Annotated in this window: 105 protein-coding genes and 3 pseudogenes (2 of these 108 running past the window's edge); 35 read left to right on the top strand and 73 right to left on the bottom strand. The window is 65.4% G+C overall.

Features of this window, described 5'->3' with window-relative positions; genetic code table 11:
- Nucleotides 1–150: 150 nt before the first annotated feature.
- Both K5658_RS01680 and K5658_RS24140 read right to left on the bottom strand, forming a co-directional pair.
- A complete protein-coding gene (locus K5658_RS01680; RefSeq protein ID WP_221065268.1) occupies nucleotides 151–1,146 on the bottom strand; it encodes a glycosyltransferase family 4 protein in 996 nt (331 codons plus the stop codon).
- Between the two features lie 340 nt (nucleotides 1,147–1,486).
- Nucleotides 1,487–1,570, bottom strand: coding sequence for a peptidoglycan-binding protein (locus tag K5658_RS24140; protein ID WP_221066881.1), 84 nt, complete (start codon nucleotides 1,568–1,570; stop codon nucleotides 1,487–1,489).
- Nucleotides 1,571–1,579: 9 nt separating this feature from the next.
- On the opposite strand from K5658_RS24140, the gene K5658_RS23885 reads away from it, so the two are divergent.
- Nucleotides 1,580–1,747: an excalibur calcium-binding domain-containing protein gene (locus K5658_RS23885; protein WP_281425989.1), complete on the top strand. Its 168-nt coding sequence runs from the start codon at nucleotides 1,580–1,582 to the stop codon at nucleotides 1,745–1,747.
- Nucleotides 1,748–1,756: 9 nt separating this feature from the next.
- Nucleotides 1,757–2,077 carry a hypothetical protein gene (locus K5658_RS01665; RefSeq protein ID WP_221065266.1) on the top strand — a complete coding sequence of 107 codons (321 nt, stop codon included), beginning with the start codon at nucleotides 1,757–1,759 and terminating at the stop codon, nucleotides 2,075–2,077.
- Between the two features lie 283 nt (nucleotides 2,078–2,360).
- On the opposite strand, the gene K5658_RS01660 is transcribed toward K5658_RS01665, so the two are convergent.
- The 3 genes from K5658_RS01660 to K5658_RS01650 form a co-directional block, all read right to left on the bottom strand.
- Nucleotides 2,361–3,287 carry a hypothetical protein gene (locus tag K5658_RS01660; protein ID WP_221065265.1) on the bottom strand — a complete coding sequence of 309 codons (927 nt, stop codon included), beginning with the start codon at nucleotides 3,285–3,287 and terminating at the stop codon, nucleotides 2,361–2,363.
- Nucleotides 3,288–3,585: 298 nt separating this feature from the next.
- Nucleotides 3,586–3,864, bottom strand: coding sequence for a hypothetical protein (locus K5658_RS01655; protein WP_221065264.1), 279 nt, complete (start codon nucleotides 3,862–3,864; stop codon nucleotides 3,586–3,588).
- A 33-nt stretch (nucleotides 3,865–3,897) separates the two neighbouring features.
- A complete protein-coding gene (locus tag K5658_RS01650; RefSeq protein WP_221065263.1) occupies nucleotides 3,898–4,293 on the bottom strand; it encodes a DUF2511 domain-containing protein in 396 nt (131 codons plus the stop codon).
- Nucleotides 4,294–5,389: 1,096 nt separating this feature from the next.
- On the opposite strand from K5658_RS01650, the gene K5658_RS24135 reads away from it, so the two are divergent.
- The 3 genes from K5658_RS24135 to K5658_RS01635 all read left to right on the top strand — a co-directional run bounded on the left by K5658_RS24135 (nucleotide 5,390) and on the right by K5658_RS01635 (nucleotide 7,062).
- Nucleotides 5,390–5,608: a site-specific integrase gene (locus tag K5658_RS24135; RefSeq protein ID WP_246628542.1), complete on the top strand. Its 219-nt coding sequence runs from the start codon at nucleotides 5,390–5,392 to the stop codon at nucleotides 5,606–5,608.
- 236 nt (nucleotides 5,609–5,844) lie between these two features.
- The gene (locus K5658_RS01640; RefSeq protein WP_246628541.1) at nucleotides 5,845–6,669 is read left to right on the top strand and encodes an RHS repeat-associated core domain-containing protein; all 825 of its coding nucleotides are present in this window, start codon (nucleotides 5,845–5,847) and stop codon (nucleotides 6,667–6,669) included.
- 12 nt (nucleotides 6,670–6,681) lie between these two features.
- On the top strand, nucleotides 6,682–7,062 hold the full coding sequence (locus tag K5658_RS01635) for an Imm10 family immunity protein (protein ID WP_221065261.1): 381 nt from the start codon (nucleotides 6,682–6,684) through the stop codon (nucleotides 7,060–7,062).
- 148 nt (nucleotides 7,063–7,210) lie between these two features.
- Here K5658_RS01635 and K5658_RS01630 read toward each other — a convergent pair whose 3' ends face one another.
- The 12 genes from K5658_RS01630 to K5658_RS01575 are packed head-to-tail and all read right to left on the bottom strand — an operon-like array spanning nucleotide 7,211 to nucleotide 18,208.
- Complete coding sequence (locus tag K5658_RS01630; RefSeq protein ID WP_221065260.1) at nucleotides 7,211–7,618, bottom strand: hypothetical protein; 408 nt, start codon at nucleotides 7,616–7,618, stop codon at nucleotides 7,211–7,213.
- Nucleotides 7,615–8,784 carry a hypothetical protein gene (locus K5658_RS01625; RefSeq protein WP_221065259.1) on the bottom strand — a complete coding sequence of 390 codons (1,170 nt, stop codon included), beginning with the start codon at nucleotides 8,782–8,784 and terminating at the stop codon, nucleotides 7,615–7,617. The genes K5658_RS01630 and K5658_RS01625 overlap by 4 nt, the downstream gene beginning before the upstream one ends.
- The gene (locus tag K5658_RS01620) at nucleotides 8,781–9,536 is read right to left on the bottom strand and encodes a hypothetical protein (RefSeq protein ID WP_221065258.1); all 756 of its coding nucleotides are present in this window, start codon (nucleotides 9,534–9,536) and stop codon (nucleotides 8,781–8,783) included. The genes K5658_RS01625 and K5658_RS01620 overlap by 4 nt, the downstream gene beginning before the upstream one ends.
- Before the next feature lie 18 nt (nucleotides 9,537–9,554).
- Nucleotides 9,555–10,649, bottom strand: a complete 1,095-nt coding sequence (locus K5658_RS01615; protein WP_221065257.1) for a hypothetical protein — start codon at nucleotides 10,647–10,649, stop codon at nucleotides 9,555–9,557.
- Nucleotides 10,650–11,480, bottom strand: a complete 831-nt coding sequence (locus K5658_RS01610; RefSeq protein WP_221065256.1) for a hypothetical protein — start codon at nucleotides 11,478–11,480, stop codon at nucleotides 10,650–10,652. It lies immediately after the preceding gene.
- Nucleotide 11,481: 1 nt separating this feature from the next.
- Nucleotides 11,482–12,612: a baseplate J/gp47 family protein gene (locus tag K5658_RS01605; RefSeq protein ID WP_221065255.1), complete on the bottom strand. Its 1,131-nt coding sequence runs from the start codon at nucleotides 12,610–12,612 to the stop codon at nucleotides 11,482–11,484.
- A gap of 4 nt (nucleotides 12,613–12,616) precedes the next feature.
- Nucleotides 12,617–12,985: a hypothetical protein gene (locus tag K5658_RS01600; protein ID WP_221065254.1), complete on the bottom strand. Its 369-nt coding sequence runs from the start codon at nucleotides 12,983–12,985 to the stop codon at nucleotides 12,617–12,619.
- Nucleotides 12,982–13,563, bottom strand: a complete 582-nt coding sequence (locus K5658_RS01595) for a phage baseplate assembly protein V (RefSeq protein ID WP_221066879.1) — start codon at nucleotides 13,561–13,563, stop codon at nucleotides 12,982–12,984. Before K5658_RS01595 ends, K5658_RS01600 begins: the two co-directional genes overlap by 4 nt.
- Complete coding sequence (locus K5658_RS01590) at nucleotides 13,556–13,735, bottom strand: hypothetical protein (protein WP_221065253.1); 180 nt, start codon at nucleotides 13,733–13,735, stop codon at nucleotides 13,556–13,558. The genes K5658_RS01595 and K5658_RS01590 overlap by 8 nt, the downstream gene beginning before the upstream one ends.
- The gene (locus K5658_RS01585; RefSeq protein WP_221065252.1) at nucleotides 13,732–14,856 is read right to left on the bottom strand and encodes a phage late control D family protein; all 1,125 of its coding nucleotides are present in this window, start codon (nucleotides 14,854–14,856) and stop codon (nucleotides 13,732–13,734) included. The genes K5658_RS01590 and K5658_RS01585 overlap by 4 nt, the downstream gene beginning before the upstream one ends.
- A complete protein-coding gene (locus K5658_RS01580; RefSeq protein WP_221065251.1) occupies nucleotides 14,853–15,809 on the bottom strand; it encodes a hypothetical protein in 957 nt (318 codons plus the stop codon). The genes K5658_RS01585 and K5658_RS01580 overlap by 4 nt, the downstream gene beginning before the upstream one ends.
- Entirely contained in the window at nucleotides 15,806–18,208 is a 2,403-nt protein-coding gene (locus tag K5658_RS01575; RefSeq protein WP_221065250.1) for a hypothetical protein, read from the bottom strand. The genes K5658_RS01580 and K5658_RS01575 overlap by 4 nt, the downstream gene beginning before the upstream one ends.
- Nucleotides 18,209–18,316: 108 nt before the next feature.
- Here K5658_RS01575 and K5658_RS01570 point away from each other — a divergent pair, with 108 nt between their 5' ends.
- Nucleotides 18,317–18,607, top strand: coding sequence for a CCDC90 family protein (locus tag K5658_RS01570; RefSeq protein WP_221065249.1), 291 nt, complete (start codon nucleotides 18,317–18,319; stop codon nucleotides 18,605–18,607).
- Nucleotides 18,608–18,637: 30 nt separating this feature from the next.
- Here the strand turns inward: K5658_RS01570 and K5658_RS01565 are convergent, their stop codons facing one another.
- From K5658_RS01565 to K5658_RS01535, 7 genes are read right to left on the bottom strand one after another with little or no spacing between them, the layout of a single operon-like run.
- Nucleotides 18,638–18,895 carry a hypothetical protein gene (locus K5658_RS01565; protein WP_221065248.1) on the bottom strand — a complete coding sequence of 86 codons (258 nt, stop codon included), beginning with the start codon at nucleotides 18,893–18,895 and terminating at the stop codon, nucleotides 18,638–18,640.
- 10 nt (nucleotides 18,896–18,905) lie between these two features.
- Nucleotides 18,906–19,394, bottom strand: coding sequence for a phage virion morphogenesis protein (locus tag K5658_RS01560; protein ID WP_221065247.1), 489 nt, complete (start codon nucleotides 19,392–19,394; stop codon nucleotides 18,906–18,908).
- On the bottom strand, nucleotides 19,391–19,549 hold the full coding sequence (locus K5658_RS01555; protein ID WP_221065246.1) for a hypothetical protein: 159 nt from the start codon (nucleotides 19,547–19,549) through the stop codon (nucleotides 19,391–19,393). The genes K5658_RS01560 and K5658_RS01555 overlap by 4 nt, the downstream gene beginning before the upstream one ends.
- Before the next feature lie 8 nt (nucleotides 19,550–19,557).
- Complete coding sequence (locus K5658_RS01550; protein WP_221065245.1) at nucleotides 19,558–19,947, bottom strand: hypothetical protein; 390 nt, start codon at nucleotides 19,945–19,947, stop codon at nucleotides 19,558–19,560.
- 3 nt (nucleotides 19,948–19,950) lie between these two features.
- Nucleotides 19,951–20,385 (bottom strand): hypothetical protein, encoded by a 435-nt coding sequence (locus tag K5658_RS01545; protein ID WP_221065244.1) that lies wholly within the window; start codon nucleotides 20,383–20,385, stop codon nucleotides 19,951–19,953.
- A 12-nt stretch (nucleotides 20,386–20,397) separates the two neighbouring features.
- On the bottom strand, nucleotides 20,398–22,635 hold the full coding sequence (locus tag K5658_RS01540; protein WP_221065243.1) for a hypothetical protein: 2,238 nt from the start codon (nucleotides 22,633–22,635) through the stop codon (nucleotides 20,398–20,400).
- A 9-nt stretch (nucleotides 22,636–22,644) separates the two neighbouring features.
- A complete protein-coding gene (locus K5658_RS01535) occupies nucleotides 22,645–23,547 on the bottom strand; it encodes a hypothetical protein (RefSeq protein WP_221065242.1) in 903 nt (300 codons plus the stop codon).
- 201 nt (nucleotides 23,548–23,748) lie between these two features.
- Here K5658_RS01535 and K5658_RS24290 point away from each other — a divergent pair.
- The 3 genes and pseudogenes from K5658_RS24290 to K5658_RS01530 form a co-directional block, all read left to right on the top strand.
- A pseudogene (locus K5658_RS24290) lies at nucleotides 23,749–23,856 on the top strand (hypothetical protein); the annotation flags it as partial.
- Nucleotides 23,857–24,150: 294 nt separating this feature from the next.
- Nucleotides 24,151–24,261 (top strand): annotated as a pseudogene (locus K5658_RS24125) (transposase); the annotation flags it as partial.
- A gap of 11 nt (nucleotides 24,262–24,272) precedes the next feature.
- Nucleotides 24,273–25,355, top strand: coding sequence for an IS3 family transposase (locus K5658_RS01530; protein ID WP_246628678.1), 1,083 nt, complete (start codon nucleotides 24,273–24,275; stop codon nucleotides 25,353–25,355).
- A 22-nt stretch (nucleotides 25,356–25,377) separates the two neighbouring features.
- On the opposite strand, the gene K5658_RS01525 is transcribed toward K5658_RS01530, so the two are convergent.
- From K5658_RS01525 to K5658_RS01385, 31 genes and pseudogenes are all read right to left on the bottom strand, one after another.
- A complete protein-coding gene (locus tag K5658_RS01525) occupies nucleotides 25,378–25,632 on the bottom strand; it encodes a hypothetical protein (RefSeq protein ID WP_221065241.1) in 255 nt (84 codons plus the stop codon).
- A gap of 5 nt (nucleotides 25,633–25,637) precedes the next feature.
- Nucleotides 25,638–26,279: a hypothetical protein gene (locus K5658_RS01520; RefSeq protein ID WP_221065240.1), complete on the bottom strand. Its 642-nt coding sequence runs from the start codon at nucleotides 26,277–26,279 to the stop codon at nucleotides 25,638–25,640.
- The gene (locus K5658_RS01515) at nucleotides 26,276–26,704 is read right to left on the bottom strand and encodes a hypothetical protein (RefSeq protein ID WP_221065239.1); all 429 of its coding nucleotides are present in this window, start codon (nucleotides 26,702–26,704) and stop codon (nucleotides 26,276–26,278) included. The genes K5658_RS01520 and K5658_RS01515 overlap by 4 nt, the downstream gene beginning before the upstream one ends.
- Before the next feature lies 1 nt (nucleotide 26,705).
- A complete protein-coding gene (locus tag K5658_RS01510; RefSeq protein WP_221065238.1) occupies nucleotides 26,706–27,053 on the bottom strand; it encodes a hypothetical protein in 348 nt (115 codons plus the stop codon).
- Nucleotides 27,050–27,433 carry a DUF4054 domain-containing protein gene (locus K5658_RS01505; protein ID WP_246628673.1) on the bottom strand — a complete coding sequence of 128 codons (384 nt, stop codon included), beginning with the start codon at nucleotides 27,431–27,433 and terminating at the stop codon, nucleotides 27,050–27,052. The genes K5658_RS01510 and K5658_RS01505 overlap by 4 nt, the downstream gene beginning before the upstream one ends.
- A gap of 2 nt (nucleotides 27,434–27,435) precedes the next feature.
- A complete protein-coding gene (locus K5658_RS01500) occupies nucleotides 27,436–27,708 on the bottom strand; it encodes a hypothetical protein (RefSeq protein WP_221065236.1) in 273 nt (90 codons plus the stop codon).
- Nucleotides 27,709–27,710: 2 nt separating this feature from the next.
- The gene (locus K5658_RS01495) at nucleotides 27,711–28,748 is read right to left on the bottom strand and encodes a DUF2184 domain-containing protein (protein WP_221065235.1); all 1,038 of its coding nucleotides are present in this window, start codon (nucleotides 28,746–28,748) and stop codon (nucleotides 27,711–27,713) included.
- Between the two features lie 18 nt (nucleotides 28,749–28,766).
- The gene (locus K5658_RS01490) at nucleotides 28,767–29,819 is read right to left on the bottom strand and encodes a structural cement protein Gp24 (protein ID WP_221065234.1); all 1,053 of its coding nucleotides are present in this window, start codon (nucleotides 29,817–29,819) and stop codon (nucleotides 28,767–28,769) included.
- 12 nt (nucleotides 29,820–29,831) lie between these two features.
- Complete coding sequence (locus K5658_RS01485) at nucleotides 29,832–31,058, bottom strand: DUF2213 domain-containing protein (RefSeq protein ID WP_221065233.1); 1,227 nt, start codon at nucleotides 31,056–31,058, stop codon at nucleotides 29,832–29,834.
- Nucleotides 31,059–31,292: 234 nt separating this feature from the next.
- A complete protein-coding gene (locus tag K5658_RS24120; protein WP_425515954.1) occupies nucleotides 31,293–31,490 on the bottom strand; it encodes a helix-turn-helix domain-containing protein in 198 nt (65 codons plus the stop codon).
- 46 nt (nucleotides 31,491–31,536) lie between these two features.
- Nucleotides 31,537–33,315, bottom strand: coding sequence for a DUF1073 domain-containing protein (locus K5658_RS01475; RefSeq protein ID WP_221065231.1), 1,779 nt, complete (start codon nucleotides 33,313–33,315; stop codon nucleotides 31,537–31,539).
- Nucleotides 33,316–33,324: 9 nt separating this feature from the next.
- Complete coding sequence (gene terL / locus K5658_RS23880) at nucleotides 33,325–34,800, bottom strand: phage terminase large subunit (RefSeq protein WP_221065230.1); 1,476 nt, start codon at nucleotides 34,798–34,800, stop codon at nucleotides 33,325–33,327.
- Nucleotides 34,797–35,324 (bottom strand): hypothetical protein, encoded by a 528-nt coding sequence (locus K5658_RS01465; protein WP_221065229.1) that lies wholly within the window; start codon nucleotides 35,322–35,324, stop codon nucleotides 34,797–34,799. Before K5658_RS01465 ends, terL begins: the two co-directional genes overlap by 4 nt.
- Nucleotides 35,325–35,525: 201 nt before the next feature.
- Complete coding sequence (locus tag K5658_RS01460) at nucleotides 35,526–36,179, bottom strand: IbrB-like domain-containing protein (protein WP_246628540.1); 654 nt, start codon at nucleotides 36,177–36,179, stop codon at nucleotides 35,526–35,528.
- Nucleotides 36,145–37,263 (bottom strand): phosphoadenosine phosphosulfate reductase domain-containing protein, encoded by a 1,119-nt coding sequence (locus K5658_RS01455; RefSeq protein ID WP_221065228.1) that lies wholly within the window; start codon nucleotides 37,261–37,263, stop codon nucleotides 36,145–36,147. The genes K5658_RS01460 and K5658_RS01455 overlap by 35 nt, the downstream gene beginning before the upstream one ends.
- Entirely contained in the window at nucleotides 37,260–38,081 is an 822-nt protein-coding gene (locus tag K5658_RS01450) for a class I SAM-dependent DNA methyltransferase (protein ID WP_221065227.1), read from the bottom strand. The genes K5658_RS01455 and K5658_RS01450 overlap by 4 nt, the downstream gene beginning before the upstream one ends.
- Complete coding sequence (locus K5658_RS01445; protein ID WP_221065226.1) at nucleotides 38,078–38,785, bottom strand: ParB N-terminal domain-containing protein; 708 nt, start codon at nucleotides 38,783–38,785, stop codon at nucleotides 38,078–38,080. Before K5658_RS01445 ends, K5658_RS01450 begins: the two co-directional genes overlap by 4 nt.
- Complete coding sequence (locus tag K5658_RS01440) at nucleotides 38,782–39,222, bottom strand: VRR-NUC domain-containing protein (RefSeq protein ID WP_221065225.1); 441 nt, start codon at nucleotides 39,220–39,222, stop codon at nucleotides 38,782–38,784. The genes K5658_RS01445 and K5658_RS01440 overlap by 4 nt, the downstream gene beginning before the upstream one ends.
- Nucleotides 39,219–39,782: a glycoside hydrolase family 108 protein gene (locus K5658_RS01435; protein WP_221065224.1), complete on the bottom strand. Its 564-nt coding sequence runs from the start codon at nucleotides 39,780–39,782 to the stop codon at nucleotides 39,219–39,221. The genes K5658_RS01440 and K5658_RS01435 overlap by 4 nt, the downstream gene beginning before the upstream one ends.
- A 19-nt stretch (nucleotides 39,783–39,801) precedes the next feature.
- On the bottom strand, nucleotides 39,802–40,368 hold the full coding sequence (locus K5658_RS24115) for a DNA cytosine methyltransferase (RefSeq protein WP_425515953.1): 567 nt from the start codon (nucleotides 40,366–40,368) through the stop codon (nucleotides 39,802–39,804).
- Between the two features lie 116 nt (nucleotides 40,369–40,484).
- The gene (locus K5658_RS24110; RefSeq protein WP_425515955.1) at nucleotides 40,485–40,718 is read right to left on the bottom strand and encodes a hypothetical protein; all 234 of its coding nucleotides are present in this window, start codon (nucleotides 40,716–40,718) and stop codon (nucleotides 40,485–40,487) included.
- A pseudogene (locus tag K5658_RS24105) lies at nucleotides 40,690–41,106 on the bottom strand (DNA cytosine methyltransferase); the annotation flags it as partial. The gene K5658_RS24110 and the pseudogene K5658_RS24105, both read right to left, overlap by 29 nt.
- An 11-nt stretch (nucleotides 41,107–41,117) precedes the next feature.
- Nucleotides 41,118–41,549: a recombination protein NinB gene (locus K5658_RS01425; RefSeq protein WP_221065223.1), complete on the bottom strand. Its 432-nt coding sequence runs from the start codon at nucleotides 41,547–41,549 to the stop codon at nucleotides 41,118–41,120.
- Entirely contained in the window at nucleotides 41,546–41,740 is a 195-nt protein-coding gene (locus K5658_RS01420) for a hypothetical protein (protein WP_221065222.1), read from the bottom strand. Before K5658_RS01420 ends, K5658_RS01425 begins: the two co-directional genes overlap by 4 nt.
- Nucleotides 41,737–44,253, bottom strand: coding sequence for a DNA methyltransferase (locus K5658_RS01415; protein ID WP_221065221.1), 2,517 nt, complete (start codon nucleotides 44,251–44,253; stop codon nucleotides 41,737–41,739). The genes K5658_RS01420 and K5658_RS01415 overlap by 4 nt, the downstream gene beginning before the upstream one ends.
- A 2-nt stretch (nucleotides 44,254–44,255) precedes the next feature.
- Nucleotides 44,256–46,112, bottom strand: a complete 1,857-nt coding sequence (locus K5658_RS01410) for a toprim domain-containing protein (protein ID WP_221065220.1) — start codon at nucleotides 46,110–46,112, stop codon at nucleotides 44,256–44,258.
- Nucleotides 46,109–46,849 carry a hypothetical protein gene (locus K5658_RS01405; protein WP_221065219.1) on the bottom strand — a complete coding sequence of 247 codons (741 nt, stop codon included), beginning with the start codon at nucleotides 46,847–46,849 and terminating at the stop codon, nucleotides 46,109–46,111. Before K5658_RS01405 ends, K5658_RS01410 begins: the two co-directional genes overlap by 4 nt.
- A complete protein-coding gene (locus tag K5658_RS01400; protein WP_221065218.1) occupies nucleotides 46,846–47,094 on the bottom strand; it encodes a hypothetical protein in 249 nt (82 codons plus the stop codon). Before K5658_RS01400 ends, K5658_RS01405 begins: the two co-directional genes overlap by 4 nt.
- 73 nt (nucleotides 47,095–47,167) lie before the next feature.
- On the bottom strand, nucleotides 47,168–47,356 hold the full coding sequence (locus K5658_RS01395; RefSeq protein ID WP_221065217.1) for a hypothetical protein: 189 nt from the start codon (nucleotides 47,354–47,356) through the stop codon (nucleotides 47,168–47,170).
- Between the two features lie 15 nt (nucleotides 47,357–47,371).
- Complete coding sequence (locus K5658_RS01390; protein ID WP_221064015.1) at nucleotides 47,372–47,578, bottom strand: hypothetical protein; 207 nt, start codon at nucleotides 47,576–47,578, stop codon at nucleotides 47,372–47,374.
- A 75-nt stretch (nucleotides 47,579–47,653) separates the two neighbouring features.
- Nucleotides 47,654–48,103: a hypothetical protein gene (locus K5658_RS01385; protein WP_221065216.1), complete on the bottom strand. Its 450-nt coding sequence runs from the start codon at nucleotides 48,101–48,103 to the stop codon at nucleotides 47,654–47,656.
- 3 nt (nucleotides 48,104–48,106) lie between these two features.
- On the opposite strand from K5658_RS01385, the gene K5658_RS01380 reads away from it, so the two are divergent.
- Nucleotides 48,107–48,691: a hypothetical protein gene (locus K5658_RS01380; RefSeq protein WP_221065215.1), complete on the top strand. Its 585-nt coding sequence runs from the start codon at nucleotides 48,107–48,109 to the stop codon at nucleotides 48,689–48,691.
- 288 nt (nucleotides 48,692–48,979) lie between these two features.
- Here K5658_RS01380 and K5658_RS01375 read toward each other — a convergent pair whose 3' ends face one another.
- Both K5658_RS01375 and K5658_RS01370 read right to left on the bottom strand, forming a co-directional pair.
- Nucleotides 48,980–50,077 carry a protein NO VEIN domain-containing protein gene (locus K5658_RS01375; protein WP_221065214.1) on the bottom strand — a complete coding sequence of 366 codons (1,098 nt, stop codon included), beginning with the start codon at nucleotides 50,075–50,077 and terminating at the stop codon, nucleotides 48,980–48,982.
- 1 nt (nucleotide 50,078) lies between these two features.
- Nucleotides 50,079–51,602 (bottom strand): DNA cytosine methyltransferase, encoded by a 1,524-nt coding sequence (locus K5658_RS01370; RefSeq protein WP_221065213.1) that lies wholly within the window; start codon nucleotides 51,600–51,602, stop codon nucleotides 50,079–50,081.
- A gap of 426 nt (nucleotides 51,603–52,028) precedes the next feature.
- On the opposite strand from K5658_RS01370, the gene K5658_RS01365 reads away from it, so the two are divergent.
- The 15 genes from K5658_RS01365 (at nucleotide 52,029) to K5658_RS01295 (ending at nucleotide 65,968) form a co-directional block, all read left to right on the top strand.
- Complete coding sequence (locus K5658_RS01365) at nucleotides 52,029–54,554, top strand: hypothetical protein (RefSeq protein WP_221065212.1); 2,526 nt, start codon at nucleotides 52,029–52,031, stop codon at nucleotides 54,552–54,554.
- A gap of 85 nt (nucleotides 54,555–54,639) precedes the next feature.
- A complete protein-coding gene (locus K5658_RS01360) occupies nucleotides 54,640–55,707 on the top strand; it encodes a DUF932 domain-containing protein (RefSeq protein ID WP_221065211.1) in 1,068 nt (355 codons plus the stop codon).
- 56 nt (nucleotides 55,708–55,763) lie between these two features.
- On the top strand, nucleotides 55,764–56,180 hold the full coding sequence (locus tag K5658_RS01355) for a hypothetical protein (RefSeq protein WP_221065210.1): 417 nt from the start codon (nucleotides 55,764–55,766) through the stop codon (nucleotides 56,178–56,180).
- A complete protein-coding gene (locus K5658_RS01350; protein ID WP_221064027.1) occupies nucleotides 56,177–56,377 on the top strand; it encodes a hypothetical protein in 201 nt (66 codons plus the stop codon). The genes K5658_RS01355 and K5658_RS01350 overlap by 4 nt, the downstream gene beginning before the upstream one ends.
- A gap of 217 nt (nucleotides 56,378–56,594) precedes the next feature.
- Nucleotides 56,595–57,536 (top strand): ATP-binding protein, encoded by a 942-nt coding sequence (locus K5658_RS01345; RefSeq protein ID WP_221064028.1) that lies wholly within the window; start codon nucleotides 56,595–56,597, stop codon nucleotides 57,534–57,536.
- Entirely contained in the window at nucleotides 57,533–57,823 is a 291-nt protein-coding gene (locus K5658_RS01340) for a hypothetical protein (RefSeq protein WP_221064029.1), read from the top strand. The genes K5658_RS01345 and K5658_RS01340 overlap by 4 nt, the downstream gene beginning before the upstream one ends.
- On the top strand, nucleotides 57,820–58,272 hold the full coding sequence (locus K5658_RS01335; RefSeq protein ID WP_221064030.1) for a zinc-finger-containing protein: 453 nt from the start codon (nucleotides 57,820–57,822) through the stop codon (nucleotides 58,270–58,272). Before K5658_RS01340 ends, K5658_RS01335 begins: the two co-directional genes overlap by 4 nt.
- A complete protein-coding gene (locus K5658_RS01330; RefSeq protein ID WP_221065209.1) occupies nucleotides 58,269–58,874 on the top strand; it encodes a hypothetical protein in 606 nt (201 codons plus the stop codon). The genes K5658_RS01335 and K5658_RS01330 overlap by 4 nt, the downstream gene beginning before the upstream one ends.
- Before the next feature lie 11 nt (nucleotides 58,875–58,885).
- Nucleotides 58,886–59,203, top strand: a complete 318-nt coding sequence (locus K5658_RS01325) for a hypothetical protein (protein WP_221065208.1) — start codon at nucleotides 58,886–58,888, stop codon at nucleotides 59,201–59,203.
- Between the two features lie 58 nt (nucleotides 59,204–59,261).
- Nucleotides 59,262–60,533 (top strand): hypothetical protein, encoded by a 1,272-nt coding sequence (locus K5658_RS01320; RefSeq protein ID WP_221065207.1) that lies wholly within the window; start codon nucleotides 59,262–59,264, stop codon nucleotides 60,531–60,533.
- 3 nt (nucleotides 60,534–60,536) lie between these two features.
- Complete coding sequence (locus K5658_RS01315) at nucleotides 60,537–61,412, top strand: ASCH domain-containing protein (RefSeq protein WP_221065206.1); 876 nt, start codon at nucleotides 60,537–60,539, stop codon at nucleotides 61,410–61,412.
- The gene (locus K5658_RS01310; protein ID WP_221065205.1) at nucleotides 61,409–61,627 is read left to right on the top strand and encodes a hypothetical protein; all 219 of its coding nucleotides are present in this window, start codon (nucleotides 61,409–61,411) and stop codon (nucleotides 61,625–61,627) included. The genes K5658_RS01315 and K5658_RS01310 overlap by 4 nt, the downstream gene beginning before the upstream one ends.
- Before the next feature lie 172 nt (nucleotides 61,628–61,799).
- The gene (locus tag K5658_RS01305; protein WP_221065204.1) at nucleotides 61,800–62,897 is read left to right on the top strand and encodes a tyrosine-type recombinase/integrase; all 1,098 of its coding nucleotides are present in this window, start codon (nucleotides 61,800–61,802) and stop codon (nucleotides 62,895–62,897) included.
- Nucleotides 62,898–63,154: 257 nt separating this feature from the next.
- The gene (locus tag K5658_RS01300) at nucleotides 63,155–64,810 is read left to right on the top strand and encodes an OprO/OprP family phosphate-selective porin (RefSeq protein WP_221065203.1); all 1,656 of its coding nucleotides are present in this window, start codon (nucleotides 63,155–63,157) and stop codon (nucleotides 64,808–64,810) included.
- Nucleotides 64,811–64,900: 90 nt separating this feature from the next.
- A complete protein-coding gene (locus K5658_RS01295) occupies nucleotides 64,901–65,968 on the top strand; it encodes a PstS family phosphate ABC transporter substrate-binding protein (RefSeq protein ID WP_221065202.1) in 1,068 nt (355 codons plus the stop codon).
- Between the two features lie 57 nt (nucleotides 65,969–66,025).
- On the opposite strand, the gene K5658_RS01290 is transcribed toward K5658_RS01295, so the two are convergent.
- From K5658_RS01290 to minC, 7 genes are all read right to left on the bottom strand, one after another.
- Complete coding sequence (locus K5658_RS01290; protein WP_246628539.1) at nucleotides 66,026–66,856, bottom strand: lytic transglycosylase domain-containing protein; 831 nt, start codon at nucleotides 66,854–66,856, stop codon at nucleotides 66,026–66,028.
- 93 nt (nucleotides 66,857–66,949) lie between these two features.
- Nucleotides 66,950–67,519, bottom strand: coding sequence for a DNA-3-methyladenine glycosylase I (locus K5658_RS01285; protein ID WP_221065201.1), 570 nt, complete (start codon nucleotides 67,517–67,519; stop codon nucleotides 66,950–66,952).
- 20 nt (nucleotides 67,520–67,539) lie between these two features.
- A complete protein-coding gene (locus K5658_RS01280; RefSeq protein WP_246628538.1) occupies nucleotides 67,540–68,430 on the bottom strand; it encodes a PHP domain-containing protein in 891 nt (296 codons plus the stop codon).
- Entirely contained in the window at nucleotides 68,420–70,108 is a 1,689-nt protein-coding gene (locus tag K5658_RS01275) for an ABC1 kinase family protein (protein ID WP_221065200.1), read from the bottom strand. Before K5658_RS01275 ends, K5658_RS01280 begins: the two co-directional genes overlap by 11 nt.
- 165 nt (nucleotides 70,109–70,273) lie before the next feature.
- On the bottom strand, nucleotides 70,274–70,570 hold the full coding sequence (gene minE / locus K5658_RS01270; RefSeq protein WP_221065199.1) for a cell division topological specificity factor MinE: 297 nt from the start codon (nucleotides 70,568–70,570) through the stop codon (nucleotides 70,274–70,276).
- Between the two features lie 2 nt (nucleotides 70,571–70,572).
- Nucleotides 70,573–71,385 (bottom strand): septum site-determining protein MinD, encoded by an 813-nt coding sequence (gene minD, locus K5658_RS01265; protein WP_085210123.1) that lies wholly within the window; start codon nucleotides 71,383–71,385, stop codon nucleotides 70,573–70,575.
- 32 nt (nucleotides 71,386–71,417) lie between these two features.
- Entirely contained in the window at nucleotides 71,418–72,152 is a 735-nt protein-coding gene (gene minC / locus K5658_RS01260) for a septum site-determining protein MinC (protein WP_221065198.1), read from the bottom strand.
- 161 nt (nucleotides 72,153–72,313) lie between these two features.
- Here minC and K5658_RS01255 point away from each other — a divergent pair, with 161 nt between their 5' ends.
- The 3 genes from K5658_RS01255 (at nucleotide 72,314) to gcvPA (ending at nucleotide 75,120) form a co-directional block, all read left to right on the top strand.
- Nucleotides 72,314–73,204, top strand: coding sequence for an SDR family oxidoreductase (locus K5658_RS01255; RefSeq protein ID WP_221065197.1), 891 nt, complete (start codon nucleotides 72,314–72,316; stop codon nucleotides 73,202–73,204).
- Between the two features lie 134 nt (nucleotides 73,205–73,338).
- Entirely contained in the window at nucleotides 73,339–73,725 is a 387-nt protein-coding gene (gcvH, locus tag K5658_RS01250) for a glycine cleavage system protein GcvH (protein WP_221065196.1), read from the top strand.
- A 33-nt stretch (nucleotides 73,726–73,758) separates the two neighbouring features.
- On the top strand, nucleotides 73,759–75,120 hold the full coding sequence (gene gcvPA / locus K5658_RS01245) for an aminomethyl-transferring glycine dehydrogenase subunit GcvPA (RefSeq protein ID WP_221065195.1): 1,362 nt from the start codon (nucleotides 73,759–73,761) through the stop codon (nucleotides 75,118–75,120).
- A 98-nt stretch (nucleotides 75,121–75,218) separates the two neighbouring features.
- Here the strand turns inward: gcvPA and K5658_RS01240 are convergent, their stop codons facing one another.
- The 4 genes from K5658_RS01240 to K5658_RS01225 are packed head-to-tail and all read right to left on the bottom strand — an operon-like array spanning nucleotide 75,219 to nucleotide 82,163.
- Nucleotides 75,219–76,004 (bottom strand): oxygen-binding di-iron domain-containing protein, encoded by a 786-nt coding sequence (locus K5658_RS01240; protein WP_221065194.1) that lies wholly within the window; start codon nucleotides 76,002–76,004, stop codon nucleotides 75,219–75,221.
- A 23-nt stretch (nucleotides 76,005–76,027) separates the two neighbouring features.
- Entirely contained in the window at nucleotides 76,028–76,930 is a 903-nt protein-coding gene (locus tag K5658_RS01235; protein ID WP_221065193.1) for a hypothetical protein, read from the bottom strand.
- A complete protein-coding gene (locus K5658_RS01230) occupies nucleotides 76,927–78,462 on the bottom strand; it encodes a vWA domain-containing protein (protein ID WP_221065192.1) in 1,536 nt (511 codons plus the stop codon). The genes K5658_RS01235 and K5658_RS01230 overlap by 4 nt, the downstream gene beginning before the upstream one ends.
- Nucleotides 78,459–82,163 (bottom strand): PAS domain-containing protein, encoded by a 3,705-nt coding sequence (locus K5658_RS01225; RefSeq protein WP_221065191.1) that lies wholly within the window; start codon nucleotides 82,161–82,163, stop codon nucleotides 78,459–78,461. The genes K5658_RS01230 and K5658_RS01225 overlap by 4 nt, the downstream gene beginning before the upstream one ends.
- A 580-nt stretch (nucleotides 82,164–82,743) precedes the next feature.
- Between K5658_RS01225 and K5658_RS01220 the strand changes: the two genes are divergently transcribed.
- The 7 genes from K5658_RS01220 (at nucleotide 82,744) to K5658_RS01190 (ending at nucleotide 91,027) form a co-directional block, all read left to right on the top strand.
- A complete protein-coding gene (locus tag K5658_RS01220) occupies nucleotides 82,744–83,493 on the top strand; it encodes a rhomboid family intramembrane serine protease (RefSeq protein ID WP_221065190.1) in 750 nt (249 codons plus the stop codon).
- Between the two features lie 122 nt (nucleotides 83,494–83,615).
- On the top strand, nucleotides 83,616–84,140 hold the full coding sequence (locus tag K5658_RS01215; protein WP_221065189.1) for an NAD(P)H-dependent oxidoreductase: 525 nt from the start codon (nucleotides 83,616–83,618) through the stop codon (nucleotides 84,138–84,140).
- Nucleotides 84,141–84,357: 217 nt separating this feature from the next.
- Complete coding sequence (locus tag K5658_RS01210) at nucleotides 84,358–85,086, top strand: LOG family protein (RefSeq protein ID WP_221065188.1); 729 nt, start codon at nucleotides 84,358–84,360, stop codon at nucleotides 85,084–85,086.
- Between the two features lie 111 nt (nucleotides 85,087–85,197).
- Nucleotides 85,198–86,070 (top strand): Kdo hydroxylase KdoO, encoded by an 873-nt coding sequence (gene kdoO, locus K5658_RS01205; protein ID WP_221065187.1) that lies wholly within the window; start codon nucleotides 85,198–85,200, stop codon nucleotides 86,068–86,070.
- Nucleotides 86,071–86,253: 183 nt separating this feature from the next.
- Nucleotides 86,254–88,212, top strand: a complete 1,959-nt coding sequence (locus K5658_RS01200) for a DUF3300 domain-containing protein (protein ID WP_221065186.1) — start codon at nucleotides 86,254–86,256, stop codon at nucleotides 88,210–88,212.
- Nucleotides 88,212–89,201, top strand: coding sequence for a DUF2950 domain-containing protein (locus K5658_RS01195; RefSeq protein ID WP_221065185.1), 990 nt, complete (start codon nucleotides 88,212–88,214; stop codon nucleotides 89,199–89,201). The genes K5658_RS01200 and K5658_RS01195 overlap by 1 nt, the downstream gene beginning before the upstream one ends.
- Nucleotides 89,202–89,290: 89 nt before the next feature.
- Nucleotides 89,291–91,027 carry a mechanosensitive ion channel family protein gene (locus K5658_RS01190; protein WP_221065184.1) on the top strand — a complete coding sequence of 579 codons (1,737 nt, stop codon included), beginning with the start codon at nucleotides 89,291–89,293 and terminating at the stop codon, nucleotides 91,025–91,027.
- Nucleotides 91,028–91,081: 54 nt separating this feature from the next.
- On the opposite strand, the gene K5658_RS01185 is transcribed toward K5658_RS01190, so the two are convergent.
- Nucleotides 91,082–91,897 carry a TOBE domain-containing protein gene (locus K5658_RS01185; protein WP_221065183.1) on the bottom strand — a complete coding sequence of 272 codons (816 nt, stop codon included), beginning with the start codon at nucleotides 91,895–91,897 and terminating at the stop codon, nucleotides 91,082–91,084.
- A gap of 116 nt (nucleotides 91,898–92,013) precedes the next feature.
- Nucleotides 92,014–102,666, bottom strand: a complete 10,653-nt coding sequence (locus tag K5658_RS01180) for a filamentous haemagglutinin family protein (protein WP_221065182.1) — start codon at nucleotides 102,664–102,666, stop codon at nucleotides 92,014–92,016.
- Nucleotides 102,663–102,965, bottom strand: coding sequence for a hypothetical protein (locus K5658_RS01175; protein WP_221065181.1), 303 nt, complete (start codon nucleotides 102,963–102,965; stop codon nucleotides 102,663–102,665). The genes K5658_RS01180 and K5658_RS01175 overlap by 4 nt, the downstream gene beginning before the upstream one ends.
- Nucleotides 102,966–102,969: 4 nt before the next feature.
- Nucleotides 102,970–103,379: the 3' portion of a group III truncated hemoglobin gene (locus tag K5658_RS01170; protein ID WP_221065180.1), read on the bottom strand. It continues 1 nt past the right edge of the window; only the last 410 of its 411 coding nucleotides appear in the window; only part of the start codon is in view: it crosses the right edge, with 2 bases visible at nucleotides 103,378–103,379; the stop codon is at nucleotides 102,970–102,972.
- Nucleotides 103,377–103,379, bottom strand: the 3' portion of a protein-coding gene (locus K5658_RS01165; RefSeq protein ID WP_221065179.1) for a hypothetical protein. Its footprint extends 1,350 nt past the window's final position; 3 of the gene's 1,353 nt are visible here — the last part of the coding sequence; the start codon falls outside the window, past its right edge; the stop codon is at nucleotides 103,377–103,379. The genes K5658_RS01170 and K5658_RS01165 overlap by 4 nt, the downstream gene beginning before the upstream one ends.

The following is a 103,379-nucleotide window of genomic DNA, read 5'->3' as shown; positions in this document are numbered from 1 at the left end:
CACACCATTGCTTGATCTCGTTGTTAAAGAGCTACCCGGTTCCGGCTTCACTTACCGCCCGAGTTGAGGGTCTGCATTATAGTGGGGAAAACTTGCCCGTCAAGCATTTTTTCACACGCTGCCGTTTTAATGGCGGCGCAAGAACGCAGGCTAAAACGGCTGAAGATTGGATAGGAATTGGCGGGCGCAACGATCCCAGGAAAACCCAAGGGCGAATCGGCGGCAATCCCCCCGGTCCAGGCTCAAAGCACCCAAAGCCGCGCTGCGGAGGTCTTCGCTCAAACAACCGACTTTGGCATCGGTGAGCACATCGCTCGGCCCTTGCACCGGATACGCCGCCACCGGAACCCCGCAGGCCAAGGCTTCAAGCAACACCAAGCCAAAGGTATCGGTGCGGCTCGGGAACACGAACACATCCGCCGCCGCGATATATCCGGCCAATTCGCGGCCGGTTTTGTAGCCCACGAAACGCGCTTCGGGAAACTGGCGGGCCAGTTCCTCCCGTTGCGGACCGTCGCCCACGACATATTTGGTGCCGGGCAAATCCAACCTCAGGAAATCCTCGATCCCCTTCTCGACCGCGACCCGCCCCGCATACAAAAAGATCGGCCTCCGCTCCTCCAAATGGATCGCGGCGTCCGGCGAGAACAAATCCGCATCCACTCCGCGCGACCATAGGACGGGATTTTCGAAGCCCCTGGCCTTCAATTCGCTCATCAGCGAAGGGGTCGCCACCATCGTGCGGCGGGCCGCGCCATGGAACCAGCGCATATAGCCATAGCTCCATTCCAAAGGGACGCGCAGGCGCAGGTTGACGTATTCGGGGAAACGGGTGTGGAAGGAAGTCGTGAACGGCAGGCCATGTTCCAGACAGTATTTGCGTCCGGCCATACCAAGCGGCCCTTCCGTGGCGATATGGATGGCCTCGGGCTTGAAGCCATCCAGCAGCTTGGCCAGTTTGGCGTCGCCGCACAGCGCCAAGCGGATTTCGGGATAGCTCGGGCAGGGCCAGGTCTTGAACCGGTCCGGGGTGATGGGTTCCACGACATGGCCCAAGCCACCGAGCATCTGGCAGGTTTTCGTCAATGTCGTGACCACCCCGTTGATTTGTGGCCGCCACGCATCGCTGATCAGCGCGATTTTCAAAACCCTTCTCCACCATCTGATAAGGATCAGCCCTTCCAATGCCACGGTTGCGCCGGCCAGGAAAGCAGTGGAACAACCTACCCAGGGTTTATGACGGTTGAATCACCACCGCATGAAGATTCCTTGAAGCCCGGCAAGGCCGGACGGCTTTGAATCCATTGCGAATTCCTTCAAAAAACAACGACTTAATTGAAAACAACGACTTGCCAGCTTTGCCACGCCCCCGCGAGTCTCAAAAAACTCCCACCGGATTCACGTTTTCCCATCAGGGTTTCACGTTGGGTTTCACGATCACGGCCCGGATGCCAGCACGGTCGCCTTCTCGGGCGCGATGATCCCGCTATTCAATTCCCAGCGCCCGTAAGACTTGCGGGCCCGCTATGCCGTCCACCACCAATCCTTGCAATGCCTGGAAACCTTCCAGTGCCCGCTCGTGCCGGGGCTGAAGGCCGCAACGGCTGAGGCTGGATCATGTAGTAGCAAGAGGACGTGCGGACAAATGGCGAGCTGCGATGAAGCCCGGCACTATCTCACGGACTGCGGGATGTCGAAGCTCGATGGGGACCACGACGGCATCCCCTGTGAAAGCCTGTGCAAATGAGGTGAAGCCATGCGACACGAAACCATCGACGGCCAGGAGGTCGAAATCTGCGTCATTTCGGCGGACGGAACCGAAGTAGAGGAAGCCTTGCGGCCAGACGAGCGGGGATTGCTGGGAAGGATCGACGCGGCGCTCAAGGCTCACGCGGGATTCTGTGCCGCGTACCCCGGCGCGCGGCTGGTGCGGGTCGATTCCAACCGGGGGCTTGGGGACCGGGACGAGGGACGGTCCTATCTTCGCTACCAGCACCAGGGCGGAATCACCGAACTGTGGGGGAACGCCGCCGATGGTGTTGGGGTGGACTTGGAGCGGGGGATTGTGGGGGCATAGGATTCGGAAGGCTGGGCCTATCGGCTGGGCTTTATCTTCGATTTATGGCGTGGGCAAGCCTATGAATCAAGGGCTTGCCCGGTCGTGCCAAAACTCTTGATTTTCGGCACGACCATTTAATCGGATAACGACTACGTTCAGCGGAAACCCCGCCCCCGCGAAACCTCGAATCGCCGAAAACATTTCCGGCGGGGTTTTCAGCTGCAACAGCTTGTTAGGCCGGATACAAACTCGTGATATACCGGCCTTCATACGGCGCAATACGCCATTGCGCCCTACCGCGCTATTTCAGCGAATTAGCCAGCGTCGTCATTACCGTGCCATCGCCCCAATATTGAGTATGGGACATCGGATTCCAGCTCGACAAAATAGCGCCCATTACCCCGTCGGTCGCGTTGACCTGGATGTCCGTTACCGCGCTTGCATAAGGCTGGCCATGGCGGGTAGGTTTACCCGCGTCGAACAAAACCGATAACGGTGCCAATGGATAACCCAAGATATCATCGTAATCGAAATAATTTATCCAGGTGAAGTCATAGCCGTGGCTGTGGGTTTCGACCGCGCGTACATCGTCGAATCCCGATACGAATATGGGAATATTGCACCCAGTGGTAAACCAGGTTTTCAGGGTGCGCAGGGCCATGAACCCATCGTAATCATCCGCAGCCGGGGCGCGGTTATACCAAACGCTACGAGAATCGATGGGGAAATTTTCGCCTTCCCTAGTATTGCGCCAGTAAAGCTGCGCGTCCCAGAGGTAACTAGACATGATCTGGCAGCCCAGCGAATGGGAAAGCAAAATCACTGGCACCGATCCGCAGACCTGGAAAACATTCTCCAGGGCGTGGCCAATGACCTCTTGAGCTTGGCGGTATGGCGATGCGGTGCCTGACCCATTGAAGCCCGTGAACGCGGTAGCATCCGACAGGCCAGAAATGATGAATCTGCGTAATCGGTTGACCGTGTTGCGACGTATCCAGCCGGTATCTAGGCCACCTTGGGTGTTCATTTTTTCCCAAACCTTATCTTCCTGTCCTTGGGTAATGAAGCTGTAAAATATTCCGCCAGGCGGGATATAAACATTAGAAAGTTCTTGGGCTGGCATAATATGCGCTAGCTTTCGCCGCACTTTGGCAATATCGCCCATGAATTCGTTTTGCGTCAGATTACCCATTCCATGCATGCAGATTAAGGCGTATTTGTAAGACATAGTATTGGCTCCTGCTAGGAATCGTAATGGGTAGGGTTATTTGCCTGGGGAAGGTTGGAATTCCAGGATGCTTCATCCCAACCGTGTTTCCGTAAAACCTAACGTTTGAATTAAGGGGCGCGGCGCTCCGTAGTTGATTCGGAGATACGGCTTTGAATCCGCGTCCCCTTGAATGACCCGTTAGGCCCGCTACGGAGAGCGTTGCTTGTAAGTTCACAAACCCAGGCCGGATAGAACCCCGCGACTTCCGGCCACCTTCCGGCGCAATACGGGAGTACCCTATTGCGCCCTACGCGGGCTAATGTATTTTAGTCACAATACCGTTTCTAATTTCGACAAGACCATCCACAAATTTATCAGAGCTTTCGCAAAGTATGCGAATACTTACGGTTCCATCTAGGGAGGCGTAAGCACTACTTTTTGTACATGCGGGCGGCAACTCAGAAAGAAAGCTTATAGCTTGCCGTACATCTCCGGGATTTGCATATTGCTCATTAAAGACATGAGGTTCTGCCAAAATAGGTTGGTTGAAAAAAACCGTTGTAAAAAGAAGCGGTAACAATAATTTGATTTTCATAATAAATCTATTGATTGTTAAATTGGCCGCTGACTACTTACAAAGCTTTAAGCCTTTAGAAATTATTGGATCAAGTGATATACGAGGTATAAATGCAGCATTAGAACCAAGCTGTTTTTTCAACTTTTCATTAATACGCCAAATTTCATCTACTGGTTTCCAGCCATAACCAAACTTTTTATTTGCTGTCATGGCTGTACCATTTAGCATGTAAGTATTCTTGTCTGCATGAAAAAGCACGGCACCATATTCTGAAATAGAATTCCCACGCCAATTAGGTTCAGGCAAACACGATATGCGTCCATCAGCAACCGTAAATGGCCACTCTTCACCATATTGTTGCTTTGATATGTATTCAATTCCGGCAGCGAATGCTGGTAGCGCAACCGCTCCCAAAAATAACCAAGGAACATGCTTTCGATTAATCATCGTTTTAGCTGCATTTCATTTGCCTAACGCTTGAATTAAGGGGCGCGGCGCTCCGCAGTTGATTCGGAGAAATGCCCTTGAGTCCGCGTCCCACTTGAATGATGGGTTAGGCCCGCTACGGAGAACGGGCTTTCCGGTTCCGCCATTCCGAAAGCTTCGGTTTAAAACCGGACTTTCGGAAGCCCGCGATCCACTTTCTCCAAGTCACCGATTCCGAAACCATGATTCGTTGATCCCGCTACGGAGAACGGAATTTCCCGGTTCAGCTATTCCGAAAACTCCGTTTTAAAACCGGACTTTCGGAAACCCGCGATCCGCTTTCCCGAAACCACCGATTCCGAAACGGGGCGCCGCGCTGTGATTCTCGGATTATTCGGTTATCGAAATTCCAATTTATGGGGTTTCTCTGCGTCGCCAGTTCGATCCGAAACCAGCCTTACAAATCACTTTCCGGCTCCACCGGAACCCGCTATTCCCGCGCCTAACGTCGTAGTTGAGCGACGCGGCGCGCCGATGAACTAGCTATTCCCACTGAACATGCCCGCGCCGTGTTCGCTCCAACGCAGAGTTCGACGTGATTTACACTTTGAACCCCCGTTAACAGCCGGGGCAAAATGGGGCAGACGTTCACCTAAAGGGCGATACCCTCGCGTGGTGCATCAACTCCGTTATGCACCACGCGAGGGTATCGCCTTTTGGATAAAAGCTCAACGGCCTGACTCATTTTATTCCGGTCGTTAATGTATCCAAATATCCCTAAATCGCGGCGAACGTGTAGTAGGCACCAAAGGGTGTCTAATCCAATATCAAGCCGGTCCGATAAGACCGGATCAATGTGTGACGCGATGCACACGATACGCCAGTGCTTTTGTTTGTGTCAACCGTGAATATTTGCCGCCCACGCCTATTGCAATCTTGCATCCATCTGATTTCTAATGCCGAGTTTTCCAGCGGTCACTGTCCATAAATTCGTACTGATCCCGCTTTCCAGCCCCGGAGTACCCCACGCCATGGCCGCATAAAACCCGTTAGCACACCAACCGTTCCCAATAGCACACCAACGCCCCAGCCCAAACTCCTGGACCAAGTCCGCAACGTGCTAAGACTGAAACACTATAGCCTCCGCACCGAACGCGCCTATATGGATTGGATCAAGCGCTATATACTCTTCCACCATAAGAATGGGGCTGGCAATATGTGTTCCCGGCGCGGGGGCTGTCGGTCGATCCGCGCTCCGGCCACCACCACCGCCACCGAACCCAACGCCGGAGCCACCCAGCCTCAAATCTCCTGGATCGTCAGCCGGTCCCCATAGCGCCGCCACGGCTGCGCCGTCCCGCCCCCCGCCGACACCAACCGCCCGATCATCGAATAATCCCGCTCCCTGGCCCCGCCCAAACCGGGGCAGGCGCTGATACAGAGGTCGCGCCCCTGGTTGGCGGCGGCGGCGTCGAGCAGCAGCGCCCGCTCGTCGTCGAGCAGCCCGCGTAGCTCCGATTAGCGCAGCGTAATCGGAGGAATGCGCCGACCACCGACCACCTCGGCTCGGTGGTGGCGGCCTCGAACAACACCGGCGGCGTCACCACCCTCTTCAACTACGGTCCCTTCGGCGAACCCAACACCACCGCCGGGTTCCGCTTCCGCTACACCGGCCAGCAGCTCGTCGGCGGCCTGGGGCTGTACTATTACAAGGCCCGCTTCTACTCCCCGGCGCTCGGCCGCTTCCTGCAAACCGACCCCATCGGCTACGGCGACGGCCTGAACCTGTATGCCTATGTGGGGAACGATCCGCTCAATGGGGTCGATCCTTCCGGGTTGGCGATGGAGAACCTGGGCAAGGCGATCACCAACGGCTTAACGGAAGACGCGCCGATTGTTAGGATGGGCCAAGCCTTCGGCGCACTGGCCGCTTATGGGGTCGGCACCGCCACGGGCGACAGCGCCCTCGCCAATGCCGCGCTGCAAGGCATGGCCGATAATCGGCAGGCCAATGTTGATACATTGGGCATGCTTCTCACGATAGGGCGGGGTGGCCCACGAGGGGTCGATCCTTTCCATCATAACGCCAATGTAACTATTCGAGACGCACAAGGTACCATTATTCGCCATGAGAGAATCGTTAGTGGGAATATGACACCTGTAGAGCAGGCACTTGGTTTTCCAAGAAATACCTTGGCATCCCATACAGAAGCTCGTGCTGTTCGGGATATACCACTTGAGTCTGGTCAATCAATGACAATTACCGGTCAATTACCTCCCTGCCCATCTTGCAAGGGTGCGATGAATCGAGCAGTTCAGGAAAGTGGCGCAACAATTAAGTATCAATGGAGGCAAGATGGTCAGACACAAACATGGCAAGCTGGCAATAGGCGATAGAGGATTGCTTTTATGTCAAAAGAGATTTTAGCTAAAGTGGCTGGCATATATGATGATGGATATTGCACAACAGTATCTTTTGCAAACGATCCAGATAACCCCACGGATTATCTGATTTTGCAAGCCACAAATTATCCATCCAAGCAAGATATTGATCTTGGTCAAGATGGAATTCATATGCAAATAAACGATCAACAGAATGGAGGATACAATTGCATTAATTCAATTATCATTGCAGATAAATTAATATATATAAATCTATTTTCTGATGTTTCAGAAAAACAAAAAATAGAGCAAGAGATTGTCATTAAGCTATTAACACCAGAAGAAGATATAAAAACTATCAAAGCTGGGTTAGAGGCAATGATAAGAAGGCTTAAGGCTATCTCATAGGGCGGAATAAGATACTCTCATATTCCACCCCATAGCCCCACGGAAAAGGCCGCCAACGCGGCCTTTTCCTTTTCCCACTCCACCACCTCCGCAATCGCGGCGGGCCGGGAACCCAAAACACCGCCACCGACCTCCCCGGCCTGGACGATCAGAACCAATTGATCTGCAACGTTCCGGTCAGGACGGTGGACAACCCGCTGGCGGTCGAGGTGATCGTCAAGAACGTCACCCCGGAATATTGCCCGCTATTGGCGGGCCAGAGGCCGCTGGGCGCGGACGCGGTGGGGTCGTCGAAGGCGAAGGGCGGCGGGAAGCTCCACAGGAACTCCAGCGTCCCGCCGGCGGGATCGTAGGAACCGGTGGCGTCGATGCCGACCACCGCCGAGGCCGCGGATATGGACACGTTGACCACCCAGCCCCCCTCCCCATCCGGGAAGGCGTTCGACCACGAGTCGGGGCTGAAATAATCGGCGAACTGGAACACCGGGACCGGCGCCCCTTCGCCGCCGCCGCCGCCGTGCGGCGCGCTCCCGGTGATGACGCGATGTCCCATCATGGCAAGACGGCCTCCGCCTTGATCGTGCCCCGGACCGAGGTCACGCCCGCATCGGGCGTGGCCGGGGCGGATATCCAAACCTCGTCGCCCGGCTGGCCGTCCACGTCGCCGTCCAGGAGAAGCGTGGCCGTGCCGCCGGGGTGCAGGGTGGCCGTGCCCGCGACCAGCACCTCCCCGTCGCGGAGGTGCTGGACGGCCAGCGCGTAATCCCCCGCCGCCCCGTCCACCCGGAATATCGACCCGTCCAGGTCGAAGGGCAGCCATACGGGCCGGACCAGGAGGATGGCGGCGAGCCGCGCCCCGGCCCCCGGCGACCCCTCGAAGCAAAACGGCAGGTCGTAGCCCGCCAGCGCCAAGGCCTGGGCGGCGGTGGCGAAGTCGTCGGCGGCGTGGGTGGCGGCGCTGCCCAGGCCGGACACATCGGATGCGCTGATTGGTCCCACCGAAGGCGTGCCGGATGCGAACTTGAGGAATCCAGTCGAGGCGGTGAACCCGGCGATGGCGGATAGGATCGTGCTTGCCGCCTGGAACACCCCGGTACAGGCCGCGACGGCCCGCGCCGCCGTGAAATAGAGGTGGGCCGAACCCTCGGGAAGCTGGTCCGTGTTCGCCGCCCCGGTGCCGTCCGCGCTGGTCAACACCCACGCATCGTCGCTCACGTCCCACGAATAGATATGCGGTGCCCCGCCGGTCCCGCTGTCCACCTGGGCGTAGTCGCCCGCCGCGCCCGTGGGGTGGGCCGTTTGCAGGGCGGACGGCGTGGAATAGAGCCCCTTGAAACGGTCGTTATAGGCCGAGGCGTCCAGCTTCAGCCCCAGCGCCGTTTTGACGGCCTTCTGGCTCGGAACCCGGCTATCCGAGTTCGCGGCCATGGTCGAATCGGTGTCCAGCGCTGCCGAGGGGATGAAGTCGCCACCCCCCCCGCCGCCGGGGCCAGCCTCCCACGAGGTCAGATCGCTGGCGAGGCGATAATAGGCCTGGTCCGCCTCGTGCCAGATCAACATACCGGCGCTACGGCGCGGGGCCGGAATCGCATCCCGCGCCGCGTCGTCCGCCACCGCCCGGTAGCCCCCCTGGCCGTAAATATCGACATGGCTGGGGAAGATATCCGCCGTATCGCCCGGCACGATGGGCGCGGCGACGTGGGTGCCTTGGATAGCGCTCATTGGACCACCACCTGCTGGCCGCCGGATTGGAGGAACTGGCTGCGGTACACGTCGAAGTTGGCGGTGTAGCCGCTGGGGTTGGTATAGCCCACCGTGGTCTTGACCCAGGCGGTGTTGAGCAGGCCGTTGACCAGGAAGGTCGGCGTGCCGAAGCTCGACGGCCAGGCGAAATAGACGTACTGGCCGGACGGCGAGAAACTCCGGCTCTGTGTCCGCCCCGCCGCGAATTCGGCCCCGGCCAGGGCGTCGATCAAGGCCGCGTCCGGCACCGCCTGGGCCGACACGCCCCAGCGCCGCCGGTGGCGGAACAGCACCGGGGTCGCGACGCTGGCGGTATGGGTGCCGTCGTCCACGGCCAGGGTGAACGTGGTGTCCGCCGTGAGGTGCAGCCCGGACAGGGCCAGCGTCCGCAGGGCCGGGTCGATGGCACCGGGGCCGGGCGCGGCGATGGATTGGCCGATCACGGTTTTGTTGACGGTCCAGTCCAGCGTGACGGCGGCGACCGTCGAGCCGATCTCGACCGTGCCGACGCTGTTCGTGATGGATGCCTGGGGGGCCACATACAGCAGGGTGTCCAGCGCCTGCTGGACGTTGGCGATCCCAGGGTGCCCGTCATTGGCGTAGGCCACACGGTCGGCGGCGATTGTGACCGGCCTGAAAATGCTGTCGATGAGATCGGCAAAATCTTGTCCCGATGGGATATCCCCATCCTGGAACCTGGATTTCAAGTAATCCGCGGTTTGTACCGTCATGGCGGGTTAGCCTCGAATTCAAGCGGGAGGGTAGGCGGCGAAGCGGAAGGTGAAATAGGAATACCTGTCGGCATGGCTCGATAAACCAATCGGTGCGCTATCGCCATAGATATTGGCTTTTATGCTTACCTTATCCCCGGCGAGCAATGACAAATCCGATACGATGGGGGTCGATATATTGGCATTCGAGCCGGGCACTTCCGACCCACGCTCAACGGTGACGCCATTCACATAGACCTCTAGCCAGCAGGGCACGCCACTGGCCGGGTTTTGCCAAATGACGTTCGCCGATATGGCGTAAACCCCATCGACCGGCGCGACGAACGCTTTGTCCGCGCCCGACCAATAGCGTGCGCCATATTGGGTGTTCCCGAATGTCACGAGCAACGGGACGCCATTCGACACATTTTGAATATCGGTATCCAGCTTTCCGACTTTCCCCGCTATCGCGAACCCGCCGGAATCCTTCAGGCCGCTGATATAGGGCGCGTCGGGATGCCTGGAAATATCCCCGGCGGCGATGGCCGTCTGGCCGTAGACCAGGGTGACGACCCACAGCGGCACGTTCCCGGCGTCCGGGGCCGGCGTCGCCTGGGAACCCGCCGTCGCGGCGGTGCCGGCCTTCAAACTCACCACGCACACGCCTTGCCGGGCGGTGGCGCTGGCATTGCCCGAGTTGTTCGGGCCGGACCAGGGCGAGCTTGGATCGGCGGCATTGTAGTAGGGCAGCACGACCGCGTTGGTGTCGGCGTCCACATACCGCGCCTGCACCAGATAATTCCGGGCCTGCCCCGAAGAGCCGGGGGCGCTGAACGCGGTCAAGGTGGTATCGCCCATCGCCAGCCCTTGCTTGACGATCTGGTTCGTGGTGTCCGCCGCGAGCCGCCCCATGTCGGTGTCGTCCACATTGCCCAGGGCATAGATTTCGCCCTGGCCGACCAGGACCGACAGGCCGGGGGTCGGGGTGGGCGTGCAATCCAGGCCATGGACCCAGGTGCCCGGACCCAGCACGGCCTCGGCCAGCTTGCCCAGGCCGATCATGGCGTTCCGCTGGGCTTTCAGAAAATCGGTATCGAGGGGGATCGCCCCGTAATGCGCGAACTGCCTATCCATCTAGGTCTCCACATGCACAAGGGAACCGTCGCCCCACGCCCAGGCCAGGCCATGGCCGCAGGGGCCGGAAAATAGGAAATCGTCGCCGGGCGGGCCTGGGCCGGTCGCGGACCAGCCGGGCATCGCGGCGAAGGCCGAAAAATCATGGGATGGCGGCGCGGGCGTCACGACATCGACCGCGTGCCGCATCCATACCAGGGTGCCGAACGCCTTGTTGCGCTGCACCGCCGCGCCCAGCGCCTCGGGTGACAGGTAGCCGGGCATCTCCTCAAGGGCGGCATAGGCCAGCGCCCCAGCGCCCCAACCGCCGTGATACCCGGCCCACCCGCTCACACCGGGAATGCCCCGCAGGTCCGGTAGCGTGTAGTCGATGAACGCCCGATAGGGCAGGCCCAGATCGCCCCACGCCCCGGCCACGCCGTAACCCATCGCCACGCCGTAGCCGCCGGTATCGCCGGTATTCCACGGCTCGAATATCCGGGGTTCCGCGCCGGTCAGTTCCCGCACCACGCGGGCGATGGCGGCGCGGGTCACGCGCTCGGGGAACATCGCCGCCTTGATCCGGGCGCGGAAGGTGTCGTCCGCTTCGGCCCGGCGGCGCGGCAGGGTGCCCCCGAAGAAATCGATGCTGGCGAGGTCGAGGAAGAAATCGCTGGCGGTGCCCAGCCGGGTTTGGGCGCGGGCGTAGGCGATGAGGCTGTGGGCGAAGGACAATCCCCCGGCGATGCCGGCCAGCACGCCCGCGAGGATCGGCGTGCCGGCGTTCCCGAACCAGGGCGGCAGGACCGCCTGTAGACGCTGTAGGAGGTCCGCCTTGTCGCCGGTCGCCATGTCAGCCCACCACCACCGTGCCGGCCCGGATCACCTGCCTGTCGCTCGCCTCCAAATCCCGCATCTGGCCGTTCACCAGGATCGTGCGGACGTTGGTTACGCCGCCCGGCGCGGCGTCGTAGGCGATCTGCACGAGCTTCGTCCAGCGCAATTCTTGCCCGAGATCCAGCCCGCCCAGATAGGCCAGCACCGCATCCCGCACGGCGACTTGCACTTCGCCGGGGTCGAAGCCCGCGGCGATTTCCAGCATGAGCGACACGTCGGCGCCCAGCACCTCCGGCGGAAACACGGCGTATTGGATCGACAGGGCGCGGACGCCCTCCATCGCGGCCCGCACCGCCGCCAGCAACTCGTCGGAGGGATCGCCGGTCCCGTCGTCCACCACGGCGTAGAGGTGGCCGGGCCGGGGCGAGCCGTCGAGGTTCTGGTTTTCCACCAGTTTCCACTTCAACCCGCTTTGAACCTGCCCGATGGCGTAGTCCAGCGCGGTTCCGGTGGCCTTGGACAGCGAGTTGAACCACAGCACGAAGCGGGCGCGGAACGCCCCGTCGCCCTCGATGTCCGCGCCGCCCGTGAACGGGGCCGCGTTGGTCGCGGTGTCGATGTAGGGGATGCCCTGGCCGACGATGACGGACACCTGTCCCGCCGCCGCGTTGCCCGCCGCCCCGGCGGCCAGGGCTTGCACGGGCACGGCCACGCCCGAAGCGTCCGCGTCCACCACATAGGCGCTGTCGGCGGGGGACCATGCCGGATGGGCGGTATCGGCGACGACGGCGTAGGTTTGCGAGCCATCGGCGGTTTGCACCAGGGCGGCGGGGTAAATCACGGCCCGCCGCCCCGTGGTGAAGCGGGCGAAGGTCACGGACCCCGTGGCATGGGTGGCGGGGATTTTCTCGAACCCGAAGTCCGCCGCCCAGGATTCGGCGTCGGTGCCGGTCGAGGTGGCGAACCGGGTCAGGGCCAGGACTTGCAGGACGAGTCCCTGTAGCCACAGGACCACCAGGGAAGCGGCCTCGCCCACGGCCCGCAGGATGGAGCCGACCGCGAAATCGATCAACGCCGCCGTCCGCCCCTGGACGTTGACGGCGAACTCGGAAACCAGGGTATCGAATGCCTTGGTGTTCAGGGCCATGGGTTCACCGGTCCACGTCGAAGGCGAGCACCACCGGCACCCGTTCCGGGGCGTCCAGATAGCGGATGGCGACGGCGATGCCGTCCGCGACCGGCTGGATCGCGACCTGGGGCGCGGGGTCTTGGGCCACGGCCGCCTCAAGCTCCATCTGTTCCAGGATCAGGGCGCGGATTGCCGGGATATCCGGCACCGCGCCCACATACCGGGGCAGGCCCGCCCCATAGTCCGGGTGGGCGATATAGGTGCCGGGCACGGTCATGAGCCGCCGCACGATGCGCTGCCGCCCCCGGTCCACGCCGGTCACGGGTTGCAGGTCGCCCGTGACGGACGCGCCGATGTCCTGGCCGAACCAATGGTCGATGTCCGCGGTCATTGGGGCACCCCCGTGTCGCCGCCGCCGGTTTGCACGCCGCCATGGGTGTGGTCATGCAAACTGATGCCGTCCGCCACCACGTCCACGCTGGCGGTGATCGTGCCGGTGTGCCGCCAGTCGCCTTCGCTCTCGATGGTCCCGCCCTTGATCTTCACGGTCGTCCCGACGATCTCCACCGCGCCGCCGGCCAGCAACCGCAGCCGCGCCCCGCCCTTCGCCACCAGCCAGATTTCCCCGGACGGGCAGCCGGTGGGCGTACCGTCGATGTCCGGGGTGGGCCGGTCGGTGTCCGAATAGATGCGGCCCGCCGCGTAGGGCTGTTCCGGGTCGTCCTCCAGGAACCCCACCTCCACCTGGTCGCCCAGCGAAGGCCCGGCCAGGAGGCCCCAGCCGTTGCCGATGGCCGGGGAGGCCAGGGGCATCCAGCCGGTTTCGGTGGCCGGGTCCTCGGGGTCCAACAGCACGCGCACCGCGTAGGCGTCCGGGTCGTAGGCCGACACCACCCCGAAGCGGGGCGCGGGCTTCCCGCCGCCCACCAGCGCCGCCTGGGTCCGCATGGCGTTCAGGAGGTCACGCATCGGCGGCGTCCTTGGCCTGCCGGGCCATAGTCGCCAGCACGCCGATCGACGCGGCCAGCCCCATCCCCGCCTGTTCCCGCGCTTCCGGCACCAGGGCCAGCACGATCAGCGAAGCCAGCCCGATGACTCCGGTCCAAACGATGATGTGGGTGTTTTGGTCGAGACGCTTCATACCAATACCTCGGAATTCGGATCGTGGTTCTTCGCGGACACCTCCATCGAATACCCGCCATCGTCCGGGGCCAACCGGCGCGTGATGCGGTCCGGGTAATAGAGGGTGTCGAACCGGGTCCCGGTGCCGCGCACCTCGATCAAGGTGCGGATGTTCAGCGCGTGGGTACCGGGCGCGGAAAACGCCAGCTTCAACTCGTGGGCGCTGATTTGCCGTAGTAGCTCCTGTGCCCGCTGTAGCGCCTGTTCCTGGGTCAGGCCCGGTATCGAATAGCTGTAGACCTGGGCATCGCCTTCCGGCTGGGCCGCATCGGAAAGCGCCGTAGTCTTGGTTTTGGTAGCCTTGGCGGTCACGTTGATGGCCGTTTTCTTCTTGGCGTTCCACGACCGCACCTTGACGGCCACATCCCGCGCAACGGTTAAGCTCTTGGAAAAATGCAGCTTCTCGACATTGCCGACGGGATAGGCCCGCACATCGGAGGGCCGGACCCATTCGATCAGGAAGTTCGAGGCCCCCGCCTCCGGCTTGTCCTCGAAATGCAATGCCTTCCCCTGGACAGACACGACCTTCCCGGTCTTTTCGGCCAGATAGGTCAGCAAATCCCATTCGGACCGGGCGTGGGTCAGGGTCACGTGGTCGATCTCGTAATAGGCCCCGGCCTTCCCGGCGGTGGCCGTCACCACGGGCGTCAAGCCGTTCTTCCCGGCGATGATGCGGACGATCTCCGACGCGGGCAGGTTCTGCCATTTCCCGGTGGTCTTGGTGTCGATGAGCTTGCCGGTCAGGTCGCGCCCGGAAAGCTCGACGACGCCCTCCGCCGGGTCGTAATCCAGGTCGTCCACCCGCCCGTAGAAGATGGACGTGGCCGGTTCCAGGATGTCGGCGTTCGCGGCGGCCCCGTCGAACACCACCACCAGGAGTTCCACCAGGATTTCGGCCTGGTCGATGAACCAAGCGGCGGGCTTGCCGTCCGGCGCGTCGATGGCGAACGACAGGGAGAACGTGTCGGCCTCGTAGAACGAATTGGCCTCGGTCTCGAATTCGATCCAGCCGTGGACGATCTCGCCGTTCAGCTTGACGATGCCACGGGGGATCGGGGTCGAGGCCTGGCCGTTGTTCATTTCGCCAACACCCCGCCGGTCGCGCCCGGATTCTTGGGGATGACCAGCGTCTTGATGCCCTCGATCTTCGGATCGGTCATCCCGTTCGCTTTGGCGAGGGCGGACCAATCCGCCGCGCTGCCGGTCTCCTTCGCCGCCACCTGATAGAGGTTCCCGCCCGCCACGGTCACGGTCTTGCCCGCCGTCGCCGCGCTCCGGACATTGGTGGACATGCGGCCCATGACGCTCTGTAACTGGTACAACTGGGGCAGGTGGGTGTATTTGGTCACGCCACCGACCAAGCCGCCCACCTTCTGCGCTATCGGGTTGGTGGGCAGGATGCCCCCGAGCGTGGTCACATTGATGACGGTGTTGGTGGTGGTGGTGATGAGGTCTTGGACCCGGTTCACCACGGCCCCGATGGGCTGCATCACGCTGTTGATGGTGTCCTGCGCGGCGTTGGCGAAATCGGACACCTTCCGTACCGCGCCGTCCAGGGCGTCCAGGGCGTCGGTCAGGATGCCGTCGTCCACCCGCTTCCCCAGCGCCTTGGCCTCGGCCACGTCCTTGCCCACGGCGTCCTGGGTGGTCTCCTGCGGCGGCACCTTCGCGCCGGTCACGTTCAGCAGCGAAATCTCGTAATCGATCAGGGCGACGGTATGGATGGTCCGGCGCAGCTCCTCGATGACCACCGGGGCGCGGAGGCCGTGGAAGGTCAAGGTGTATCGCTTGCCGCTCTTCCGCATGGCGTCCAGCGCCGCCATCCGGTTCCAGGCGTCCGGGCCGGTCAGGGTGCCGGACCATTCGATGTTGGCGTAGCTCTGGCCCATGGCGTTCACCACGCGGTTGCCGCCGATCAGTGGGTGGACGGCCAGTATCTGCGTCCCGCCCGTGTGGATCGCGTCGGGCACCTCGAAGCGCTGGAACTCGAAGTCCCCCAGCCTGACCTTGGGGTTCCGGGTTTCGGCGCTCATCGGCCCACGTTCCCGGCCACGGGTTGCAGGTTGCGCCGGCCATCGGGGCGGGAGGCGGCGGATTGCGGCTTGGCGGCTTCCTTGCCCAGGTGCGGCGCGATGACCTTGCCGACCTTGCGGCCATCGAGATACACGTCGCCGGGCGGGTTGGCGGTGCCGCCCTTGGGGGGTGGCGTGGTGTTCAGTCGGCGCCGTTCCTCGTGTTCTTGCCGGGAAATCGCGCCGGTCACTTCCGGGGACCCGCCGAATTTGTCCATCCAATAATCGGTGGCCTTGTTGATCTTGCCTTGCAGCCAAGGCGAGTTGTCCGTGATGGACTTGCCCGCGACAAACCCCACCCCCAAGGTCGCCGCCATGGCCGGAAGCCTGCCGATCCAGGCCGCCACCGCGCCCAAGCCCGCCGCCGCCGCCGGGGCCGTGGTCGCCATGGCCGCGAGGTCCGGGGCCAGCCCGACGAACCCCGCCGCCGCCTTGGTCAACTTCCAAGCCCCGCCGATCATGGCCGCGCCGAACAGCACGCCCAGGGCTTCCGTCATCACTTTGGTGGCGGTTTGGTGGCTATCCAAGAATTTCGTCCCGGTATTCAACGCCCCGGACACGCCTTCCACCGCCTTCTGGTAATCCCCGAGCGCCGGGATGCCCGCCGCCAGGGTGAAATCCTTCCAGCTCCGGGAGAGGTCCACATCCGAGCCGTAGGCCGCGTCCCTGGCGGTGCGGACGGTATCCCGCGCCCCCATGGCCCGTTTGGTCACGTCGTAATCGCGCAATACCTGCAAAAGCTGGGTGGTCATGATGCCGGCCTGCCCGGAACCGGTCCGGTTCGACAGCATGTCGTTGATGGTTTCGAGGATTTTTTCCTCGGACGCGATGCCCTTCTTCGCCAGCAAGGGCAACACGATGGACTTGTAGAACTCCACCGGGTCGCGCTGCAAAACCTGGGAATATTCCGGCTTGAGCTTGAAGGTGGTGGTGGTCGATTTCTTCCCGCCCACGGTGCCGGACTTCACTTCGTCGGCGCTGCCCAGGCCCAAGGATTCCAGCAAGGCCATGGTCTTTTTGGGGGTCCGGCCCGCCACGAGGTTCTGGTACATGCTCATGAGCGACGTGCCCGCCCGCGCCCCGCCCTGTTCGGCGATGAGCGAGGCCATCTTGAGCAGGCCCTCATCGCTCAGCCCCCGGAACGCGGTGCCGCCCATCTGCGAGAAATTGGCGAGGTCGGAGAATTGCAGGAAACCGCCCGAACCCGTGACCATCTTCTGCGCGAGGTCCAGGTTGCGCAGGAAGGATTCCCGGTCGGCGTTGCCGCCGCGCCGGTCGATGAAGCGCATGAGCGCCAGCGTGGCCTTGTCGTCGATCTTGCCGATCTTGCCGCCGAACAGCAGGGAGTTCGCCGCGTTGAGTTCGGCGATCTTCGGGGATAGCGCCTTGGCCAGGTCGAAGTCGTTGAACAGGCCGATGGATTCCCGCAGGGACGACATGAGTTCCGCCTTGGATGTGCCCCAGGGCCGGGCATTCCGGGCGAACTCGTCGGCCCGCCGGTTGGTGGCCTCCCCCAGGCCCAGGGTGCGGAATTTGGCGAGTTCGAGGTTGTATTCCTTCGCGGCGTCCAGGGCCGCGTCCAGGGCGCCCATACCCGCCGCGCCACCGCCCATCAGCACCAGGCCGCCCATCATGTCCTGGTGGGCGTTGCGGCCATGGCCGAAGAACGGCCCACGGGGCGGCTGGGGCGGCATTCCGGGCGGGACGCCGCCGCCCGGCTCCCGGAACCCGGTATCGAACGGTTCGCTCCTATCCCACCGATCCCACGGATTGCCACCGCGCCCATTCCCTGGAATCCAGTCGGGAGCGCCCAGCCGGGGGGGCATTCCGCCAGGAGGGAAACCACGGCCCCCGCCGGCCGCGCCCCCGGCCATCATGCCGACGGGCCAGCTTGGCATGGCGGGCGGGGGTTGTTGCGGCGGGCGTGCGAAGGGAACCACCGGTCCACCGCCCTGATAGAGGGTGGGCGCATAGAACGGTTCCTCCATGGCGGGCATGGGCGCGCCCCCTCCCGAGCGCCCACGCCGACCACCGCCCCCCACGGACGCGGCCCCCTCCCCGAAGTTCAAGCCGCCGAAGCCGTAGTCGCCGGGTTTGAACTTGAGGCGGGAAATCCCCGTGAGGTTGGCGAGCAGGCGGGCCGACCGTGTTTCGGCGGTGGACAGGTGCCGGGAAATCATCTGCACGGCCCCGGCGGTGCGATGGAGCGGATCGGTCAGCTTGGCGATCATGTCCATGTTCTTCTGGACGGCCTTGACCTTCTTGTCCAGCTTGTCGAATTCAGCCGCCATCCTCTGCAAGGTGGGCAGGGTTTCGTCTTTGAGGATAAGGCTCGATTGGATTCGATAGGCTTCGAACATTGGAGTTGTACCGACGCAGTATTGATGAACCCCCGCCGCAAGGACGCGGCCCTTGCCCCGCCCGCCCACAGGGCATACCCTCTACCAATATTTCCCGGAACCCCACCCATGGCGACCATCACCTTCGACACCCACAAATTCATCCAGACCTTGCAAGAGGCGGGCTTCGATCCGAAGCAGGCCGAGGCCGTGTCCAAGGCGTTCAGGGAGGCCACCGGGGAAGGCGAGTTCGCCACCAAGCGGGACGTGGAGTTGGTCCGGCAGGATGTCCGCGAACTCGAACTCAGGCTGGATGCCCGGTTCGAGAAGATGGACGGCAAGCTCACGCTCGTTCAATGGATGCTGGCCCTCGTCGTGGCGGCGGAGGTCGTGCCGCTGCTGGCGAACCTGTTCCGTTGAGCGCAGCCGCAAGGACGCGGCATCCTTCCATCACTGGCCGCCCCCGACCTTCCAGCCGAACGCGCCCGCGAACCACGCCAGCGCCGTGCCCAACACCGCCGTGACCGCCCAGCCGATGGCCGTGCGCCGGATATCCCGCCACGCTTCCGCCCGCTCCTTTTCGGCCTCGATCTTGGCCTGGATCCAGGCATGGTGGTCGGAATGGGTTTCCTGGTCGATCCGCGCCCGCTGGTCCAAGACCTCGCCCACCGCCTCGCGCACCAGGGTCTGCAAATACGCTTCGTTCATGCCAGCCTCGCTATTTTCCCGTCAGCGCCGCCACCAGCGCCTTCCCGGCCATGTCGTGGATATGGTGTTCCATCTCGAACGCCGCCGCGCCCAGGAACGAGCGGGCCGGTATCCTGTGCGTGCCCCGCTCCTGCCAAACCGCGATGGGGCTATCGGACCCCACCGCCGCCGCCCCGTTGCCGAAGATGGCCCGGTTGATCGAGTTCCGCAGTTCCCCGGTGCGCAGCAGGGGGTTGTCCGGCGGGGCGTAGCCCAGTTCGACCTTGCCGGGATAGTGGACGCCCCAGGGCGAATCCCAGCCTTCCAGGGTGGTTTCCGCCAGGGGTGCCCAGGCCGCGAACGGCCCCGCCGCCGGTTGGTATTCGCCGATCTTGCCCTTGGCGGTCTCCAGGATGAGCATGGAGCCGGTGTCCAGCACCTTGCGCCGCGCCGCCGCGATGGCCTGGGGCCGGGCGCGGAGGAAGGCGGCGAAACCGGCGGGGGCGAAGGTCCGGGTCACTTCGGTTTCTCGTAGCGGTGGGTGTTCCAGTTGTATCTCAGGCCGGTTTCGAGTTCGGAGAGGAGGATGGCCAGCCCGGCCCGCACATCCTCGCGGCGGAGGAAGGCAGCGACCTGGGCGGGGTCGTCATCCCCGAACGCGCAATCCCACGGCACGCCGTTCCTCATGAGCCAGGCGGCTTCCCGGAGTCCAGCATCGCCCGCCACTTTTTTATGGCGGCGGTGAGCGCCTCCTCCTGGGATTGGCCCCAGGCCTCCTGCGCGGCCCGGTCGATGGCCCCGCAGCCCTCGTCCCCCAGCACGTCGGCCAGGGCTTCCATGTCGATGAGGGTATGGCAGGGTTCCACCGGCTTGCCGTCGATGGCCGTCAGGAACAGGGCGAACTGGAACATCTGCACGCACATCGGATTCACCGACGCCTGCGCCCCCAGCGCCTCGAAGAATTTGAAGCTACGGACCCGGCCCGGCTTGCGGAGGGTAAGCCTGCGGCCCAGCGCGTCGGTGACGGTGGTTTCGCCGGATTCCGGCTTGATGGCGATTTTCGGTTCGGACATGGTTCAACCCGTGGCCAGGAGGCCGAAGAAGAATTGCAGGGTCTGCTCCACCGTGGCGTCCCCGCCCGCCGGGGATTGCGACAGCTTTTCCAGCGCCCCCAGCGTGTAGCTCTTGGTGGCGACGGACCCGTTCGGGTTGCGGATGCGCATGGTCGCGGTCCAATCCGCCTGGGCCACGCCCGCGAAATAATCGGCCTCGACCCGGCTCCACATCCGCTCGGCGGCGGGGCCGGAACGGTCGAATTTGAACGTGACCCGGTGCCCCTTGTGCGTGACCAGCGTCCGGGGGGCGCCGTCCACATAGCTCTTGGGGGTGGAATCGGCCAGCGGCTCCTCGGTGTATTCCACGGTCAGGCCGGGCGACGGACTGAACGTGCCATAGGTCGATTGGAGGGCCAAGGAGAAATCGCGGCCCGTGGTGCGTTGCATCGCGGTCATGGGGTGGCCTCCTTATGCCGCCGGGTTCAGGACGACGGTGGAACCGCCTTCCAGGTTGACGATGAAGTACCGGACGATGCCCAGGTACACGACCTTGAGGTTCACGGCCTGATAGCCCAGGCCGGCCCGGCTGGTGTCCACCGCGATGCTGTACGCCTTGTCGCGCTTGCCGGGGTTGTCGATGTCGCCGATCATGCCCAGGTCCACCAAGCCGCCCAGGAAGAAGTCGAAGGCGTCGTCCACCTCTTGCACCTCCCGCGGCGTCTGCACCCGGCCCACGAAGCGCCCGCCGAAGTTCTCGAAGCTGTGGGCCAGGAAATGGGTCAGGGCGGTGTAGGCGTCGGAGCGTTGCGCCGTGTTCACGTCGCAGTTGACCCCGAGCCGCGAGCCGTAGGCGTCGCCCGCCGGGATGGGGTTGGTGACGACATCGATCCCGGCCTCCACCAGGTCGGAGAGTTCCGCGCCCGAATAGACGCGGTTCGCCGCCGTGCTTTCGGTGCCGACCACGCCGTTCAATGGTTTGTTGAGGATCGATTGCTCGGGGCCGAGCGCCGCCCGCAGCCCGGCGGCATAGGTGGCCGGGGAAACCAAGCGCCGGACCCCGTTGGCGGTGTCGTTGAAATAGCACCAGTCGCCGTGCCAGACGTGCAGCCCGTAATCGACGACCCCCGCGCCGCCCTTGCCGGCGACGGCCCCGGCCACGTCCGCATACATCCCCGCCGGCAGCGCCGCGAAGGCGTAGGAGCCGGTTTCCAGGGCGAAGGCCAGTTGTTCGGACCACGTGGCGGGGTCGTCGCAATCCACCAGGGCGAAGGTCAGCGCCCCGGCCCCGCGCAACCCGTACATGCCGGTGCGGTTGGAACCGTCCACGCCGACCAGGCGCGAAGTGGCCACATCCGCCCAGTTTTGCGTGGTCACATCGCCCAGCGTGGCCGCCACGCTGGGCGAGCCGCCGGACAGGGAGGCGGTCACGGTGTTTGGATAGTTCTTGCCCCCCGCCGTGATGGCGATGGACCCCACGCCCCAGGATATCGAGAACATCGCCCCCGAACCATCGCCGGACGTCGACGCCTGGGTGGCGGGGGAACCGGGCGGGAATGCCGGATAATCGCCCGCCGTGGTGATCGCGGCGGTCAGGACGCCCAGGGCCACGGACAGCGCCGCGCCGGATAGTCCGGCCCCGGTCACGTGTTCGCTGTCGATATTGGCGGGGTTGGCGGTGTAATCGCCCGCCGTGGTGATCGATACGATGTCGGTGATCGCGCCGTCGGAAACCGTCACGCTCGCCTGGAACCGGGTACCGGTGCCCGTGGTGCCGGTGACGGTCTGCGTGCCATCGGTGCCGCCCGTGCCGCCGTCCACGATGGCCGCGGAAACCACCTTGGTGTGGGTCACGGCCAGGACCGCCGCCACGGATGACGCGCCCCCCTGTCGCAGCGTGATGGTGTCGCCGGGCGCGTAGCCATGCCCCGCCGATACCACCGACGAAACCGCCACCGCCTTCATGTGGACGGCCGCCACCAGGCCCGAGCCGCTACCGGCGTTTGATAGGGCGACGGTCGGGAACCCCGTATAGTGGCTCCCCGCGTCGGCGACCTCCACGGCGGTGATCATGCCATCCGCCAGACCATCGGTGCCGCCGGCCAGGGCGTAGGCGGTCAAAACGGGATCGGCGGTGCCCGCGCCCGCCGCCGCCGTCAGCCATTCGGACGGCCCACGGATGCCGCTTTGGCCCTGGTTGATGGCCTGGGCCATCGCCACCCATAGCGCGTTGCCGCTCCCCTCGATGTTGTCGAACACCTCGGGGGTATAGCCGGCGCGGTTGACCGTCACCCGCGTGGTGCCCGGCTTGCGCCCGGCGGCATGGGCGACGGTGATCCGGTTGCCCTCGGTACCGCTGTATTTGGCCGTGTAGGCGATGCAATCGGTCTGCACGGCCACGGCGGCCTGGGTATCGCCGCCATCGGTGACGCGCACCAGTTTGAAGTTGTTCACGCCCTGCAAGGCGGCGATCTTCACCGCCGTGGCGAGGTCGTGTTTCCGATTGACGATGGGGCCGACGAGCCGGTCGGCGCTACCGCTTCCGGCGGAAATCGGCGCGCCGACCGGCCCCCAGGAGGCCACGCCGACCAAGCCCAGGACGTTGGTCGAGACGCCCGTGATCCGGTCCGGCGGCGCGATGATGTTGACGAACACGTCCGGGACATTCAGGCCCGCCGCGTTGAAGTGGTTGTCTTGGACAAGGGGCATATCGAACCTCTACACGTCGATCCTGATGGAAAAATCCGCGTCCGCCCCGATGTTTGGCGGCGCTTTGGAGCCGATGCCCACGCTGGCGATCTCGTGGGCGAAGTCGGCGCGGGTGGTCGAATAGTCCACGGTGAACATCAAATCCTCCCGGTAGAGGCGGCGGAGTTGCTGGCCGTCGTCCAGGTGCCGCCCGGCGAACCGGCACCGCGCCGCCGTTTGGTCGGCCAGGGCCAGGAACGGCGTATCGGCGAAGGCCGCGTCCAGGGCGTCGGCGATCCGGCCGCGCTGCGCCGGGGTCGAGGCCCACACGATGAGCGACACCCTCTCCTCCTGCTGCCGCAGCGCGGTCACGGTGGGCGAGCCGGTGCCGACCCGGTAGGCGTCGTATCCGTGGCCCGGCGGCAAAACCACTTCCCGGCCCACCGCCACGGTGCCCGGTATACCGGGACCGCCCGGAACGCCCGCAGCGATGGCCTGGGCCAATCCTTCGGCGACCGATTCCAGGCTGTCTTCGGCCCGGACGGCGTAGGCATAGGCCCGCTTTTCGACAATCGCGGTCACGGTCTGCGGCACGGTCACGGTGCCCCCGACCCGGAGCTTGTTGGGCGCGGTACCGGCCACGATCAAACTGGTGCCGACCACGCCTTGGCCGATGGGTAGCCCACCCATCGCCGCCGGTTGCAAGGTCAGCGTGTGCGGGTTCAACCCGAGTTCGACGGCCTCGGGCCGGTAGCGCGTGGTATTGCGGCTCCCGCCCGGCGGGTAGACCGAAACATGGGCCGCGCCCGCCGCGAGGTCGGCATCGAGCCGGTCCGGCAGCGGCCAGCCGGGGTAGACCGACACCGCTTGCCCCGTCACCGAGGGCTGGCCGGTGCCCGCCGGATAGGTGGCGGCAACCGCCAGGGCGGCCATCGCGTTCAATACGTCAAAGGCCGGCCATACTTCCCCACCTTTTATCCAACAACCTCGGAAGCGCCCTGGATGGCGGCATACGGGTCGAGGTCGAGCGCGGCGCACGCCGCCACGACAAAGGGATCGGTGCTGAGGAACACCGAGGCGGTCGCCCATCCATCCCCCCCGGCGTCAGAATAGTTGTCGCCTCTAATTTTCCGAATGAAAGAGGAAAGAAGAGGACAATTGCCCATGATTACGACGTATTCCGCAGAGTTCAAAGAGCAAGCGCTTCGGAAGGTGTTTGCGCGTGGCCGCCGGTCGATAAAAGAGGTGGCCGAGGAACTGAACATGAACCACTTGACCTTGAAGGGCTGGATGAAAAAGAAATTACCCGAGGCGGTACGCGGCGCGGTGAAGCGGGAGAGGCGTCCCGGGGACTGGCGCCCGGAGGAACGGTTGGCGGCGTTGCAGGAGAGCCATGGCTTGGAAGGGGAAGCCCTGAACGCCTGGTGCCGGGAGCGCGGCCTGTTCGCCCACCAGCTGGACGGTTGGAAGCGGGACTTTTGCCGGGATCCAGGGGGCACGGGAGAGGCATCGACGAACGCCCGGGAACTGCGGGTCCTCAAGGAGCGCAACCAGAGCCTCGAACGGGAATTGGCGCGTAAGGACAAGGCGCTGGCGGAGGCGGCGGCGTTGCTGGTCCTTCAAAAAAAGTACCGGGCGCTCTTGGGGGGAGGGGAAGAATGACCCCGCCGCAAGAGCGCGAAACCGTGACCGCCCTGATCGACGAGGCCACCGCCGCCGGCGCGCGCCTGGAGCGGGCCTGCGGGGTGCTGGGGTTGTCCGCCCGCACCGTCCAGCGCTGGCGATCCGGGGACGGCGTCCAGGCCGACCGGCGGCCCGCGCGGGTGTACGTTCCACCCCACAAGCTGAGCGAGGCCGAGCGGGCCAAGGTGCTGGCGGTGGCCAACTCCCCCGAGTTCGGCCATTTGCCGCCGTGCCAGATCGTGCCCCGGCTGGCGGACCGGGGGGAATACCTGGCCTCGGAATCGACCTTCCACCGCATCCTCAAGGCCGAAAACCAGTTGGCGCACCGCCGGGCCGAACGGCCGGGACAGCCGCGCGGCAAGCCCAGGGCCCTGTGCGCCACGGCTCCCAATCAAGTCTACTGCTGGGACATCACCTATTTGCCCGCCGCGATCCGGGGCCAGTTCTTCTACCTCTATCTGTTCCTCGACCTGTTCAGCCGCAAGGTCGTGGGCTGGCAGGTCTACGGCGAGGAAAGCAGCGCCCTGGCCGGCGAACTCCTGCGCGACGTATGTCGGCGCGAGGGCGTGGCCCCGGGCCAGGTCGTCCTACATTCGGACAACGGCGGGCCCATGAAAGGCTCGACCATGCTCGCGACCTTGCAATCCCTCGGCGTCGCGGCGTCCTTCAGCCGGCCCGCCGTCAGCAACGACAACCCCTATGCCGAGGCGGTGTTCAAGACCCTGAAATACCGGCCCGACCATCCGGTCCGGCCGTTCGACGACCTGGCGGCGGCGCGCCGTTGGGCCGAAGGCCTGGTCCGGTGGTACAACCACGAGCACCGCCACGGCGCGATCCGCTTCGTCACCCCCGCCGAGCGGCATGCCGGCCAGGACGCCGACCTCCTGAAGCGGCGCCGAGCCGTCTATGAGGCCGCCCGCGCACGGCATCCGCAACGATGGACCGGTGGCCTCCGCAATTGGCGGCCGATCCCGGCCGTACACCTGAACCCGGAACGATCAGCCGCGCCAGCCAAGACCCAATCCGAGGTTCACGCCACGCCTCCAAAAGCGGCCTGAACCCACAACGGCGAGGCGACAACTACATTGAAATCTTCCGATCCTGGGTGTCTTGGCCCGCCGCCGCCACATAGGCGTCCACCGCGCTCCTCAAGCCGGTCTGATTGAGGTAACGGCGCAACTGCCAAGGGGAACAGGCCGCGACCGGCGCGGGGGGCGGCATGGATGGCAACCCGTCTCCCGGCAGGTAGCAATCCCATGAACCATCCGCCTCCACCTGGACGGCCAGGACCGGCTTGAGGGCGTCGCGCTCTTGGAGGGTCTTGACGTTCTGCATGGCGGCTAGGGTCCGGGGTGGTGGGTGATCGTCAATTCCTTGATGGTCAGGGTTTCCCCCGCCGACCCGGAATTCTTGTTGAAGGTGATGCTGAGATAGTTGTTGTTCGCGGCGATGTCCGGGATCGTGGTATCGGTCGCGCCCACGGCGGACGTGCCGCCGCTGAACGAGGTCGTCGAGCCGATGGTCGTGACCCGGATAGCCGTGGCCGAAGCGATCTTGAGGCGCGGGTTCTCGGCGGTATGGGTATTGGTGGACCCATACCCCAGCGAGAAGACGCTGCTATCGATGCCTATATCCCCGGTGCCGCCGAACCGGATATTCCGGGCGAACGCATCGGCGGTCCCCGATTTCAACGTGCGGATGACCAGCCCCAGCGCATCGCCCACCCGCAACAGGCCCGCCGGGAACATGGCCTGGGCCACCAGCGTGGCCCCGGCGTAGGCGCCGACGACATCGGTCGTGGTGTTGTAGACCTCAGTGGGGCCGACCAATCGCCAAGCGGAGCCATCGGAGAACCACAGTGAGCCATGGCCCACGCCGTAATCGGTGACGCGGATGAGCCGGCCCGCGTAGGACTGGGCCGATGGCCGGGCGGCCCAGGCGAAGGCCGGTAGCGCCGCCATCCTGGAAGCCCAGCCATTCATGCCAGCACCTCGTAGGCGTCGGTGCCGGACCCGCCGACACGGGTGAAGCGCAGCGCCGCCAGCCGCCCCAGGAAAACATCGGTGGCGATGGCGGAGACGGTGCCGGGGGGCCATGTTTGCCAATTGGCGGTATTGGGGGCGGACGCCGCGTCCGGCGTGGTCGAATATTCCGCCTTGCTGGTGTTGCCCGCGCCGGGAACCACCGTGACGGTGACCGGGCCGGGCGAGCCGGACACATCGACCACGACGGGCGTGGAGGCCACCGTGCCCGCCGTCGCGATGTTGGCGGTGCCGGGACACAACGCCGCGCGGCCCGCGCCGATCAAGCCCTCCGCATCGGAGTCCGACAGCCAAACCGCGTCGCCTTTCCGGTAATCCGATAGCCCATAATGGCTATCTTCGAGGAAGAATACTTGTTTCGCCATATCACGCCTGCAACAAGGAAGCGGTCAGGTTATAGCCCAGGCTATTCCAGTACGGCCCCATCACCTGATACCTCGTCCCGAGTTCGTCCACCACGATATCCCGCGCCTTGATGACGCCCTTCGCCACGGCCCGCTTCGGAATCAGGATTTTGAAATCCGGCACCTTGGCATCGCCCGGCAGCTTCGCCGGGTTTCCACTTCCGGCCCGTATCTGTTGGATACTGGCGGGAACCCCCTCGGCTACCAGGGATTCCCCGTCCGCCGCCTGCCCCCCGTAGGGGGCCAAACCCGCCGGGGCCGGTTGGACCGGGCGCAGGATGGCCAGGGTCCGGGGATAGACGAAGCTCATACCGCCAAAGCCCCCGCGCCGACAATATCCCGCAGGTACAGGTATTGCTGGCCGTATTCGGTGGAGACGTAGGGGCTTTTCTCCACCCTATACAGGATCAGCTTCTCCGAGAACTTCACCTCGGTATCCCCGGCCTTGTAGCCAATCGCATCCGGCGGCGGGTCGGTATCGTTGGTATTCCGCATCGCGTCGTGGCGCTTCTTCCGCATCAGCAGGGTATGGGCCACGAAATTCCCCAGGCCCTGGGTATATAGGTCGCCCCAGCGTTCCACATCGAAATGCGGATCGGCGTCATCAATGGCGGCCTGGATGCCCGGTCCGGCGATGCCGTCCAGGCCGTCGAACTCCGGGAAGCGGGCCAGGAATTCCGCCGGGGTCATGGTCAAGCCGCCTTCTTCGTGGGGGCCGGGCCTTCGGGCTTCACGATCCGCAACAGCCCTTCGTCGAAGAACGCCTTGTTCGCCGGATTGCCCTTCATGGCCTGTTCGAGGAACGAATCGTCCGCCTCGGCCTGTCCCGGCACGCGCCGGGCGGTCTCGGCGGTGCCTTCCATGCGGGAGGCCGGGATGGTGACGGTTGCGACCGCGCCGTTATCCGTCGTCAGGTTCAAATGGATATCGCGTTCGGTGGGGTTTTGCAGGAGTACCTTCGCCATGGTTACAGCCCGTCCATGTAATAGGAGGATTTGATATAGCGGTTTTCCACGCCCGAGTACTTGAACTCGCCCGGCACCTGCACGCTAAGCCCCACGAACTGCGGGGCCAGGAAGCGCAGGGGCAGCGGGACGTGCATCACGAGCCGCAACGGCGACCGGACGTAGGCCATCAAGCGCTTGGTGCCGCCCACCCCGGCGGTGTCCAGGCCATAGGCCGGGGCGATCTTGAGGGGCCTGCCGGTGCGCTGGGTGGTGAGGTTGTTCTCCTGCACGAACCGGAGGAGGGTCATGTCGGAGTTCGTGGCGCGGGGGCGGAGCAACTGGCTGTAGGCCGAGGGCGCGAGGGCCAGGGTGTCGGCATGGTCGTTGTTCGCGCTGTTGTTCCAGACGGCCAGCAGGGCGGTGTTGATGTCCGCCAGGATTTGGTCCGGCGTGGCGGCGGCCCAGTTGCCGGTCGGCGCGGACGCCTGCGGCACGTAGGGGTTGTTGAACAGGCCGGTCAGGTTGCGCTGGGTGTCGCCGAACAGGCCCACGGCGTTCAGCTTGCGGCGGTAGATGTCCATGGCCGCGTCCATCCGGGCCGAACTGATCGGGCGGCGCAGGTAGGCGGTCTGGCGCAGTTCCTCCTGGGTGTAGTCGTAGCCGATGTTGTCGGCCACCACCGGGAAGGTCTTGTCGGCGTAGGCCACATCGACCAGGTTGACCGCGCCCTTGCCGGAACCGGAACGGGTGGCGCCCACGGCGTCCATGATCTCGTAGCGGATTTCCGTCGCGTACTCGCCCGCCTCGTAGCTCAGGGGCAGCAATTCCTCGTACTGCATCGGGGTGTACTGCTTGGCGAAGACCGTGGCCTCGGTGTGGGCCAACTGCGCCACCACGAAGCTGAGGGCTTCCGCGCTATCGCCCACCCGCATCAGGGGGGACGGGGTGTGCTGGCTGAACACCTGGGGCAGGACGCCGGGCGCGGCATCGAGGGCCATCCGGCGCTGTTCGGTGTAGGCGGCGATGGCCGCTTGTCTTTGCTGGGGGGGGGTTGGCATTGCCTGTACCTGCTGCGGTTAGCGGACGACCTTGACGATGCCGAGCGCGCCCTTGGCCGTGGTGGTTTCCCAATAGGCGTTGGGGAACGCGATGCGGTCGCCGCCCACGGCGATGTCGAAGCCATCGCCCACGCTGAAATCGGTGCCGCCATCGGCCAGGGCGAACTTGACCTGGTTGGCGAACGATCCGGCCCCGCCGGACATCGCCACGTCGCCCAACACCGCGCCGTCCGGGTCGAAAACGCGGAAGGTGCCGTTGTTGGCGGCGGCGGCGGTGAAGCGCACGGTGTAGACGCCGGGCCTCGCGCCGGCCAGCAGCGGGGTGGTGCCGTCCAGGGTCAAAGTGCCGGTGCCGGTGTTGCCGCCGGATTTCGCCGCCGAACTGGACGGCATCGCCGCCGGTTCCACCGAACCCAGCAACCCGCCCGCCACCACCACATCGAAGCCGTCGCCCAGGGCGAAGTCGGTCGAGCCGTCCGCCACGACGAACTTGATCTCGTTGTTGAAGGTGGACCCCACGGCCACGGTGCCCTTGGACGCGCCATCCGGGCCGGTCACGGTGAAGGTGCCGCCATTGGTGGCGGTCGCCGTGCAGCGCACGGTGTAGGTGCCGACCTGATAGCCGGACAGTGTGGGCGTGGTGGCGTCGAGGGTGAGCGTGCCGTTGCCCGTGTTGCCGCCGGGCTTCGTGGCGGTGGTGGCCGCGCCATTCAGGAGCGCGGCCACCCGGTCGCCACGGTTCACGGCCTGGGCGGCGATGGCGTGGATCGGGCCTTCCTGCAAGACCGGCACCGCCTTGTATTGGGCATAGCGCACGGTGTTCCCGCCGCCGTAGGTCGCGGGCATAGTGACATGCCGGACAGAAATGCCCAGCAGCCTGTCGGTCAAGGCGGACGGCGCTTTGCAGTTGCCATCGGCGGAACCGAAGGCCACGGCCACGCCGAAATCGACGGGCACGGTGCCGTCGTTGACGAAATCGCGGATGGCGTGGACCTCGCCCGCCACCACCATGCCGGGGTAGCCGATAGCGCGTTGCAAGCCGCCGGGATTATCGAGAGAGGGTCGGGACATTGAGGTCGCTCCTTAATGCTCGATGGCGTAGTCGGCCATCGATTGGTGGAACATCATGCGGGCATCGGCCACGGGCGGGCCGTCGCCGACCTTCACGCCCGCCAAAGCCTGGGTGAACCCGTCGAGGCGGTTGTCATGGGCATGGGCGATGGGCAGCGCCTTGACGGCGTTGAACGCGGCGCGGACGGTATCGGCGTCGGCGACCTCCAAGGCCTTCCCGGCCAGGATGGCGGCGATGACGCCTTGCGCGGTGGCGTTGCGGTCGCCCACGTCCTTGACCACGGCGCGGCGCACGTCCACGCAGGTCTTGCCATCGGTCGCCACCATCGGCGCGAGGCGCTTGGCGTCGGCCAGCATTTCCGCCCAGTCCCGCACCATCGCGTCGCGCTGTGCGGGGGTCAGCACGTCCTTTTCGAGTTCCGCAACTTTGGCCGCGTGGTCCGTCGCTAGTTTGCCCACCGCGTCCTGGTGCGCCTTGGTGGCGTCGGCCAGCGCTTGTTCGGCGTCGGCCTTGCCCTTCAGGGCGGCATCGGCGGCGGTCTTGGCCGCGTCGCGCTCCTTCAGCAGCTTGTCCACCGCGGCGGCGGCGGTGTCGTTGAGTTCGATGGGGATGCCATCGACCACGGTCTTGCGGATCGGGTCCGGCATGGGGTTGTCTCCAGGTTCGGGGGTGGGTGGTAAAGCGTCGGCGATGCGGCAGGCGGACCCGCAGCGGCCCGCGTCCACCAGGGCGACGTGGTTGCCCCGGATGCGGCGTTGGATGCCGTCGTAGGGTTGGCCGGACACCGGGTCGGTGCCGGGCGTCAAATCAAGGGCGAAGGTGTAGCCGCACGAGAGTTCGGTGGTGCCGTCCCGCACCGCCGCCACGGCTTTGGCATCGCGCACCGTGACCGTGCCCACCTGGGTATCGCCCTCGCGGAGGCCGCCCCGGCAATCGCCCACGGCGGTCTTCCGCCAGTTCGCCGCGTCCACCCCGTTCGGCGGGTGGCCCACGGTGACGGGCAGGTTCTTGAAGGTGGCGAGGCTTCCGGGGTCGAACACCTCTTCCGGTGGGCGGTGGAGCCGGACCCGGCGCATGGGGTCCATGCCCCCGCCGTCCAAGCCCAACTCATAGGCGTAGTAGGTTTGGATGCCCGTCCGGGACAGCACGCCGGGGGCCACGAGGTAGCCCTCCGGGGTGGTTTCCCGGCGGGCCAGGGGCAGCCGGTCGAAGGCCAGGACGGTTTCCGGCGCGGGCATGGGCCGGCCCCCGCCGGCCACGGGAAAGGGGCTTCCCGCCGGGCGGGCGGGCGGGACGCCACCCGGGGGGGAACCGGGGATGGCCTCATGGGCTTGGGGGGTGGGCGCTTCGCTGTCCATGGCGGGCATGGTGCCCGCCATGTCGTTGCATTGGTATACCGGAAACGCAACCCATGGATAAGGTGGGCATGGGAAAGCCCCGGCGGTACGGGGCTTGGCGGGGGTGCGCCAGGGTTATCGCATCCTACGGCTGATCGTGGATTTGTGGCATCCGAGTTCCCTGGCTATCTCGGCGCAGGTTTTCCCTTCCGCCCGCGCTTCCTTGATCCGCGCGTTGGAAATGGGTTTCCTTTTCGGCACATATACCCGCGTCCCCCCATGGGTATCCGATAACTGCGCCAGTATCGCCCTGGTCTTCAAATCCTGCGCCATGGTGGCCACCCGCGACGTTTGTTGAATACAACCTGCATAGATCCCCCTAATCATCCCGCTTATCCAGCCGCGCCATCATCCGATCCGCCCACGCCTTGCCCGCGTCCCCGCCCCACAGCGCCCACGCGATGCGCCCGTGGCTGGGATACCCACCCTCGCTGGGCCGGAACCCCTCCGCCCGGGTGTCGGGTTCGTGCCGGGCGAAGAAGCTGTGCATCCGGCGCACGGTCTCGGGCGACAGGTTGCGCCGCCGGGCGATGTCGCGGGCGCGGGCGATGCCAATAGCCGTGCCACCGCGCCCGTGCTTCCTGCGCCACGCGAGGCCGCGCTTGGCTTCTTCCGCCATGGCGCGGGTCGGGCGCAGCGCCAGGGCCGCGTCGCCGGTTTGTTGTCCTTCGGAGCCGGTATCGCCTTCCTCGTCCGGCCCTTCCTCGATGTCCAGCAAGTCGTCGTCGGTCATGGCCCGGTAGGTGCCCCGGTCCTTGAGTTCGCGGGCCACGAGGCCGGGGGTGACGGCCCCCATGTCCACATAGGCCCGGTCCCGGTTCGCCCGCTTTTCCTCCACCTCGGCCTGTTCCTTGTCGGTCAGTTCCCACAGGCTGTTGAAGCCGAACCCGGCGTCGTCCGGGATGGCCCCGAGTTCGTGCCGGTAGAGGATGGCGTCCAGCGTTTCCAGCCGGGGCCGGAGTTCGGTCTCCTGGTCCGACGCGATGCGCCCGTAATAGTTTTCGAGGTCGCTGTCCCCGGTGGCGTTCAGCCCGCCCGGCGAGCGCCCGAACAGCCGGGTGAGGGGGATGCCCGCGGCCCCGGCCACGTAGGCGTAGAACTCCTGCATGATCTTGTCGAGGTTGGCGAACGAGTTGGATTTCTTCTCGTAGGTTTCGGTCTCGTCCAGCATGAACAGGTGGTTGAAGCTCTTCATGGTGGCCGCCATACGGAACCGCTTGTGCAGCAGCGCCTCCCCGTCCTTGCGGGACAGCTTCGCATCCAGGCTCGACAGCTTGAGGATGTCCACGTTGGCCTCGAACATCATGGTGGCGATGGCCGCGACCGTGGTGTCGCAGCCCTTGAGGGCGTCCAGGACGTGCTGCAACGCGCTGTCGTGCCACAGGGCGTTCTGCCGCCACGAGGACCAGGGCAGCCGCTCCCCGTCGAACCGGACGACGCGGCTGTGGTGGATTTCGTAGCCGGTGTCGGCCAGCAGGTAGGATGCCGGCATCCCGAAGTGCGGGGAGGCCGGGTCCGCCTCGATCTTGCCGGACGACGGGCAGCGCCAGCGGTCCGCCACCATCAGGTAGCGCAGCCCGCCCCTGGGGATGCGGTCGATTTCCAGGGGTTCCGCCATCCGGCGCGGCTGGGCCTGGGTGTCCGCCGTGCCGACGATGATGAGCGAGCCGCCATAGAGCCGCGCCCACCGCAGCGCCTCGTTGACCTTGTGGCGGACCCCGAACCACTTTTCGGCCTGTTCCATGCGCCGGTTCTCGGTGCCCCGGCCATCGTCGAACGAATGCGCCCGCCACTCCCGCGTCATGTCGTCCGCCGGGGCGTTGACGATGCGCTTGGCGAGCCAGGACACCCGGTACATGTTCTCCAGGTCTTGCCGGGTCAGGAGGCGCGGGAAGGTCCATCCGGTGTGGAACGCCTTGTCCCGCCCGGTCCCCAGCCCGGCCAGGATGTTTTCCAGGCCGTCGCCCACGGGACGGCGGGTTCCTGGCGGCATGGGTCCGTCCTGTAGCGCGGCCTGTTGGATGGGTTCGGGGTAGAGTTCCCGGAAGGCGGCGGTCGGCACCAGTAGGCCGCCGGAGGAGGGTCGGTAGGTTTCCATGGGGTCCTCTCAGTGGGATTCCTCGGCGAGGAGGTCGAAAAAGCCGCGGCCTTCGCCGACGAGTTCGGCGTAGGCGTCGGAACAGGCGTCCACGATGTCGTCGTGGGCGCCCGAGGGGAAGCGCTCCATCTCGGCGAAGAATTCGTCGTTCCAGGGGGCGGCCAACACCTGGACGTGCCCGTGCTGCCAGTGGGCGGCGAACGGCCTCGCCCGGACCTCCTTGGCCTTGCCGGGCGGACGGGCCGCGACCATGAACCCTTCCCCGGCCAGCATGGCCACGAAATCCTCGGCCTGCCCCTTGCCCGCCTGTCCGGGGTCTTTCGGTACGGTGACGCGGACGGTATGCCCATCCGACCACGCGGTATCCAGCACCAGGCTTTTCACCCCGCCCGCCCGCTTCCGCACATGCTCGAGGCCCGCGATCAGGACTTTGCGGTCCCCGGCCCGGTAGCCCATGAGGACCCCGGCGGTCCAGGACGGGTCCGGGTTCTCGCGGTTCGGCTCGGTCGCGGCCAGATCCCAGGCCCGGACCCAGGTCCAGGCGTCCATGTCGTCCGGCGGGCCGTCCACCCTCTCCACCTCGGCCCGGTCGAAATAGCTGCCCGCCGTGGCCCGCACCTTCCAGTTCCCGTCCAGCAACCGGCCGCGGCTGACCCGGTCCATCGCCATCAGCTTGGAACGGTAGGCCGGGTCCTTCTCCAGCAGCACCCGGTTGTCGTCCAGCTTGGCCGGGATGAAGGTCACGCTGAACGGCGGGCCTTCGGCGGCGAGGTCCGGGTGGGCGGTTTCCGCTTCTTCCCGGCTGCCGTACCAGCGGATGGCGTCCTGCACCCGGTAGAACCAGCGCACCACCCCCGAGCGTCCATAGAGCGGGAACCCGGTGTCGGGGTCGATCCACCAGGCGATGAACCCGGCCACCCAGCAATCCGGGTCGGGATTGCAGGTCGCCCGCAGGTAGGGCTTCACGCCGCAGAGCGAGCGGTTGCGGTTGAGCATGTAGAAGAACATGGACTCGGTGAACAGTTCGAGCTGGTCGAAGCCGATCATCGTGATCTCCGCGCCCAGGTAGTTGAACTTGTCGGCCTCCCGCTGCATGTGGGTGAACTTGATCGACGCACCGCTGGGCCAGGACCACGACTTCGCGCCGTAGGACGGGAGGCCGCCCAGGTCGCGGTACATGGATTCCGACGCCTCCCACATACCGCCCGGCAGGTTGATCTCGGGGAAGGTGCGGCGGAACACCAGGGCGCGGAAGCCCTTCACGTCGCGGTGCCTGACCGGGTCGGCCAGCAGGGAGAAGGTCTTCCCGCCCCCGGCGGCCCCGCCGAAGATCACGATGTCCGCCTGGGATTCCAGGTATTGCCGTTGCGGCGGCGATAGCCGCGCCAGCAGGTTCCGCTCGCGCCCGCCGTCCCGGAGCCGCCGCCGGGCCTCGCGCACCGCGGCCTCCATCATCCGGTTCCGGGCGCGGGCCGGGGCGCTCATGGCAGGTCCCCTTCCAGCTTCGCCATGGCGAGCCGCACGGCCTCCTCGAACACGGCGTCGGGGTCCATGCCCGCCGCTTGCAGGTCGGCCTTCCAATCGCCGTTCTCGACCCTGGCCGCGATGGGCGTCCCCTCGCCCGTGAGGAGGCGTTCCTCCTGCATCGCCCGGAAGTACAGGTTCCAATCGCCGTCTTCCCGCGCCCTCGCCTTGACCTCGGCCAGTTCGGCCAGCAGGGGGGCGCGGTCGGGCTTCTTCGGCGGCGGGTCGGGCACATGCCCCAGGGCGGCGCGCTCCACCCGCGTGGCCGTGTCCAGCAGCCTCGCGAGTTGGTAGGGGGTCAACGCCTCGGCGGCGGCTTCGCGGGCCTCCGGCGTCCGGTTCCAGGCCGCGAGCTTGGCGTTCACCACGGCATGGATGGCCTGGGCGCTGTGGGCGTGGCGGCGCTCCATGTCCCGGATCGCCCGTTCTCTCTCCTGGCGGGCGATCCGGTCCAGGTGGTCGGTGTAGGCGGCGGCGCGTTCCACCCATGAGAATTCCGCGCTCCAAGCCTTGTGACGGCGTACTTTCTGGGTACTTGCGTCCTCGCCAACTGACCTTTGGATGCTCCTTTCCCCTACCGGCATATCCCGGTACCGGCGGAACGCCGCGTAGGCCGTTTCCGACTCGCCCGGTTGGCGTTCCCATGGATGCTGCGGTGTCGGCTGGGTCCGGTTGCTGGCCATGGTCTACGGCTTCACCCCAAGCTTGTTGGCGAGCTTGATCTGGTTCTTCGTGACCCAGGCCCGCTTGTACTGGGTGTCCTTGAACAGCTTGGAGAAGCCGGTGATGTGCTTGAGCCTGACCAGTTCCTCGGCCTCCATGCCCAGCTCGTTGCAGATCTGGGCGTCGCTCCATCCCTCCTCCAGCATCTTGAAGACCATGGCCGACATGCCCTGGACGCTGTGCCTGCCCCGCGCCCGGTTGTGGCGGACGGTCGAGGCCATGCGGTCGTTGATGTCCTTGTCGATGACCACGCACGGCAGCAGCCCGCCCGTGGTGGCGTGGATGTCCGGGTGGGTCTTCATCGTGTAGTAGCGGTGGAAGCCGTCCACGATCTCGAACCGATCCCGGTCGGGATTCCAGATGACCACGACCGGTTGGGTGTAGCCGTCGTGGCTGATCGAGGTGTGGAGCAGGCCCATCTCCTTGTGGGCCACGCTGTTGGGGTTGTAGTCGTTGGGCGAAACCTTGTCGATGGGTATCCAGCGCACCCAATCGATGGGGTGGGCGATGCCCGACAGCCCGTGCAGGATGGCCCTGAGTTCGGCGATGGCCGCCATGCGGTCGGGGGCCGCTTCGACGTATTCACGCAATTGCAAATGGATCGGGTGGTTTCTCACGGCGTTTCCTGGCTTTGTGGTGGCTGCCCTGCGTGTATTGCCCGTGCGAGGCCTGGAATAGCCGCATGGCCTCGGGGTGGTGGTTGTTCTTCAAGACCATCCCGACGTGGTATTTCCACAGCGCGTCATGGATTTCCCGGTCGAACAGCTTGTCGGCGTTGTCGAATTCCTTGCGGAAGGTGGCCTTGATATCCGGGTCGGCGATCAGGTTTTCCAGCAGGTGTTCCCGGTATTCCCGCCAATCCCGGAACATCCACGGCAGTGCCTTGGGGGCCATGAAATCCTCGCGGAGGGTTTTCGCGGTGTTCAGGCCGCCGATCCTGGCCGTGATCCGGTTCCAGGTGTCCTGCTCGATTTCCTGGAGGTAGTAGAGGGTCTTGACGGCGGTTTCGTGGTGGACGTTGGAAACCCGCATCTCCATGATGGGAACGCCATACATGCACATGTAGTCGTAGATCCGGCAATACGCCCAGCCGTTGTCGTGGATGGCCTTCCAAATATCGGTATAGCTCCAGTCGTAGAGGGGATACATCGTATATTGGTGCTTCCGGGCGTTTTCCTTCTTGCCCCAGGTGATGTGCTTGTAGGTGGCGTAGGAGGTCAGCCCCAGGGCGCGGGCCGGGGATTCCTCGCAGCGCACCCCGGCGATGTTGATGTAGGGGCCGCCCTGGAAGTGGTGGTCGGCGAAGGCGTTGAACATCCCGCCGAAGCGGTCCACGCCGAACCGGTTGTCCTTGATGCTGATGGGTTCCTTTTCCCGGACCCATTCCCGGCCCGGCTCCCAGCAATGCAGCCACGGTTCGAGGGTGCTGGTGGCGTTGAAGATCTTGAACGGCACCTGGAGCCAGAGCGGGTTGACGCGGGGGTCGGCCATGACGGTGCGCCATTCGGCCTCCTGGTCGATGAACAGCACGTCCACCGGCAGCCGCCCCTTTTCCTCCGCCACCATCAAGGCCAGGTTGAGGCATACCGTCGAATCCTTGCCGCCGCTGAAGTTGACGACGATGTTCCCGAACTCGTCGTACAGCCAGCGGAACCGGTCCAGCGCGGCCTTCCAGACGGTGCGGTTCTGGTAGATCCTCACGCCCGTCCCCTGACAATCACATAGTTCCCGAAGTCCAGGCGCTCGCCGTCGATGGTTTCGTGGTTGTGGCCATGCCAGGGCACGCCGCCGCCCATCGGGACGTGGGTGGCGGGGACGTAGCCGGGCCGGTAGAACATCAGGAAGTATTCGCCGCCCGGTGCCAGCAGGTCCTTGACCTTGCCCAGGTGGCCGGGGTCGATGTAGGACGGCGAGCCGAACAGCGCGACCGCGAAGTCGAACCGTTCCGGGGTGTGGAACGCCTCGAAGCCGGCATGGACCAGCCCCTTGGCCAAATGCGGGGCCTTGGCCCGGAACTTCGCCAGCATCAGCCCGGAGGGGTCGAGGCCGGTGTACCCGCCCAGGGGTTTCAGTTCGGCCAGCAGCCCTGTCCCGCAGCCGATGTCCAGCACCTTGCGGTTCCGCAGGTCGGGCAGCAAATCGGCCAGGGCGCGGTTCTCGCGGGCCGCGTCCGGGGCGGCGAACAGGTCGTCGTAGTCGTGGGCCAGGGTGTCGTAGGGCGATCCGGCCTCGATGTAGGCGCGGTTGATGAGGATCGTGGTCTCGATGGGGTCGCCCATGGTCCAGTACTTGAACCCGTTCACGTCGAAGCGGGTGAAGGTCTTCCTGCCATACCGCTCGGGGTAGCCGTAGCGGCGCATGGCCTCCACCACCCGGACGAACTCGCCGTCGTCGGGCCAGTCCTTGCGCAGGGTGTACCAGTTCGGGCAATGGGGCATGGTGCGGGCGTAGGTGTATTGCCGGGCCGTGAGCGCCCCGGCGGTGGCCTGGAACAGGTCGAAGGGGATGGGCTGGTTCATTGGGCGTCCCTCAGGATCAGGGCGAGGTCGTCGGCGTTCATGTGGAAGGATTCGGCGCAGTTCGGGCAGAGCAGTTCGGCCTTCCGGCGGGCGTCCCCGCCGGAGAACCGGCCATCGGCGCGGGCCTGGGCGCGGTCCACCTCGGCGTCGGTGACTTGGCGGTGGTCGGTGCCGGGGTCCAGGGCGGGCTGGAAGCCCGGTTCGGGTGGCGTGGCCCTATCGGGGAGCGCCAGCAGCCGTTCCAGCTCGTCGCCGGAAAAGCCGATGTCCCCCAAATCGAACCCGTCCAGTTCCAGGCCGTCCAGGTTGAGCCGCAACAGGTCATCGTCCCAGCCCGACAGCAGGCCGAGCTGGTTGTCGGCGGCCACGAAGGCCCGGAACTCGGCGTCGGTCCAGCCGGTGCAGTCCTGCACCGGCAGCTGGCCCCTCGGGAACGGCGGGGCGCCGCGCTCCCTGCCGGGGGCCGGGTGGATATCCTTGCCCTCGGCCAGCAAGCGCCGGCAGGCCGCGAGGGTGCCGTGGCCCTTGGCGATGACGCCATCCCGGACGGCGACGACGCCGACGAACCCCACCCGGTCGATCATCGCGGCCAGCTTGGCGATCTGTTCCTCCGGGTGGATGCGGGGGTTATCCCCGTGGGGGGCCAGTTCGGCGATGGGGCGCAGGGTGGCCGTGGGCTTGGCTTGGGTCTTGGTCTGGGTCATGGTTTGCCTTCCAGGTAGTCGATGAGGGTGTTCCGCGCGGCCTCCCAGCCCCAGCGGGCCACGGCCTTGTAGCCATGGGCGTTGAGGGCGTCGAGCCAGTCGAGTTGTCCGGGTTCCAAGGCACCGGGCCGCGCCCCCGGCCCCTGGGGTGCCTTGAGTTCGATCCACAGGCCATGGAACCCGCCGCGCGGGACCGGGAGGCACAGGTCGGGCACGCCGGCCCGGACGCCTTCGGCCCCGAGCTTCGCGGCCACGGCGGGGTGGCGGTCGCCGCCGTTGGGGATGGCGAACAGCAGGCCCAGGCCGGGATGGCGGGCCTTGGCGAGTTCCACCCACCCGAACAGCGCGGCCTGTTCCCGGTGTTCGCGGTCGCGGGGTTTGGGCCGGGGCGCGTGCCCGGCCCGCAGGGCGTTCCCGCCGGGATGGGACGCCCTCACGCCGCCACCCGGTTCAGGAGCCAGCCCATGACGAACGCCTCGTCCTTCCCGCGGCGCGATGCCAGATCGATGTAGAACGCCCCCTGCTGCGCGTTGAGGCCGCGGATCAACGCCGCGATGCCGTCCGCCCCCCGCGTCCGCCGCAGCTCGGACACGGCCCGCACGGTGGCCGGGCCGACCCTGCCGTCCACCGCGAGGTCGGGGTAGTCGCTCCCGGCCCGGTTCAGCACGTTCAGCACGGTCTGGAGGTTGCGCCCGGCCCGGTCCAGGCCCATGTTCACGCCCTGCTCGAACACCTCGCGGGCCACGTGCGCCGAGACGGCGGCGATGGCGTCCAGGCCCAGCCGGTCCCAGAACCCGGCCTTGTAGATGCGCCGGGCCTCGGCCGGCGGCATCGACCGCATGGGGCCGGCGTAGCCCGCCGCCCTGGCCGTCGCCGCCGTGATGCCCCACATGGTCTCGCCGCCGGAATCCGCCGGGTTGTCGCTGTACCGGCCCTCGATGCCGACGACCTCGCGGAAGGCGTCCTGGAAAGGGGTTTCTATGGTTGCGTTGCTCATGGTGTCCTCCATCGGGATGTCAAGGTTTCGAGGTTGCGTGGCCCTTGCGCCGGGCCATGGGCCGTGGTGCGTCGGCCGGGCGTCCCATCGCCTCCACCGCCTGGATGCGTTCGCCGATCCAGCGCATGACGGGCACGGCCATGGCGTTCCCCAGCGCCTTGTAGCGCGGGCCGTCGGCGGCTGGTTTGCCCCGGTAGGGGACGCGGGTGTAGTCGTCGGGGAAGCCTTGCAGGCGCTCGCATTCGCGGGGCGTGAGGCGGCGCACGCCGGTCCCGGCCAGGATGTTCCGTTCGCCGCCTCGGCCGCCGCCGTCCGGCGCGAGCAAGGCCGGATGGATGTCGCCCATGATTTCCAGGGAACGGCCGCCCTTCCGCCCCCGTTCCTGGAAGGCCAGCACATGGGAAGCCGGATCGGTGCCCGTGGTCAGCGCGTCCACGCGGTCCCCGGTGTCCCAGGCTCCGCAATTCGGCGAGGTGCGGTAGGCCATCGGCACCAGGGGCGTGCCCCGTCCCGTGCCGTCCTCGCTGGCGTCAAAACCTTCGGCGCGGAGGGAATGGGCGACGAAGGTTTCTACCGTGCCGTCCATGCGCCGTTGGTGTGCGGTCAATGGCCGGGCTACCAACGCGCCCGGCATTTCGGCCATGTCGCGACCCGTTGAATTGCCATAGCTCGCGGTAAGCGTCCCAGATACCAAGCCACCGCCTAGGTCGAAGTCGGTTCCGAGTCCGCCACCGCCCGTAGGGCGGCTTGCAAGGGTTCCGGCAACGCCTTCCCCCGGTTCGCGGCGCGGCGGAGGATGCCCTTGCAGGCCGTGGCGCTCAAAAAGTACCGCCGCGGCACGTCGCCAGTCTCCAAGACGGCCGACAACGAACACACGGCGGCGGCGCTGGGGAACTCCGAAGTATTGAGCGTCAAGAACCCGGTAGGCGAACCCATACCCGAGTTCCGCCAACATCCCGAGGAAGGTTCCAAAATCCCGTCCCCCGTGGCTCGACAGGACGCCGGGGACGTTCTCCCAAACCAGCCAGCGGGGGCGGTATTGGCGAGCAACCGCACCGTAGGCCAGCATGAGTTGACCACGCGGATCGTCCAGGCCCGCTCGGAGGCCGGCGACGGAGAAGGATTGGCAGGGGGTTCCCCCCACAAGGACATCTGGTCGGGCATCGGGCCACTCCTGGAACCGGGCCATGTCGCCCCGGTTGGGGACATCGGGGTAGTGGTGGGCCAGCACGGCGCACGGGAAGGGTTCGATCTCGGCATAGGCCAGCGCCTCCCAGCCCAGCGGACGCCAAGCGGCCGACGCGGCCTCGATGCCGGAACACACGGAAAGGAACTTCACCGTGGCACCTCCCCGTCGCGGGCGTCCGGCATGGGCCTGGGCGGTGTTTCCCAGGGGAACGCGACGCCTTGCTCGGCGGCGAAGGCGTGCATGAGTTCGATCAGGTCGCCCATCTCCCGCCGGGTCATGCGGCTGGTGTGCTGGCCCAGCACCACGAACCCGCCGCCGATGCCGGGCACGACCTTCTCGCGCTTGAGGGCGGCGGTGAACACGTCCTTCCAGTTTTCCGCCGTCAGCCATTCGCCATGCCAACACACCCGCTGGGAGATTTCGGCCAGCATCGACCACATGAGGGCGTTCTGTTCCAGGCTCCGGGTCTTCTGCCTGACCTCGACCACGTAGCCCTCGGGGGCGGTGCGGACGGCTTCCAGGGCGCGGGCGCGGGCTGGATGGGGCGCGGGTTGCAGAACGAAAAGGGCGCGGCTCATCGGCAACCCTCCTCGAATGCGTGGCGGGCGGCTTCGTCGATAGCCATGCCTACCACTTCCTTGAGCCAACCTCTGGGAGGGGGCCATGCAACCCCGATGGCGGCAAGCTGGGCCTTGGTCCAACCACCCGCCGGGGTTTTGTACGTCTCCGCCCATTCCCGCGTGATCACGAATTGGCGCTCGCCGTTCATGCGGCCTCCGCTTCCAGCAGGTCGAATAGCGTGGGCATGGCGTGGTCCCGTTCCGCCGCTTGCAGGTATTGCAGGCCGTCCAGGAAATAGGCCGGGTTGAGTTCCGACGCCCCGCCCCGCCTGCCCATCTTCACGGCGCAGTAGGGCACGGTCATCAGCCCGCCGAACGGGTCGTAGACCCGTTCGTCCCGGTTGCTGTAGCGCTCGATTAGGCGCTCCACGATGTCGAATTGCAGGGGACAGACATGGTTCTGCAAGCCCTTCGCCGACTGGTTGCCGTTGAGGGTCCGCATCCGGTTGATGTCGTGCCAGACGGCGGGATGGCCGGAACCGGGGGCGAGGCTCATGAAGCTGGACGGCAACGCGCCGCGGGCTTCGAGTTCCTCGCCGATGCGGACGTGGAACTCGTAGTCGTAGACGTGTTCCAGGCTGAACCGGGTGAAGGCCTTCGCCAGCCTGTCCGGCCCCATGCCCGCCAGATCATCGGCGGTCAAAGGCCGGTCGCCACGGGACCGCCACAGCGCATGGGCGTCCACCTGCCAGCGGGCGCGGGTGTAGGCGTCTTTGGATTTCTGCACCGGCACATCGGCGTAGCCTTTGGAGCGGTCGGTCTGGGGCTTGCGGAACAGCAGGATGTACTCGGGGGAACCCACGCCCATCTTGGTGCCGTCCTTGCACTGCTCCGACCAGCCCAGGCGGTAGGTCTGGTTGTTCTCGCGCACCACGTCGGTGACGACGGTGATCATGCCCAGGTATTGGAACCCGTGCCGGATGCCATGGAATATCGCCTCGGCATGGAACGGCGACACCGTGGGCACGCCCTGGCCGGTGACGTTGCCGAACAGGATGCGGTCCTTCACATGGCAGCAGTACAGCCGCCCCGGTTGCAGGATGCGCAGCAGCTCCGGCGTGAGGAAATCCATTTGCTCCCAGAAATGGGCGTTGTCCTCGGTGTGCCCGAAATCCTCGTAGGTCGGGGTGTATTCGTAGTGGTTGGCGAAGGGGATGCTGGTGACGATCAGGCCCACGGAGTTTTCCTCCACGCGCCGGGCCTCGTCCACGCAATCGTTGTTCGCCACCCGGAAACGCCCGTGCTTGCCGGAAACCTCCACCCGCTCGACGCCGATGGTCCGGGCCAGGGTGTCCGCGATGGATAGGGTGTTCAATCCGTGTTCTTGGATGATGTCGCTCATATTCGCCGCCAATTCGTTGTGCTGGGTCCACTTCTCCTGCAACGACCGCAGGATTTCCCGTTCCGCCTCAGTGTGGATGATGTGGATTTCACATGCTTCCGTCTGGAGGAACCGGTATATCCGGTGGATGGCCTGGATGAAGTCGTTGAACCGGTACCCGATGCTGGTGAATATCGCCTTGTGGCAATGCCGTTGGAAATTGCAGCCGGAACCGGAGATTTCCTCCTTGGTGGCCAGGTACTTGACGCGGCCCTCCGAGAACGCCACCACCCGCCGCTCCCGCTCGTCCAGGTCCAGCGTGCCGTAGACCTCGGTGGCTTCCGGCCATGCCGCCTTGATGGCGCGGCGCTCGGCTTCCAGGTGGTGCCAGAGGATGTAGTGGGAGCCGGGGTCGGCCTTGAGGATGTCCACCATCCGGGCGATCCGGGCCTCGACGGAATCCCGCTTTTCGCCGGCGGCTTCCTTGAGGCCCATGGCCGCGTCGGGGAACAGCAAGCCCTGGCCGTCGCGCTCGTGGCCCACCAGGTCGCCGGCGGGCACCTCGTGGTAGACCACCTTGAGCGGCGGTAGGGAATAGCCTTCGTCGGAATAGCCCAGGTCGGAGGGGCGTTGCAGGAACACGGCCCAGGAGTTGAGCCAGAGCCAGAATTCCCGTTCCTTGTGCGGATAGAGCGTGAGGTTGTTCGCCTGGGTGGAATCCCTTTTGAAGAACCTCGTGAGCGCCTGCCCGGTGTCCATGATCCCCAGGAACCCGGCGTAGTGGATCAGTTCCTTGTAGCGGTTGGGGCTGGGGGTGGCCGTCGCCACGAACTTGTAGCGGACGCGGGCGAACAGGGGCAGGAACTCCTGGTAGGTCTTGGAGCCGAAGCTACGCAGCACGGACGCCTCGTCCAGGCTGACGGCGGTGAACCGGTTCGGATCGAGCTTCCCGTCCCGGATGCTCTCGTAGTTGGTCAGGTAGAACCCGCTGTCCGCGTCCGGCCAGATTTCCTCGTTGCGGCGGATGAACTTGAATTCCACCCCGAGCATCTGGCCATCGCGGCGGAACTCCTGGCGGACGCCCAGGGGCAGGACCACCAGCACGGTGCCGCCGACCTTGGCCTTGACGAGGCGCAGGACTTCGATCTGGATGACCGACTTGCCCAGGCCGAACGCGGCGAACACGGCCCGCTGTCCGCCTTTCACCGCCCACCGCACGATGTCGCGCTGGTGGGGTTTCAGGATGGGATTGATTTCCGACGGGGCCACGTCGAAGCCGCCGAACTCGGCCAGCCTGATCTTGCCCCGGAGGAATTCCTGGTAGGTTTTTTTCGCGGCCATGGCTACCACCCCCCCTCTGCTTCGGCAGCCGGTTCCCTGGTGGAAAACGGCACGTACTCGACCGGCTTGGAATTGCGGAACGGCAGGAATTGATGGCTGGGCCTGTGGAACCACAGGGCTATCCGCGGTTCGTCCTCCCCGTTGCGCTGCTTCTCGCACACGCACAGGGCGTCGGGCTTTTCCTCCAATTCCTGGCGCTCGGCGTCCGACAGGTCGGAGCGCTTCAACCGCTCTTCCTTCTTCCGGTTCCGCCACCAGATCAGCACCGTGTCCACCAAGTCGGTGATGGCCCCGGACCCCTTCACATCGAACTTGCCGCCCGGCTTGCCGTCGTCCTCGCCCTTGCGGACATGGGCCACGAGGAACACATGCGCGTCGTGGGCCTTGGCGAAGCCGCACAGCGATTCGACGAAGGCCCGCTGCCCGTCGTAGTCCTCCAGCCCGATGTCCAGCTTGCTCATGTTGTCGATGACGAACAGCCGGACGCCGTAGCGCTGGCGGGCGTAGGCGAACACCCTGAGCATTTCCTTGTGCTTTGCCGCCCCCACCACGTCGAAGGCCCATAACCGGGCGTCCAGCCACGTCATGATGGCGCGGACGTAATCGGCCGATGGGGTATCCAGGCCGGAAATCTGGCGCACGATGCGGGCGATCCAGCGGGCGGGCTTGAACTCCATGGACGCCACGCAGACGCGGGCCCCCTGCCGCATGATGTCGACGGCGAGGTGGCCCACGCCTTCCGATTTGCCGTGGCCGTTCACCCCGGCGATCAAGCTCACCTCGCCGGGCCGGAACAGCAGGGTCGGGCATTTGGGCCAGGGCAGGGAGAAACCGATTTCCGCCGCGCCGGCCGGGTAGAAGGCCGCCAGCACGCCGTCCAGGAATTCCCCGGCCCGGCGCAGCTCGCCGGGGTCCAGGGTCTTCGCCGCGGCGAAGGCGTCCAGCATTTCCCGCCCGGCCACCCCGGCCTTGAGGCATTCGTTCGCGTCCTTGTGTCCGCCGGGGAGTTCCACCACCCGGCAGCGGTGCCGCCCCAGCCGGTCGGCGATTTCCAAGGTGGCCTTGCGCCCTTCCCCGTCGGAATCCAGGCACAGGAAAACCTCGTCGAAGCGTTCCAGGTGGTCGAACTCGTGCTCGATCCAGTCCTGTTTCGCGCCGGTCCCGCCGCCGAACGGCACCGACAGCGCCGGCGCGCCGTAGGCGTGCAGGGACATCGCGTCGATCTCGCCCTCGGCGATGACCACCCAACGGGCACCGGGTGGGATGGCTTGCCAGCCGAACAGGGCCGGGCGCATGTCCTTCTCGGTCACGCCGGACTTGGCCCGGCCCGTTTCCTTGGTCCACGCCGTATCCCGCCACTTCACCATCGCCAGTTCCCCGGCGGGGTCGTAAAACGGGAACAACGCCGACCGGCCATGCCCGCCCACGCGGAAAGCCCGCAGGGTCGGTTCCGGCAGCTTCCGCGTTTCGGTAAGCCAAGCCCAAGGGGCGGACCCCTTTTGTGCCTCCACGGGCGTTTTGGAAGGCTTGACGAAGGCTCGCCTGTGCCCGCCCTTGGCGAACCGGGGCGGGTCGATGGCAACACCCAGCCAGCGGGCGGCTTCGCGCATGGCCTTGGGCAGGTCGGTTTTCCCGACCGTCATCCACAGGTCCAGCAGGTCGCCGCCCTGGCCGGACGCGAAATCGGCCCACACCCCGGCCTTGGGGCCGGACAGGTGGACGCCCAGGCTTTGGCCCGGTTCGCCATGGACCGAACCGCAGCGCCATTCCCGCCCGTCGCGCTTGCCTTCCGGCAGCAGGTGCTTGGCGACGGACTCGGCCTGTTCGGCCAGCAATGCGGAAATCTCGGAGGGTTTCATACCGCGCCCTCCATCCAATCATCGCGGCCCGGCTTGCTCGGGTTGCGCTGGGGGGTTTCGCTCTTGAGCGGGAACAGGCCGGTCCAGCCGTTGCCGATGGACTGGTCGATGACCTTCACCGGGTCGTGGCCCTGCCGGCGCAGTTCGTCGAGTTTCTGGATGGCCTTGCTTTCGGCCAGGGGCGTGAGGGGGCTGCGGATTTCCTTCCGGTGCTGGCGGAATTCGGCCCATGCGGCTTGGGGCAGCCAGGCAGGGAGTTCGATGGGTTGGCCGGGGGGGTTCCGTGGCTTGCCCGAAGGGGGTGGGGGGATATCTCTCTGCGTAGTCTCTGTAGTAGTCTCTGTTTCCTTTAAATGTTGGCGACTTTTCTGCCTACCTGTTGGCAGGTTTCCCGCCTCAGTGTTGGCAGGTTTCCCGCCAACTTGTTGGCACAGCAACGCTTCCAGCCGGGCCACGTTTGCCCGGTAGTACATCCGGGCCGGAAGCCCCCGGAGTTCCTCTTGCAGCAAGTCCAGGCTTTTGAGCTTCGCCCTGGCCGTCTCTTGCTCGGTGCGGGACAGGCCGGTTTCCTCGGTCCATTCCTCGCGGCTCTTGAAAAACCATTCATCGGTTTCCTGGGTACGCTTCTGCCAGTACAGCGCCTGGGAAAGCATGAGGCTGGCGGTAATCGAGCCGGTTATGGTGACGAAGCACCGATGGAAGGCTATGGGCCGGTCCAGGTATTCGAGGATACTCATGGCCGCCCCCCGTCCATGGTTATCCCGACCACGGTCAAATCCCCCGATACCCGGATCGTCACCGGCCCGGCCAGGACGATTTCGCGGGCGGACGGCGGAAGCACCGCGCCCCATTTCCGGCAATCCGGGCAGACCCCATCGACGATGGCGGATTCTGGATGATGGCCCCGGCACCACGGGCACCGGGCTATGCCGGGCGGCGGGATCGATTCCCCGCCATTGATTTCCGTCGTTTTCGCCTTCATACTATTATCACCTTGAGTTTTAGCCCCGGCGGGATACCCTCCTTCCGGGGCTTTTTTTCGCCACGGCACCCCTTCAGTGCCTCGGTCCGATCTCGTCATCGAAAATCCTGTCCGCGATTTCCTGGCAGGCTTGGCCGAGCAGTTCCGCCGCCAGTTCCTCGGGGCTTTTGTTCCGGTTTTTAGCTGTTAACAACTCCATATCGACAGCATCGAGGGTGATACCCACCGCCCTCTCGCGGCTTTCGTCGATTCCGGAGGCCATGTTTTTAGCCTCTGGTTATGCCGACAGCGCGTCGTCTAGGATTTTGTCCACAGTGGACATGGTGCCGGTGAGCGCCTTCCTTATCAGCGCCCTGGCGACCACGTTCCGGGGTATCCCCTTCTTTTTGGCGATGCCGTTGATAATCAGCCAATCCGCTTCCTGGACTTTCACGAACAGTTCGTATTGGTGCTTTTCCGGGTCTGGTATGGGGGGTCTGGACATAACCGATCCTTCAGGGTTGAAAAGACCGCCGGGCCGAAACCCGGCGTGGGTTGTTTCCCGGAGGGGAAACGGTGTTCATGCGGCCCGCTCGATTACTTCACCGCTTCCTGCGGTCGGGGCGGTCCTTCGGGTCGTGCTGCCGCCTGCCTCCCCGGTTTTTTGGCTGGCGGCGTTCGAGGGGTTTGTTCGTCGGTCCTCGGGCGGGGTTGCCTCGGAAGCCTGATTCTTCTCTCCCAAAATATTGAAGTGGGCCATTAAATCCGCGCCGGTGAGAACGCCATCGCTGGCAGCAAGCAACCCTTGCATCAAGGGGGGGCGCGGGATTTTGCGGGGCTTAACCAAATGAGTGCGTATGTAGAGGGCGGTTGTGCCCGCCCTACATGCGTACTCGTCAAGCTCGGTGGGCGTAAGCCCTGAAATGAAGTTTTTGAAGTCCATGGCTGTATTTTTTACCAAAATGGTAAAAGACACGCAAGGGATTTTTTTACCAATTTGCTCATTTACCTTAAAGGTAAGGAAGCGCAAATTATGAAGATGGATATCACGAAGATAAGATGGCTGAACGCCCGACATCTGGCCGCCCACAGGTGCGGCAGTAAGCGTGCCTTTGCTGAAAAATTACGGAAGTCGGATGCCCAGGTGGCTCATATCATTGGGCAAAAACCGACGCGCAACATCGGCCATGGCATCGCGAAACAAATAACCGACGCCTTCGAGGTGGGGGATGGTTGGTTGGATATCCCGCACCCAGAAATATGGGACGAACAGGCCGCAGCCGATATCCTTGATCGGGATGCTGACAAGAGGGGCAGTAAACGCGGCAGAAAAAAGAAAACAACCTCACCATCTACGCAGCAGAAGCAATTAGGCTCTAGTGAAGAAGACCTTGCTCAGCGGTTGGACGAATTCCTATCCTCTTTACCGGAAGAAATCTTGCCACTGGGCAAGAGGGGGAAAATGCGCAACATTATTACTGCCACCATGAAGATGGAGGACGGAAAGGTTGACAGTGTGGTGCGGTTTGTTGATGGAATTGAACAGAAAAACACCAAAGAAGTAATTGAACAGCCAACTTCCGACAAGAAGCGGCGTATGACGGGAGTAGTGGCATAATCCTGTATATTGTGCCAACCCTGTCACGCTTTTTTCTGTGAAGTATTTACATTGACAAATCGATAAAAACGCTATTATCAGCCAATCCGTGACACCCTATTCTCCAAAGGCTTCTTCCTTTCAAAAGGGGGGCCTTTTTCGTTTGCGGGGGATTCTCGCCCTCTGGCTTACCCTCATTGGGCTTGGAAAAAGATGAGGCGGAGAGCTTCCCGGTCAAGTCGGGGTCAGTCGTTCAGGCCAGTTTGCTATCCAGAGTCGGCCCGTTCGGTCAGGTCAGCGGAAGTTTTGCTATTCATCGATCCCTTCGTCATTGGCTGAAAAGCTGATGATGATTTCCTCGCCAAAGCCCAAGGTTTCCGGGGCTATGGACACCCCATCCACTGTTACTCCGCTAGGCAACCTCCTGAAAGGCTCCAATATCCGGGCTGCGGTTTCCCGTAGGCCTTTTGCGATCCGCAATCGCGCCGAGTTCTCGCTAACCGAATAAAGCCGGTATAGGTCGTAAGGCAACCCACCCTCGGCCATCTCAAAAAGTTCCGCCAGCGAAACATGGATAGGATTTTTGAAATCGCCGGTAGTGGATTTCGCATCGATCCTGCGGATATCAGCGCCGTCCTCCACCAGCACGAAGTCATAGGGCGCGATGGCATTGGCATCCGATTCCCAACGGTAGCCCTGTATCCTGCCTGCATGTTGCTCCGTTTCCAGCCAGCCATTGAGTATTTCTTCCCCCAATCGGCCCACTTGCTCGGCTGCCCGTTTCGCCCTTCCAAATTCCTCCCGGCTCACGCCACGGGCTTTCCGCCGTTTGCGTAGTTTCCGCAGCGCTTCCACGCCGCCTTGGGCCGCGTCCTCAAGCGTGTCGGAATCGATAAAGTCCAAGACGGGATGGCCTTCCGGCAGGCTTAATCCGCCTAGGAGTTGGGCCAAATCCTCCAGGTCGATGGGTTCCATCCCTTTCCTGGGAGAAAAGGCGGCTCCGTATTTCGCATCAAGGGCGGCATGGAGCGCGGCATCCTGTGGCAAGGCCCGCGCTACCAAATACATCCTGGCCGTGTGGGGTTCCGGGTCGCCAACGAAATCCAGGATTGCATAATCACCCTTTTGCAAAGGGTCATAGCGGCCCGGCTCCTCTGGCGGATTGACGATCAATTCGCCGTTCAAGCGCCAGTTCTTTTGCTGCTTGAGGATTTTCCGGGTGATGCTGTGAATCCCCGCCTCGCCGGGACCATAGACCTCCAGCGTAATTTTGACGCGATCCCGGATGGCGTCGATCCTTCCCGGTAGGGTTGGAAACAAGACGTTGACGAACACCGCCGCGTCCATGTTGATCGCTTTCTGTTTGGCTCCGCTGGTATTCCTGTAGTGGTATTCAAATAGCGTCAAGTCAGACGCAGACAGCCGCTTTAGGACAAGTTTCCGTTTCACCTGCCCTTACTCCCTCTCTGATTTGTTTGATGATTGTTGTCGCGAGCGCCTTGGCCATAAGCGGCGGCACCGCATTCCCAATTTGCCGGAAGGCCGGGTTCATGGTGCCATTGAATACGAAGCCATCGGGAAAGGATTGCAGCCTCGCGGCCTCCCGCACCGAGATGGTCCGCGCCTGGGCGCTGTCGTAGTGGATGTGGCTATAGCCATCCTTCCCCAGGTGGGCCATGAGCGTGCGGGCGGGTTGGTCGGCTTCCATTTTCCGCCACTTGTTCGGGAATTTATTGACATCATAGGGCGGGATGATTTGCTCTTTCAGGCGTTCGTATTCCGGGGTTCCCTCAAAGATGTAGATTCCCCGACCGCGCAGTTCCTGAACCCTTTCGGCCAGCATGTCGTGGGCGTGTTTCCAGGCTTGCGGGTATTGGTCGCCGGGATTCAAGCGGGCGAACAGTTCATAGTCGCGTGGCAGGTAGCGGATGACATGGTCTTTGAGACCTTCGGGCAGCGCTTGGAATCCTGGCCAAGTCCGCATCAGTCTGGCATAGGCGGATAGTTTGGTATGGGCACCGTAGGGCATCGGCTTATCGAACCGGCGTGCCCCCCGTCGCAATTCGCCGGATTTGAGCAGGTCGCGGGCATAGATCGGTGGCAAGTCACCGAGCGCCTGTTCAGCGGTGACGGCGGGAATCAGTTCGGGAGTGGCTTCCGGGGGGTCTGTGTAATCGTTGGCATCGCCGGAGATATTTCCATCGTTCAGCAGTTTCAGCGCTACGGCGCGTGAGCCTTCGTAGCCCGGTGGCAGTTCAACCCAGTGGGTAGATTCCGGGAAAACCACCCGGTCGGCGATTTCGCCCCGGTACGCGATCAAGAACATTCTTTGCCGCGTCTGGGGCACTCCATAAAACGCGGCGTTCAGCAGGGTGTAGCGGCAGAGATAGCCTTTCTGTTCCAAGACTTCGCAGATTTCCTCGGCAATATTTTGTCCGCCATGGTTTAGCACGTCCGGGACGTTTTCCACTAGCACGACCAGGGGCTGGAAGGCTTCCACATAGCTGAGGTATTCCAGGTAGAGGCGTGCCCGTGGGTCATGCTTGAAAGCCTGGGGGTGGGCGTCGATTTCCCGCAGTTTGGGGCGACCGACGCGGGCGAATGCTTGGCAGGGGGGACCGCCGACAATCACATCGATAGCCTCGGCGACTGGACCCAGGCCCAGTTCACGGGCTAAGTCTTCCGGGTGGGTGGTAAGGATATCGCGGGCTTGGCTGTGGGCTTCCTTGCCGGGGTGAAAGTTCAAACCGTGGGAGCGGGCCGCGTCGGGGTCGAATTCGACGGCGGCGGCGAGTTCAAATCCAGCGGCCTCGAAGCCGAGGGAAAGTCCGCCGCAACCGGCGAACAAGTCGAGAACTCTGGGCTGTTTTCCGGCCCGGAGGCGGGCGATTTTCCGTTCAATCGTCTGCCTTGTCATGATGCGATCACTCATTTTCGTGGTTGGGTCTCGCGTTATGGCGCAAGTCGCCGGGGTAAGCGAAAACAGCGAAAATAGTTGATCCCTGTTCCCTAAGCAACCCTATGGGAGCCGATTGGTTGGAAGGTCCAGCCGTACCCGGCCATTGGGCCGTGAGTGCCCGTAGCCCAACGTGTGCCCGTACTTGTCCTTGCGCAGCCCCGCACGATAAAAGGTAACAACCATTCCGTCATCCACCAGCCCGCCCCGAGCGGGCTTTTTTATGCTCATCCCAAAGCCCGGCCAGTCCGGGCTTTTTTGTGGGCGATGAAAATTTTAGCGACCCCGAAAAAATTTACCAATTTGGTATTGACCATTATTTTACCATTTTGGTAAATTAAGCCCCAAGCCCCCACCCAACCGGGGCACCCCCCCAAGAACAAACACCCCCAGGAGCGCACCATGAGCAACATCACCGTTTCCCGCCGCGAAGCCGGCGACGGCGCGAAGCCCTACGTGGTCCTCATCGACGGCCAGCCCTGGCTGGACCGCCAAAACCACCCCCGCCGGTTCGGCGATTCCAAGCGGGCTTGGAACGCCGCCTATAAGCGGTTCGCCCGGCAGTTGGCCGGGGCCATACAAGCCCAGGCCGAAGCCGCCGCCCTCGAAGCCCAAGCCCCGGAAGCCGTTCCGGCCCCCAGCCGCCCCTACGGCTGCATCGACCCCGCCGACAAACTGACCCACGCCGACGTGCGCCGCATCGGCCTCAAGCCCGGCCCCGCGCCGCTGACGCCCGAACAGGTGGAAGCGGCCTATGCGGCCAGGGCCGAAGCCCGCGCCCACGCCCGCGCCGGACAGGTCCAGGCCGCCCCCCTCCAGGACGGACCCGGAGCGGAACTGCGTAGGCAGGCGGCGGAACTGCGGTGCGGCGCGGGCTATGCCGACGATTACCGCGCCTACCTCGCCGACCTGGACGCGGCGGCGGCCTTGGAAGCCCGCGCCCGGCGATTGGAAATGCAGGCCGCGGCCCCGGCCCCCGGCCCCGCCGCCATCCCCACCGAACCCGACCACGACACAGGAGCGCAGCCCATGACCCCCAACACCGCCACCCCCCACCCGTCCATGGCTTCCACCATCGCGGCCCATGCCACGCTCATGGAGCGCGTCAAGGCCGAACAGACCCAAGCCCTGGCCCAGGAACAGGAAACCGCGCCGGAAGCGGCCTTTGCCCAGGCCGAGCAGTTGATCGCCAACCGGCTGGCCGCGCATATCGACGAGATCGAGAGCTTTGAGGAATTCAAGTCGTTCGCCCGCGGCTATTTCAGCCAGGGCATGTACAACAAGCTCTACTACACCAACACCCTGCGGGCCATTTGGGACGCGCAGCACCCCCAGCGCCCGGAACCGGCCCCGCAAGCCCCGGCCCAAGCCGCCCACGGGGCCGATGACGATATGGCCGGTATCCGCAAGGCGCTGGACATCATCAAGCGCGGCGACCCGATGCTGGAACCCGCCGCGCAGGAGGAAACGGTTGGGGCGGGCGCTTCCGCGGTCATGCTGGACGAAGCGCTGGGCGGCGACCCCACTGACGAGGAAATCGAGGAAAACATCGAGGCTCAGGAGCGTGAAGAAACCCTGGCCATCATGGCCGGGGAAGTGAAGGCCGACCCGGCCCCGGTCCACAGCAAGGCCCGCTGGCATGAGGGCTTCGCCGATGGCGAGGCGGGCCGCGAACCCACCCATGACGTGGCCGACTACCGTTCCGGCTGGAACCACGGCGCGGTGTGCCGGGCGCAGCGCGAGGCGGCGCGGGCGATGCGCGAACCGCCCCGCCCGGCACCCGAAACCGCCAATCAAGGCCATATCGCCTTTCTAGAAACCCAACTCCGGGAAATCGACCCGGAAAACCCGGCCCTGGCCGCTTCACAGGCATGGTGGGACCGGGGCGGCGTGTGCGGGTATTCCAACGAGGATTTTGACGTTCTAAGCCGGTTGTCGAGTGCCCTGGATGCGGCGCGAAAGGCTGTCGCTGCGGTAGTGAAAGAAATAACCCCGGCCCTGGTGGCGGTCTACAACGGTTCCGACATGACCGAGGGCGAGTTCGCCGCCCTGGCCGGCCAATTGCCGGAAGCGGCCACGGTGGGCGACGTGATCGACGCCGCCCGTTCCCTGCGCGGCCTTGAGGAACAGGCCGACACCGGCTTGGCCCCCGCCCCCGAGGCCGCCCCTTCCTGCGAGGGCGATGCCTGGGAAGCCATCGAGGAAGCCAAGACCGCCGAACCGGCCCCGGTGGTTGAGGAAGCCCCGGCCCCCACCCCGGCGCAAACCACGGCTTTCAGCCAGGGCTATTCCGACGCGATGGAAGGCTACGAGAAGCCCGACTTGATCGAATCCATGCCGGTGTTCAACGAGGGCTACATGGAAGGCTGGAACGCCGCCCAGTCCAGGCAGGCCACCGAGGCCAAGTTGCAAGAACGGCTGGCCGCCATGCCGGTACAGGCCGAACCCGCCCAGCCCGCCCCCCTGAACTTCGATGAACTGCTGGCCGCCCACCAGTTCCTGGTCGAGCAAGCGGTCAAGCTGGCCGACCGGCTCGCCGCCGCCGAGGCCCGCATCGGAAAGCTGGAAGCCGCCCCGGTTTCCCGCCCGGCCCCACAACCGGCCCCCAAGGCCGCCACCCAAGCCAAGGCGGCAGAAACGCCCGCCACGCCCCGCCAAGCGCCCACCCCCGCCGCCGCCAAGGCCATCGAGGACTCCGCCCCCTACAAGCGCGGTTTCGCCGCCGCGCGGAAGGGCGGCAAGGCCGACGCCGACTGGTTCCAGGGCTACGGACTGGGCACCGCCGACAAGGCCGAAGGCCGCGCCTCCCGCGAGGCCGAGATGGCGGGCCGCTCCCTCCGTTCCGGCTACGTGGCCGGGTTCACCGGGGCCAACGAAACCACCAACACCCGCTGGGTGGCCGGGTACAAGGCCGGCCTCCCGGGCTAGCGGCCCGCCCCGTTGCCCCTTCCCCGCGAGGGGGCAGCGAGGGGCGCCACCGCGCCACACCACAACCCTTCCACCGGAGCGCACCATGAAACCAGGAAAATCCATCGTCGAACTGGCCCAGGAACTCGCCCGCCGGGCCAGCGCCAAGAAAGACCTCGTGGCCGACACCCGCGCCATGCGGATCGAGGTCGTCGGGGAGGACAAACCCGCCGTGGCCCTGCACATCGAGGGCGTGGGCTACGCGGCCCCGCTCCCCCTGGCCCACCAGCAGATCGGCCAGCACGCCGGCATCCCCAGCCGCTACTACGACCGGATGCTGGCCGAAGCCCCCGGCCTCCTGGCCGACAACCTGAACCACTGGTTCCAACGGGAACCGGCCCGGCGGATGGTCCGCACCCTGGACAACCGCGCCCGCGCCTTCCTGTCCGACCGCTACCGCCGGATCGACAACGAACAGATCGCCGAGGCGGTGCTGCCCGAACTGCTGGACGCCGCCCAGCCGGTGGAGATCGTGTCCAGCGAGATCACCGACCTGCGCCTCTACATCCAAGCCCTGTTCCCCCGCATCGAGGGCGAAGTCCAGAAGGGCGACGTGGTGCAAGCCGGGATCGTCATCAGCAACAGCGAGGTGGGGCTGGGCGCGTTCCAGGTCCGGCCCCTGGTCTACCGGCTGGTCTGCACCAACGGGATGATCGCCGAGACCGGGGGCATCCGCCGGAACCACGTCGGTCGGCGCGTCGAATCCAACGGGGAGGACGCCTCGATCTTCCAGGACGACACCCTCGCCGCCGACGACCGCGCCCTGGCCCTCAAGATGCGCGACGCGGTGCGCGATTCCATGAACGCCGCCAGCTTCGGGAACCTGCTGGCCCGGATGCGCGAGGCCACCGAAGGGCCGCGCATCGAAAAGCCCGTCAAGGCGGTCGAGGTCTTGCAGAAGGCGGTGCCCATCACCCAGGGCGAGGGCGAATCCATCCTCGAACGCCTCATCCGCGACGGCGACTACAGCCGCTGGGGAATGCTCAACGCCATCACCCACCTCGCCAACGACGACGCCGTGGGCTACGACCGGGCGGTCGAGCTCCAGCAGATCGGCGGGCGGCTCCTCACCCTGAACACCTCGGAGTGGCACCGCATCGCGGTCGCCGCCTGAAGTGCGCTCCCTCGGGCGGGGCGACCCCCCGCCCTTTTTTCCCAGGAGGCACAACCATGGCAACCCCCTTCACACACCGGGCCGAATTGGCCCTGATGACCGAGTACATGATGCGCGGGCCGGATGGCCTGCCGCGCTCCCGGCAAGCGCGATTCGAGGAAGCCCAAGCCCACTACAGGCAGGGCATGACGATGGCCGCGGCCCTGGCCCTGCTGCCCCAGGACGAAGCCGACGAGTTCAAGGCCCGCCTGGACAAGGCCGTCGATGCGGTGGCCGACACCGACGAAGCGGACGCCGATTGGCCGTTCGTGCTGGGAAGCCTCAAGGCCACCCTCGACAACCTCAAGGCGCGGGCCGCAGGCATTCAGGCCCAGGCCGACATCGACGCCGCCATGGAGAAGGTGCGGGAGGAAATGGCGTTCGACCGGATGCTGGCGGAAGCGGCGGCAGGACACGGGAGGAAGGCGGCATGAGCATCGCCGGACGATTCAAGCTGTGGCTGTGCCGGCAACGCCTCAAAACCGCCGAGGCGGAATACGAGGGCGCCCGCCGCCAAGCCCTGCACTGGGAACTCAAGGCCCACGAACTGGAAACCGCCCTCTGGAACGCCAGACGGATCGTGGCCGGGGTGGAAACCGAAATCATGGCGAAGGCGAGGGCGGCGCGATGACCCGGACCTACCGCAGGCGGATCACCCGCCCCGAGCGGGCGCGGCTCCGCAAGACCTTTTGGAGATAGCCGGTCGCCCGTTCCATCGGAGCGGGCGGCGCGGGTATCCCCCGATACCGGCCCCGGACGGGGCAAGCCCAACAACACGAAACCCAGGACGAACCGGCAGGGACGCCGCTATCCACCCCCCATTTCCCATCATTCAGGAGCGCATTCCCATGGCCTTGAAGAGAATCACCAAAGCCGCCGAGCCGCTGGCCGTCCTTACCGCCATCGTCTGCCTGTACGGCCAGCCCGGCGCGGGCAAGACCAGCATCGGCGGCACCGCCGCCCGCCCCCTGCTGCTCGACTTCGACCGCGGCTCCCACCGTTCCGCCTTCCGCCCCGACACCGTCCAGGTCGAATCCTGGGCCGATGTGGCCCACATGACCCGCGACGACCTCGCCGGCTATTCCACCCTGGTGGTGGACACCGCCGGCCGCGCCCTCGACTTCCTGGCGGCGGCGATGCCGTCCACCGAGGGCAAGATACAACTCAAGCGCCCCAGCGGCGGGCTGACCCTGCAAGGCTTCGGGCGGCTCAAGGACGACTTCGTGTCCTGGCTGCGCAAGGTCAACACCTTCGGCCTGGACGTCATCCTCATCTGCCACGACAAGGAGGAGAAGGACGGCGACCAGCGCATCATCCGCCCCGACATCACCGGCGGCTCCTACCACGAGATCGTCAAGGCGGCCGACTTCGTGGGCTACGTCGCCAAGCTGGACGGGCGCAACACCGTCCTCGACTTCAACCCCACCGCCCAATGGATCGGCAAGAACAGCGCCGGTTTCCCGCCGCTGGCCGTGCCCGACTTCGCCGCCGACCCCGAGTGGTTCGCCGGGATCATGGCCCGGATGAAGGCCGCGCTGGGCGGCATCGCCCAGCGCCAGAAGGAGGCGGTGGACAAGCTGGCCGGGTTCCGAGGCCAGATCGAGTTCGCCAAGAACGCCGGGGAACTGGACGTTTGGAACGCCCTGATCGAGGAGGCCGCGTCCCTGGGCAAGCCGCTGTCCCTGCAAGCCTGGACCGCGCTCAAGAAAGCCGCCGAGGAACAAGGGCTGGCTTACGACAAGGACGCCAAGGCGTTCCAGGCCAAGGCCGAGCAGCGGGAGGCGGCATGAACGTCCAGGCCGTCATCGAAACCCTCAACCAAGCCATCGCGGACACCGCCGCCGAGCTTGGCTGCGAGCCGGATAACGAGGCCATCCTACGGGCCATCGCCAAGCTCAGGGCCGACCGCGACGCGCTGCTGGAAGCCTTGGAAAAAGTGATCCTCGAAATAGGCGATTGGGCAATGCCTAAAGGCGAAAACGGCATGGTCGCGGTCCGGCCCAATCACCCGCTCTGCCTCGCCGCAAATATGGCCCGCGCCGCCCTCGCCCAAGCCAGGAGGGAGGAAACCCCATGAACGCCCCGGCGAAGAAAACCCCCTGGAATCCGAGCCGGACGGCCACGGCGCGGGTGTCCAACCCCCTGCCGGTCCCGGAACGGTGCCCCTATTGCGGCGGGCCGGTCGGGATCGTGAACCACCGGGAAATCTACGGGCGCGAGTACGGCGACTGGCCATGGGCCTACCTCTGCCGCCCGTGCGACGCCCACGTCGGGATGCACCCGTTCACCCACATCCCGCTGGGCACCCTGGCGGACCGGGAGACCCGCGAGGCGCGGAAATCGGCGAAAGCGCCCTTCGAAGCCCTGCACCGGAGCCGCCTGATGGACCGCGACGCCGCCTACCGGCTACTGGCCGAGCGGCTGGGCATCCCACAGGCCGAGTGCCATTTCGGATGGTTCGACGCGGCCCTGTGCGCCAGGGCGAAGCAAGCGGCTGAATCCATCCTGAGGGAGTACCGGCCATGAACCCCACCGCCAAGACCAGCGTTTCCGCCCTGGAAGCCTTCCGCCGGTTCCAGAATGAATTGCTCACCCAGGAGGCACTGGTGGCGCGGCTGACCACGCCCTTCCGGGAGGATTCGGAGAACGTGCGTATCCAGAAGGGGATCGACCTCCACAAGTACATCGAAACCGGCAACCCCAGGACCATGCAACTGGCCTGGGATAGGGATTCGGTGGACGCGGCCATCGAGGAATCCGACCTTGTCGGGGAGCACGAGCTTTGGATTTCCGGCCCGCTCGGCGATACCCATGTCCACGCCAAGGCCGACCTCGTGAACGGGCTGGAAATCCGCGACTTCAAGGCCACGGGCCTCCCGTTCAAGGCCGATGACTACGAGGCGTCCTACCAATGGCGCTTGTATCTGGCCCTGACCGGCTGCGAGCGCTTCGTCTACCGGGTCTTCGAGGTCCCCGACGATCTTCCTTACCGGGTCGTCGAGTCCCACACCTTCCCCCTGTACCCCTATCCGGCCCTGCTCGACGACTGCCTCGCCCTGGTCGGCGATTTCCGCCTGTGGGCGCGGGGCGTCCCGGAAATCCAGGCCCGGATCGCCCCACCCATTTAGGAGCCACCCCCATGCCCAAGCACACGACCCCGGCCCAGCGGGCGGAATTCTCCCTGGACTCCGTGGCGGCCACCGCGGCGCTGCAACTGCGGAACGGAACCCTGCCCAAGACCCCCGAGCCGTGCTTCATCGGCCTGGCCGAACTGCTCAAGGCGGCGCTGATCGGCCATGCCCACGCCATCCCCGCCGACGCCATGGCGGAACTGGCCTCCATCCACACCCTGGCCTTCGTCTACGCCATCCACAGCGGGGAGATCGCGGTCGAGTTCGCCCAGATCACCCCGGAACAGGCCGACCTGCTCAAGACCCCGACCATCCACCGCGCCTAGCTTTTTCCTCCTCCGGGGCCAGGGACGGCCCGCTTTTTCCATCCCAGCAGGAACCCCCATGTCCGACCTCATCAAAACCCTTTCCACCGGCTCGCCCCTCCAGGAGCCGTTCCACCAAGCCCTGGAAACCGCCAGCCTCGACCAACTCCGGGAAGCGCTCCAAGCCAAGGGCATCAAGGCGGCGAACCGCAAGGCCATCGAGGCGCGTATCCCGATCAAGGAAATGCGCGAAATCGAAGCCCGGCACATCGAACAGGCCGGGATTTTCCAGCCCTCGAACGGCACCGAGGGCGATTCCTTCATGAGCGCCTTCTGCTTCCGGTGCGGCCAGTGGGGCGCGAAGGGATGCGACATCCAGGCCCGCACCATGGCCTTCGGCCCGGAAGACCCCGAGTATCCCCGCGAATGGACCTACGACGGCCAGGGCGACCCGACCTGCACCGCGTTCGTCGCCGCCGTGGCCGGACAGCCGGTGCGGATCTTCGCCCCGAAGGGCGACGGGTTCGACGCCTTCGTGGCCGATTGGTGCGGTTCGTGTTCGCGATACCGGGGCGACCGGTGCCCGATCTACCGCGCCGCCGCCGCCCGCGAGGCATCGGACCCCGAATACCCGAAGGAATGGCGCTACGACGGGAACAGGCCGGTTTGCACGGCCCATGAACCGGCCCAGGACGGCCAGGGAGCCGCGCCCGCGCCGGGCACCAGCGAACCCAAGCCCCCACCGGAACCGGCCCCCGCCGCGCCCCAGGGCTTGCCCACGCCCGAGCAGCTCGTCCGGGAAACCCTGCACGCCATACGGAACAACCTCCAAGCGCTGACGGACCTCGGCTGGACCCAGGGCGACATCGCCAACGCCCTCGCCGACATGATGCCCGGCGGGAGCAAGGTCGAAGCCCTGCGCCGGATCGACCGCCTGGACAGCGGCGAACGCTTCCCCGCCTCGGTCCTGCTGGGCGAGTTGATCGCCGCCGCCACCCAACAGCTACGGCTGGCGATGGTGCCCTGGAACGCCACGCCCGAGGACCAACAGAAGGACGTGCTGGGCCGGGTCCGCCAGGACTGCGAGAAGGCGGCGCGGTCGGCCCTGCGCACCTACGCCAGCGAGAATCGCACCAACTTCATGGCCTCCGTGGACGGGGTGGCGTTCAAGTCCAACGGGATCAAGGTCTCGCTCACGGTCGGCAAGAACGAGTACGCCCACCTGCTGGCCGACCGGGCCGGCGACGAGGTGCTGATCGTCCTGCCCGAGAACTTCGACATGTACTCCGGCACCGGCTCGGCCATGCGGACCGATCCCGACCAGCGCGAGCTGTTCGGGGCGGAGGCTTGAGCCATGGCCGGGAAAACCCTCTACACCGCAGGCTACGGCGCGGGCTGGACGCCCGAGACGCTCGACGCGGCCATGATCGAGCGCGGTGCCGTGCTGGTGGATATTCGCCGCCTCCCCTGGTCCACCCAATCGACCGAATGGACGCGGGGCAGGCTGCTCGCCCGCTTCGGCAAAATGCGCTACGCCCACTTCAAGTCCTTGGGCAACCTCAACCGCAAGGGCGACCCGATAGCCCTGGTCGATGCCGACAACGGGATACGGAGCCTCGCGGCCATCCTGGACTGGCCGGGCATCGACGCCATGGTATTGCTGTGCGGCTGCCGGGACGTGCGGACCTGCCACCGCAAGGTGGTCGCCGAACTCGCCGCCGAGCGGTTAGGGGACCGCTTCGCCCTCCGCATCGAACACCTGGAACCGCCCGTCTCGGCCTCGCCCGGCTGGAAATGCCTCTCCATCCGCCAGCCCTGGGCCTGGGCCATCCTCCACGGCGGCAAGGACATCGAGAACCGCTCCTGGAAAACCGATTATCGCGGCCCGGTCCTGATCCATGCGGCGAAAACCTTGACCCAGGCCGAGTACACGGGCGCTTGCCTCGACATCGGCATCATGGCACCGCGCCTCGACGTGCCCCGCCATGAGGATTTGGAGCGCGGCGGCATCGTCGGCGCGGCCCGCATCGTGGATTGCGTGGACAGGTCGGAATCGCCCTGGTTCGGCGGCGGGTTCGGCTTCGTGCTGGCCGATCCCCGCCCCCTGCCGTTCCTGCCGCTTACAGGGCGGCTGGGCTTGTTCGATGTGAGCGAGGCCGACCTTGCCCCCATCGCCGCCGCCCTGGTCCGGGCCAATTACCGCGAGATCGAGTTGGAGCGTATGGCATGAACTCCGAACCCTTCATGACTTGCACCTGCGGTGCCCAAACCCCGCTTTCGGCCATGCCCCGCCACCTGCCCACCGATCATTTCGAGTGTGGCCAGTGCCGGACCCTCCTGATCCGGCGGCATGCGCGCCCCACGGTCTATCCATCCGGGTTTGTCCTGCCGGGGAAGGTCAGCGTCGAGCGGGTGGAATTTGGATTGCTGGGAGACGTGGCATGACCCTCCTGACCATCGCCCAGGCGGCCGAGCGCCTCAGCATCAGCACGTCCACCGTCCGGCGGCACATCCCCGTGATCCGGGTCACGAAGGGCTGTGTCCGGGTGGACGAACAAGCGCTGGCAGACTATCTTCGGAGGCGGCAAGCTGGCGAGTCCTCCATGGAGGAAACGACATGCAAAAAAGAAACAAACCCCGCGACCAAGACGGCATCTACCAGCGGCCCGACTCCCCCTACTGGTGGGCAGCCTGGAAAATCGGAAGCCGAACTGCTCGCCGCTCGACTGGGATTAAAGTGGCCGACGACCCCCGAGGCCACGAAGCCAAGCGAATCCGGGCCGGATTCATCGCGCAAACCCCGCTCCCAACCCCGCAGGAACTCCCCACCACAACCCACACCTTCGCCGAAATGATAAACCGCTACCTCGACGGCCCCGGCTCCAAACACACCCCCGGCACCCGGCGCAACCAGGGTGGGATGCTCCGCGCCGGGCTGTTCGACGCCTTCAAAACCACCCCGCTGACCGAAATCAACGGCGCGGCGGTCGATGCCTTCATCCAACAACGCCGGGCGGCGGGCACTGCGGACGCCACCATCCGCAACCAAATCGCCTTCATGTCCAGCGTTACCAACTGGGCTATCGAGCGCCTGGAATGGGCCATCCCCAACCCCTGGCGCTCCCGCAAGCCCGCCCCGAACGCGCCCCGCGACCGCTGGCTCACCCCCGAAGAAATCGGCCAACTCATCGCGGCGGCGGAAGCCTATGGCCGCGCCCACCCGCGCAAAGCCTACCTGCCCGACTACATCCGGCTTTGCCTCAACGCCGGATTGCGCCGGGAAGAAGCCCTGCGCCTCACCTGGGACCGGGTGGACCTTGACAACGGCGTCCTGCACCTGGGCCGCGCCGACCAGAAAAACCGCAAGGTCGGCGCGGTCCCCCTCAACCGGACGGCCCGCCTCGCCCTAGCCAACCGGAAAGCCGAGCGCCAGCCCGACAACCGGGTATTCCCGCACACGGACCCCTATCAAGACCTGCAACGGGCCATCCGCCACGCGGGCCTGGAAATGCCCCACACCACCGTTCACGACCTCCGCCGTACCTGCGGCAGCATCTTGGCCCAGAACGGCGTGGACATCCACCGGATAGCGCGGATCCTGCGCCATGCCGACGTGACCACCACCTACCGCACCTATGCCTTCCTCGCCCAGGAAGACCTGGCGGACGCGGCGGCGGTGCTGGACCAGCCCCCGAAACTCCGTGTCGTGAAGTAGGGTTTCACGCCAGGATTCACGCTGGACCAAAAAATCAAGCCCTATCAAGGTCTTGGGTTAAGCTACGGAATCCATTGCGAATTCAGTCGCTTACCGTGCCTCCGTCATCAAACGGTCATCAAACTGAAACATTTCCGCAAAGCCCGATCCGTATAGTCCGTCGCGTTTTTGCAATCGCCTGTTGGTTTGGACCAACAAACCCGGCTTGCCAGGCAAAGATTGCGATGGCCATGAATAACAAACATCGGGGAAACATAATGAAATCGAAAGTTCTGGCGAAGCCTCGCGCTTCGCGTCGCCCCCTGGTCGCGACCGCGATCACCGCCCTCTCGGTGGGAACGGCGGCGGCGGCGGATACCGAGCTATTGGACGTGCTGCTCAAGAACGGCACCATCACCAAGGAGCAATATCACGCCCTGGGCCAAAAGGGTGCCGCCCAAAACAGCCCGGACCTCCTGGAAATCCTCCAGAAGAACGGGGCCATCACCAAGGACCAATATTCCAACCTCAGCAAGAAACAAAGCGCCACGGCGGCGGCCCCGGCCAAGGCCGAGGACAAGGACGCCGCCCATGTGAAGCTGGGCGAAAAGGGCCTGGAAATCGAATCCAACGACGGCAACTTCAAGGCCAAGATCGGTGGCCGCATCCAGGTGGACACCCAGGTCAATTTCAACGACAACCACAACGGCCAAGCGGACCACGCCAATACCGACCTGGACAATGGCGTGGGCTTCCGCCGCCTCCGCCTGTACACGGAAGGCATCATGTGGAAGGACTACGAATACCGCTTCGAGTACGACTGGGCGCGCAACGGCGGCGGTGTCAACGGCATCACCGACGCCTACCTGAAATACCTCCATTTCAAGCCCTTCACCATCACCATCGGCCAGATGAACGAAGGCAAGAGCATGGAGTCGGTGATGAGCAACAACTACCTCACCTTCATCGAGCGCTCCCTGCCCAACAACGCCTTCATCGAATCCGGCCCCAATAGCAAATACCAAGTCGGTATCATGGCCGAGACCTTCGAAAAGGCGTTCAACATGCCCTGGACGCTGCGCGGCGGCATCACCACGGAATCGGTCGGCGCCCCGGCCCCCGGCAACAGCTCCAACAACACCTCGGCGGGCAACACCAACCGCAACGGCTTCAGCGGCAACACCAGCTACCAACTCGTGGGCCGCGGCACCCTCGCCCCGCTCTATAGCAAGGAGGACGGCTATGTCCTGCATACCGGCGTGTGGGGTTCCTGGCGCAGCGTGAACAACAACTACAACGCCGACGGCACCTACCGCAACGGCGGCTGGCAATACCTGTCCCAGCCGGACACCGACATAGACCGCACCGCCTGGATCAACACCGGCAACCTGACCAAGGGCAACAAGGACGCGCCGGGTTCCTTCAGGGCCGACGAAGTCGCGATGTTCGGCGCCGAACTCGCGGGTTCCTATGGCCCGGTGCATATGGAGGCCGAATACATGCAGGCCCAGATCGCGGGCCAGGGCTATTCCAACCAAGACCTGTTGCAAGGCTTCTACGTGCAAGGCGGTTGGTTCCTGACCGGCGAAAACCGCCCCTACGACGAGAAGAAAGGCACCTGGAACCGGGTCATCCCCCACAGCAACTTCCTGTTCGGCGATGGTTGGGGCGCATGGGAAATCGCGGCCCGCTACGACACCATGGACATGAACACCAAACACATCAACGGTGGCTCCATCAACGCCGGCACCTTGGGCGTCAACTGGTACCTCACCCCGAAAGTCCGCTTCATGACCAACTGGGTGCATATCTTCGGCACCCAAACCGGGTCGGCCGGAAAATGCACCACCAGCGCGACCGGGAACGACACCATCGGCTGCTTCAACGGCCTGAGCCCGGATATCTGGGAAACCGCGGTCCGTCTCGACTTCTAACCGGAACCGCCCGGCGGCATCCCCGCCGGGCTTCCCCTCCGCCACGACACCCCATAAACTCAGCCCCCCTTCAATCCACCGAGGTTTCGCATGAACAACAAGCTCCTGATCGCCAGCGCCCTCGCCGCCGGCCTGGCCCTGACCCAAGGCGCGGACGCCGCCGAGGCCGGCCGCGATTACATCAGCATCGTCGGCTCCTCGACCGTCTATCCCTTCGCCACCGTGGTCGCCGAACAATTCGGCAAGGGCGGCAAGTTCAAGACCCCCAAGGTCGAAGCCACCGGCACCGGCGGCGGCATCAAGCTGTTCTGCGGCGGGGTCGGCGTGCAATATCCCGATATCGCCAACGCCTCCCGCGCCATGAAGAAGACCGAGTTCGAGACCTGCCAGAAGGCCGGCGTCAAGGACATCGTGGAAGTGAAGATCGGCTACGACGGCATCGTCGCCGCGCAGTCCAAGAAATCCAAGGACAAGCTGGTGGAACTGACCCGCAAGGAACTCTACCTCGCCCTCGCCAAGCGCGTGCCCGACCCCGCCAAGCCGGACGGCGACGCCCTGGTCGAGAATCCCTACAAGACCTGGAACGAGATCAATCCCAAGCTCCCCAAGACCAAGATCGAAGTCCTCGGCCCGCCCCCGACCTCGGGCACCCGCGACGCCTTCGCCGAACTGGCCCTGGAAGGCGGCTGCGCCCAGATTCCCTGGATCAAGGCCAAGAAGGAAACCGACGACGCCTGGTTCAAGAACGTCTGCATGACCGTGCGCGAGGACGGTGCCTACATCGAGGCCGGCGAGAACGACAACCTGATCGTGCAGAAACTGGAAGCCAACCCCACCGCCGTCGGTGTCTTCGGCTACAGCTTCCTGGACCAGAACTCCGACAAGCTGCTGGCCGCCCCGGTCGATGGCGTCGCGCCCAGCTACGAGCATATCGCCTCCGGCAAGTACGCCATTTCCCGCCCGCTGTTCTTCTACGTGAAAAAGGCCCATGCCGGCATGATCCCCGGCATCGAGGCCTATGTGACCGAGTTCACCAGCGAGAAGGCGTTCGGCGAGGAAGGCTATCTGGCCGACAAGGGCTTGATCCCGCTGCCCGAAGCCGAACGCAAGCATGTCGCCGCCGCCGCCAAGAAAATGACCCCGATGACGATGAAATAAGCCGCGCCACCCCCGGCCCGGCATGAAAAACCCCGCCTAGGCGGGGTTTTTCGCGTTTCAGGACTTGCCCAGGGGCGGCGGGATCGGATGGGTGGTTTTTTGATAGGAAGCCAGGATGCGCTTCACATAGCTTTGGGTTTCCTTGTAGGGCGGCACGCCCTGGTATTGCTCCACCGTGCGTTCGCCCGCGTTGTAGGCGGCCAGCGCCCATTCCACCTTGCCCGAGAAATGCCGCAGCAGCCAATGCAGATAGGCCGTGCCGCCGCGGATGTTCTGTTCCGGGTCCCAGATATCCTTGACGCCGAAGCGCTCCGCCGTGGCCGGGATCAACTGCATCAAGCCTTGGGCGTTCTTGGGCGAGAGCGCCGCGGGATTGAAGCCGGACTCGGCCTGGATCACCGCCATCACCAACTCGGGATCGATGGAATAGACCGGGGCGATCCGCTCGACCCAATCCGCCACCACGCCGCGATGGGGATTCTTGCGCTTGAGGGTGGCGGTCACCACCGGGGGCGGCGGCTCGGGCTGGCAGGCCGGGTCTTCGGCGGCCTGGACCGCGCCGTAATGGGCCACCATCCTCGCCGCGTAGGCATCGCCCGCCTTGGCGGCGCGTTTGAACCAGCCCACCGCCAGTTCCGCCTTGCGCGGCAGGCCGCGCCCGTTGAAATACATCCACCCGAGGTTGTACGCCGCCATGGAATCGCCCAGCAGCGCCGCCTTGCAATAGAGCCGGTAGGCCTCGGCGTAATCCTGCCCGACGCCCCGGCCATGTTCATAGAGCGCCGCCCGCGCCCGCAAGCCCGCCGCTTGCTGGATGAAGTCCTGGGCCTGGGCCGAGGCGCTGCCCGCGAGCAGCCCGCCCAGCAATACGTATCTGAATAAAGCCACCTTTCCCCCATGCGCACCGTGTTTTATCCGGGGGAATTTAGCAAACTCGGGGATAAACCGATACCCGCCGGATCAAGGCCGACCCCGTGGCCGTTAGCCGCCGCCGTCGAGTTCCCGCCAGCGGAAGCAATCCACCCGATGGTCGTTGACCATCCCGACCGCCTGCATGAAGGCATAGCAAATCGTGGTGCCGACGAAACGGAAGCCGCGCCTTTTCATGTCCCGGCTCATGGCGTCGGATTCGGGGGAACGGGTCGGTATCTCGGCCATGTCCTGGAAGGCGTTGCGGCGCGGCCGCCCGTCCACGAAGCGCCAGAGATAGGCGTCGAAGCTGCCGAATTGCTCGCGGACGGCCAGATAGGCGCGGGCGTTGCCGATGGCGGATTCGATCTTGAGCCGGTTGCGGACGATGCCCGCGTCGGCCAGCAATTCGGCTTTTTTAAGCTCGTCGTAGCGGGCCATGCGTTCGGCGTCGAATTGGTCGAACGCGGCGCGGTAAGCCTCGCGCTTCCGCAAAATCGTGACCCAGGACAGGCCGGCCTGCGCCCCTTCCAGGATGAGGAACTCGAACAGCCGCCTATCGTCGTGCAGCGGCGAACCCCATTCGAGATCGTGGTATTGCTGTTCCAGCGGACTGCGTTCGGCCCAAGGACATCGTGGCATGGGGTGTTTCCCGTGATGGTTCATGAATCCGGCCCCGCGGGCCAGCGGCTCCACACCGGCACCAGCCCGGCGGGCAAGGGCGGCAGCCGTCCCAGCTTGAGCCAATGGTGGTCGGGGCTGTGGAAATCGGACCCCACCGAGGCCAGCAAACCGAAGCGCCGGGCCAGATCGGCGCTGGCCTGCACATCGTTGGGCACGGCCACGCCGGAAGCCACTTCGATCCCCTCCCCGCCCATCGCCTTGAATTCCGTCAACAGCCGCCGCAGCCAGCTTCCGGTGAGTTGATAACGCCGGGGATGGGCCACCACCGCGATCCCGCCCGCCGCGCGGACCCAGCCGATGGCCTCGGCCAGATCGGCCCATTGCGTGGCGACATAGCCCGGCTTGCCGTGGCCCAGATAGCGCTTGAAGGCATCGCCCGCATCCCCGGCCAAGCCCTGCCCGGCCAGATATTGGGCGAAATGGGTGCGGGTCACCATCCCCGTCCCGGCCAGGGCCGACACCGCCTCGAACACGCCGGGAATGCCATGCTTGGCCAAGCGCCGCCCGATTTCCACGGCGCGTTCATCGCGGATGGCCCGCAGCCGGGCCAAACCCGCCTGCAAAGCCGGATGCTCCGGGTCGATATTGAGGCCGACGATGTGCAGGGTCTTGTTCTGCCAAGTCACCGAGACCTCGACCGCCGGCACGATGCGGATAGCCAAACCGGCGGCGGCGCTCCGGGCCTCGGCCACGCCCGCCGTGGAATCATGGTCGGTCAAGGCCAGCACTTCGATCCCGGCCAAGGCGGCTTGGCGGACCAATTCGGCGGGCGCGTAAGCCCCGTCGGAGGCGGTGGAATGGGTGTGCAAATCGTGGCGGGGCATGGCCCGATCCAGGTTCACCGCCTCGGGCCGGCACCTAGCGCTCATCGCCATGCGAAGTCCGCCACATCGAAGCCAACAACCACACGCCCCCGACCCCCGCCGCCGTGAAGCCCAACACCCCCAGGGCGGGCAAACCGAACAGCAGCGGCCCGCCGTTGACGGTCATCACGATGGACGAGCCGATAATCAAGGACGCCGTCACCATGCCCACGGTCAAGCGGCTGGCGGCGCGGTCCATCAACCCGCCGAAATGCGCCAATTCCGGCATATCCACATTCACCTTCACCGCCCCGGCCCGCAACAAGCGCATGACCCGGCGGATATCGGCGGGCAAGCTGCCCAGCAGCGCCAGCACGCTACTGAGGTTGCGCTGGGCATGGCGCATCAGGACTTCCGGCTTGTGGCGCTCCAACATGGCCTGGCTCAGGCGCGGCGCGACCTGGCTCACGATATCGAAATCGGGGTCGATCTGGCGGCCCATGCCTTCCAGGGTGATCAGCGCCTTGAACAGCATGGTCAGGTCCGGCGGCAAGGTCAGCCGGTGTTCGCGCATCAGGGCGGTCATATCGCCCAGGATATCGCCCAGCCGCAATTGCCGCAGCGCCACGCCGTGGTATTTGTCGATGAACATGCCGACCTCGGAAATCAGCCGCTCGGTGCTGGGATTGCCCTCGTCGGTCCAGTCCAGCAACACATCCACCATGGCCGGGGCGTCGCGCACCACGATGGCGTTGAGCAGGTCCACCACCTGGGCGCGGCGGACTTCGGCCAGGGAACCCACCATGCCAAAATCGATGAAGGCCAGCCGGTTGCCGGACAGATAGATGAAATTCCCCGGATGCGGATCGGCATGGAAAAAACCGTCGATCAACACCATCTTCAGCACGGCGTCGGCCCCGCGCTGGGCCACGAGCTTGCGGTCAAAACCGGCGATGTGCTGGGTTTGGAGGCTCCGGCCCGGAATGCCATCGATGTATTCCTGGACATTGACGCGCTCGCCGCAATATTCCCAGAACACCTTGGGCACGACGATCTGGGCGTCGCCCGCGAAATTATTGGCGGCGCGTTCGGTATTGCGGGCCTCGGTCAGCAAATCCAGCTCGTTGCGCAGCGAGAGCTTGAACTGGCGCAGGATTTCCTGGGGATGGAAGCGGCGGGCGTCGGCGAATTCGCGCTCGATGATGACCACCAAGCGTTCCAAGAGGCGCAGATCGGCCTCGATGGTGGGACGGATACCCGGACGGCGGATTTTGACGATGACCTGCTGGCCGTCCGGCAACACCGCCCGATGCACCTGGGCGATGGAGGCCGTGCCCAGCGGGTTGGGGTCGATCTGGGCGAACACCTCGGACAGGGCCGCGCCCAAGTCCTCCTCCAACTGTGGACGCAGCGCCTCGAACGGCAAGGGCGGCACCCGATCGTGCAGTTTCTCGAATTCGGCGATCCACTCCGGCGTGAACAAATCCACCCGGGTCGAGAGGATTTGGCCGAATTTGATGAAGGTCGGTCCCATGTCCTCCATGGCCTTGCGCACCCGCTGCGGCGGGTCGAGGTGCAAGAGTTCCTCGAAGCGGGTCCAGTGCAAGGCCCGCCCGGCCCGCTCCAACACCGGCTCCATCCCCAGCCGCCGCACCACATCGCCGAAGCCATAGCGGATCAGGATCGAGGCGAGGTCGTGCAAACGGCCCAGGTCGCGCATGGCGCTCAAGGTTTCCAAGATCATCCTAGGGTGGTCCTCGTGCTGGGTGGAACCCGCCGCCTTGGGCGGTGACGCGATCCGGGGGATTGAAGCGGGTGGGCCGGGACAGACCGACCGGGGAAGGCAGGCCGGGCGGTCGGACCGAAATCGGCCAGCGCCCCGCCCGCGGCCCTGGGAGCGGGCCGGGGCTTAGGGGAATTTGCCTTGCGGGCGCGGCGGAGTGCGCTTCTGTTCGGCCTCCTCGGGCAGGATGATGTTGAGCTCGAGGATTTCGCGGCTATCGTCCTGTTCCATGGTGACGGTGATGGCGTCCTGGTCCACGTTCACATATTTACGGATCACCTCGAGCAAATCCCGCTGCAAATCGGCCAGATAATCCGGCCTATTGCGCTGCGAGCGTTCATGGGCCACCAGAATCTGCAAGCGCTCCTTGGCGATGGCCGCGCTGGTGGGCTTGGAACTCCGAAAATAATCCAAAAGGCCCATGGTCAGCCTCCCCCGAACAAGCGGCCAAACAAGCCTTTCTTTTCCTCTTCGACGAAACGATGGGGAACATGCTCGCCGAGATAACGGCGCACCACATCCGAATAAGCCTGCCCGGCATCGCTCTTCTCGTCGAGGATGACCGGGGTGCCGGAGTTGGAAGCGTTCAGCACCGCCTTGGATTCCGGGATCACGCCCAGGAGGTGGAGCGAGAGGATTTCCTGCACGTCCTCGACGCTGAGCATCTCGCCGAGCTTCACCCGCTGCGGCGAATAGCGGCTGAGCAAGAGATATTCCTTGATCGGTTCCTGGCCGAGTTCGGCGCGGCGCGACTTGCTGGCGAGGATGCCCAGCATCCGGTCGGAGTCCCGCACCGAGGAGACTTCCGGGTTGGTCACGACGATGGCGTCGTCGGCGAAATACATCGAGAGATAGGCACCGCGCTCGATCCCGGCCGGCGAATCGCAGACCACATACTCGAAGGTTTCCGACAGTTCGTTCAGCACCCGCTCGACGCCATCCTGGGTGAGGGCGTCCTTGTCGCGGGTCTGCGAGGCCGGGAGGATGTAGAGGTTCTCGCAGCGCTTATCGCGGATCAGGGCTTGGTTCAGGCTCGCTTCCTGGTTGATGACATTGACGAAGTCGTAGACCACCCGCCGCTCGCAGCCCATGATGAGGTCGAGGTTCCTCAGCCCTATATCGAAGTCGATCACGGCGGTGCGATGGCCCTTGAGCGCCAAGCCCATGGATAACGCGGCGCTGGTGGTGGTTTTGCCGACCCCGCCCTTGCCCGAAGTTACAACGATAATTCTTGCCACGCCTAACTCTCCAGATTCCAAAGATTTTTTGCTTATAGCGGATCGATGACCAAGGCGTTATCCACCAAATGGATGTGGGCCGGTTTGCCCCAGAGCGCCGGGTCGATGTTTTCGCTGATTTTGTACTGTGTGCCGATGCCCACCAGTTCGGCTTGCAAGTCGGCGCAGAAAATCCGCGCCTCCGGGTTGCCCTGTACCCCGGCCAGCGCCCGGCCCTTGAGCCTGCCGTAGATGTGGATATTGCCGTCGGCGATGATCTCGGCCCCGGCGCTGATCTGGGCGCGGACGATCAGGTCGCCGCCCTGGGCATAGACGCGCTGGCCCGAGCGCACCGGCTGCTCGACCAGCTTGGTGGCGGGCTGGGCTTTGGGCGGGGGTTCCGGGCTTTTGGCGGCGGGGCGCGGCGCGGCGGCTTGGGGGGCGATGTCCTTGCCATCGGCCAGCACCGCCAGATGGGCGGCCTGGGCGGCGGAATGCTGGGCCGGGTTGCCGCCGCGCACGCCCGCCGGCATCAGGTCGAGTTTCCGCAACAGCTTGAGCAGGGCCGGGAAATCGATCTTCTCGCGGTCGGGATCGAGTTCGGCCAGATCGAGGACCACCGGGGCGTAGCGGAAAAATTCGGGGGCCCGCCGGAGCTTCTCTTCGAGCTGGACGTTGACGGCGATCAGGTCGGCGGTGAAAAGCTTGAGGATGGGCAGGGTGATGGCACCCGCCCGGATGTCCAGCGCGGCGGAGGGTTGTTGCGGGTCGGGATTTTTCGCGGCCATCCTGGGGATACGCGGAATCGATGGGGTGGGTTCGGATCGGTGGCGCATTCTATCATCGCGCCTACCGCCGCGTAACCGTAGGCCCGCGTCCCAGGCCGGTGATTGGACCGCAACGGGCCGCGGGCGATATGCTGTGCCTTTATCCCCGCCCACCGCCCGCCATGACTGCCACCGAACCCCACCGTCCCCCCATCTTCATCGTCGGCTGCGGCGACATCGGCCAGCGCGTGGCCCGTTTGGAACTCGCCGCCGGCAATCTCGTAGCGGCGCTGGCCCGTTCGGAGGCTTCGGCCCGGACACTGGCGGCGCTGGGCATCCGCCCAATCCAGGGCGATTTGGACCACCCCGCCACCTTGACCCAGCTACCCGCCGCGCTGGCGACCCTCTATTACTTCGCCCCGCCCCCGCCCACCGGCGGCGACGACCCGCGGCTCCGGGCCTTGCTGGCGGCGCTTCCCGCCCCGCCGGAGCGCGTGGTCTATATCAGCACCAGCGGCGTCTATGGCGATTGCCAAGGCGCGTGGATCGACGAAGACGCCCCGCTCCAACCCCGGACCGACCGCGCCCGGCGGCGGCTGGCGGCGGAATCGGCCCTCCTGGCTTGGAGCGGACGCCAGGGCGTGCCCTGCGTAATCTTGCGGGTGCCGGGGATTTACGGGCCGGGGCGCTTGCCGGTGGAGCGCATCCGCCAGGGCATCCCCGTGGTCCATCCCGCGGAAGCGCCCTATAGCAACCGTATCCACGCCGACGACCTCGCCGCCGGGTGTTGCGCCGCCGCCCGCAAGGGGCGGCCCGGCACGGCCTACCACCTCAGCGACGGCCATCCCACCACCATGACCGATTATTTCCAGCGGGTCGCCGACGCGCTGGGCCTGCCCCGCCCGCCCCTGGTCGGCCTCGCCGAGGCCCGGCGGACTTTTTCGCCCGCCATGTTGTCGTTCCTGGAAGAATCGAAACGCCTGGACAACCGGCGGATGCTGGAAGAACTGGGCGTGGTGTTACGCTACCCGGATTTGGCCAGCGGCCTTCCGGCCTGCCTGGGGGAGGAATGAGGCGGAGAGTGGAGCTGGTCCGACACCTCCGGGCGACAGACCCGCCAACGCCCCATCGCTTTACCTGATCCCGCTTTTCCCGTAATTTGCTGGCCACTCCAAACCCCGGAACCCAACCCACAGCAGGTGCGAGCATGAGCCATTTTCCCGATGATCTGAAATACGCCAATACCCACGAATGGGCCAAGCTGGAAGACGGCGACACGGTGCGGGTCGGCATCTCCGATTTCGCCCAAAGCGAACTGGGCGATGTAGTGTTCGTCGAATTGCCCGTGGTGGGACGCAAGGTCAAGGCGGGCGAAGCCGTGGCCGTGGTCGAATCGGTGAAGGCGGCCTCCGATATTTTCAGCCCCGTGTCGGGCGAGATCGTCGCCACCAACCCCGCGCTGGCCGACACCCCGGAAACCCTCAACGAGGACGCCTACGCCGCTTGGCTGTTCGTGGTGCAGGCCGACGCCACCGCCGAACTGGACCAGCTCCTGAGCGCCGCGGCCTATCAGGAAGCGGTGGAACCGGGCTAAGCCCGGCCTTTTGGCACATTCCTATCCTTCCCCATGCCCTTCATCCCCCACACGCAAGCGGATATCCAAGCGATGCTGGCGGCCTTGGATGTCCACGCCATCGACGACCTGTTCGATGAAATCCCAGCGTCCTTGCGGGCCGATATCGATCCGGCCCCCACGCCCGGACTCAAGGAAATGGAGATCGCCCGGCTCATGCGCGAGCGGGCCCGGCTGAACCGTCCGCTGCTGTGCTTCGCGGGCGGCGGTGCCTACGAACACCATATCCCGGCGGCGGTGTGGACGGTGGCGGGCCGGGGCGAATTCTACAGCGCCTACACGCCCTACCAGGCCGAAGCCAGCCAGGGCACCCTGCAAACCCTCTACGAATACCAGAGCATGATGGCGGGCCTGACCGGGATGGAAGTCGCCAATGCTTCGCTGTACGACGCGGCTTCGGGCCTGGCCGAGGCGGTGCTGATGGCGGTGCGGGCCAACCGCGAATCCCAATCCCGGCGGGTCTTGGTGCCGCGCAGCCTGCCGCCGGTCTATCGCGCGGTGCTGGCGAGCATCGTCCAGGCCCAAGCCCTGGAATTGATCGAACTGCCCTACGATCCCGCCACCGGTTGCACCGATCTGGCCGGCCTCGATGCCCACGCGGCTGGCGATATCGCCGCCGTGGTCATCCCCCAGCCCAATGGCTTCGGCGGTTTGGAGCCGGTGGACGCCCTGACCGATTGGGCCAAATCCCACCGCGCCCTGGCCGTCGCCCTAGTCAATCCCACCGCCCTGGGCTTGCTCAAACCGCCCGGAGAATGGGGCGCGGCGGGGGCCGATATCGCCTGTGGCAACGGCCAGCCCTTGGGCATCCCGCTGGCGGGCGGCGGGCCATATTTCGGCTTCCTGTGCTGCCGCAAGGCGCTGGTGCATTCGATGCCGGGACGCCTCGTGGGCCGCACCATGGACCTGGACGGCAAACCCGGCTTCACCCTCACCCTGCAAGCCCGCGAGCAGCACATCCGGCGCGGACGGGCCACCTCCAACATCTGCACCAACCAAGGCTTGATGGTCACGGCGGCGACGATCTATCTGGCCCTGCTGGGACCGGAAGGCTTGAAGCAGGTCGCGCTGGCCTGCCACCACCAGACCCGCGCCTTGCTGGCAACATTGACCGGCATCGCGGGCGTGGAGCGGGTGTTCGCCGGGCCGTGCTTCCATGAGGCGGTCTACCGCACACCGCTTCCCGCCGCCACGGTGCTGGAAGGTCTGGCGGAACGGGGCATCCTGGGTGGGGTGGACCTATCGGGGGCTTATCCCGAGCTGGGCGCGGCGATCCTGACCTGCGCCACGGAACTCAGGACCGAAGCCGATATCGCGGCCTACGCGGAAGCGCTGCGGGCGGTCCTGGCGGACTAGGGCATTTTCGGTTTGAGTGTACGGTGCCGAGGGGAAGTTGGAGTGCGCGCTTCAAAAACCTGATGCCGCGCCGATACCCCCCCTTCCTCTCTATCCGCTCATTGCCCGGATAAATACAGCAAATCCAAGCCGCAGGGCAGATCGTTCAAATAGTCGATGGCCTCGGCCACATGGGCGCGGGGAATAATCGAGCCATGCTGGGGCAGGATCGCCATGATATCGACCTCCCGTAGTTTGCGCGTGAATCCCCGGCTGGCCTTGTTGCCCGCCATATAGTCGGTATGGAACATTTCCATTTTGAACGACAAGGTATTGAAATCATCGCTGACCAGGGTCCAATCCATACCCACCGCAGCCCAAATATCCCCCGAAAACAGGAATCCCGAAGCGGTATCGTAGCTCGCGAAAGCACCGGGGAAATGCAGGAAAGGCGCTTCGATAAAACGCAGGCGGGCACCCGATGAAAATTCAAGCACGGGTTTCTCGACGATATCGACCGCTGGATATTTGGGCTTCCCGTAATGCGGCAAAAGAGCGTGGGTGCGCGTCGAGCTATACACCTTAATATCCGGGTGCAGGTCCAGCCAATCCACCATCGAGGCGGCCACATCCGGGTCTTGATGGCAAAGCACCATGCCCTTGATCCGCCCGGTGGGCATGATTTGTTCGACCCGCCGTTTGATTTGGGAAAACCCTGGCCTGCCGCCGGGATCGACCAGATATCCTTCTCCGCCATCCTCGATCAAGTAAACATTGCAGCGGAAAGCCGTATCCTGCTCGATCCCCAGCCAATATATGGCGTGGTGGCCATCCTGGAACAAGCAAGTTGGGATATCGAACGCCGGTTTGCTGTGGGCATAATCCAATAAGTCGATACGGTTCATGGCGATACTCCGGCGGTGGATAATCAACGGGTGGCCTGATACAGCTTGGTATACTCGCGGCGCAAGGTTTCGTAATTCCGGTTCAGACGGTCCACCAGCTTGACTTTGGCTTCCAATTGCTTGGCCAAATCCCCCTTCTCCTCGGCCAGCCTATCCCGCTCCCGCACGATCTTAGGCAGCGATTTGCGATAGTTCTGGACGGTCAATTGCAGATTGCGGACTTGTTGCCCTAGGGCTTCGAGCTGCGGCGCCATATGGCCTTGGGCGCGCTCCAAGGAAAAAGCCAGTTGTTGCAATTCGAAATTGCTCTTTTCGATATCGGCCAGCAAGGGTTGCAATTGGCCGCCGCGGTCCATCTTGGCGACGGATTCGAGATTGACCCGCAGGTTATGATGGGCTTGCCGAACATCCTCGCACTTCCGTTTGATATCGGCGGTGACATCACGGGTCGCGGCCAGGAGGGTCAAGCCTTGGTTATGCTGGGACAAGAATTCCGCAAACGCCGCATCCCATTCCTGGGTATCGGCCCGCTCCATGTCGTCATCGGTGGGCTTGCCGGCTCCTTGGTGCGCCTCGGCGGACAAGGCTGTCAACCGCCTGGCCAACAAATCAAATAGTGCGTGGATATTGGCGAAAATATCGTCCCAAGCCCCGACATCGGCCAGCCGCAAATCGGCGAATGGCGGCAACAACGCGCTGAGGCAGGCGGCTTCGGCCTGGCGGAATTCGGGATAGCGCAAGGGATCCTTTTGGACGGCCTCGATGGATTCGGCGAGATGTTCGGCCACCTGCCCGCAAATCTGGATCAACAATCGCCGTTCCGAACGCAAGCGCCACCAACGGTAGCCGAAAAACCCCATCAGTCCGAGGCTGACCAGCAGGGCTTCGGCCAATATATAAATCCAGACATAGTCGTTTTGGTTCATGGCATGGGCCCTGGACGGCGCGGCGGGACGCCGTGTTCCGTGGATTTCCGCGCCGCACGCAAGGCCAGGGTCTGCTGTTTATCCCGGCCCGACCGATACTTCCAAAACCAAACGCCGCCACCCACCAAGGCCACCAAGATCAGGTTCAGCGCGACGATCCAGCCCAAGCCGCCCAGCGAGGGATTGCCCGCCGTGGGAGGAGGTGGCCCAGGTACCGGAGCCGAAGCAGCGGGAACTGGGGCGGGCGGTGACGGCCCCTCCTCGCGCGGTGCCGCCGCCGCTGGCGGGATGGCTGCGGGTTCCGCCGCCAAAACAGTCACCGACATTTCCCTGCGGCGCTGGAATACCGGGTTTTCCGCCAAGGCCGCCAGCCGATAGCCCCCTTCAGCCGCGAATCGCAATAGCCCGTGGAATTCCCCAGGACGCCCGGTCCGGGCATCCGGCAGCCAGGCCAAGGGTTCCAAGGACATCCCGGTTTCGCCATGGCCCGTGACCTCGACTTTCAATCCTTCCAATAGCCGCTGATCGGACACTGGTTGGCCGCGATAACTCAGGCGCACGGTGATTTCAACCGGTCGCCCCACCCGGATCGGCGGATGAACTTCCATGCCCAGGTCCAGATCGCTATCCAAATAAGCTTTTTTTTCGCCCGACGCGCCGAGCATCCGCCAAGTTCCCACGGCGGGGCGCGGCACGGTGATCCGGTCGAAAGGACCATGGTGCCGCCATTCCAAACCCAGCGCCTTATCCTGCCCGTCGAATTCTTTGCCACTGGGATCGACCAGCCGAATCCGCTCCCGTTCCGAATCCCGTTCCACCAAGAGCTTGAGTTCCCGGACTTCCTTGTCGACCGCCACCCGCCCATCCCGTACCGGTACCGACAAGGGCTGGTCGGTTTCTTCGAACAAGCGGATAAACGCTTTGTAAATATCGGCCACCCGTTCCGCCCGCAGCGCTCGGCCTCCGGTGGCTTCGGCGATGCGCCCGAGAAAGGCCAGATCGGCTTCGGCCGAGAACGCCACGCAATAAACCTTGATCCCGACGGCGCGGAATTCGGGGAGCAACGCCAGGATGAGCGCTTGGGCCGTATTGTTGGCGGCGGCGTCTCCGAGATCGAGTTGACCGTCCGAAAATATCACCACCATGCGCCGGGTATCCGGCGGGGCGGCAGCGACGATCAGGTCTTCATAGGCCAACCGCAGGGCCTCGCCGAAATCGGTGCGCTGGCCGTTCATGGGGAGCGCCTGCGCCAGCCGGGACAGCCGTTCCCGGACGGCGGGCCCGGACCCGGCGGTGAGCGGCAGCAAGGTCTCGGCCCGCCCGGCGAAACCCATGAATTCCAGCCGGTCATCCTTGCCGAGCAGGTCGGCGAACAATTCCACGCCCTGGACGCTATCGCGGTTGGGATCGGTCCTTTTCATGCTGCCGGAGTGGTCGAGGGCCAATATCACATCCACCGGGGCGGCCTGGACAGGGCCACCGAACAGGGCGGCCAGCACCGTGACGCAGCAGGGAAGGAACATGGGCTTCATGGCGGCGGGCCTTCCATAGCGGATGGAACCAAGGTCGCCATCAGGGCGTCCAGATCGGCATCGGCGTAGCGGCCATAACGGATTTCGACCAGGAAAGGCAGAGCATCGCCGTTGCAATGCCGGTAATGCTCCCGGGCTGTATAGGCTTCCACCGCCCCGCGCAGCAAGCTTTCAATACCTTGGCGATGAGTTTCATGATCCAGCGGCATGAGCAAATCCAGCCAAGCCATGCCCAACAAAGCCTCCTCCCGATAACCCAGGAATTGGCAAAGGGTTTGATTGGCCTTTTGCAAATGGCCGGAACGGGGATCGACGATCATCAGGCCGATAGGCACCCTATCGATCCCCGCACGCAACCAAGCGCCCTGACGGCGCGCTTCCTCCTGGACACGGCAGCGTTCGCTAATATCCAAGGCGGAAGGGACCAGGTATGTCACCTGCCCCTCCGCATCGAAGATGGGCGTGATTCCGAAATCGATGGTCGCGCAGTCGCCGGGACGGTACTGTATTTGGGTATCGTAACGGACCGTCCTGCCTTGGGCGGCCTCGGTCAATGCTTCGCGCAGCCGCTGCTGGCTCGCTTCCGAAGCGCTCCACCAAGGGGTATCCTCGAAAGGCCGACCCTGCACGTCTTCCAATCGCAGCCCCACCGTTTCCAGCGCGGTGCGGTTAATGTCGATCACCATGCCCTCGGGCGTCAGGATGCCGGCATAGATGAACAGGCTGTCGAGCAACTGACGGAATTCTTGGGCTTGGCGGTCGAGGCCACGGGTCCTGCGGCGTCGATCCATTTCCATGGCGAGGCGGCTGGCGATCAAGCATAGATAGATTTGCCAGGACCCTATATCCGGGCGGGGCGCGGTATCGGCCAACAACAAGCCACCGAGCGGTTCGTTGCCTATCCACAAGGGCATGGCGATGAAAGACCGTCCACCGAGTTGGCGCAACCCCTCGCAGCCGGGATCGCCGCCGTTCCTGGCGAGGTCGGTTTCGTACCAGGAGGTGCCACGGGCCGAGACGGTGGCGGTGATGGATTCGCCGACAGCCTGCGGAACGGAACAGCCCAGGGACTCCATCCGCTCGGTCAGGGGGTTATAGAGATCGATGCAAACCATCGGAAACTCCAGGCGTTGCGCGAGGAGTTCGGCCACCTGCCGGTAGGGTTCCGATGCCTGGCGATGCTTCAGGAATACCGCCGAGATCAATTGGATGGCCTCGTTGGCGATCTCGTTCAAACGGCGCTCGGTGATATCGAAGGCGATCCCGTCCAACCGCTGGGGCCGGCCGTTGGCGTCGAACACCATGCGGCCTTGGATATTGACCCAGCGCCGGTGGCCATCCAGGCGCATGATCTGGTAGTCGCCGCCCAGCGCCCCGGTCAATTTGGCTTGGTTCAGATCATCCATGAGCCGAATCCGATCACCGGGAAGCAACATGTCCCGCCATAAGCCGGGCTGGGCAAGCATAACCTCCGCCGCGTAGCCGGTCATACGCGCTATCGAAGGATTGGTATAAACAAGATCGAAGGTATAGGGGTCCAGCGACCAGACGACCCCATCGATATTATCCAGCATGGCGCCTAGGCGGTCGCGGCTGGACCGCAACGCCTCGCGCTGGGCGAGGAGTTCCAACCCGCGGGTGGTGTTTTCCGCCAAACGCTCGAGGAACGGTTCGACATGCTGGGAGAACGGTTCGGGTTGGCCGCCGAACAACAGCAAAGCCCCCGCCAAGCCCGGTTCCCCGGCTATGGGTACCGCGGCGTAGCACCCGAACCCCGTCAGGGGCGTTTCGCCCAGCCAAGGCAAACGGAATACCAGCCCGCGGGCATCGGGGAACCAAGCGGGTCCACCATCGCGGGCGCATCGCACCTCGTCCGCCACTTCCCGGACGGTTCCCCGGTGCGTTTGGGCCACCGGCAAGGCCCCCGGATGGTTGCCGAAATAGGCCAACAACATCGGCTCGCCATTCCGTCCCATGCCGCCATAGGCACAAGCCATCGCAAACCCACCATGGCGGACCACCAAACGGCAGGTTTCCCCCAAAAACCCATCCGGCCCGACCTGTGATAAGACGCAGGGATTGCAGCGGCTCAGCACCCTGCCCAGTTCGGACAGGCGGCGGATTTCAGCTTCCACCCGGCGGCGCTCGCTGATATCGCGGATGACGCTTTGCATCAGCAGGACATCGCCATAACCGATGCGATGGGTATTCACCTCGACCGGGAAATCCCCGCCTTGCCATGAACGGTGCAGCGTTTCGAAGCGCGCTTGGCCTTGGTCCACGGCTTTGTTCCATTCCGCCTTGGCAGCGGCGCGTAGCTCGGGCGGGACCAAATCCAGCAGCGACAGGCCGCACAAAGCTTCGTGGCTTTGGCCATAGGCGTCGATGGCGCGTTGATTGGCATCGCGGATATTCCCATCGCCGTCGGTCAATAAGATGATATCGGTGGCATCGCGGGCCAGGTCGTCCAAGCGCATGGATAGGATGGCCCGCTTGGCCCGCTCCTCTTGATAGGCCGACTCCAAGGCATAGCGCCGCCTGCGCCAAGCCAGCGCGGTGGCCGTGCCCGCCGCCAACATCAACGCCAGGCAGGTCCCGGTAACGATGGCGGCGTCGCGGCGGGCCGGGGCATCGATCTCGCCGACATCGACCTTGGCGATCAACCGCCAAGGCGTGCCCGCGATGCCGGTAATGGATGCCAATACCCGCACTCCGCGATAATCCTGGCCCGTGGCGATGCCTTGCTGGCCTTCGACGGCACGCACGGCCAGCAACGCCTGGTTGCTCAAGGGGAAACTCAGGTTGAAAGCCGCGTCCCGATGGTGCCGCAAGGCATTCAGGAACAACACCGAACCGGCTTCGCGGCGAACCAGCACGGTTTCAGCGGAACCGCTGGGCAGCGGCCAGGATTGGATCAAGGGGAACAGGAATTCGTTGGCGGAAGTGGTGAAGGCCAACACGGCGGCCGGGCGTTCGCTATCGAGCCCGCTGAGCGGTGCGATGAAATCCATATTGACCTCCGAACCGGCGCCCTTCACCATCCGGTACAGGTCGGAGAATTGAACCTGCCCGCTGGCCATGGCCATGCGGCTCAGTTCCACGAATTGGGGCGACAGCGCGGGTTCCGCCCCCACCCGCAACCGCACCCGCCCTTCGCCGTCCAACAATGCCACGCTGGTGTAGCCAAGGAACTCCTTGATGGTCCATAAGCGCTTTTCGATCTGCCGCTCCTGGGAGCGGTCCTTGCCATTCCCCGCCAACCATTGCACGACGACTTCCCCGAAAATACTGCCCTTGCGCCAAGTCATGGCGGCCCGGCGGCGTTCTCCGAGCCAGGCTTCGATTTGTTGCCGCTTGAAGTCGGCGATGGCGGCCAGTTGGTTTTCCTGTATGGTGCGGTGTTGCAACCGTTCATGGCGGTAGAAGACCCAACCGAACACACCGATCAATGTGGCGATCCCCAGGAAAATCCCCAGCGGAATCCAAGGCCGAGGCCGTAACTTGGCATCGGGTGTTTCGTCTTGAACTTGACCGGGATGAGCGGCCAGGGATGAGCGCCCATCGCTATTTCCAAGCTTTCTTCGATGGTGCCACCAGAACACGGCGGCAAGCAACAAGGCTGCGGAACCCCCCTCCCACCACCAGCCAAGGGCGATGGCATCGGTGAACGTCCCGGCGAAGGCGGCATGAGATAAGGCCATGCCCGCACTTCCTACCGCCAGCGCCAGGAGATTCAGACCAGTTCGGGCTCTCATGCGGGGCTATCCCCTATATACCTGATTAATAAAAGATATTTGTTGGGTGATGGGCCAAGGCGGTCATGCTCGTACACAGTATAGGCAGGTTTTCAGAACCCCCCGGCACTTGCCAAGCCAAGGTCGAGCGGGGATTTCCATGGGCGGTTCGCGGCGGTGCCGGCGAGGATTTCGCGGTCCTTGCCCGACCAGTGGGCGGCGAAGCCGCGCTTTGGCAGGCAACGCCCATCCATCGTCGCCACAGCCGCTCGGATAGCCCATTCCGCAGGGTTCTGAAAATCCACAGCGGGCTTGACGCCCCCCGAACTTCTTTCTGCCGGGCCGGCTCCGAGGGTTGGACCGGAAATAACTTCCCTATATCGCCTTGGAGTACAAACTTCGGTTGGTACGCACCGGCCCCGCGCAAACTGAGGTTGGCACTCCAGCGCGTTTTTATTCACAGCGGAACCGGGAAGTTGCTTTCGGCCAAACCCCAAAGTTTGTTCCCGCCCACCCTCCATCCAGGCCATCACCCAGCGAGGCAAGCATGTTCCCATTGCGCGACGAGAACCCCACCCTGGGCAGGCCGCTGGCCTTGCTCCTCATCATCGGGCTCAATATTTTCAGTTGGGTCTTCATCCAAGGCTTGGGCGCGGACGAACCCCTGGCCCGCTCATTATGCGAACTCGGCTTGATTCCGGGCGACCTCCTGGGCCGGGTGCCGCCCGGCACCGTCATCCCGTTGAACGAGCATCTGGGCTGCGAATTGGAGGACGAAGGCTCCCTGCCCACCCTGTTCACCCATATGTTCCTGCACGGCGGTTGGTTCCATCTCATCGGCAATCTGTGGTTCCTCTGGGTGTTCGGCGACAACATCGAGGATTGCATGGGGCCGTTGCGGTTCGTGGTGTTCTATCTCCTGTGCGGGCTGGCGGCGGCGGCGGCGCAAATCCTCTCCGACCCGGCCACCACCGCGCCCATGGTCGGGGCTTCCGGGGCCATCGGCGGGGTGATGGGCGCTTATGCCCGGCTCTATCCGCACGCACGCATCCATACCTTGATCTTCCTTGGATTTTTCTTCACCACGGTTTCGGTGCCCGCCATCGGGATGCTGGGCTATTGGTTCATCCTGCAATTGGCGGGCGGGATGCCGGGGCTGCACGGCGCGGGTGGCGGCGTGGCGTTCTGGGCGCATGTGGGCGGCTTCCTGGCGGGCTTGGTCCTGGTCGGGCCGATGCAGAGGCCGGGCTATCTGGCCGAACATCGGCGGCGCTTTTTCGGCGGCTATCGCTGGTGAGCCGGCCCCGGCCGCGGGGGAAGCGCCGAAACTCAGCGTCAACGCGCCAGGCCGGCCTCTCCCGCCCGGAACGGCGCGGGGGCCATGCTATGATCCAGGCTCGTCGCTCCCAGCCCGCCGCCATGACCATCCTGATACAGTTCATCCATCCCTACCCCGAACGCTCGCGGGCCAACCACGCCGTGCTGGACGCCCTGCGCGACCTGCCCGGTGCCCGCGTCAACGATCTCTACGCGCTCTATCCCAATTTCTACATCGATATCCAACGCGAGCAAGCCCTCTTGATGGAAGCCGATGTGGTGCTGTTCCAGCATCCTTTCTATTGGTATGGCTGCCCGGCCCTGCTCAAGGAGTGGATCGACGTGGTACTGGAACAGGATTTCGCCTATGGCGCGAAGGGACTGGCCCTGCGCGGCAAACGCTGGCTGCACAGCGTCACCACCGGGATGCCCGCCACCGCCTACGCGCCCGATGGCATCAACGGCATCGCCGTCGCCGACCTGCTGAAACCCTTCGAACTGACCGCCCGCTTCTGCGGCATGACCTGGCTTGAACCCATGGTTTTCCACGGTGCCTACGCTGCCGACGAGGCTCAGATGGCCCGCCACGGGCGGGCTTTGCGGCGCAGGCTGGAAACCCTGGCCTAGCGCTGCGCCGGCCTGGCGGGTCGCGGCCCGCCGAAGCGGGGTTACGCCAAAAACCCGGCCACATCCTCCACAATCCCGCGCGGCGCGGCCATGTGGTCCGCATCCGGTGCCCGCGATGACGCTGTACCACGGGGATTGATCGCGGCGGAACGGGCATGGGTGGGGCTGATTCCCGAGCCCCCGCGCTTTTCCATCCTCCACCCCACGAGGCCACGCCATGACCCACACCCTCCCGCCCTGCGCCGATCCGGGCCGCTCGCTCTCCTTGCTGGGCAAGGTCGAAGGCGCCGAAAAACTGCTGCTCTCCGGCCCCCGCGACCGCGCCGCCGACCTCGAAAGCGCCGTCACCTTTTTCCTGGAGTTCCTGCGCGGTTTCGAGAGCTTCGACCTCGAAGCCCCCTGCGTCACGGTGTTCGGCTCGGCCCGCTTCCCCGAGGAGCATCCCTACTACGCCCTGGCGCGGGCCACCGGACGCGCCCTGGCCGAAGCCGGTTACGCCGTGATGACCGGCGGCGGCCCCGGCATCATGGAAGCCGCCAACCGCGGCGCCAAGGAAGCGGGTGGCCTGAGCATCGGTTGCAACATCAAACTGCCCCGCGAGCAACAACCCAACGCCTATCTCGACAAATTCATCGAGTTCGAGCATTTCTTCATCCGCAAGCTGATGTTGGTGAAATACTCGCGGGCCTTCGTGATCCTGCCCGGCGGTTTCGGCACCCTGGACGAAGCGTTCGAGGTCATCACACTGATCCAGACCGGCAAGCTGGAAGCCTTCCCGGTGGTGTTCATGGCGCGGGAATTCTGGGGCGGGCTGGGCGACTTCGCCCGCGACATCCTGCTGGGGCACGGCTGCGTCGATGCGGAGGAAACCTATTTCCTGCATGGCGTCGATTACCCCGAGGACACCGTGCGCATCATCCGGGCGGCGGAAGCCGCGCTGGGCTGAGGGTTCCGCAAACGGTCGCTAAACCCGACGGCAAATGGTTAAATCCACCGCCGATCCGGGGGTTATGCCCCGGCCCGCCTACCCGATCAACCCTCGCCCAAGGAGCGACCCATGACACCGAGCCTCATCCGCGAATGCCCCATCGACACCTGGGAAACCGCGCCGGACGGACAGAACTGGACCGAATGCTTGGAAACCGGGCAAGTGCTTTATCTGCCCCGGCTGGCATTCGCGGTCGGGGAGGCCGAGCGGCGCTTCCTCGCCGAAGGCTGGACCGACGGCAAGGCCAAGAACATCAGCCTGCGCGGGACCGAATTGCGCGGCGCGGTCGGCGCGCCGGACGCGGTCGCGGCGCTGCAAACGATGCTGGCCCGCTTTTCCGACGGGGCGGAACGCTTGGTCCACGGCTTGTTTCCCGGATACCGGCCCTACCTGCGGCGCGGTTTCGCCTCCTACCGCACGGTGCGGGCGGAAGGGCGCGCAACCAGTTGGCGCAAGGACGATTCCCGCCTGCATGTGGATTCCTTCCCCTCGAATCCCACCGGCGGCAAGCGCTTGTTGCGGGTGTTCGCCAATATCAATCCCGAAGGGAAACCCAGGGTCTGGCGGGTCGGCGAACCGTTCGAGCCGTATGCCCGGAAATTCCTGCCCCTGACCCGCCGCCCCTGGCCGGGATCGGCCTGGGCCTTGGAACGGCTGGGCCTCACCAAATCCCGCCGCAGCGAATACGATCACCTCATGGGCCAGTTGCACGATCTCGGGAAGGCCGACCTGGATTACCAAGCCCAGGTGCCGCAAGAGACCTTCGCCTTCCCGCCGGGCAGCGCCTGGATCGTCTATTCCGACCAAGTGCTGCACGCGGTCCTATCCGGCCAGTTCATGCTGGAACAGACCTTTTATCTGGATGTGGAACACCAAGCCCGCCCGGAAACCGCCCCGCTCAAGGTGCTGGAACGGCTGACGGGGCGGCGGCTGGTGTCCTGACCGCGATGGGCGCGTTTCCCTGGGAAGCTCGATTCCAGCGCCCATCCCGGCTACGGTTGCAACATGGCGGTGAAAGCGTAGGATGCGCCGGACAGGAGCGAGGCGCACCGCATCCGCCCCGTCCGGCCCAAGGTCCGGTTCAAGCCGACCGATCCTCCATTCCCTGATTCCGCGAGCGACACCATGACTGCATCCAAACCTTCGATAGGGGACCGTTCCGATCTCTACCGGGCCATGCTCATCGCCCTGGCCCTGTCACCGACCGGATGCGGCGGGGAAGACCGGACGGCGGGTGCCAAACCACCGGCCCAGACGCCTCCCGCCCAGGCGGCGGCCAATCCGCCGCCGGCCGCGGCCCAGCCCGTCGCGGCTCCGACCCAGCCACCGCCGCCCGCCGCCCCGGTCCAAGCGCTGTCGGATTTGGAATCCCTGGTGGCCCCCATCGCGCTCTATCCCGATCCCTTGCTGGCGGAAATGCTGGTCGCCGCCACCTATCCCTTGGAAGTGGTGCAAGCGGCCCGCTGGTTGGAGGCCAAGCCCAACCCCGCGAGCCTCAAGGATAAAACTTGGGACGCCAGCATCCAGCGCCTGGTCGAGGTGCCGCAAGTCCTCAAGATGATGAACGACCATCTGGACTGGACCACCCGCCTGGGCGATACCTTCCTGGCCCAGCCGGAAGCCTTGATGAACGCGGTCCAGGATTTGCGCCGCAGGGCGCGGGCGGCGGGCTTCCTCAAGGACACGCCGGAGCAGAAGGTCACGGTGAAGACCGAGGCGGCGGGTCCCGCCGCCGCGCCCGCTGCCGGGACGCCCCAGGCCCAACCGGCGGTGGTGAAGAAAGAGGTGGTCTACATCGAACCGGCCAAGCCCGACACGCTCTACGTGCCCCAGTACAACCCGCAGCAAGCCTATTCCGCCCCGCTGGCCCCGCCGCCCGTCAGCGCCGCCGCGCCCGCCACGGTGGTCAACAACTATTACCCCAGCGCCGTGCCCGCCACCACGACGACGACCACCACCACGGCCTCTAGCGCCGATCCGTGGTTGACTTTCGGGGCGGGGGCCTTGGTCGGTGGCTTGCTGACCTGGGGCATCATGGAATGGTCCCACAACGACGACTATTGGCATGGCGGCTATTACGGCGGTTATTACCCGCCGGTCAGCCACTATTACGGCGGGACGGTTTGCCGCAACGGCACTTGCTGGAACAGCGGCGGCGGCTACGACCGGGGCAACGTCAACTACAACAAGAACGTCAATATCTCCGGCAACGAGATCAATATCGACCGCAGCCGCAGCATCAGCCAGGACCAATTGGCGAACTGGAAACAAGAACGCGAAGGCTGGACCCCCGACGCCCGCCACCGCCGCGGCCAGCAATATCCCGCCGCCGCCCGCGAGCGCTGGGGCGATATCCAGCAACCGGGCCTGGCCGGGGACCGCCTGGGCGCGGCGCAGACCTTGCCCGCCAATGTCCGGGGATTCGGGCAGGGCGCGACCCGCCCGGCCAGCCTGCCCGCAGGGCAACGTCCCTCCGTGGAGCAAGTCCGCCAACGCCTGGGCCAGGATACCCAGTTGGAGCAGAAGTTCGGGGCCAAGCCGGCCCAACCCAACCGCCCGGCGGCGGTCGTCGATATCCCGAAGCGGCTGGACCAGGGCAACCGGCCCAACGCCTGGGAAGGTCTGGCCGACACCGGCAACGGGCGGCAGACGCGGGCGGAAGAACGCCGCGGCGCGGCCAGCCGGGAGAAAACCCAGACCAAGGCAGGCGAACGGCCCCGGCGGGAGCAGGCGGAACGGCAGCCGACCCAGGCCACTGCGGGACCGGCCCGCAACAAGCTCCAGGAGCGGCGGGCCGAACCCGCCCAGCGGCCCGCCCAGGGACCGGCGGGCCAGCGTGATTTCAGCCAGTTCCGCGACAACCAGAAACGCGCCGAAGCCGCCCGGCCCAACGCCTTCGAGGGTGCCCGCGACAACGCCCGGATGCAGGATTTCTCCAAGCGCGGCGCGGCCAGCCGCCAGAATCTCGCCGCCGCGGGCGGTGGGGCGCAAGGCGGCGGTGGGCGTAATTTCCAGGGCGGGGGCGGTGGAGGAGGCCGGTTCCAAGGCGGTGGCGAGGGCGGTGGACTCAAAGGGAGGCGCTGATGATCCCTCCCATGATCCCGGCCCATTCCAGCACGAACACCCTATCCGAGGACCACGCCATGCACCGCAAGCTCCGCACCGCTCTGTTCGCGACCCTGGCCCTGATTCCGCTCGCCGCCCATCCCGCCCCGGACAGCCCGGCGGTGCCAAGCTTCCCCACCCCCGACGCGGCGGCCCAGTCCTTGCTGCAAGCCGCCCGTTCCAGCGATCCCAAGGGCTTGGACGCCTTGTTCGGTGCCGAAGGCGCGGCCTTGCTGTCTTCGGGCGATCCGGCGGAGGATCAACGCAACCGCGAGGCTTTCGTCGCCAAGGCCACGGCCCGGCTGGCCACGGAAGCCGCCGGGCCGGATCAAGCCACCCTTTACGCGGGCGAGGACCATTGGCCCTTCCCCATCCCCTTGGTGAAAACCGCCGATGGCTGGCGGTTCGACGCCGTCCAGGGCCGGGAGGAAATCATCAACCGCCGCATCGGCCGCAACGAGTTGTACGCCCTGGGCGTGGTCAGCGCCTATGTGGAAGCCCAGTTCGAGTACGCCAATAGCGACCACGACAGCGAAACGGTGGCCGAATATGCCCAGAAACTGGCCAGCGCCCCCGGCCAGCACGACGGGCTGTTCTGGGAAGAAGAGCCTGGCCGCCCGCCCAGCCCGATGGGACCGCTGGTGGCCGAGGCCCGCGCCGAAGGCTACGGCAAGGGCGCGGGGCAATCCGTGCCCTACCATGGCTATTACTACCGCATCCTGACCCGCCAAGGCCCGGACGCGCCCGGCGGCAAATACGATTACATCATCAACGGCAATATGATCGCCGGTTTCGGACTGGTGGCTTTTCCCGCCGAGTACGGCCAATCCGGCGTCATGAGCTTCATCGTCAACCACCAGGGCAAGATCTACCAGAAAGACCTTGGTCCCAAGACGGCGGAGCTGGCCCAGGCCATCAAGGAATACAACCCCGGCCCCGGCTGGGAGCTGGTGGCGACCGGCGAATGAGCGGGCCGGGCGGGTCCGCCCGGTTCGCGCCCAGGCCAGGGTTTTCCCTTCCATTTCCATTCCGATCCGATCCGATCCGACAGGTCCGCATGAATCCAAGGTTCCGTTCCCGTTTCCCGTCCTGGTGGTTATCCCCGTTGCTGGCGCTTTGGCTCGCGGTGCCCGCGCTGGCCGCCGACGAAATCAAGCCGCTCGAACCCATCGACACCTCCAGCCCCAGGACCACCCTGCGGGGTTTCCTCGAATTCATGGAGGAAGCCTATGCCAAGGGCGATGGTTTGGTGAACGACTATCTGGCCTCGTCGCGGCTCTACCTGTCCCCGGCCGAGGTCGCGATCATCGCCAAGGCCCGCTACGACTTGCTGTCCGCCGAGCGGGCGCTGGACTTGAGCCAGGTGCCGCCCGCCATGTTGGACGAGGCGGGGCGGCGGCTGACCTTGCAATTGAAGGAGGTGCTGGACCGCATCGAACTACCGCCGTGGGAGGCCATTCCCGACGCCCAGGCGATGGCCGCCGCCGAGTTCAAGCGCTGGACGATTCCCGGCACCGAAATCCGCCTCGTGCGGATGGAAACCGGGCCGCGGGCGGGCGAATATCTGTTCGGCCCGGAAACCGTGCAGCGCATCCCCGATTTCTACGCCAAGGTCAAGCAACTGCCGTATCGCTCCGGCATCCATGGCGGTTTGTATGATTTCGTCTACTACCGGCCCACCGGCGTGGTCTTGGCGCTACGCGCCATCGTGCCGCCGCGCTGGATACTCGGGGTGCCGGGCTGGGCCATGGCCAGTTTCCTGGACCAGCCGGTGTGGCGCTGGATCGGCATCGTGGGGGTGTTCGGGTTTGGCTTCGCCCTGGCGGTGCTGAGCTTCCGCTTGAGCCAGCGTTGGGTGGGCCGGACCGGGGCCGCCGAACGCTGGACCGAGTTGCTGAGGCCGCTCAGCCTGGTGTTGATCATCCCGGTCGCGGTGCTGGTGCTGACCCAGATGCTGCGTATCTCGGGCGAGGTCAACGCGGTGCTGACCTTGTCGCTGTGGAGCGTGTTCTATCTGGCCCTGACCTGGTTGGTGTGGGTGGCGGGCGGCGCCTTGGCGGAAAGCTTGATCGAATCCGAGCGGCTCATCACCAGCAGCATCGACAGCCAGTTGATCCGGCTGGTGTTGCGCTTGGTGACTTTGGTGCTGGCGGTGGTGATCCTGGTGGTGGGCGGGGACCGGGTGGGCGTGCCGGCCTATTCGGTGGTGGCGGGCTTGGGCGTGGGCGGTTTGGCGGTGGCCCTGGCGGCGCAGCAGACCCTGGCCAATTTGCTGGGATCGTTCATCATCATGTTCGAGAAGCCCTTCGCCATCGGCCATTGGATCAAGGTGGGCGATATCGAGGGCGTGGTCGAGAACGTCGGTTTCCGCAGCACCCGCATCCGCACCTTCTACGACTCCTTGGTGAGCATCCCCAGCAGCGAGTTGGTGAACAGCACCGTGGACAATATGGAGCTACGCCAATACCGCCAGGTCAAAACCACCTTGGGCCTGACCTACGATACCCCGCCCGCCAAGCTCGGGGCCTTCGTCGCGGGCGTGGAACTCATCCTCCGGGCCGACCCCGACACCCGCAAGGACAATATCCAGGTGGCGTTCAACGACTTCGGGGCCAGCAGCCTGGATATCCTGTTGAATTTCCTGATCCGGGTTTCGAGCCGGCGGGAAGAATTGGCGGTCCGGCAGCGGATTCTGCTGGAGATTTTGCAACTGGCCGAGACTTCCGGCGTCGGCTTCGCCTTCCCGACCCAGACCTTGCATATCGAGAGCCTGCCGCAGGGCAAGTTGGCTTGAGTTCTCCCCGTTCCCGCCGGTTCCCCAGCGCCGCTTGGGAACCGGCGGAAGTCCCTACCGCTCGGCGACGCCCAGGATCACCGCCCCCGCTTTGAACACGGCGGTCGCCGCCTCGCCCTCCTTGATATCCAATTGGTCCACGCTGTCGTTGGTGATGCTGGCGGCCAGGGCATCCCCGCCCGCCAGCTTGATGACCACTTCCGCGCTGACCGCCCCGCGTTGCACCCGCTCGACGACGCCCGCCAACTGGTTGCGGGCCGAGAGCCGGTAGCCGCCGAAATCCTTGACCACGATGACCTGTGGCGCTTTGACCAGGGCCACCACTTCCCGGCCGGCTTCGATCCCCAAGGCTTCCACCGATTTGTGGGTCACGGCGGCGACCAATTCGTCGCCGCCCTTGAGCGCGATGATCGCCTCCGCGTTCACCGCGCCCGGCACCACGCGCTTGACGTTGCCGAACAACTGGTTGCGGGCGCTGGATTTCATCCCGAAGCGGCGGTGCAGGAATCTAAAGTTGGGGTTGGCGGCCAATTCCCGGTTGAGCCGGTCGAGGAAGGTCCGGTGTTCCTCTTGCAGCCGTTGGAACAGGTTGAGCAATTCCTGGCCGGCCGGGGTCAGCCGGGTACCGCCGCCGGCCCGGCCACCGGGACTGCTGTCCACCAGGAGTTCCGGCGAGAGGTTGTTGGCGCGGTCGATCAACTCCCAGGCCCCTTTGTAGCTCATGCCGATGGCGCGGGCGGCCTGGGTGATGGAGCCGGTGCTGGCGATGGCGGCGAGCAGGCGGAACAGCCGTTCGTTGAGGCCGCCGATCAGGGTGAGTTCGCCCTGGACCAGGGCGGGCAGGGTGGATTCCGGGACGGGATGGGACATGCGATGACTTCCTGTGCGGGGATGGGAGCGGGACCGCGCTGGCGGCGGTCGGTTTGGCGGCACAGCATACACGCTATTTTCCGGGTTCCCACGCGCCATGTAGGCACCGGGAGGAATCAACGGCAGCCGTCGCTGCCCCGCCGGATATCGCCCAGGCTGCATTGGCCGAAGCCGACCACTTGGGCATGGAGGCTGGATTGCTGGACCGGCCCGGTAGGGCCGGTCGCCGGGGTTTGGACCTGTGCGCGGGTGGCGGCGAGGTTTTCATCCAGGGCCGATTGGGCGGCGGTGTTCGCGCCGGCGGCCAGGGTGTTGGCCCCGGTCAGCACCGCCGCGAGCGAAGGCGGGGGCGGCGGTGCCCCGGTCAGGTTGCCCGTGACTTGAATGTTGGACACGCCGATGATGGCGGTGGCGGCGATGGCGACATTCTTGCCGCCAATGCCGGCCTCGCCCGCGTTCACCACGCCGCGGGGGGCGACCAGGGTGACATCGCCGAAGCGGGCGGCGCGGGCGCTGTCGCCGAAGATGCCGGTCAAGGGGCTGGCGGCGGTGTCGTCCGCGCCGATATCGGTGCCGGTGGAACCCGATTGCGCCCGGATGCCGCTGCCCGATACCGCCGCCGGGAACACCACCACCAGATTGCCCTTGGCGTCGAAGCTATAGGTCGGGGCGGGGGCCGACAGCGCCGCCTTAGCCCCGCGCCCGGCGTCGATATTCCCAGCTTCCGACCATAGGGTGATATCGCCGCCGCCCAAGGTGAACACCCTGGATTGGTTCACCTGCAAATCGCCCTCCGACAGCGCCTCGATCCGCCCCGAGCGCTGCGCCACGATGCCCAAATCCGCCGCCGTCTTGTTACCGCTGAAGGCGGTCGCGAGGCCGACATCGATCAAGCCGCCGGGGGCCATGAGCTGGATATCACCGCCGTCCAGGGTTTGTATCTTGCTGAAGAACAGCTTCATATCGCCTTGATAATCCTGCCCCGGCAATAGCGTCGCGATGGCTTGTCCGCCGCGGCGGTAGGCGGCGGCGCGGCGGGCGGGATCGGTGGTCCGGGCGGCGGCGATCCCGGCGGCCTTGAGTTCCCGGAACAGCACGGCCAGGATCAATTCCCGCTGGCGCACGGCGGGCAGGGCTTGGAAACGGGCCAGGGCGGTGGTGGTGTCCAAGTTGGGGTCGCCCAGCAAGGCCCGCATATACAAGGTCAATGGCCCGGCATAGCGGCCTTGCAGATAGGTCTGGATGAAGGCTTGATAATCCGGTGCCCGGCCCAAACCGGCCCAGGCCGCTATCGACGCCCCGCCCGCGGGAAGCGCGGGATTGGTCAGATTGCCCAGCGTGGTGATGCCCGCCGAAGTGCCGAGGTCCAGGTCGCGCCCGGCCAGCACCTGCAACTGGCCCGGTCCCGCCGCCGAGATCGGCAGGCCGTCGAGGCCGCTGTCCAGGTCGCCGGTGACGGGGTCGCGCAGGATGGGGAAGCGGATATCGCGCCCGGCCCGGATTTCGGAAATATCGTTGGCGCGGAGGTTTTGGAGTTCCAGGCCCAGTCCCACGATATCCCGGCCCGCGCTGATCGTGGCGGGTTCGGCGGTAACGAGCAGGGAAGCGTGGTCCGACACGATATCGCCGTGTTCGGAAGCGATCAACACCGGATCGGGATCGTCCTGATGGACCGGCACGGCGGCATGCAGGAAATCGGTGTTGGCGAGGTTGAAAATATCCAGCCGCTTGGAAGCCTCGTTGAGGCTGGCTTGGGGGGCCGAAACCGGCAGCAGCAACGCGGGATCGGTGTCGGATTGATTGATGAACACCTGTTCGCCCTGGTCGAAATGGATATCGCCGTCCGCCAGCCATTCCAAATCGCCCTGCGCCGCCGGGAACAGGTCGAAGGAATGCCCGACCACAAGCCCGCCGCCGAGGGCGTAGGCTTGCAGCGAGCCGGGATAGAGGGTCAGCATCCGGGCGGCGTCGATATCGCTCAACACCGGGCGTCCGTTGGGCGTGGTGGCGTCGTACAGGAGATAATTCTGCTGGATGACGCTGGCATCGTTGTTGAGCGCCACCGTGCCCGCCGAGCTTTGCAGGTTGAGGCTGGATCGGGCCGAGTAGGTGGAGAAATAAGCCGTCTTGTCGGTGTATGCGGAGGCCGTGAGCGTGAAGGGATTCAAAGCCGCGCCCACCGCGATGCCCTGGGCGGCGCGGACCTCGAAGCGGGCATCGCCCAGGGCGAACACCGGACCCGCCGTGTATTGGGAACCGCCGGTCACCGCGCCCTGGGCGGTCAACTGGGCCGTGCCCTGTTCCACATAGAACACCCCGCCCGCGATATCCCCGCCCGCCACGACCCGCAAATCGCCGCCGCCGCGCACCCGCTGGGTATTCTGGGTGATTTGGCCGTCGTCGCCGACCGGTCCGGTCGGCTTGGCCGTGGTCGGCAGCATGGCCGAGAGGTCGCGCACCGTACCGCCCGCCTGCACCGTGATATCGCCGCCGCCCAACGCGCCCAGGTTTTGCCGGAAGCCGGATTTGAGGTTCTGGGTTTCGGCGTCGGCCGAACCCGCCACCACCAGATTATCGAAAGCGATGCCCCAGGCCGTGGGCCGGTCCTTGGCGTCGATGCCGTCGTCGGGGTTCCAACCGCCGGTGCGCACCAGCCAATCCGACATGAATTGCGATGTGGCCGCGCCGATGATATCGCCCTGGGCGCTGAGGCTCAGATCGCCGCCATCGACCGGATATTCGGCGTAGAAGGCTTTGCGGGTCAGGTCGAAACCGAAGCTGCCGTAGCGCTGGGCGTCGGTGGGACGGCCCGCCGTATAGATCGTGGAGCGCGAGTCGGTGAGCCTGATATCGCCGCTGGCCGTGGCGCTGATATCGCCGGTGCCGGTGCGCACCGACGCGCCCGCGCCGATGACGAGGTCGTAGGCCGCGCCCGTGGTCGCCGCGGGGTCGGCGCTGCCGAGGTCCGCGCCCGCCGCCAGCCGGTAGCTCCAGGAGAAACCGGTTTGTGGCATCAGGGTATCCAGCCAGTTGGGGGCCGTGCCGTCGATCTGGAAGAAGTTCGCCAAGGATTGGGCGTTATAGGTGACGAAGCCATCGGAGAGGTTCTGGCCTATCGTCAAGCCGCCCGCCGCCCGCAGTGTCAGATAGCCCGGCACCTGGTCGGGACCGAAGCGCCAGGCGTTGCCCTGGCTGTCCGGGAACGAGAAGTCCCAGCCATTGGCTTCGACCAAATCGCCCTTGATTTGGCCGGGATCGTAGCGGTTGCCGCCGCCGCTGGGGAAGACCCGCACGAACAATTGCCGGAACGTGGGCGAGGCCGGATCGGCGTCGAAATAATAGCTGCCATCGCTGCTCAGCAGGCTGGACGCGCCGGCGGCCAAGGTCCGGGCCGTGCCGTCGGAGCCGATCTGGGTCAGGCCGCCGACCGGCCCGGCGATATCGTCTAGGCGGGTGGTCCAGACATTGGCGGTGCCGGTCGCGGTCCAGGTGTGGCCCGCGAGGCTGCCGCCCAGGTCGAGGTTTAGATCGCCGCTGGCTTGGATATCGAGTCCGGGCGTCAATTGGAAACCGCCAAGCCGGGTTTGCAGATCGGGATTATTGGCGGCGGCGTCCATATAGGCCGAGGTATCCGCATACCAAGCGGCGATATTGGCATTGGTCAGCGGTATGTCGCGGTAGACCCGCACCGCTTCGACTTCCAGCGTGGCCGCGCCGCCGACCGTGCCGGGGGCGATGGCGACGGCGGCGTCGTCCGCGCCGACCCGCCCGGCCCGCACCCGCACCGTGCCGCCCTGGCCGCTGCCGCCCGCCGCCACGTCGATGTTCGCGCCCGCTTCGATCTGGACCCCGCTGGCGCGGCTACCATCGCCCAGCGCATCGAGGACCACCGTCCCGCCATCGCCGTCGCTGGCCGTGGCGCTGGCCTCGATCCGGGCCGTGCGGGTCAACAGCACGGTTTGCCCGGCGTTCAAAGCCACCGCGCCGCCCTGGTCGCCGCGGGCGTCGAGGCTGCCGGACAGGGTGATGGTGCCGTTGTCGGCGGTGAGATTTAGGCTGTGTGCGCGGACCGTGTCGCCCTGGGCGATGGCGATATCGCCTTGCCTGAGCCGCAGGGAAAGGCTCTCGTTGAAACCGGCGGCTTGCAGCTGGATATTCAAGGCGGAGAAATGGGCCAGGCCCAAGTTCAGCGCGTCCAGGCTGAACGAACCGCCCGCGCCCGCCTGGCCCGCTTGCGCCGACAAGCCACCGTTCAGATTGACCCGGCCCTGTCCCGCCGAGAATTTCAGGCTGCCGGCATCGCCGCCGCCCGCGTCCGCCGCCACCGTGATCCGCGCCCCCGCCGCCAAGTCGATATTGCCCGCCGTCGAGGACAGGGCCACGCTGCCGCCCGGCGCGTACAGCGTTTTCCCACCCAAAGTCACCGCCCGGCCTCCGGCGTCGAGCAAGGCACCGCTGTTCAGGGCGATATCGCCGCTCGCGGCCAAATTCAGGGAACCGGCGGGCAGGACGATGGGTGTCGCCACCGAGATCGATCCAGCCTGTATATCCAAGCGGGCACCCAAACCCTCGGCCACGCTGGCGGGTTTCCCACCCGCGAGCGGGTTGAGCGTGACGCGGTGGGTTCCCGCGTCCAGGGCGAGATGGGCACCGGCCAGGGCGGCGAACTTGCCGATAGCCATCGACAAATCGCTGTCCACCCGCCAAGCGGCATCGCCCGCCGCCAAGAATGCATCGCTGGCCGCGAGCGAGACCGTGCGGAAGCCGTTCCAGGCCTGGTCGCCGGAACCGATTTGGATGTGTTGGGCCGTGACCGCCAAATCGCCCAGCCCGGTGCCAGGGTCGGTCGCCGCCGCGCCGTCGGGATTGGTGAAGCTCACTTGGTCCGCCGTGATCCGGGCCGTCTGTCCCGCCGCGCCCCATCCGCGCAGTCCGGCGCTTTCCACCACCAGACTTTGGGCGTTCACCGTGGCGTCGCCATAGACATCGAGGCTGCCGGACGTGGTCAGGCGCAGTTCGTCCACCTTGAGCGAGTTCAGCAAAGCGTCGCCGAGGATCAAACCCGGCGTGGCGGCGGGCGCGCTGCCCAGGCTGATCCGTTCCGCGCCCAGGGCCAGGGAACCGCCGTCCATTTTTAGGCTGCCTTGTAGCTGGTTGTCCACGGTGCCATACAGCCCCATGGAGCCGGTGGCGCTCAACACCGCGCCGGCGTCCACGGCGAGGCTGCCGGTATGCGCCGCATCGGCCAGCGGGTCGGTTTTGAGGTCGATTTGCGGGCCGGTCGAGAGCCGCACCAAGGCGCTGCCGGTATAGGTCCCGTCCGCCGCGCCGATTTGCCAAACGCCGTCGCCCGCGACGGCTTTGCCTTGGGCTTGCAACGTGGCTCCCGCGCCGATTTCCACCCGGTCCTGGGCCGCCAGGATGATTTCCTGGCCTTGCAACGAGGTGCCCGGAGCGACGGTCACGGATTGGGCGGTGAGTTTGAGGCGGGTCGCGCCGTCGTCGCCGCCGCTGCGGTTGCCGCCGAGCAGGAGGCTTTCCACATTCAGCCGGTTGAGATCGTCGGCGGCGAGGGCGACGCTGCCATCGTCCACGCTGTCCGCGCTGGCCTCGGTGGGAACGATGCTCAAGCGGCTGGCGGCGATATCCACCCGTCCGCCGCGCCCACCGCCCACGGCGTTGGCCGAGAGCGTGCCCGCCAGTTGCAAGGACTGGTCCGCGGTGACCGAGAGACCGCCCGCGTCCAGGGGCAGGCGCGGCGTGGTTTGGTCTCGATCCTGGGCGCGTTGGGGATAGAAGGCGTTGGCGCGGTGGACTTCGTATTCCGAACGGGTGCGGGCGATGCGGCCCGGTTCGACCGTGTAGCCGCTGGTGCGGGCGTCGCGGAACCCGGTGTCCGCCGTATAGCGATAGCCCGCGACCACGGTCGAGCCATCCAGCCGGGTGTAATGCGAACCCATGGGCAGATCGGTGGTGCCGGTTTGCGGCGTGACCAGGAAGGCACCCGGCAACAGCGCGTAATGGGCGGGCAGCAAGACATAGCGCCCGGCGGGTAGGCCACTGCCCGCGCCGAGATAAATGCTATCGCCCAGCTTCAGGCCGGAAGCCTGGAATTCGATGGGATCGTAGGGCGCATAGGCGCTGCCGAGCTGGGGCAGGATCGCGTATTTCTCTTGATAGGTGAATGAACCGTCCGTGTAGCCGGGGTCGTTGGGATCGAGTTGGTCGGTGGAGCCGCCCGGCCCTTGGATGAATTCGAACGCCTGCAAATCGCCGCCACCTGAGAGGTCGAGCTTGGCCCCGCGGGCGACCCGGACCGCCTGGCCCTTGAGTTGAATGGATTTGGCGGGCGGCGATGATATGACCCGGTCGTCGGCCCCCAAGGGGAAAATCCAATCCAGCCCGCCCTGGGTGCGGCCAAACGGGATGACCAAGCCCTGGGCCGAAACCGAAGTCAGGCTGCCCGCCGCCAAATCCAGGCTTTGCCCGGCGCTGAGCTTGATCTGGCCCAAGGGGGCGCGGAGTACGCCTTGGCTGTCGATCCGCGCCGCCGCAAGGCTCAGTTGCCCGCCCGCCGACAAGGGGGCTTTGGCCTGGGCATCGCCCGGCAGGATGCGGATGAGTCCATCGGGGTTTTGCTCCGGGTCGATTTGGAGGGTGAACTGGCTCAAAGTGCTGGGATAGATTTGCCGGGCGGCGAGGTCGATTTCGCCCGCCGCCGCGAATTGCCCCAGCAAATCGCCTTCCGCGTTGGGATTGAGGCCGATCAGGCGGATATCGTTGCGGCTGTGGAGGCCGGCTTGCTGGAAGCCTTGCAGTTCGGTCGAGCCGGTGAGGTCGATCCAATCGGCTTCGAGGTTCAAACGCCCGTCGCCGCTCCGCGTCCCATAAGCACCGGTCCGGTTCAGGCTGGAACCCAAGGTCGCGCTGTGGGCGCTCAGGTCCACCGTGCCGGTATCGCCCGGCTGGCCGCGGTTCCAGGCCAGGATGGGGCTGTCCAAGGTCAGGGACTTGGCGAGCTTCAGGGAAACATCGCCCTCGAACTGGAGACGGCCTTGCTTGGGGAATTCCGCATGGAAGCCCGGTGTACCGGGGGCCGCGACGGCGACTTTGAGCGCGAGGCTGGCGAAGCCGCCCCGCTCGACTTGATCCGTGCCCAGATAGGCTTGGCCGTCGAGGCTGGCGGGAATCCCGCCATCCAAGGCCGCTCCCGCCGCGAGCCGGGCCGTGGCGGTATCCGCGAGGTGGAGCGTGCGCTCCCCGGTGGGAATGGGCAGGGCGTCGGCGGGCAGGTTGTCGGTGGCGAAACCCCGGCTCCGGGCGTCCAGGGTCAGGCCGAGGCTGCCGCCACTGGCACCGGGCGCGGCCCCGGCCTGGGCGCTGAATTCACCATCGGCCACAATGCCTTCCGCCGCGGTCAGGGCGATGTCGCCGCCATCCGAGCCGATCCACCGCCGGGCATAGCCGCCCTGGTTGTCCTTGGGGATATCGAGCGGCGCGGCGGTGCCGGAGACATCGATCACGGCGTCCCGGTCCATCAGCACATAGCCCCGGTTGGCGGTGAGCGCGACCGTGCCACCGGCTTCGACCTGGCCCAGCGCCAGCCCGGCGTTGTTGGGCTGGGCGACGACCGCGCCCTGGGCCAGCAAGCGGGCATCGGGACCAAGGCGGATGGCTTGGTCGGGGTCGTAGCCCCGGTCCAGCGTGGCACCGATGGGATTGATCGTGAGTTGGATCGTGCCGGCGGGGGCGCTGAGTGTGCCGTCGATGCGGATGCCGGTGTCGGAGACGAGGGCGATTTTGCCGCCGGGATCGGTGGCGATGGACGCGCCGGTGCCCAGGCTCAGGCTGTGCTGGGGATCGTAGGCACCGACCTTGGCGTCGTGGTCCAGGGTCAGCGTCAAATCGACCGGGGCGCGGAAGGCTTCCGATTGCAACACGGCATGGCTGAAACCGGCCAGCGGAGTGCCGGTGGCCTGGGCCGGATAAGCGCGGTCCAACTCCCAGGTTTCCAGCCGCAAATCCAAGGCCGTGCCGGGCGCGATGGACAAATCGCCGCCATTGGCGGTCAGGGCGATGTGGCCGAAACCGCCATGGGCCAGGGTGTCCGGCGCGAGGTTCAACAGGGTGGCAGCGGCCTCCGCCGGGGCCGGGTCCGCGCCCACCCGGATGGCATTGGCGGTGATCGCCAAACTGCCGCCTTCGGACAGGCCATGGGCGCTGAGGCTGGCCCCGAGCGTGAGCGCGGTCGGGGTATTGCCCGCCACGCCCAGCGCAATCGATCCGCCCGCGCCCGCCGTGACCTTGCCGTTCTTCGCCAGCCACGCCCCGCCGTCGGCGCTGATCCGACTGCCTTCCGCCAAATCCAGCCCGCCCACGGCATGCAGGGCGATGCTCCCGCCCGCGATGGGCAGGGCCACGGGATCGAGGGTTTGGCGGTTGCCGGGTTGGTCGTTGACCCAGAGTCCGCTGGTGTCCAAACGGGCGGCCGCGCCGAGTTGGAGATCGCCCGACAAGGTTTCGGCAGCGCCGGCGATTTGCTGGGTGGCGAGCGCGATGCTGCCCGAGGGCGCGGAGATATTGCCCTCGACCGACACCGCCCCGCCATCGAGGTCCAGGCTACCGGCGGCGGGGAGTTCGAGGTCGGTGCCTGGGGCGATGGCGATCCGGCCACCGCTGGAAAGCTTCAATTTCTGCACCCCGCCCCGGAATAGCTCGTTGCCCAGCACCAAGGTGGGCGGCGTACCGTCGGCACCGAAGCCGGGGACAGGAGCGCTGGCCGATAGCTTGAGCGGTGCGCCCAGGTTGCGGAATTCCACCGCTTGCTGGCGCTGGCCCGACCAAGCCAGATCGATGGACAGGGTGCCGCCCGCGGGCCGTTCGGACATTTCCCGTTGATAGCGGTCGGCCACGGTATCGGCTTTTACCGTGCCGTCCAGGGACAGGTCGCGGGCTTGGATGTCGAGGGTTCCGGCGGATCGGCCTTCGGTATAGCCCTGTTCGAAACGGCCCTGGCCGACGGGACCGGGCAAGTCCCAGGTCTGGGTGATATTCCAGCGCGGATGCAGCAGGCTGAACCGGCCCAGGAGGGCGTCGTAATGGCGGTTGGGGTCGGCTTGGGAGATATCGTAGACCTGGTCGCCCGAGACCAATTGCGTGGTCTTGAGCCAGCCGTCGAGATAGCGCACCGCGCCGCCCGAGACATCGACCACCGCACCCTGGCCGAACAACACATCCCCCTCCGAATCCAGGTTCACCGTACCGCCGTTGGCGTTGCGCTCCTGCACCGAGCGGCGGATGCGGGCGATGGCCCCGGAAATATCGGCCAAGGGCGTGCCCTTGCGGATATCGACCTGTACGGTTTGGCCGTGCAGGATGCCGTCCTTCTGCAAGGGCGAATCGCGTAGTTCGTTGTCACGCAGTTCCACCGACACCACGTTGCGCGACATGGGCAGGACGGTCTTGCGCGAGCCGGACACATCGATCCGGCTGCCGGGTTCCAATACGATGCGGCTGGGATTGTCGGCGGTGGTGGCGAGCAGGGGATGGGCGGGATGGGCGCTGGCGGTGAAATCGACCTGCCCCCCATGCGCCACGAGGGCGGAACCCGCCGCCATGACGATCTTGCCGCCGGCGATTTCGACCCGCGAGGGCGTCTGGGCTTGTTCGTCCACCGCCTTGCCTTTGGAAGCGTCGAGATCGACGCGGGTGGTGCTGCCCGCGTCCAACTCCACCGTGGCCTGGAGGCCCAGGCCATCGCCCAGGTCGCTGGCGCGGCGGGTGGTTTGCGGCACCAGGTGGAGGGTCCCGTTGCTGTCGCGCTCGATGGCCGCGCCTTCCCGCGCCAATAGCCGCACCGTGCCGTTCAGGCTGACCGAGGTGGAGGCCGATACCCGCCCTTGCTGATGGATCAGATAGCCCAGTGCGGTCACATTGCCGCGGGCCGCCACCAACTTGCCGAGGTTCTGGATGTCGCCACCGGTCTTGACCTCGACCAGGATGCCGCGCAGCTTGGAATCGGAACCGGCTTCCTGCAAATACACCTTGTCGGTGGCGGCGGCCAGCACCACCTGGCCGTCGGGGGCGCTGACCGTGCCTTGGTTGACGATGGCGGGGGCCACCAACAGGATGCGCCCGCCCGCCGCGTTGCTGGCGATGCGGGAACCGGGCTGGGTTTCGATGGTGATTTTCAGGGGCTGGCCGTGGGCGTCGAGCAGGGGACGGCCCTGGGCGTCCTGGCGGTAGACCTGGCCGGTGCCGGTCAGGGCCGCCACCGGCTCGCTGCCCTGGGATTGGTTGATGACCTTGGTCAACCCGCTGTTGAAGGCCGCGTCGGAGATATTCAGCGTGCTGGCGACCAGGGAATTCACATTCACCTGCGAGCCGGGGCCGAACACGAAGCCGTTGGGATTGACCAGATAAACCTGGCCGTTGGCGTCCAAGGTGCCGAGGATACGGCTGGGTAGGTCGCCGGGGCCGATGCGGTTGAGGGCGACGGCGGCCGGGCCGGGTTGTTTGAAATGGACGGCGTTGTTGAGGCCGATGTCGAAGCTTTGCCAGTTGAGGATGGCTTTGTCGGTCTGTTGGTGGATGGTCATGGTGTTGCCCACGACCTCGCGGGTGGCCTGCCCCGCCGTGGCCCAGGCGGCGGCGGGCACCGGCAACTCGGCCCGGGCCGCGCCGATACCGCCGCACAGCAACAAGCCCCGCACGGCCCGGCGTAAATGCCAACGTCCGGCGCGGCGGTCCCGCCGGGTCCGGCCCGTCAATGCCGGACCCCGGCCACCCCCCGTGGCCGTGTCGTCAGGCTGAGCCGCAGGATCGGCACGGTCGCGCCGGTCTCGGGGTGGTACAAGGCCGCGCTCACCTCGCCCACAAGCCGGGCCTGCGCCAAATCCGGTTCGAAGCTGAAGATGAACCGGAACCCCTGAGCCAGCAGGCGGCGGACTTCCGCCTCGCGCCCCGTTTGCTCCACCTTGTCCTGTACCAAACAGCCCATCGCGAAGCCGTAGTCGGCCAGTATTGCCTCCAAGCCGCGTTCCCCGTCCGTCCGTTTCGTGTCTGGCATGGCCTCACTCCGCCGACCGCCGGGCCGGTTTGCCATGCCTGGGTTCGACCCAGTCCCCGAAGCTGAACAGCCCGGCCTTGAAGCTGGACGCCATGTGTTCGGTGCGGGCGATGGCGTGTTCGGCCACGGCGGCGGGCAGGACTTCCAGGGCGGTTTGTCGGAACAGGGCCAGCCAGCGCTCGAAATGTTCGGGTTTGAGTCCCAGGCGGGTGTGGGCCGCGTAGGGATGGCCTTGGTAGCGGCGGGTGCCCAGCAAGGTGCGCGACCAGAAATCCTCGACGATGCGGTGGTGTTCGCCCCAGTCGACAACGCTACGGGCGAAGACCGGTCCCAACTCGGCGTCGGCCCGCGCCTTGGCATAGAAGCGGCGGACCAGTTCGGCGATTTGATCCTCGGTGACGGCACTCGGGTTCA

Origin of the sequence: Methylomagnum ishizawai, assembly GCF_019670005.1 — a bacterium.
GTDB lineage: Bacteria > Pseudomonadota > Gammaproteobacteria > Methylococcales > Methylococcaceae > Methylomagnum > Methylomagnum ishizawai.
This window is presented reverse-complemented; position numbering and strand designations above follow the sequence as displayed.

What these genes read in the sequence shown, in the direction of transcription:
- K5658_RS01660 (WP_221065265.1), bottom strand. Translation starts at nt 3,287, where the DNA reads ATGTCTTACAAATACGCCTTAATCTGCATGCATGGAATGGGTAATCTG.
- K5658_RS01545 (WP_221065244.1), bottom strand. Translation starts at nt 20,385, where the DNA reads ATGACCGCGATGCAACGCACCACGGGCCGCGATTTCTCCTTGGCCCTC.
- K5658_RS01380 (WP_221065215.1), top strand. Translation starts at nt 48,107, where the DNA reads ATGAAGATGGATATCACGAAGATAAGATGGCTGAACGCCCGACATCTG.
- K5658_RS01495 (WP_221065235.1), bottom strand. Translation starts at nt 28,748, where the DNA reads ATGCCAACCCCCCCCCAGCAAAGACAAGCGGCCATCGCCGCCTACACC.
- K5658_RS01300 (WP_221065203.1), top strand. Translation starts at nt 63,155, where the DNA reads ATGAAATCGAAAGTTCTGGCGAAGCCTCGCGCTTCGCGTCGCCCCCTG.
- K5658_RS01665 (WP_221065266.1), top strand. Translation starts at nt 1,757, where the DNA reads ATGCGACACGAAACCATCGACGGCCAGGAGGTCGAAATCTGCGTCATT.
- K5658_RS01600 (WP_221065254.1), bottom strand. Translation starts at nt 12,985, where the DNA reads ATGACCGCGGACATCGACCATTGGTTCGGCCAGGACATCGGCGCGTCC.
- K5658_RS01530 (WP_246628678.1), top strand. Translation starts at nt 24,273, where the DNA reads ATGACCCCGCCGCAAGAGCGCGAAACCGTGACCGCCCTGATCGACGAG.
- minE (WP_221065199.1), bottom strand. Translation starts at nt 70,570, where the DNA reads ATGGGCCTTTTGGATTATTTTCGGAGTTCCAAGCCCACCAGCGCGGCC.
- K5658_RS01215 (WP_221065189.1), top strand. Translation starts at nt 83,616, where the DNA reads ATGACCATCCTGATACAGTTCATCCATCCCTACCCCGAACGCTCGCGG.
- K5658_RS01365 (WP_221065212.1), top strand. Translation starts at nt 52,029, where the DNA reads ATGAGCAACATCACCGTTTCCCGCCGCGAAGCCGGCGACGGCGCGAAG.
- K5658_RS01425 (WP_221065223.1), bottom strand. Translation starts at nt 41,549, where the DNA reads ATGAGCCGCGCCCTTTTCGTTCTGCAACCCGCGCCCCATCCAGCCCGC.
- K5658_RS01655 (WP_221065264.1), bottom strand. Translation starts at nt 3,864, where the DNA reads ATGAAAATCAAATTATTGTTACCGCTTCTTTTTACAACGGTTTTTTTC.
- K5658_RS01175 (WP_221065181.1), bottom strand. Translation starts at nt 102,965, where the DNA reads ATGCCAGACACGAAACGGACGGACGGGGAACGCGGCTTGGAGGCAATA.
- K5658_RS01240 (WP_221065194.1), bottom strand. Translation starts at nt 76,004, where the DNA reads ATGAACCGTATCGACTTATTGGATTATGCCCACAGCAAACCGGCGTTC.
- K5658_RS01535 (WP_221065242.1), bottom strand. Translation starts at nt 23,547, where the DNA reads ATGGCCGCCCTGGCGGTTGCCGCCACCTATCCGGCGGGCACCGGCCAG.
- K5658_RS01400 (WP_221065218.1), bottom strand. Translation starts at nt 47,094, where the DNA reads ATGAAGGCGAAAACGACGGAAATCAATGGCGGGGAATCGATCCCGCCG.
- K5658_RS01335 (WP_221064030.1), top strand. Translation starts at nt 57,820, where the DNA reads ATGAACGCCCCGGCGAAGAAAACCCCCTGGAATCCGAGCCGGACGGCC.
- K5658_RS01610 (WP_221065256.1), bottom strand. Translation starts at nt 11,480, where the DNA reads ATGGCGACCGGCGACAAGGCGGACCTCCTACAGCGTCTACAGGCGGTC.
- K5658_RS01515 (WP_221065239.1), bottom strand. Translation starts at nt 26,704, where the DNA reads ATGGCGAAACAAGTATTCTTCCTCGAAGATAGCCATTATGGGCTATCG.
- K5658_RS01585 (WP_221065252.1), bottom strand. Translation starts at nt 14,856, where the DNA reads ATGAACAACGGCCAGGCCTCGACCCCGATCCCCCGTGGCATCGTCAAG.
- K5658_RS01485 (WP_221065233.1), bottom strand. Translation starts at nt 31,058, where the DNA reads ATGCCCGCGCCGGAAACCGTCCTGGCCTTCGACCGGCTGCCCCTGGCC.
- K5658_RS01435 (WP_221065224.1), bottom strand. Translation starts at nt 39,782, where the DNA reads ATGAGCAACGCAACCATAGAAACCCCTTTCCAGGACGCCTTCCGCGAG.
- K5658_RS01285 (WP_221065201.1), bottom strand. Translation starts at nt 67,519, where the DNA reads ATGCCACGATGTCCTTGGGCCGAACGCAGTCCGCTGGAACAGCAATAC.
- K5658_RS01450 (WP_221065227.1), bottom strand. Translation starts at nt 38,081, where the DNA reads ATGAACCAGCCCATCCCCTTCGACCTGTTCCAGGCCACCGCCGGGGCG.
- K5658_RS01255 (WP_221065197.1), top strand. Translation starts at nt 72,314, where the DNA reads ATGACTGCCACCGAACCCCACCGTCCCCCCATCTTCATCGTCGGCTGC.
- K5658_RS01550 (WP_221065245.1), bottom strand. Translation starts at nt 19,947, where the DNA reads ATGTCCGAACCGAAAATCGCCATCAAGCCGGAATCCGGCGAAACCACC.
- K5658_RS01360 (WP_221065211.1), top strand. Translation starts at nt 54,640, where the DNA reads ATGAAACCAGGAAAATCCATCGTCGAACTGGCCCAGGAACTCGCCCGC.
- K5658_RS01565 (WP_221065248.1), bottom strand. Translation starts at nt 18,895, where the DNA reads ATGAACGAAGCGTATTTGCAGACCCTGGTGCGCGAGGCGGTGGGCGAG.
- K5658_RS01415 (WP_221065221.1), bottom strand. Translation starts at nt 44,253, where the DNA reads ATGGCCGCGAAAAAAACCTACCAGGAATTCCTCCGGGGCAAGATCAGG.
- K5658_RS01570 (WP_221065249.1), top strand. Translation starts at nt 18,317, where the DNA reads ATGGCGACCATCACCTTCGACACCCACAAATTCATCCAGACCTTGCAA.
- K5658_RS01295 (WP_221065202.1), top strand. Translation starts at nt 64,901, where the DNA reads ATGAACAACAAGCTCCTGATCGCCAGCGCCCTCGCCGCCGGCCTGGCC.
- K5658_RS01200 (WP_221065186.1), top strand. Translation starts at nt 86,254, where the DNA reads ATGACTGCATCCAAACCTTCGATAGGGGACCGTTCCGATCTCTACCGG.
- K5658_RS01320 (WP_221065207.1), top strand. Translation starts at nt 59,262, where the DNA reads ATGTCCGACCTCATCAAAACCCTTTCCACCGGCTCGCCCCTCCAGGAG.
- K5658_RS01355 (WP_221065210.1), top strand. Translation starts at nt 55,764, where the DNA reads ATGGCAACCCCCTTCACACACCGGGCCGAATTGGCCCTGATGACCGAG.
- terL (WP_221065230.1), bottom strand. Translation starts at nt 34,800, where the DNA reads ATGAGCGCCCCGGCCCGCGCCCGGAACCGGATGATGGAGGCCGCGGTG.
- K5658_RS01605 (WP_221065255.1), bottom strand. Translation starts at nt 12,612, where the DNA reads ATGGCCCTGAACACCAAGGCATTCGATACCCTGGTTTCCGAGTTCGCC.
- K5658_RS01340 (WP_221064029.1), top strand. Translation starts at nt 57,533, where the DNA reads ATGAACGTCCAGGCCGTCATCGAAACCCTCAACCAAGCCATCGCGGAC.
- K5658_RS01315 (WP_221065206.1), top strand. Translation starts at nt 60,537, where the DNA reads ATGGCCGGGAAAACCCTCTACACCGCAGGCTACGGCGCGGGCTGGACG.
- K5658_RS01410 (WP_221065220.1), bottom strand. Translation starts at nt 46,112, where the DNA reads ATGAAACCCTCCGAGATTTCCGCATTGCTGGCCGAACAGGCCGAGTCC.
- minC (WP_221065198.1), bottom strand. Translation starts at nt 72,152, where the DNA reads ATGGCCGCGAAAAATCCCGACCCGCAACAACCCTCCGCCGCGCTGGAC.
- K5658_RS01525 (WP_221065241.1), bottom strand. Translation starts at nt 25,632, where the DNA reads ATGCAGAACGTCAAGACCCTCCAAGAGCGCGACGCCCTCAAGCCGGTC.
- K5658_RS01230 (WP_221065192.1), bottom strand. Translation starts at nt 78,462, where the DNA reads ATGAAGCCCATGTTCCTTCCCTGCTGCGTCACGGTGCTGGCCGCCCTG.
- K5658_RS01420 (WP_221065222.1), bottom strand. Translation starts at nt 41,740, where the DNA reads ATGAACGGCGAGCGCCAATTCGTGATCACGCGGGAATGGGCGGAGACG.
- gcvH (WP_221065196.1), top strand. Translation starts at nt 73,339, where the DNA reads ATGAGCCATTTTCCCGATGATCTGAAATACGCCAATACCCACGAATGG.
- K5658_RS01520 (WP_221065240.1), bottom strand. Translation starts at nt 26,279, where the DNA reads ATGAATGGCTGGGCTTCCAGGATGGCGGCGCTACCGGCCTTCGCCTGG.
- K5658_RS01625 (WP_221065259.1), bottom strand. Translation starts at nt 8,784, where the DNA reads ATGAGCGCTATCCAAGGCACCCACGTCGCCGCGCCCATCGTGCCGGGC.
- K5658_RS01350 (WP_221064027.1), top strand. Translation starts at nt 56,177, where the DNA reads ATGAGCATCGCCGGACGATTCAAGCTGTGGCTGTGCCGGCAACGCCTC.
- K5658_RS24115 (WP_425515953.1), bottom strand. Translation starts at nt 40,368, where the DNA reads ATGGACGGCACGGTAGAAACCTTCGTCGCCCATTCCCTCCGCGCCGAA.
- K5658_RS01345 (WP_221064028.1), top strand. Translation starts at nt 56,595, where the DNA reads ATGGCCTTGAAGAGAATCACCAAAGCCGCCGAGCCGCTGGCCGTCCTT.
- gcvPA (WP_221065195.1), top strand. Translation starts at nt 73,759, where the DNA reads ATGCCCTTCATCCCCCACACGCAAGCGGATATCCAAGCGATGCTGGCG.
- K5658_RS01505 (WP_246628673.1), bottom strand. Translation starts at nt 27,433, where the DNA reads ATGACCCCGGCGGAATTCCTGGCCCGCTTCCCGGAGTTCGACGGCCTG.
- K5658_RS01595 (WP_221066879.1), bottom strand. Translation starts at nt 13,563, where the DNA reads ATGCGTGACCTCCTGAACGCCATGCGGACCCAGGCGGCGCTGGTGGGC.
- K5658_RS01220 (WP_221065190.1), top strand. Translation starts at nt 82,744, where the DNA reads ATGTTCCCATTGCGCGACGAGAACCCCACCCTGGGCAGGCCGCTGGCC.
- K5658_RS01225 (WP_221065191.1), bottom strand. Translation starts at nt 82,163, where the DNA reads ATGGCCTTATCTCATGCCGCCTTCGCCGGGACGTTCACCGATGCCATC.
- K5658_RS01580 (WP_221065251.1), bottom strand. Translation starts at nt 15,809, where the DNA reads ATGAGCGCCGAAACCCGGAACCCCAAGGTCAGGCTGGGGGACTTCGAG.
- K5658_RS24110 (WP_425515955.1), bottom strand. Translation starts at nt 40,718, where the DNA reads ATGGGTTCGCCTACCGGGTTCTTGACGCTCAATACTTCGGAGTTCCCC.
- K5658_RS01650 (WP_221065263.1), bottom strand. Translation starts at nt 4,293, where the DNA reads ATGATTAATCGAAAGCATGTTCCTTGGTTATTTTTGGGAGCGGTTGCG.
- K5658_RS01405 (WP_221065219.1), bottom strand. Translation starts at nt 46,849, where the DNA reads ATGAGTATCCTCGAATACCTGGACCGGCCCATAGCCTTCCATCGGTGC.
- K5658_RS01190 (WP_221065184.1), top strand. Translation starts at nt 89,291, where the DNA reads ATGAATCCAAGGTTCCGTTCCCGTTTCCCGTCCTGGTGGTTATCCCCG.
- K5658_RS01445 (WP_221065226.1), bottom strand. Translation starts at nt 38,785, where the DNA reads ATGACCCAGACCAAGACCCAAGCCAAGCCCACGGCCACCCTGCGCCCC.
- K5658_RS01510 (WP_221065238.1), bottom strand. Translation starts at nt 27,053, where the DNA reads ATGAGCTTCGTCTATCCCCGGACCCTGGCCATCCTGCGCCCGGTCCAA.
- K5658_RS01615 (WP_221065257.1), bottom strand. Translation starts at nt 10,649, where the DNA reads ATGGATAGGCAGTTCGCGCATTACGGGGCGATCCCCCTCGATACCGAT.
- K5658_RS01575 (WP_221065250.1), bottom strand. Translation starts at nt 18,208, where the DNA reads ATGTTCGAAGCCTATCGAATCCAATCGAGCCTTATCCTCAAAGACGAA.
- K5658_RS01310 (WP_221065205.1), top strand. Translation starts at nt 61,409, where the DNA reads ATGAACTCCGAACCCTTCATGACTTGCACCTGCGGTGCCCAAACCCCG.
- K5658_RS01185 (WP_221065183.1), bottom strand. Translation starts at nt 91,897, where the DNA reads ATGTCCCATCCCGTCCCGGAATCCACCCTGCCCGCCCTGGTCCAGGGC.
- K5658_RS01490 (WP_221065234.1), bottom strand. Translation starts at nt 29,819, where the DNA reads ATGTCCCGACCCTCTCTCGATAATCCCGGCGGCTTGCAACGCGCTATC.
- K5658_RS01590 (WP_221065253.1), bottom strand. Translation starts at nt 13,735, where the DNA reads ATGAAGCGTCTCGACCAAAACACCCACATCATCGTTTGGACCGGAGTC.
- K5658_RS01475 (WP_221065231.1), bottom strand. Translation starts at nt 33,315, where the DNA reads ATGGAAACCTACCGACCCTCCTCCGGCGGCCTACTGGTGCCGACCGCC.
- K5658_RS01275 (WP_221065200.1), bottom strand. Translation starts at nt 70,108, where the DNA reads ATGATCTTGGAAACCTTGAGCGCCATGCGCGACCTGGGCCGTTTGCAC.
- K5658_RS01620 (WP_221065258.1), bottom strand. Translation starts at nt 9,536, where the DNA reads ATGACGGTACAAACCGCGGATTACTTGAAATCCAGGTTCCAGGATGGG.
- K5658_RS01390 (WP_221064015.1), bottom strand. Translation starts at nt 47,578, where the DNA reads ATGTCCAGACCCCCCATACCAGACCCGGAAAAGCACCAATACGAACTG.
- K5658_RS01325 (WP_221065208.1), top strand. Translation starts at nt 58,886, where the DNA reads ATGCCCAAGCACACGACCCCGGCCCAGCGGGCGGAATTCTCCCTGGAC.
- K5658_RS01210 (WP_221065188.1), top strand. Translation starts at nt 84,358, where the DNA reads ATGACCCACACCCTCCCGCCCTGCGCCGATCCGGGCCGCTCGCTCTCC.
- K5658_RS24120 (WP_425515954.1), bottom strand. Translation starts at nt 31,490, where the DNA reads ATGGCGCAGGATTTGAAGACCAGGGCGATACTGGCGCAGTTATCGGAT.
- K5658_RS01630 (WP_221065260.1), bottom strand. Translation starts at nt 7,618, where the DNA reads ATGATGGGACATCGCGTCATCACCGGGAGCGCGCCGCACGGCGGCGGC.
- K5658_RS01635 (WP_221065261.1), top strand. Translation starts at nt 6,682, where the DNA reads ATGTCAAAAGAGATTTTAGCTAAAGTGGCTGGCATATATGATGATGGA.
- K5658_RS01540 (WP_221065243.1), bottom strand. Translation starts at nt 22,635, where the DNA reads ATGCCCCTTGTCCAAGACAACCACTTCAACGCGGCGGGCCTGAATGTC.
- K5658_RS01195 (WP_221065185.1), top strand. Translation starts at nt 88,212, where the DNA reads ATGATCCCTCCCATGATCCCGGCCCATTCCAGCACGAACACCCTATCC.
- kdoO (WP_221065187.1), top strand. Translation starts at nt 85,198, where the DNA reads ATGACACCGAGCCTCATCCGCGAATGCCCCATCGACACCTGGGAAACC.
- K5658_RS01305 (WP_221065204.1), top strand. Translation starts at nt 61,800, where the DNA reads ATGCAAAAAAGAAACAAACCCCGCGACCAAGACGGCATCTACCAGCGG.
- K5658_RS01395 (WP_221065217.1), bottom strand. Translation starts at nt 47,356, where the DNA reads ATGGCCTCCGGAATCGACGAAAGCCGCGAGAGGGCGGTGGGTATCACC.
- K5658_RS01235 (WP_221065193.1), bottom strand. Translation starts at nt 76,930, where the DNA reads ATGAACCAAAACGACTATGTCTGGATTTATATATTGGCCGAAGCCCTG.
- K5658_RS01330 (WP_221065209.1), top strand. Translation starts at nt 58,269, where the DNA reads ATGAACCCCACCGCCAAGACCAGCGTTTCCGCCCTGGAAGCCTTCCGC.
- K5658_RS01280 (WP_246628538.1), bottom strand. Translation starts at nt 68,430, where the DNA reads ATGAGCGCTAGGTGCCGGCCCGAGGCGGTGAACCTGGATCGGGCCATG.
- K5658_RS01370 (WP_221065213.1), bottom strand. Translation starts at nt 51,602, where the DNA reads ATGAGTGATCGCATCATGACAAGGCAGACGATTGAACGGAAAATCGCC.
- K5658_RS01500 (WP_221065236.1), bottom strand. Translation starts at nt 27,708, where the DNA reads ATGGCGAAGGTACTCCTGCAAAACCCCACCGAACGCGATATCCATTTG.